This is a genomic window from Nostoc sp., assembly GCF_036918015.1.
In the GTDB taxonomy this organism is placed as follows: domain Bacteria; phylum Cyanobacteriota; class Cyanobacteriia; order Cyanobacteriales; family Nostocaceae; genus Nostoc.
In genome coordinates this window covers 1-115,343 of the sequence record NZ_JBALEO010000089.1, presented here as the reverse complement: position 1 = coordinate 115,343, position 115,343 = coordinate 1, and the positions used below count along the sequence as shown (strand labels likewise).

General features: G+C 41.6%; 97 protein-coding genes (1 of these 97 running past the window's edge). 45 read left to right on the top strand and 52 right to left on the bottom strand.

Translation table 11 applies throughout. From position 1 onward, the window contains the following. From V7K61_RS27290 to V7K61_RS27280, 3 genes are all read left to right on the top strand, one after another. Positions 1–214, top strand: the 3' portion of a protein-coding gene (locus V7K61_RS27290) for a hypothetical protein (RefSeq protein WP_335058289.1). Its footprint begins 236 nt before the window's first position; 214 of the gene's 450 nt are visible here — the last part of the coding sequence; its start codon lies beyond the left edge, outside the window; its stop codon occupies positions 212–214. 268 nt (positions 215–482) lie between these two features. Beyond that, positions 483–1,511 (top strand): Npun_R2821/Npun_R2822 family protein, encoded by a 1,029-nt coding sequence (locus tag V7K61_RS27285; protein ID WP_292784344.1) that lies wholly within the window; start codon positions 483–485, stop codon positions 1,509–1,511. 65 nt (positions 1,512–1,576) lie between these two features. Further along, entirely contained in the window at positions 1,577–2,524 is a 948-nt protein-coding gene (locus V7K61_RS27280) for a glycosyltransferase family 2 protein (RefSeq protein ID WP_335058287.1), read from the top strand. A gap of 147 nt (positions 2,525–2,671) precedes the next feature. On the opposite strand, the gene V7K61_RS27275 is transcribed toward V7K61_RS27280, so the two are convergent. Then, positions 2,672–3,424: a chromosome partitioning protein ParB gene (locus tag V7K61_RS27275; protein WP_335058285.1), complete on the bottom strand. Its 753-nt coding sequence runs from the start codon at positions 3,422–3,424 to the stop codon at positions 2,672–2,674. Between the two features lie 2 nt (positions 3,425–3,426). Next, on the bottom strand, positions 3,427–4,806 hold the full coding sequence (locus tag V7K61_RS27270; protein WP_335058283.1) for an AAA family ATPase: 1,380 nt from the start codon (positions 4,804–4,806) through the stop codon (positions 3,427–3,429). Between the two features lie 258 nt (positions 4,807–5,064). Here V7K61_RS27270 and V7K61_RS27265 point away from each other — a divergent pair, with 258 nt between their 5' ends. Continuing rightward, positions 5,065–5,436: a zinc ribbon domain-containing protein gene (locus tag V7K61_RS27265; protein ID WP_099100140.1), complete on the top strand. Its 372-nt coding sequence runs from the start codon at positions 5,065–5,067 to the stop codon at positions 5,434–5,436. A gap of 201 nt (positions 5,437–5,637) precedes the next feature. On the opposite strand, the gene nblS is transcribed toward V7K61_RS27265, so the two are convergent. After that, positions 5,638–7,584, bottom strand: coding sequence for a two-component system sensor histidine kinase NblS (gene nblS / locus V7K61_RS27260; RefSeq protein WP_335058281.1), 1,947 nt, complete (start codon positions 7,582–7,584; stop codon positions 5,638–5,640). A gap of 139 nt (positions 7,585–7,723) precedes the next feature. Next, positions 7,724–9,001 (bottom strand): phosphoribosylamine--glycine ligase, encoded by a 1,278-nt coding sequence (gene purD / locus V7K61_RS27255; protein ID WP_335058279.1) that lies wholly within the window; start codon positions 8,999–9,001, stop codon positions 7,724–7,726. Positions 9,002–9,593: 592 nt separating this feature from the next. On the opposite strand from purD, the gene V7K61_RS27250 reads away from it, so the two are divergent. After that, positions 9,594–10,553: an NAD-dependent epimerase/dehydratase family protein gene (locus V7K61_RS27250; RefSeq protein WP_335058277.1), complete on the top strand. Its 960-nt coding sequence runs from the start codon at positions 9,594–9,596 to the stop codon at positions 10,551–10,553. 37 nt (positions 10,554–10,590) lie between these two features. Here the strand turns inward: V7K61_RS27250 and V7K61_RS27245 are convergent, their stop codons facing one another. The 4 genes from V7K61_RS27245 to V7K61_RS27230 form a co-directional block, all read right to left on the bottom strand. Next, entirely contained in the window at positions 10,591–10,953 is a 363-nt protein-coding gene (locus V7K61_RS27245; protein ID WP_335058275.1) for a hypothetical protein, read from the bottom strand. A gap of 859 nt (positions 10,954–11,812) precedes the next feature. Further along, positions 11,813–12,079, bottom strand: coding sequence for a type II toxin-antitoxin system Phd/YefM family antitoxin (locus V7K61_RS27240; RefSeq protein ID WP_335058273.1), 267 nt, complete (start codon positions 12,077–12,079; stop codon positions 11,813–11,815). A 118-nt stretch (positions 12,080–12,197) separates the two neighbouring features. After that, positions 12,198–16,157, bottom strand: coding sequence for a DUF2157 domain-containing protein (locus tag V7K61_RS27235; protein ID WP_335058271.1), 3,960 nt, complete (start codon positions 16,155–16,157; stop codon positions 12,198–12,200). 298 nt (positions 16,158–16,455) lie between these two features. Next, complete coding sequence (locus V7K61_RS27230) at positions 16,456–18,048, bottom strand: glycosyltransferase family 39 protein (RefSeq protein WP_335058269.1); 1,593 nt, start codon at positions 18,046–18,048, stop codon at positions 16,456–16,458. A gap of 742 nt (positions 18,049–18,790) precedes the next feature. Here V7K61_RS27230 and V7K61_RS27225 point away from each other — a divergent pair. Next, positions 18,791–19,759: a TauD/TfdA dioxygenase family protein gene (locus tag V7K61_RS27225; protein WP_335058267.1), complete on the top strand. Its 969-nt coding sequence runs from the start codon at positions 18,791–18,793 to the stop codon at positions 19,757–19,759. A 220-nt stretch (positions 19,760–19,979) separates the two neighbouring features. On the opposite strand, the gene V7K61_RS27220 is transcribed toward V7K61_RS27225, so the two are convergent. Beyond that, positions 19,980–20,423: a TOBE domain-containing protein gene (locus V7K61_RS27220; protein ID WP_094347650.1), complete on the bottom strand. Its 444-nt coding sequence runs from the start codon at positions 20,421–20,423 to the stop codon at positions 19,980–19,982. 95 nt (positions 20,424–20,518) lie between these two features. Here V7K61_RS27220 and modA point away from each other — a divergent pair, with 95 nt between their 5' ends. Further along, positions 20,519–21,328: a molybdate ABC transporter substrate-binding protein gene (gene modA, locus V7K61_RS27215; protein ID WP_335058265.1), complete on the top strand. Its 810-nt coding sequence runs from the start codon at positions 20,519–20,521 to the stop codon at positions 21,326–21,328. A 182-nt stretch (positions 21,329–21,510) separates the two neighbouring features. Here modA and V7K61_RS27210 read toward each other — a convergent pair whose 3' ends face one another. The 4 genes from V7K61_RS27210 to V7K61_RS27195 all read right to left on the bottom strand — a co-directional run bounded on the left by V7K61_RS27210 (position 21,511) and on the right by V7K61_RS27195 (position 23,641). After that, entirely contained in the window at positions 21,511–22,068 is a 558-nt protein-coding gene (locus tag V7K61_RS27210) for a peroxiredoxin (protein WP_335058367.1), read from the bottom strand. A gap of 57 nt (positions 22,069–22,125) precedes the next feature. Continuing rightward, a complete protein-coding gene (gene sipA / locus V7K61_RS27205) occupies positions 22,126–22,368 on the bottom strand; it encodes a regulatory protein SipA (RefSeq protein ID WP_335058263.1) in 243 nt (80 codons plus the stop codon). A gap of 162 nt (positions 22,369–22,530) precedes the next feature. After that, positions 22,531–23,052, bottom strand: a complete 522-nt coding sequence (locus V7K61_RS27200) for a Coq4 family protein (protein ID WP_335058261.1) — start codon at positions 23,050–23,052, stop codon at positions 22,531–22,533. 70 nt (positions 23,053–23,122) lie between these two features. Next, the gene (locus V7K61_RS27195) at positions 23,123–23,641 is read right to left on the bottom strand and encodes a Spy/CpxP family protein refolding chaperone (RefSeq protein WP_335058365.1); all 519 of its coding nucleotides are present in this window, start codon (positions 23,639–23,641) and stop codon (positions 23,123–23,125) included. A gap of 375 nt (positions 23,642–24,016) precedes the next feature. Here V7K61_RS27195 and V7K61_RS27190 point away from each other — a divergent pair, with 375 nt between their 5' ends. Then, positions 24,017–25,282, top strand: coding sequence for a sensor histidine kinase (locus tag V7K61_RS27190; protein ID WP_335058259.1), 1,266 nt, complete (start codon positions 24,017–24,019; stop codon positions 25,280–25,282). Further along, entirely contained in the window at positions 25,282–25,944 is a 663-nt protein-coding gene (locus V7K61_RS27185; RefSeq protein ID WP_335058363.1) for a response regulator transcription factor, read from the top strand. The genes V7K61_RS27190 and V7K61_RS27185 overlap by 1 nt, the downstream gene beginning before the upstream one ends. A gap of 128 nt (positions 25,945–26,072) precedes the next feature. Here the strand turns inward: V7K61_RS27185 and V7K61_RS27180 are convergent, their stop codons facing one another. Beyond that, complete coding sequence (locus V7K61_RS27180; RefSeq protein WP_335058257.1) at positions 26,073–26,498, bottom strand: nucleoside deaminase; 426 nt, start codon at positions 26,496–26,498, stop codon at positions 26,073–26,075. Between the two features lie 88 nt (positions 26,499–26,586). Here V7K61_RS27180 and V7K61_RS27175 point away from each other — a divergent pair, with 88 nt between their 5' ends. Next, the gene (locus V7K61_RS27175; RefSeq protein WP_335058255.1) at positions 26,587–27,378 is read left to right on the top strand and encodes an ion transporter; all 792 of its coding nucleotides are present in this window, start codon (positions 26,587–26,589) and stop codon (positions 27,376–27,378) included. Between the two features lie 199 nt (positions 27,379–27,577). On the opposite strand, the gene V7K61_RS27170 is transcribed toward V7K61_RS27175, so the two are convergent. Next, positions 27,578–29,713 (bottom strand): tetratricopeptide repeat protein, encoded by a 2,136-nt coding sequence (locus V7K61_RS27170; RefSeq protein WP_335058253.1) that lies wholly within the window; start codon positions 29,711–29,713, stop codon positions 27,578–27,580. A gap of 200 nt (positions 29,714–29,913) precedes the next feature. Here V7K61_RS27170 and V7K61_RS27165 point away from each other — a divergent pair, with 200 nt between their 5' ends. The 7 genes from V7K61_RS27165 to V7K61_RS27135 all read left to right on the top strand — a co-directional run bounded on the left by V7K61_RS27165 (position 29,914) and on the right by V7K61_RS27135 (position 41,772). Next, a complete protein-coding gene (locus V7K61_RS27165) occupies positions 29,914–30,612 on the top strand; it encodes a rhomboid family intramembrane serine protease (protein ID WP_335058251.1) in 699 nt (232 codons plus the stop codon). A gap of 319 nt (positions 30,613–30,931) precedes the next feature. Further along, a complete protein-coding gene (locus V7K61_RS27160) occupies positions 30,932–33,559 on the top strand; it encodes a PAS domain-containing hybrid sensor histidine kinase/response regulator (protein ID WP_335058249.1) in 2,628 nt (875 codons plus the stop codon). Positions 33,560–34,267: 708 nt separating this feature from the next. Next, a complete protein-coding gene (locus V7K61_RS27155) occupies positions 34,268–35,248 on the top strand; it encodes a caspase family protein (protein WP_335058247.1) in 981 nt (326 codons plus the stop codon). 16 nt (positions 35,249–35,264) lie between these two features. Beyond that, complete coding sequence (locus V7K61_RS27150) at positions 35,265–36,344, top strand: hypothetical protein (RefSeq protein ID WP_335058245.1); 1,080 nt, start codon at positions 35,265–35,267, stop codon at positions 36,342–36,344. After that, positions 36,341–37,375 carry an AAA family ATPase gene (locus tag V7K61_RS27145; protein ID WP_335058243.1) on the top strand — a complete coding sequence of 345 codons (1,035 nt, stop codon included), beginning with the start codon at positions 36,341–36,343 and terminating at the stop codon, positions 37,373–37,375. Before V7K61_RS27150 ends, V7K61_RS27145 begins: the two co-directional genes overlap by 4 nt. Then, the gene (locus V7K61_RS27140) at positions 37,351–40,317 is read left to right on the top strand and encodes a hypothetical protein (RefSeq protein ID WP_335058241.1); all 2,967 of its coding nucleotides are present in this window, start codon (positions 37,351–37,353) and stop codon (positions 40,315–40,317) included. The genes V7K61_RS27145 and V7K61_RS27140 overlap by 25 nt, the downstream gene beginning before the upstream one ends. Positions 40,318–40,437: 120 nt before the next feature. Next, a complete protein-coding gene (locus V7K61_RS27135) occupies positions 40,438–41,772 on the top strand; it encodes a GTPase family protein (protein ID WP_335058239.1) in 1,335 nt (444 codons plus the stop codon). Here V7K61_RS27135 and V7K61_RS27130 read toward each other — a convergent pair. The 3 genes from V7K61_RS27130 to V7K61_RS27120 all read right to left on the bottom strand — a co-directional run bounded on the left by V7K61_RS27130 (position 41,769) and on the right by V7K61_RS27120 (position 43,859). Next, entirely contained in the window at positions 41,769–42,233 is a 465-nt protein-coding gene (locus tag V7K61_RS27130; RefSeq protein WP_335058237.1) for a type II toxin-antitoxin system VapC family toxin, read from the bottom strand. The two genes, V7K61_RS27135 and V7K61_RS27130, sit on opposite strands and share 4 nt — an antisense overlap. Next, positions 42,234–42,497 carry a hypothetical protein gene (locus tag V7K61_RS27125; RefSeq protein WP_099104094.1) on the bottom strand — a complete coding sequence of 88 codons (264 nt, stop codon included), beginning with the start codon at positions 42,495–42,497 and terminating at the stop codon, positions 42,234–42,236. Between the two features lie 135 nt (positions 42,498–42,632). Further along, on the bottom strand, positions 42,633–43,859 hold the full coding sequence (locus V7K61_RS27120) for a DUF4336 domain-containing protein (protein WP_335058235.1): 1,227 nt from the start codon (positions 43,857–43,859) through the stop codon (positions 42,633–42,635). Between the two features lie 311 nt (positions 43,860–44,170). On the opposite strand from V7K61_RS27120, the gene V7K61_RS27115 reads away from it, so the two are divergent. After that, the gene (locus tag V7K61_RS27115; RefSeq protein ID WP_335058233.1) at positions 44,171–44,560 is read left to right on the top strand and encodes a hypothetical protein; all 390 of its coding nucleotides are present in this window, start codon (positions 44,171–44,173) and stop codon (positions 44,558–44,560) included. Between the two features lie 78 nt (positions 44,561–44,638). Here V7K61_RS27115 and V7K61_RS27110 read toward each other — a convergent pair whose 3' ends face one another. Next, the gene (locus V7K61_RS27110; protein ID WP_335058231.1) at positions 44,639–45,130 is read right to left on the bottom strand and encodes a cupin domain-containing protein; all 492 of its coding nucleotides are present in this window, start codon (positions 45,128–45,130) and stop codon (positions 44,639–44,641) included. Positions 45,131–45,209: 79 nt separating this feature from the next. On the opposite strand from V7K61_RS27110, the gene V7K61_RS27105 reads away from it, so the two are divergent. The 3 genes from V7K61_RS27105 to V7K61_RS27095 all read left to right on the top strand — a co-directional run bounded on the left by V7K61_RS27105 (position 45,210) and on the right by V7K61_RS27095 (position 46,330). Further along, positions 45,210–45,554, top strand: coding sequence for a winged helix-turn-helix transcriptional regulator (locus tag V7K61_RS27105; RefSeq protein ID WP_335058229.1), 345 nt, complete (start codon positions 45,210–45,212; stop codon positions 45,552–45,554). Positions 45,555–45,683: 129 nt separating this feature from the next. Next, a complete protein-coding gene (locus V7K61_RS27100) occupies positions 45,684–46,010 on the top strand; it encodes a type II toxin-antitoxin system Phd/YefM family antitoxin (RefSeq protein ID WP_335058227.1) in 327 nt (108 codons plus the stop codon). Positions 46,011–46,012: 2 nt separating this feature from the next. Continuing rightward, positions 46,013–46,330 (top strand): type II toxin-antitoxin system RelE/ParE family toxin, encoded by a 318-nt coding sequence (locus tag V7K61_RS27095; RefSeq protein ID WP_335058225.1) that lies wholly within the window; start codon positions 46,013–46,015, stop codon positions 46,328–46,330. Here V7K61_RS27095 and ptsP read toward each other — a convergent pair. The 4 genes from ptsP to V7K61_RS27075 form a co-directional block, all read right to left on the bottom strand. After that, on the bottom strand, positions 46,314–48,830 hold the full coding sequence (gene ptsP, locus V7K61_RS27090) for a phosphoenolpyruvate--protein phosphotransferase (RefSeq protein ID WP_335058223.1): 2,517 nt from the start codon (positions 48,828–48,830) through the stop codon (positions 46,314–46,316). The genes V7K61_RS27095 and ptsP overlap by 17 nt on opposite strands. 61 nt (positions 48,831–48,891) lie before the next feature. Then, positions 48,892–50,088: a hypothetical protein gene (locus V7K61_RS27085; protein ID WP_335058221.1), complete on the bottom strand. Its 1,197-nt coding sequence runs from the start codon at positions 50,086–50,088 to the stop codon at positions 48,892–48,894. A gap of 309 nt (positions 50,089–50,397) precedes the next feature. Continuing rightward, on the bottom strand, positions 50,398–54,513 hold the full coding sequence (locus tag V7K61_RS27080; protein ID WP_335058219.1) for a beta strand repeat-containing protein: 4,116 nt from the start codon (positions 54,511–54,513) through the stop codon (positions 50,398–50,400). A 514-nt stretch (positions 54,514–55,027) separates the two neighbouring features. Then, a complete protein-coding gene (locus V7K61_RS27075) occupies positions 55,028–58,360 on the bottom strand; it encodes a beta strand repeat-containing protein (RefSeq protein WP_335058217.1) in 3,333 nt (1,110 codons plus the stop codon). Between the two features lie 521 nt (positions 58,361–58,881). Between V7K61_RS27075 and V7K61_RS27070 the strand changes: the two genes are divergently transcribed. Both V7K61_RS27070 and moeB read left to right on the top strand, forming a co-directional pair. Further along, a complete protein-coding gene (locus tag V7K61_RS27070) occupies positions 58,882–59,340 on the top strand; it encodes a M67 family metallopeptidase (protein WP_335058215.1) in 459 nt (152 codons plus the stop codon). Between the two features lie 140 nt (positions 59,341–59,480). After that, positions 59,481–60,653, top strand: a complete 1,173-nt coding sequence (gene moeB, locus V7K61_RS27065) for a molybdopterin-synthase adenylyltransferase MoeB (RefSeq protein ID WP_335058212.1) — start codon at positions 59,481–59,483, stop codon at positions 60,651–60,653. A 342-nt stretch (positions 60,654–60,995) separates the two neighbouring features. Here moeB and ftsH4 read toward each other — a convergent pair whose 3' ends face one another. After that, positions 60,996–62,861 carry an ATP-dependent zinc metalloprotease FtsH4 gene (gene ftsH4, locus V7K61_RS27060; protein ID WP_335058210.1) on the bottom strand — a complete coding sequence of 622 codons (1,866 nt, stop codon included), beginning with the start codon at positions 62,859–62,861 and terminating at the stop codon, positions 60,996–60,998. A 591-nt stretch (positions 62,862–63,452) separates the two neighbouring features. Further along, entirely contained in the window at positions 63,453–64,535 is a 1,083-nt protein-coding gene (locus tag V7K61_RS27055) for a peptidoglycan-binding domain-containing protein (RefSeq protein WP_335058208.1), read from the bottom strand. A gap of 657 nt (positions 64,536–65,192) precedes the next feature. Between V7K61_RS27055 and V7K61_RS27050 the strand changes: the two genes are divergently transcribed. Continuing rightward, positions 65,193–65,849 (top strand): class I SAM-dependent methyltransferase, encoded by a 657-nt coding sequence (locus V7K61_RS27050; RefSeq protein WP_335058205.1) that lies wholly within the window; start codon positions 65,193–65,195, stop codon positions 65,847–65,849. Between the two features lie 59 nt (positions 65,850–65,908). Here the strand turns inward: V7K61_RS27050 and V7K61_RS27045 are convergent, their stop codons facing one another. Then, positions 65,909–66,865 (bottom strand): aldo/keto reductase, encoded by a 957-nt coding sequence (locus tag V7K61_RS27045; protein ID WP_335058203.1) that lies wholly within the window; start codon positions 66,863–66,865, stop codon positions 65,909–65,911. 204 nt (positions 66,866–67,069) lie between these two features. Between V7K61_RS27045 and V7K61_RS27040 the strand changes: the two genes are divergently transcribed. After that, entirely contained in the window at positions 67,070–67,810 is a 741-nt protein-coding gene (locus V7K61_RS27040) for an SDR family oxidoreductase (protein ID WP_335058201.1), read from the top strand. A 93-nt stretch (positions 67,811–67,903) separates the two neighbouring features. Here the strand turns inward: V7K61_RS27040 and V7K61_RS27035 are convergent, their stop codons facing one another. From V7K61_RS27035 to V7K61_RS27025, 3 genes are all read right to left on the bottom strand, one after another. After that, a complete protein-coding gene (locus V7K61_RS27035) occupies positions 67,904–69,655 on the bottom strand; it encodes a serine/threonine-protein kinase (RefSeq protein ID WP_335058199.1) in 1,752 nt (583 codons plus the stop codon). 383 nt (positions 69,656–70,038) lie between these two features. Beyond that, complete coding sequence (locus V7K61_RS27030) at positions 70,039–71,715, bottom strand: alpha/beta hydrolase (protein WP_335058198.1); 1,677 nt, start codon at positions 71,713–71,715, stop codon at positions 70,039–70,041. Positions 71,716–71,864: 149 nt separating this feature from the next. Further along, positions 71,865–73,412, bottom strand: a complete 1,548-nt coding sequence (locus V7K61_RS27025) for a YcjF family protein (RefSeq protein ID WP_335058197.1) — start codon at positions 73,410–73,412, stop codon at positions 71,865–71,867. Between the two features lie 196 nt (positions 73,413–73,608). On the opposite strand from V7K61_RS27025, the gene V7K61_RS27020 reads away from it, so the two are divergent. Next, positions 73,609–75,045, top strand: coding sequence for a carotenoid oxygenase family protein (locus V7K61_RS27020; RefSeq protein WP_335058195.1), 1,437 nt, complete (start codon positions 73,609–73,611; stop codon positions 75,043–75,045). Positions 75,046–75,168: 123 nt separating this feature from the next. On the opposite strand, the gene V7K61_RS27015 is transcribed toward V7K61_RS27020, so the two are convergent. Together V7K61_RS27015 and V7K61_RS27010 are read right to left on the bottom strand one after the other, a co-directional pair. Next, positions 75,169–75,342: a hypothetical protein gene (locus V7K61_RS27015; RefSeq protein WP_335058373.1), complete on the bottom strand. Its 174-nt coding sequence runs from the start codon at positions 75,340–75,342 to the stop codon at positions 75,169–75,171. A 159-nt stretch (positions 75,343–75,501) separates the two neighbouring features. Continuing rightward, complete coding sequence (locus tag V7K61_RS27010) at positions 75,502–76,146, bottom strand: transposase (protein WP_335058193.1); 645 nt, start codon at positions 76,144–76,146, stop codon at positions 75,502–75,504. A 471-nt stretch (positions 76,147–76,617) separates the two neighbouring features. On the opposite strand from V7K61_RS27010, the gene V7K61_RS27005 reads away from it, so the two are divergent. The 3 genes from V7K61_RS27005 to V7K61_RS26995 all read left to right on the top strand — a co-directional run bounded on the left by V7K61_RS27005 (position 76,618) and on the right by V7K61_RS26995 (position 81,002). Next, entirely contained in the window at positions 76,618–79,155 is a 2,538-nt protein-coding gene (locus V7K61_RS27005; RefSeq protein ID WP_335058191.1) for a calcium-binding protein, read from the top strand. 234 nt (positions 79,156–79,389) lie between these two features. Continuing rightward, positions 79,390–79,872, top strand: coding sequence for a hypothetical protein (locus V7K61_RS27000; RefSeq protein WP_335058189.1), 483 nt, complete (start codon positions 79,390–79,392; stop codon positions 79,870–79,872). A 272-nt stretch (positions 79,873–80,144) separates the two neighbouring features. Beyond that, positions 80,145–81,002 (top strand): lysophospholipid acyltransferase family protein, encoded by an 858-nt coding sequence (locus V7K61_RS26995; protein ID WP_335058187.1) that lies wholly within the window; start codon positions 80,145–80,147, stop codon positions 81,000–81,002. Positions 81,003–81,118: 116 nt separating this feature from the next. Here V7K61_RS26995 and V7K61_RS26990 read toward each other — a convergent pair whose 3' ends face one another. The 4 genes from V7K61_RS26990 to V7K61_RS26975 all read right to left on the bottom strand — a co-directional run bounded on the left by V7K61_RS26990 (position 81,119) and on the right by V7K61_RS26975 (position 83,607). Then, on the bottom strand, positions 81,119–81,379 hold the full coding sequence (locus V7K61_RS26990; RefSeq protein ID WP_292732168.1) for a MoaD/ThiS family protein: 261 nt from the start codon (positions 81,377–81,379) through the stop codon (positions 81,119–81,121). Positions 81,380–81,771: 392 nt separating this feature from the next. Next, positions 81,772–82,062: an Asp-tRNA(Asn)/Glu-tRNA(Gln) amidotransferase subunit GatC gene (gene gatC / locus V7K61_RS26985; protein ID WP_335058185.1), complete on the bottom strand. Its 291-nt coding sequence runs from the start codon at positions 82,060–82,062 to the stop codon at positions 81,772–81,774. A 114-nt stretch (positions 82,063–82,176) separates the two neighbouring features. Beyond that, complete coding sequence (locus V7K61_RS26980) at positions 82,177–82,698, bottom strand: photosystem I assembly protein Ycf3 (RefSeq protein ID WP_335058361.1); 522 nt, start codon at positions 82,696–82,698, stop codon at positions 82,177–82,179. 207 nt (positions 82,699–82,905) lie between these two features. Beyond that, positions 82,906–83,607 carry an SOS response-associated peptidase gene (locus V7K61_RS26975; RefSeq protein WP_335058359.1) on the bottom strand — a complete coding sequence of 234 codons (702 nt, stop codon included), beginning with the start codon at positions 83,605–83,607 and terminating at the stop codon, positions 82,906–82,908. A 198-nt stretch (positions 83,608–83,805) separates the two neighbouring features. On the opposite strand from V7K61_RS26975, the gene V7K61_RS26970 reads away from it, so the two are divergent. After that, on the top strand, positions 83,806–84,417 hold the full coding sequence (locus V7K61_RS26970; protein ID WP_335058183.1) for a glutathione S-transferase family protein: 612 nt from the start codon (positions 83,806–83,808) through the stop codon (positions 84,415–84,417). Between the two features lie 126 nt (positions 84,418–84,543). On the opposite strand, the gene V7K61_RS26965 is transcribed toward V7K61_RS26970, so the two are convergent. Further along, entirely contained in the window at positions 84,544–84,771 is a 228-nt protein-coding gene (locus V7K61_RS26965; RefSeq protein ID WP_335058181.1) for a DUF167 domain-containing protein, read from the bottom strand. Continuing rightward, on the bottom strand, positions 84,749–85,165 hold the full coding sequence (locus tag V7K61_RS26960) for a ribosomal maturation YjgA family protein (RefSeq protein ID WP_335058179.1): 417 nt from the start codon (positions 85,163–85,165) through the stop codon (positions 84,749–84,751). Before V7K61_RS26960 ends, V7K61_RS26965 begins: the two co-directional genes overlap by 23 nt. A 1,171-nt stretch (positions 85,166–86,336) precedes the next feature. On the opposite strand from V7K61_RS26960, the gene V7K61_RS26955 reads away from it, so the two are divergent. From V7K61_RS26955 to V7K61_RS26935, 5 genes are all read left to right on the top strand, one after another. Then, positions 86,337–88,154: a calcium-binding protein gene (locus tag V7K61_RS26955; RefSeq protein ID WP_335058177.1), complete on the top strand. Its 1,818-nt coding sequence runs from the start codon at positions 86,337–86,339 to the stop codon at positions 88,152–88,154. 31 nt (positions 88,155–88,185) lie between these two features. Beyond that, positions 88,186–88,575 (top strand): PPC domain-containing protein, encoded by a 390-nt coding sequence (locus tag V7K61_RS26950; RefSeq protein WP_335058357.1) that lies wholly within the window; start codon positions 88,186–88,188, stop codon positions 88,573–88,575. A gap of 269 nt (positions 88,576–88,844) precedes the next feature. Further along, positions 88,845–94,100: an eCIS core domain-containing protein gene (locus V7K61_RS26945; protein WP_335058175.1), complete on the top strand. Its 5,256-nt coding sequence runs from the start codon at positions 88,845–88,847 to the stop codon at positions 94,098–94,100. A 7-nt stretch (positions 94,101–94,107) separates the two neighbouring features. Beyond that, positions 94,108–94,752 (top strand): SMI1/KNR4 family protein, encoded by a 645-nt coding sequence (locus V7K61_RS26940; protein WP_335058172.1) that lies wholly within the window; start codon positions 94,108–94,110, stop codon positions 94,750–94,752. 24 nt (positions 94,753–94,776) lie between these two features. Further along, positions 94,777–95,910, top strand: coding sequence for a YbjN domain-containing protein (locus tag V7K61_RS26935; protein WP_335058170.1), 1,134 nt, complete (start codon positions 94,777–94,779; stop codon positions 95,908–95,910). 11 nt (positions 95,911–95,921) lie between these two features. Here the strand turns inward: V7K61_RS26935 and V7K61_RS26930 are convergent, their stop codons facing one another. The 3 genes from V7K61_RS26930 to ilvN all read right to left on the bottom strand — a co-directional run bounded on the left by V7K61_RS26930 (position 95,922) and on the right by ilvN (position 97,192). Beyond that, positions 95,922–96,236, bottom strand: coding sequence for a Txe/YoeB family addiction module toxin (locus V7K61_RS26930; protein WP_335058168.1), 315 nt, complete (start codon positions 96,234–96,236; stop codon positions 95,922–95,924). Beyond that, complete coding sequence (locus V7K61_RS26925; RefSeq protein WP_335058166.1) at positions 96,211–96,513, bottom strand: type II toxin-antitoxin system Phd/YefM family antitoxin; 303 nt, start codon at positions 96,511–96,513, stop codon at positions 96,211–96,213. The genes V7K61_RS26930 and V7K61_RS26925 overlap by 26 nt, the downstream gene beginning before the upstream one ends. A gap of 160 nt (positions 96,514–96,673) precedes the next feature. Next, a complete protein-coding gene (gene ilvN, locus V7K61_RS26920; protein ID WP_094347601.1) occupies positions 96,674–97,192 on the bottom strand; it encodes an acetolactate synthase small subunit in 519 nt (172 codons plus the stop codon). Between the two features lie 272 nt (positions 97,193–97,464). Between ilvN and V7K61_RS26915 the strand changes: the two genes are divergently transcribed. Further along, a complete protein-coding gene (locus V7K61_RS26915; protein ID WP_335058164.1) occupies positions 97,465–97,830 on the top strand; it encodes a BON domain-containing protein in 366 nt (121 codons plus the stop codon). Between the two features lie 47 nt (positions 97,831–97,877). On the opposite strand, the gene V7K61_RS26910 is transcribed toward V7K61_RS26915, so the two are convergent. From V7K61_RS26910 to bioU, 3 genes are all read right to left on the bottom strand, one after another. Further along, positions 97,878–98,810 (bottom strand): alpha/beta fold hydrolase, encoded by a 933-nt coding sequence (locus tag V7K61_RS26910; RefSeq protein WP_335058163.1) that lies wholly within the window; start codon positions 98,808–98,810, stop codon positions 97,878–97,880. Between the two features lie 52 nt (positions 98,811–98,862). After that, positions 98,863–99,300 (bottom strand): NUDIX hydrolase, encoded by a 438-nt coding sequence (locus V7K61_RS26905; protein WP_335058161.1) that lies wholly within the window; start codon positions 99,298–99,300, stop codon positions 98,863–98,865. 370 nt (positions 99,301–99,670) lie between these two features. Next, on the bottom strand, positions 99,671–100,690 hold the full coding sequence (gene bioU / locus V7K61_RS26900; protein WP_335058159.1) for a (S)-8-amino-7-oxononanoate synthase BioU: 1,020 nt from the start codon (positions 100,688–100,690) through the stop codon (positions 99,671–99,673). A 278-nt stretch (positions 100,691–100,968) separates the two neighbouring features. Between bioU and V7K61_RS26895 the strand changes: the two genes are divergently transcribed. Then, positions 100,969–101,535 carry a hypothetical protein gene (locus V7K61_RS26895; protein ID WP_335058157.1) on the top strand — a complete coding sequence of 189 codons (567 nt, stop codon included), beginning with the start codon at positions 100,969–100,971 and terminating at the stop codon, positions 101,533–101,535. Between the two features lie 109 nt (positions 101,536–101,644). Here V7K61_RS26895 and gloA2 read toward each other — a convergent pair whose 3' ends face one another. The 3 genes from gloA2 to V7K61_RS26880 form a co-directional block, all read right to left on the bottom strand. Beyond that, the gene (gloA2, locus tag V7K61_RS26890) at positions 101,645–102,031 is read right to left on the bottom strand and encodes an SMU1112c/YaeR family gloxylase I-like metalloprotein (RefSeq protein WP_335058155.1); all 387 of its coding nucleotides are present in this window, start codon (positions 102,029–102,031) and stop codon (positions 101,645–101,647) included. Positions 102,032–102,148: 117 nt separating this feature from the next. Further along, on the bottom strand, positions 102,149–102,553 hold the full coding sequence (locus V7K61_RS26885) for a type II toxin-antitoxin system VapC family toxin (RefSeq protein WP_335058153.1): 405 nt from the start codon (positions 102,551–102,553) through the stop codon (positions 102,149–102,151). Continuing rightward, the gene (locus V7K61_RS26880) at positions 102,543–102,803 is read right to left on the bottom strand and encodes a hypothetical protein (RefSeq protein WP_334774991.1); all 261 of its coding nucleotides are present in this window, start codon (positions 102,801–102,803) and stop codon (positions 102,543–102,545) included. The genes V7K61_RS26885 and V7K61_RS26880 overlap by 11 nt, the downstream gene beginning before the upstream one ends. Before the next feature lie 129 nt (positions 102,804–102,932). Here V7K61_RS26880 and V7K61_RS26875 point away from each other — a divergent pair, with 129 nt between their 5' ends. Beyond that, positions 102,933–103,154, top strand: a complete 222-nt coding sequence (locus V7K61_RS26875; RefSeq protein ID WP_334880257.1) for a DUF433 domain-containing protein — start codon at positions 102,933–102,935, stop codon at positions 103,152–103,154. Positions 103,155–103,432: 278 nt separating this feature from the next. Further along, complete coding sequence (locus V7K61_RS26870) at positions 103,433–104,074, top strand: restriction endonuclease subunit R (protein WP_335058151.1); 642 nt, start codon at positions 103,433–103,435, stop codon at positions 104,072–104,074. Between the two features lie 242 nt (positions 104,075–104,316). Here the strand turns inward: V7K61_RS26870 and V7K61_RS26865 are convergent, their stop codons facing one another. Both V7K61_RS26865 and V7K61_RS26860 read right to left on the bottom strand, forming a co-directional pair. Continuing rightward, the gene (locus V7K61_RS26865; protein WP_335058149.1) at positions 104,317–105,273 is read right to left on the bottom strand and encodes a DUF4917 family protein; all 957 of its coding nucleotides are present in this window, start codon (positions 105,271–105,273) and stop codon (positions 104,317–104,319) included. 345 nt (positions 105,274–105,618) lie between these two features. Then, positions 105,619–105,756: a hypothetical protein gene (locus V7K61_RS26860; protein ID WP_334764441.1), complete on the bottom strand. Its 138-nt coding sequence runs from the start codon at positions 105,754–105,756 to the stop codon at positions 105,619–105,621. 202 nt (positions 105,757–105,958) lie between these two features. Between V7K61_RS26860 and V7K61_RS26855 the strand changes: the two genes are divergently transcribed. Together V7K61_RS26855 and V7K61_RS26850 are read left to right on the top strand one after the other, a co-directional pair. Then, positions 105,959–106,081 carry a hypothetical protein gene (locus V7K61_RS26855; protein WP_335058147.1) on the top strand — a complete coding sequence of 41 codons (123 nt, stop codon included), beginning with the start codon at positions 105,959–105,961 and terminating at the stop codon, positions 106,079–106,081. Between the two features lie 510 nt (positions 106,082–106,591). Further along, on the top strand, positions 106,592–107,200 hold the full coding sequence (locus V7K61_RS26850; RefSeq protein ID WP_335058145.1) for a hypothetical protein: 609 nt from the start codon (positions 106,592–106,594) through the stop codon (positions 107,198–107,200). Positions 107,201–107,281: 81 nt separating this feature from the next. Here V7K61_RS26850 and V7K61_RS26845 read toward each other — a convergent pair whose 3' ends face one another. From V7K61_RS26845 to V7K61_RS26835, 3 genes are all read right to left on the bottom strand, one after another. After that, on the bottom strand, positions 107,282–107,482 hold the full coding sequence (locus V7K61_RS26845; protein ID WP_335058143.1) for a hypothetical protein: 201 nt from the start codon (positions 107,480–107,482) through the stop codon (positions 107,282–107,284). Positions 107,483–107,626: 144 nt separating this feature from the next. After that, the gene (locus V7K61_RS26840) at positions 107,627–108,907 is read right to left on the bottom strand and encodes a vWA domain-containing protein (protein ID WP_335058141.1); all 1,281 of its coding nucleotides are present in this window, start codon (positions 108,905–108,907) and stop codon (positions 107,627–107,629) included. Positions 108,908–108,919: 12 nt separating this feature from the next. After that, complete coding sequence (locus V7K61_RS26835) at positions 108,920–110,176, bottom strand: vWA domain-containing protein (RefSeq protein ID WP_335058139.1); 1,257 nt, start codon at positions 110,174–110,176, stop codon at positions 108,920–108,922. A 293-nt stretch (positions 110,177–110,469) separates the two neighbouring features. Between V7K61_RS26835 and V7K61_RS26830 the strand changes: the two genes are divergently transcribed. The 3 genes from V7K61_RS26830 (at position 110,470) to V7K61_RS26820 (ending at position 112,754) form a co-directional block, all read left to right on the top strand. Further along, positions 110,470–111,132 (top strand): ATP-dependent Clp protease proteolytic subunit, encoded by a 663-nt coding sequence (locus V7K61_RS26830; RefSeq protein ID WP_334936639.1) that lies wholly within the window; start codon positions 110,470–110,472, stop codon positions 111,130–111,132. Between the two features lie 118 nt (positions 111,133–111,250). Continuing rightward, positions 111,251–111,862, top strand: coding sequence for an ATP-dependent Clp protease proteolytic subunit (locus tag V7K61_RS26825; RefSeq protein ID WP_335058137.1), 612 nt, complete (start codon positions 111,251–111,253; stop codon positions 111,860–111,862). A gap of 268 nt (positions 111,863–112,130) precedes the next feature. After that, the gene (locus V7K61_RS26820; RefSeq protein ID WP_322735688.1) at positions 112,131–112,754 is read left to right on the top strand and encodes a J domain-containing protein; all 624 of its coding nucleotides are present in this window, start codon (positions 112,131–112,133) and stop codon (positions 112,752–112,754) included. A gap of 301 nt (positions 112,755–113,055) precedes the next feature. On the opposite strand, the gene V7K61_RS26815 is transcribed toward V7K61_RS26820, so the two are convergent. Continuing rightward, the gene (locus V7K61_RS26815; protein ID WP_335058132.1) at positions 113,056–114,255 is read right to left on the bottom strand and encodes an aminotransferase-like domain-containing protein; all 1,200 of its coding nucleotides are present in this window, start codon (positions 114,253–114,255) and stop codon (positions 113,056–113,058) included. 135 nt (positions 114,256–114,390) lie between these two features. Here V7K61_RS26815 and V7K61_RS26810 point away from each other — a divergent pair, with 135 nt between their 5' ends. Then, positions 114,391–115,182 carry a basic amino acid ABC transporter substrate-binding protein gene (locus V7K61_RS26810; protein ID WP_335058130.1) on the top strand — a complete coding sequence of 264 codons (792 nt, stop codon included), beginning with the start codon at positions 114,391–114,393 and terminating at the stop codon, positions 115,180–115,182. The last annotated feature ends 161 nt before the right edge of the window (positions 115,183–115,343 follow it).

The window sequence follows — 115,343 nt, the reverse complement described above, 5'->3', positions numbered from 1 at the left end:
TGATAAAAACTATTGGTTAGGAGCTTTAGTCTTTGGTGCAATTGCTCCGACGCTAGTGGCTTGGTTTGTGGTTGCACCGCTCAAGGGTCAACCCATTGCTGGTGGCTGGAAATTTGTGGGAATAGTGACAGGTTTATTAGTTAATGGTGCTTGGGGTCTGGGAACCGCCGGGTTGCTGAAATTATTCTCTAGGAGGCAATTGTTTAACAGCTAGAGTTTTAGGCGCTTCTAAGTAGGTGGTTCATGTTTAGTATCATCCAAACTAATTTTCAGCATCAAGTTGAAAATGTGTATATTATTATTTGAGAATAATCGGTCAAAAAATAGCGATCGCATTATTCGCGTTAGACCAATTCTGTATAAAGATGTGTAGAAATAACCCCACTACCTAGTTCGGGAAGGTTGGGAGGGTCTAAATGATATGCAGCTTCACAGAGAATTGGCATTACTTAGTAAATCAAAGATCAAAAGAATTTATTACAATGGATAATTTTGGGATTTACACACTTGCTAATGACGTGGTATTTGACCAACTAGTAGCTTTGCTAAATAGCATTGAGGTGAATGTTAGTCCAGATATTCCGATTTGTATTATTCCCTATGATGACCGCTTAAAACGAGTTAAGCAGGAGATACATTCTCGACCGAATGTCACCCTGTTTGACGATAAAAGTTCGATCAAAAAATGGGAGGATTTTGCCGTTCAAGTTTGGAACGCTTATCCAAGAAATAGCCGAAAAAATAAACCTTCTATCGAATGGAATAAAAAAAATAATTTAATCCGAAAAATGTGTGCTTTTGATGGGGAGTTTGAAAGATTTGTATTTTATGATGCTGATAGTTTGGCAATGAATAAGTTGGACAAGGTTTTAGAAAAACTAGACCAATACGACTTTGTGTTTGATGACTGGGAACACACAAAACAAACTTCAGTTGCAGCTTTCGACTTGCCGAAGTTAGAGCAAAAAATGTCTTTGCCTGAATCTGAAATCAGACGAGAAATTCACTGTTCTAGTTTTTTTGGTTCAAAAAAGGGTATTTTAGGCGTTGAAGAATTAAAAATACTCAAAAAGCGATTGATAGAAGATAAAGAAGTCGAATTGATTAACGAAATCGCTTGGTGGTGTGATGCAGATTTATTTAGTTACATGACTTTTAGAATTGCTCGACCACTATTTAACTTTACACTCAGTCCCAATGGTGAAGATAGAACTGGTAACTGTGCTAATGCAAATCCATTTGTGAACATTGATAATGTTCTTTACAACCAACAAGGGTTGAAACCAATTCATCGCCTTCACTATATGGGCTATTCTGCTATTGGATTTACCCGCTTGTGTAAAGGTGAAGATGTTGATATCCGTTACAAAAATGAATTTTTGCACTATCGCTTTCTGAAGCAACCAGAGCAAAAACCGAAGCGATTAAAGCCACCCACCATAGCGGCTAGAAGCAATCGATTTATCAAAAAACTTTTGAATAAAATTAATCAAACTATCTCTTACACTTAGCTTTTGCCCAGCCTTGCTCATTAAGCGTTTAGTTAGTGAGCAATGTCCACTCTCATCTTGCAAAAATGCCTAAAGTTAGTGTTTCCATTCCCACGTTTAATCGAGTTAATTTACTGCCTTTCGCAATTGACAGTGTACTCAATCAGTCTGAGCAAGACTTTGAGCTAATTATTTGTGATGACGGTTCTAGCGATCGCACACCCGAATTGATGTCACAATATACAGACAATCGGATTAAATATATCCGTCATCAGCAAAATATTGGTAAAAGTAATAATATGCGCTCTGGCTTTGATGCTGCCACTGGTGAATATTTTATCAAATTTGATGATGACGACCGACTAACACCCGATTTTCTCGCAAGTACAGCAGCTATTCTTGCTGAAGACTCTAGCATTGATTTTGTTGGTACAGACCATTGGATAATTGATATTAACAATATCCGGGATGAGGCAAAAACTCAAGAAAATTCTCATCGCTGGGGTAGGAAGAATTTACCCGCAGGTGTTGTAAATAATTTGTTGGAAGTCGTATTTATTCAGCAAAGTTTTCAAGTTGGGGCGACATTATTTCGCCGTAAAACCTTGCAAGAATTAGGATATATGCAGCCCAATCTGCAAAATTGTGAGGATAATGATTTATTTGTGCGTCTAGCTTTGGCTGGAAAAAAGGGCTATTACTTACCAGAATTATTGATGGAATATCGCTACCATGCAGAGCAGCAAGGTATTAATCGAGCCATTCCTTATTTATTTGATAAAATTCAGTATTTAGAAAATTATAAGTTTGAGTCTGAAAAATTAGAAAAGGTCAGGAAAAATCGTTTAACTGAAACGCAATTATTATTAGGTTTGCGTTTAATTGAAAAGGGTGAAACACAACAAGGTAGAGAGCTAGTTTTAGCAGGACAGTCTTTTTCGACTGCTAAAGCTTGGACTGGTTTAGGTTTATCGTTGTTACCAGTTGGGTTGCGAGGTAAGGCGTTTAATGCACTGCGACAAATGCAGGGTTAGACATTGAGATATTGTGCAACTTACTTTTCACGTCATCTAAAAAAGCTGTGTAGGTTGGGTTGAGGAACGAAACCCAACATTAAGCGTTAATTGTTGGGTTTCACTTCGTTCAACCCAACCTACGATTATCTGAGATTTAGTTAAATTTTAAATAAACAAGATGCGTGACCAGCTATCAACAATATCTACCATTTTATCGCCACTGATACCTTTAATCTGTTTTTTTCCACTGGCAATTTTTACTCTTGCTAATACGTCTTTCAAAGATTCAAAGTTTTTCTTTTTTCGTTCTTTTTCTATATTTTCAGCAACCTGAACAGCTTTTTTATCAGTAAAGCCAGCAGTTCTTAATCTGAAAGTAAGTTCTAACAAACTTAGACTATTAAATGCATCTAATGGTGTAATCTGTTTGGGTATCTGACTTTCAATCAACTTGAGAGTCTCATATAGTTTCTGCCTTTCTTGCCTCTCTTGTGCCAGTTCTGACCTTAAATTATTAATTTGCTTTTCCAACAAATTAAAATCATTATTTTTTGAAATTGATTCTGAATCCTTTGTTTTAATTGGATTTTCAACTCCTAGTTTATCATCAGAACCCAATTCTCTGAATGCAGCTACTTGCTTAAATATTTTATCCTCATTCTTAGGGGAAATTACAAAAGCATTTACCATTTCGCATTGACGAGGATTTTTTTCTCTTGCTCTGACAGCAGCATAATATTCAAAGTATCCATCAACTACTGCATAAGTTTCTAAACCTGTAGTTTTCAAAATTAATGGTCTGATAATTCCCCCGCTTTCTATAATCATATCAGCGAGGTTATTTAAAGCATCATTTGGAAAATTGGATGGAGGCACATCACAAGTAATATTTTTGACATCAACAGTATAAAATTTCATGATTAATTAACTCCTATTTCTTCTAAAACTTCTTTGGCTAACATCTCAAATTCCATAGCAGATTGTTGAGCATTAGTTTTTGATTCTGCATATTTTATAACTGATTTTGGGTCTGGGTATTCTAAATCTCCAACTGTTATAGTATTATTCATACATTCTGACAGAGAGGTTCTATCATAAATAACTGCTTCCATTAAAGGTAATTCATAGCGCTCAGATATAACACTTCTTTGTTTTGGAAAAGTGTACTGCAAAAATTTAGGGTTAGTTGAGATTTTAGAGGCAAGAACCCCTATTATCTTAATTGGCAGCTTGCCCATAAGTTCTCTAAATTCATTAATTTGCTTCAGAAAATTTTTAACTGTTGGTAAACCTTGGTTTGCAAATGGTTTTAAATCTGAAGGAATTATCAAATAATCAGAAGCAATCAGGGCAACTTCTGCATAATAATCTCTTGATGGAGGAGTATCAATAATTACAACATCATAATTGTTTTCTACATTTTTGAGTTTGAGAATAAGTCTACTTTTGCTAACTCCTATTCTAGTTAGAGTATCTTGCTTATCAATCAAGTTAATGTGTGATGGAACAACATCTATTTCTGGATTATTAAAAAAATGAGACTGACGCATAATTTCTGGAATAAAATTGAAATCTGACGATTCTAATAAACAAGATACATTTTGTTCGCGTAAATCATCATCTTCATCAAATTGAAATTTGATTAATCCTGTAGCAAAAGTAGTATTTGCCTGGGAATCTATATCAATTAACAGTACTTTTTTACCTTTTTTACTCAATGCTGCTGCAAGATTGACTGCAACAGTAGTCTTTCCAACGCCGCCTTTATTATGGTAGATTGCAATCGTTTTCATTGAATGTTGCCTCTTAGTTTCCAAATTTAAATTATTTTCAGTTATTTGAATTTCTGCTTTATCTACTAACTGTCTTTCTTTCAGGCTATCTCTACCAATTAAACCTTTAATATTCTCTAAATTAGTTTCAACTTCCTTCCCAGAACACTGAAATACTAGTTGAATATCGTATTGTAATTTTTGATAAATTCTGATTTCTTTGCCATTAGTCAACAATCCATACCTGACATTCAAACTGGTTAAATAATGCCTGAGTCGGGGAACATGATTATTTAAGTTTTGTCTGGGATGCTTTGCCTCCATGACAACACTCAGCGGTGAGTTGGCATCTAAGACAAAGGGAATCACTTGTGCAGCAAATGCTAAAAAATCTAAGCGGATGCTACCAATGGCAACCTCTTGATGCCAGGTGTCAGGAGTATAACCTAGCTGTGGTAGCAAATATTGCACTATGAGTTTGCTTTCAACTTCGCTTTCGTTACGGCACATCTCAGGATTAAAAGGCAATATTTTTCTACCTCTAAATAATTATTGGACTTGGGACAAAACCTGATATTTGCTAGATTATGGCATAGCCTTAATTATGTTGAGTGATAAAAATCACTTATAAAATCTAAAAAATCATCACAAAATTAGTACTTATGCTGATAAAGTAACCAATTTTGAGAGCTAGCCATATTCAAAATTAACAGGCTACGTATGTATTTCCCCATTATCCCTGTAAATGGCTAGAATCAAAGTGTTTACCTATTTGCACTAAAGCTTTTGGCTACTGTATCTTGTCCCCACTGCCATCAACTTGTTGATAGTCAAGCTATTAGTTGTCCTTATTGCCGGACTACACTCAAAGCTTACGGTCATCCCGGTATTCCATTGCACCGCGCCGCTGGGGATGGGTATCTGTGCGACACCTGCACCTATCACGCTGATGATACTTGCAATTTTCCTAAACGTCCCTACGCCAAAGACTGTACGCTCTACCAAAATATTGAAGAGACAAAGTTAGAGCTGGAACAGCAGCGTTACACTAACAGTTTTGCAATAAATGTGAAAAGTTGGGTAAAACGCAATCAGGCTTTGCTGTTACTTTTGGGTTTATTATTGGTCTGTTTGTTGTTCGTGATATTAAGGTCTTGATTTGGGTTTAGTGGAGAGCAAGGGAGGCAGGGGAGCAGGTGAGCAAGGGAGCAGGGGAGCAGGGGAGCAGGGGAGCAGGGGAGCAGGGGAGCAGGGGAGCAGGGGAGAGTTGCAGTAAGTTTTCCCTCTGCCCCTCTGCCCCTCTGCCCCTCTGCCCCTCTGCCCCTCTGCCTCTTATACCCAATCCCCACTCCCTAATCTTCAGGCTGTGGTTATTTTGGATGCTTCTGCAATAGGTTCAACTTGTATCAGTGGCGCTTTTTCTTCAAAGGCGGCTAAGTCGAACCAAAAAGTGGTGCCAATGCCGACTTCACTGACTAGATGGACTTTACTACGATGTCTGTCGATGATATTTCTAACAATCGATAAACCTAAACCCGTGCCTTCTAAAGTGTGAACTCGGTTTTCTACGCGAAAGAAACGTTCAAAAATTGAGTGTTGATCTTCTGTAGCGATGCCAATTCCAGTATCGGAAATTTCAATCCGCACTGGTGCAGATTCGGTGTGACTGGGTTTGAAATCTAGTTGGTAGGCGCGGATTGCTACTTTACCACCGGCTTTGGTGAATTTAAGGGCATTACCAATTAGGTTGCCAAACACTTGTACTAACAGATCGTAATTACCTAATACTAGCGGCAAATTAGGGGCAACTTCCTGAACAAGTTCAACACCTTTATCTTTTGCATTGAGTTGGTAAGTACGCAAGGTTTGCTCGATCGCTTGGGCTAAATCTACCCCATCGAAGCTGTAGTTGCGACCAGATTCAAGTTTTGACAAATCCAAAACATCGTTAACTAGGCGGGTGAGGCGATCGGTTTCATGGTTGACTGTTTGCAGAAACTCTTGCCGTTCTTGTAAAGCTAAATCTTCGCCGTAGTCGTGCAGGGTTTCAATATAGGTTTTAATGTTGAATAGAGGCGTTCGCAGTTCGTGAGAAACGTTGCTGATAAATTGACTTTTGGCATCGTTTAGTTCGACCTCACGGGTTATATCTTGAATAGTAATCGCAATACCTTTAATACTTTCTCTTTGCGAGTTGAGTACTGTAGTCAAGAGAATGCGGATCGTCCGTGGGATGGGTTGGTTAATAAAAATTCGGAATTCGGCGCTTTCGCATTCCCCCACTGCCATTTCGTACAAGGGACGGGTGATTTCGATTTGTACTGATGCTGGCAAGTGATGTAAGACATTGCAACCGACTACATTAGCGGCTTCCCAGCCAAAAATTCGCTCTGCTGTGGGGTTGACTAAAATCACCTGCATGTTGTTATCAATCAACACAGCCCCATCTGCGATCGTGGAAACTAGGGTTTCTAGTTTGGCTTTTTCTGCGGTCAGTTCCTCAATATTCTGTTCTTCATAGCGCTCTAATCGCTCTGCCATTTCATTAAAGCTTAAAATTAATTCCCCTAGTTCGCCCCCTAAAGGTAAATTAATGCGCTGCTTAAAATTCCCGGTAGCAATTTGCTTTACGCCCACTAGCAGTTCTTTAATGGGCTTGGTGATGGTCAAGGCGTTAATCACTCCTGCCAAAATCACCATTACCCAAATTGTGATAAAAACGGCAATGGTGACATCGCGAGTAAAATTGGTGGAGATAATAGCGGTCTGATTGGGGTTGATCCCGATCGCTAATACACCTAAGTATCTTTTATTGACAATCAGGGGAATAAATACATCGGTAACTATCCCATCTGGGGTTGTGTGTTGCCGCACCATCGGCTTTTCCCCATCACCAGGGTAATCTTCTGGCAGTTGTATCCGCCGTTTAATGGTAAGGGAGTTTTCTACCTCAGCTTCCCAAAAGGGAATGCCAAAAAAGATTTCCCCGTTTTCATCGGCGTAGAGCATATAACGCACGCTAGAGGTGCTGCTATAAAAGCGTTGGGAAAATTGGGCAACCTCTGTGAGATTATTGTCCGCGACTAAGGGGGCAACGTTGGCAGCAAGTAGCAGCCCCAAATCACGACCAAAGCGGGTGTCATTCATCCGCGCATCCTGCTGAATTGTATTCACAGCCCAGAAGGTCAAACCACTCATCACCAACGAAACTACCATTGTGGCTACAGCCAGCAGTTTAGTCTGGAGAGTGAACTCCGACCACCAACTTGCGATCGCATCTCGAATTGTTTTTAACAGACTTAGCATCTTAAATAAAGTTGTTAGTAGTCTTTGTTATAAAGCCCAACAACTTAAAAATTAACAGTTAATTTGACAAATATGTTAGAGAAAGAGGGAATGGGGCATTGCGCATGGTGAATAACTCCTAACTCCTAACTCCTAACTCCTAACTCCTAACTCTATGACCGATATCTCTTCGGTAATACATCCCTTCAAACTGAATATATTTGATACCTGCGTAGGCTTGGGCGATCGCTTGCTCAAAATTTTCTCCAATTCCGGTCACATTTAATACTCGACCCCCATCTGTGGCTATTTCTTGTTGCTGGTTCAATTTTGTCCCTGCATGAAATACAGTTGCTCCTGTTGCCTCTGCTTCTTCAATGCCAGTAATCACCTGGCCCTTCTTATATTCTCCTGGATAACCACCGGAAGCGGCAACCACAGTGGCAGATGCTCCCCCTTTCCAAGCAATGGGCGGCAATTCACTTAAGCGCTGCTGTACACAGGCTAGAATCAACTCTTCTAGGGGTGTTTCTAACAGTGGCAAAATCACCTGGGTTTCAGGATCGCCAAAGCGACAGTTAAATTCCAAAACCTTCAAGTCGCCGTCGGGTGTAATCATTAACCCAGCATACAACACGCCTCGGTAATCAATGCCTTTAGCTCTTAAGGTGGCGATCGCTCTTTCTAACACTTCTGTTTGAATGCGTGCCATCAACTCTGGTGTAGCGATGGGTGCGGGGCTGTATGCTCCCATCCCGCCAGTATTTTCGCCTGTATCGCCGTCACCAATTCGTTTATGATCTTGGGCTGGCAACAAGGGTCTAATTGTTAACCCATCAGTTAACGCTAAAACTGACACCTCTTGCCCAATCAAACATTCTTCAACGACGACAAATTCCCCAGCACTGCCAAATTGTCCTTGAAAAATTGCATCAATGGCACTTTCTGCCTGTGCAACTGTTTCAGCCACCGTTACACCCTTACCAGCGGCCAAGCCATCAGCTTTAACAACAATAGGCGCTCCCTGAGATTTGACGTAAGATTTTGCTGCCGTAGCTTCCGTAAATACCGCAGCCCGTGCCGTCGGAATCCCTGCTTCTTGCATCAAGGCTTTTGCCCAAGCCTTACTCGCCTCAATTTGCGCTCCGGCTCTGACTGGGCCAAATACCATCAATCCTTTATCTTGGAGATAATCTGTGATTCCCTTAGATAGGGGGACTTCTGGCCCAACTATCACCAGAGTTATGCCATGTTCTAGAGCATATCGGCTCATTCCCTCAAAATCATCTACAGCTAAGGGCAAATTTTGGCAACGTTCCATACTTGCTGTGCCCCCATTCCCTGGTACACAGACAACTTGCTCAATTTGCTTAGATTGCAACAGTTTCCACGCCAGAGCGTGTTCGCGCCCCCCATTACCGACAACTAAAACTTTCACTGATTTCCTCGTGCGTCCCTTGCAAAATGAGAATACCTGATTCGACTCTCGCAAATCAATTTTTTCATCAATTCTCACACTTGTGCAAGTTTCTTCTGGTTTACAGGAGAATTCAGGAGTCAAAATAGGCTGATTGGTGTCAATTTAAGCTCAAATGTTTGTCCCACATATACTTGAGACGCGATAAATCGCCGTCTCTACAAGTATTTTGGGTTTATCTGAATTGTAAGTTTTGTCTTTAAATTAAATTTAACTAATTAGTAAAATTTTAATTTTTATTGTTAGCAATTACTATAGGAATTCGGTTTGATTTCTGAAAAAAATTAAGTATTTGTAGGGTGCGTTATGACTTTAGTCTAACGCACCAAACCCTTGAAAATGGTGCGTTACGCTTCGCGATAACACACCCTACGTGTTGTTCAAAAATCAAATAGTAATCCTATAAATAAAGTTAGTAACATCTTTTCAGCACAAGTGTATTAGTTGAATTATCTTTTTATCTATAAAAAAATAATCAATTAATAACCAATTTTTGATTATAATTATTAACTTGTGAATATTGTGGTTAATCAGGATATAAAAAATCGGCAACATGGCTAAAATTATCGTTACTGGAGTTGCAGGCTTTATTGGTTCTCATCTTGCAGAAAGATTGTTGCAACAAGGAAATGAAGTGATCGGGATTGATGAATTTAATGATTATTACGATCCGATGTTAAAGCGAAACAATGTTGCACACTTATATCGTTTACCTGGTTTTGCATTAATTGAAGGAGATATGCAGTTTTTAGATTGGCAGAAACTCCTAAAAGATGTTGATGTAGTTTACCATCAAGCGGCACAAGCAGGGGTGAGAGCAAGTTGGGGTAAAGCTTTTCGAGGCTATACAGAACGAAATGTTAACGCTACACAAGTTTTGCTGGAAGCTGCTAAGGATGCTAAACACCTCAAAAGATTAGTTTTTGCCTCTTCATCAAGTGTATATGGTGATGCAGAAACATTACCTACCCACGAGAGAATTTGTCCTCAACCGGTTTCTCCTTACGGCATTACGAAGCTAGCAGCAGAGTTTTTGTGTGAACTGTATTACAAGAACTTTGGTGTGCCCTGTGTGACATTGCGCTATTTTACAGTTTATGGCCCCAAACAGCGCCCAGATATGGCATTTAATAAGTTTTTTCAATCCATTTTGCACGATGAGGCGATTCCTATTTACGGCGATGGCCAGCAAACGCGGGAGTTTACGTTTGTTAGTGATATTGTCGCCGCTAATTTAGCCGCCGCCACCGCACCCCAAGCAGTGGGAGAAATCTTTAATATCGGTGGTGGTAGTAGGGTAGTTTTAGCAGAAGTTTTAGATACGATTGAAGAAATTGTTGGGAAGCCAATCAAAAGAAACCACATAGAAAAAGCGATGGGAGACGCGCGCCACACGGCTGCTGATGTATCTAAAGCACAGAAAATTCTCGGATATCAGCCGCAAGTCTCCCTAAAAGAGGGTTTGACGAAAGAATGGGAGTGGGTGAAATCTTTGTATTCCCTATCTTCCTAATTTTCCTCATTCTCTTTATCTGTTTAACCGTTTTGCCTTAGCTGGTAGTCAAAACAACACCTTGGCGCACAGCACGGTTGCGATCGCTTTTACGAGTACCCCCAGCCATCTGATATTGATGGCTATTTTTACCAAACTTATGAGCAACACCAAGCAAAATTTTTTCAGAATAATCTGCTAAATCTTGTTCATTTTCAATAATTTGGGTTAGTAAAACATCAATATTAGAGAGGGTAGTATTGTAAGCTTCCAAAGATTGACGAAGACTTTCAATTTTATCAGTATAATCTTTAACTGTTAAGCTATCTCCTACATCTAGAGTAGGACTGATAGATTTAATACTTGCCAAGCGCATTTCAGCTTTGCTAAGAATACGTGAGTCACGTTTTGGCCTTGCCATTAATACTCCTTGATCTGAAAAGATAACCTAAACTTTTAGTAATTCCATAGTGGACAATTTTTTAAAAGGTTGTCCTGAGTAAAATTATTTATTTTTTTGAAAGACTAAAATTTGAGTATTTTCACCAATTTTTATTGAGGAAGGCAGAAGGCAGTGTTTCGACTCCTTTCGACTTCGCTCAAGGCAAGCCGCTCAACAACCTCCCTCTCTCCTTTTCATAACCCAATACGCTTGGGTTAAAAAAAATTGTAGGTTGGGTGAAGCAAAGCGCAACCCAACAAAGATAAACGAAGTTAAAGCAGAAGTTGCTAGCGCAAAAGCGGAAGTTTTTACAGGGAAGACGGAAGTTGCTACAGAGTGCGCGAAATACCGAAACGTCAAGGCAGAAGTTCTTACAGGCTGCGCAAAACACTGAAACGTCAAGACGGAAGTTCTTGCAAGGAAGGCGGAAGTTGTTACAGGCTGCGCAAAACACTGAAATGTCAAGGCGGAAGTTCTTACAGGGAAGGCAGAAGTTGCTACAGAGTGCGCGAAACACCGAAACGTCAACCCTGGAGCAATATTTTTTGATGTATTAAGGACTTCCAACAAATAATACCAATTCAATTAATGATTGCAACACATCCTTGGGTAAAGACGCGATGAATCGCGTCTCTACAAATGGTCTATTTGTCGCGTTCTTTTGTCAAATTGGTATTACGATAACAAAAATAATTTCAGGATAGGCTATGGCGATCGCTTTGTGAGTCTATCCATATCAACCCCAATTTTACCAAGGTAGGATGTACAGAAAGTAGGCTACCACACAAGCGATCGCATTTTATTTGAGCTAATGAATGTTGGGTTTTCTTACGTCAATTCAACCTACGGGGATGAGCGATCGCACTGCGGTTGACGGTAGGTTGTAGTCGTTAAAGTCTTCCAAGTGGGTTTCATCTTCGGACACAATGGTTAGGGTTCCAATTGCAGTACCGGGCTGGCGAGGCTTCCGGGGTGGTTGGAATTCACCAATCAATCTGGCAACGGTGCGATTGCCGGAAAAAATCTGCACTTCTTCACCGGGTTGGAGATTTGCAATCAGTTCGGGTAAACGAAGTTGAGCTTCTGTTAATGGAATCCGTGTCATTATTTTGTACTTCTATGCATTAGCTTAAAGCTTTGGCAGAGCCATCGCTCTTGCTTAATTTTACAAGTATCTTGAATTTAGGCGATCGCCTGTTTAATTAGTTTAATCCTTAGCTTACCTATTCCCATGATTGAAATTCATCAATGGCGCTACGAATTAAAGAAGTTATTTGAGCGCGACGGGTTTCAAAGTTAGCGGCGATGTAAATTAGTAAGATGCCAACTAGCAAGCCAACAACCCATTTTAAAAAAGAGTACTGCAAGCTGAAAATTACTGATTGATAGATTGTAGTGATTAAAAAAGTGGCTGTACCAATGTAGAGAAAAGCCCGTACTCGCAAAGCTAATCCGGCAAAAATGGCGATGAGACTAAAAATTCCCGGTATCCAAGCTGCGTTTTGATGAAATAAAATTGCCCATCCACAAATTAAACCACTACCTAGCACTCTCAGAAAATGACGAGATGTTTTGTACTCTGGTAGCTTCAGTTGGGTATCCACTTGAGCAATATAAAGCAGTGATAACCCAATTGGTGTTACATACCACAAAGTATCAGTTAGGCGTAAGGAATCAAACCCGCGATAAAGTGCCCAATCAATCAACGCCACACTAATATAGGTGAAACGGATGTTTTCACCTATTTTTGCTAAAAAGATGTAAAATCCAGCTGCGATTACTAAGGTAATGGGGTAAGTTTGCAGTCTGGTTTCCCATAAAATTATCAGAGGTATGATGTATGCAGCTTGTTGCCAAGGTCTTTTAGACCAACCCCAACTTTCCCAAGGTAGGATGTACAAAAAGTAGGCTACCACACAAGCGATCGCACCATTCCAAGGAACTAATGGCCCAGCCCAAAATCGCCCTACTGCTGTCTCTCGCCAATAAATCCTCATCCCGGCTACCTCTAATAAGCCAAGGTAAACCCACATCTCGGCGATTGTAATTCCTCCCAAGATGCTGGGGGAAGTGCGGAAATTGCGTCCCTGAAAGATGGCATAGCGAATCAAAAATACTCCAGTTCCCAATCCCACCAAACGGTTAACTGCAATGGGAAGAGGAATAGCAGCCATTAATAAACAGCTACTCCAAACCCAGTGAATATGGGCAATTCTTTTCAATTCTTGGGGAGTTAGACGTAAATAGCTGACTAGCCTTGGCGACAGAATGCGGTAAGCATACATGATACTTGCGCCAAGGGTAGACATGGCAATTAATCCATCACCTAATGCTCCTCCTGAAGCTTGTAACATTTGATAGAACAAAAGTTCATAAGCAGAAATTGATACGCCAATAATTCCTAAATACAGTAAGGGTTTGAAGCTCTCGTGCCGTCGCCCTACGCCAATAATAATTAAAGCTACACCCAAGGAATACAAACCTGTCCACTCGGTGAAGGTATTCAAACGCAGCAATACACTAAATGCACCATAAATTAATGGCAAAATGTGCAGGCTGCTAGGAAACCTTTCTAATTGATGTCGTCGCTGCCACCACTCGCCGATAAGTTGAGTAATTAAACCCAAGGCGATGTTTGCGATTGCAATTCTCACAATTGAATGTTCCCCCAACCCTAGCACCTGAGCAATTAACAATTCCAAACACCAACCAATGCCATAAAATGCCCAATTTGTCGGTTCGCGCCAACTCCGATAAACAATGGCTGCCAAGGTAATTACAGTGGCAATTAAGAACAAAAATCCTGAAGTCGTAAACCCTTGGTAAATCAACACTGAGTGCAGCGTCAAACTTAATAATTCAACACTACACAAAGCGATCGCCCATTTATCGCTAGCGGCTGCATAGATAACTGCTAATTCGTTACCGCGTCGGCTGAAAACAGTCCGCGCTAACCATAGACTTAGAATTGCGATCGCTCCTACAACAAACCAACCTGCTACCTCTAGGCGAGGCAAACCAGGCACACCTGTCCACAGCAGCGCCCCAATGAAACTTAAAACAAATCCTTCTGTAATTACCGCAGATACTTGGTTGCGCAAATAGCGCGTATTTACAAACATCAATCCAGCACCTACAGCCAAACCAATTAATCTGATTCCTGGTAGTTGTAAAGTTAGTAGCTGGGCAATTATCACAGCCAAGACACTCAAGTAACGGCTAGTAATCCGCCGCTCTATAATTGCGGCATTGGCAACACCTGTGAGAGCTAAAGGCGTAACTAGCCATAAAACTCCCCAATCAGATCGGTTATCAGCGATGCCATACCAAGATGATTCTGAATTTATCCACAAGAGGAAAAAACTAGCTGCGGCTAATCCTAAACCGATATCCCATGCACTACGTCGCCATAGTCCTTCTTGCAAGCTAAATCGCCATTCTGCAACCATGAGAGCCAATAAAATACTTGCCCAGCATTGTTGAGTCAGGCTGGGGAATAACCAATTAATGGTAAAGCAAAACGTTAGCACCCCCATAATGTGAGTTAGGTATACCAAGGAAAGAGATGAGGGAGAGCGGCGTTGAGTAACGAATGCGAGAGTGGCGGTAGAAAATAGCAGATTTAGCGATCGCAATGGGGGATTTACGATAGCGATCGTTGTTAAAAAAGCTCCAAATAACAGAGCAAGCAGTTCGCCAAACTTAGCTAATTCTCGCTTTTGGCTGCGATACAAATTATCTGTAAGCGCCACCATCAAAATTACGTAGGGAAATAAAGCTATACCCAGTAGCGCCCAAGGTTCATTTTGAGAATTGGTGATTTGGGTACTAGTTGCGATCGCTAATTTCTGTAAGTTATTAGGTACTAATCGCCAACCTAGCAAAATCGTCTCTAAGCCGATGACAAAAACCCCTGCAAAGTCTCGCTTTAAACTGTACCGCCACAAACGACTCCCCACAAACCACAAACCCAAACCACTGACAGCTATTGCTTGCCAAGGATAATTTACTACCGATACCACCCAACCCAAAAAGAGTAAAACCCCACCAAGTCTTTCCCAGAGTAAGAGAGATGAGGGGGATGGGGGGGATGAGGGGGATGAGGGGGATGAGGGAGATGAGGGGAATATTAATGTTACCTCCTCTGCCCCCCTGCCCCCCTGCCCCTCTGCCCTCCTCTGCTCTGCTAACCAAGTCATCAACCAGCCACAAATGCCAATAGCTAACCCCAACAGTGTGACATCTACCTTGGTAACAAAAATTGCCCGCACTAACAATACTATTAAAGAATAAATAATTACAGCAGCAGGTAAACTAATACTTAGCCTACGGCGATCGTCGCTGACAGTATGAGGCTGTTGGAAAAGATTGTGATAAACGGTAATGATAGTTGTAGCGATCGTTGCCAGATAAACAGCAATTAAAGGAAATCCTCTTAACTGCCAACCCCAATGCAGATAACTCAGCCCTAGAATATTTACCAGAGGTAATTTGCCAGTATGTAAATTGGTAAAAATAGTCCGATTTTTGGAGAGTAAAACAGTTATAGCAGTCAGGGTAGGACAGGCGATCGCAACTACAATCCAATCCACAGGATTTTGCCACAATTTAAAGCTATCCATTGCCCAAAAATTCACTGGCACTAACAAAAGAGTGGCAATCAGCAATGTCTGAGCCGTCAATCTGAGGTTATTTTGCCTAGTCGCCCAAAAGCTTAATCCCCAAAAACTCAAAGTATAAGCAAATAAAACCCCGTATTGTCCAGCAGCGGGAAACCTCACCCATTGACTAGCAGCCAGTACCCCAGAAGATACGACTACCAGGAAAACTCCTAGAAAAAGTAGCCAACGGACACTCAGTTCTGCTCCCAAGGACTGCAACATTGTGCCGATGAAGTTGGGTTTAGCTGATTTTTGTTGTGGTTGTTTACCGCTACTAGATTGTAAAGCTGCTACGGGCAACTGCTGCACGGAGTCGGAAGTTGCAAATACTACCTTTGTTGTCGTTTCAGCCTGGGGTTGCAACACCACCGCACACACCAGAAACTCTCGGCATAACTGCCTGACTTGGGCATCAGATATTAGACCTAAACGCAGCCATATATCCAGTCCTTCTAATAACTGAGGATGGGAAGATGGCAGCCTGATTTCAATTTTTAGCGGGCGCTCAAGGGGCGATGACATAAGCGGCAGCAGTACAAGTATATACTTAAATTATTTGTTTAATTAAAGTATATTTTTGCTCTAACTGTGCCACTTATAGCGTTTACTAATCATACAAGGTACATCATAGTCCCCTCCTCGCTTGCGGGGAGGGGGTTGGGGGTGGGGTTCTTGTACCTCACTGAACTGAGAACCGCTATATCAGGCTAATTGATATTAATTTTTAACCCAATACAGTTTAGATAAACCCAAAACCCTGATGTAGAGACGCGATTTATCGCGTCTTTGCGATACCCCTAGATATGCTCGTGTACTTAGTTTAATTAGGTTTTGTTATTTTCCAGAGATATTGGTTTACCTGCTGTAACTTTGAGTGATAAACTTTTTCAATTCCAGCTTTTAAAAAGTCAGACGGCTCGAACAAGAACAAAAATATGTCACTAAAGCCATTAGTAATCTTTGGTAACTGATTTTTTCCGACAATTTGAAATTGCACTTTTGGGTCGATTAATTCACTAAGTACTTGTAGTGGCGGAATAATATTATCCTCATCACTAATTAAAAGCGGTTTCTTTCCTTGATTAATAATATTAGCAATTTGAGGATATTCTTGGTATTTATCAGGTACTTGGTTCCACCAAATCTGCGCTTGAGAGTGAACCACACAAGATACAACTTCACCCATAATTACCATAAACACTACAAGCGACCAAAACTTTTTTTGCCAAGCTTTAGTATAAATAGAAGTAATCTTAGTGGTAAATAGGTAAGCCACAGCTAACTGTATACCTAAAACTGAAGGAAGTGTATATCGACTAGTCGCGAATCGCTTTTGAAATACGAAATCTGTTATCAGTAAAGGAAGCCCTAAAGATCCAATCAAGGTTAAGACAAATAACCAAACTTCTTTAGAGGTTTTTCGACACACAAGATAAATTGAGTAGCTGATTAAAGCTAAAATAATTAAAATAAAAGGAATTAAGACAAACTTCAGTTTTCCAGGTTCATTAGGACTAATACCTAAATCAAGAAACGCACGACTAAAGATACCAGCCCACCTGAAAACTGACATAAATAATGTTTGTTTAGTATTCGCCCAAGTGACTGCTTCTGGTTGAGGATTAGTAATAATAATCCAAATCCAAGGTACAAAACTTATAAACCCCGCAAGCAATGATAGCAGGTAGTAAATCGATGTTTTACTCAATCGAAAGCGTTCGATTGTAACTACATAAATTCCCTGTGCAAAAGCAACCAAGGTAAAAAATAGATGAGTATAAAACCCTATTGATAATGTTGCTACATAAATGCACCAACTAACTTTGGTTTGAAGGCGCATAGCTCGCAGCAGTGCTACGCTCGACATTAAGATGGCTAATATCCCTAAACTGTACGATCGCGCTTCTTGTGCATACACGATATGAATCGGTGAAATGGCTACTAACCCAATGGCTATCCACCCAACTAGTGAAGACTCAAATAATTCTTGACATAGCCAATAAAGACAAGGAAAAGTAAGCAGACTAATAAATGCCGAAAAACTTCTGATCGCTGCTATAGAATTGCCAAAGCACTCCACCCAAAACCGGGTCATCAAGATATATAGTGGCAATATCTGCGAGTCTTCTAAAATAAGCCCTTTAATTGTATCAATTACATTTTTTTCAGGATTAGTATGCTGGTATTTATGTAAATCTTCTATGCCAATCAAACGACCATTACTTAATTGCGTTTTCATTTCCGACAGCTGATAGCCAGATATGCGTAATGATGACAAAACTTCATCACCCCAATAAATTTTTTTGTCAATATTGACGAAACGAAAAAATACACCTATTACTAATAAGATGATGATTAAAAAACGTAACCAATATTTAGAAATAGTCCATTTTTGTGATAATTGCTTTTTCATGTAGTTTTCAATCTCCTCAAAGCCTTAATTAACCTTGATAAAAAGGCAACTCATAGTTTGTTATTAGCAACAGGCTAATAACAAAATCAAATTAGTATCTTGCAATAGGAGAGTGGACTAAAATTAGGATTTATTTATATAGTTTACAAATTAAAAAGTAAATACAAGGTATTGTTTTATTTTTAACAAGTATTAATTGATTTTGCAGCTTTTGGCAAAATTATACTTATAGTTCTAGTAAATATAATTGTTTCTTTGTCATCCTACAGTATAAATTAATCAATCAATAAAATACTGGAGTTACAAATAAAAAGATTTTATAAAGTTTAGATGAAAATATTATTATAAATACGTCTGTGAGTAGCAAAGAATACAGAGACGCTATTGTGCAATCGTTGTAAGTTCCAAAAAGACTCCTTTTTGACAGAAGCGTAAGAGTTGTACCACCTACTCTTACCTACCAATATGGTTGCTTGCCCGACAGTATTCGGTATCCGTAGCTTGCTTGTCACCTCATCTGTGTTGCGAATTTTAACTTGACCTTGCCTGGACTAAATCGACCGTTGTTCCAGCAGTCTAAAATATGGTTAGTAAATACTACGGTAAATTGATCGATTTATAGTATAATGTTTGAAATTGCGATCGCTTGGTATGTAGCCATTAAGCGCAAGCAACATATCTAAAGTAAACGGACGAGTGCGAACACCGTACCGCCCTATCAATCAAACTATGGAGAATTGACATGAGCAATAAACACATTGAGGTCAAACAAGTAGCAGGTTTCATCGGTGCTGAAATCAGCGGCATAGACCTATCGCGTCCTTTGCACGATGATGCGGTCAAAGAAATTCGTCAAGCACTATTGAAGTGGAAAGTCGTGTTCTTTCGCGGTCAAAACATCGATCATGCGGCACAGATTGCGTTCACGGCTCGTTTCGGCGAAGTGACTTACGCACATCCCCACGAAGATGAGCCGATTGAAGGTTTCTCAGAAATCCTACCCATTGACCGCAGCCGTTACGAGCGGCGCAATGGTCTACGCCGTTCCAGCTACGAGAGCCGTTGGCACACCGATGTCACAGCAGTTGTCAACCCACCTGCGGCGTCAATTTTGCGTGCGGTTAATGTCCCTAGCTTCGGTGGTGACACACAATGGACAAATCTAGTCGCAGCCTATGAAGGTCTATCAGCACCCCTACGGACATTGGCAGACACATTAAAAGCCGAACATCGCTTCAATGCGCGTTTGACTTTCCCCAGCAACAGCAAGATTGCCCAGCGCATCGCAGCCAATCCCCTGGTTTCAATCCACCCAGTAGTAAGGGTTCATCCTGAGACTGGTGAACGCGCATTGTACGTCAACCCTGGCTTCACCTCGCACATTCTTGACGTATCACGACAAGAGAGCGACTTACTGCTTGAGTTGTTCTTCAACCAGATTACCAAGCCAGCCTACACCACCCGCTTCCGCTGGAATAACGGCGACATTGCGTTCTGGGACAACCGCGCCACCTCCCATTTGGCCCCTCAAGACTTGGATCATCTGGAAGTCGAGCGCGTCCTCTATCGCACCACCATCACGGGCGATGTTCCAGTTGGGCCCGATGGTTTCCGATCGCAAGTGGTTGAAGGTGAGGTGTTCAATAGTGAACTACCAACCGTATTGAAGAACAAAACTGAGAAGCAAGAAGCAGTATCAGCGCTTTCATAAGCTACAGAGTGGTAAACAAGGGCTGCGCTGTTCGTAGCCCAGTTTACCTACTAAAGTATTTAGCAAAATATAAATTTACAGCGGATTTCAAGTTAGTGAAGTATACAAGCTAAGTCTCAAAGCCAGGCATAAAGCCTGTTTTAACGTGAATTCGACAGACCTCACCCATCCCCCCACACCTCCCACACCCCTTGGATTTTTCACTTGTGAGAAATCCAGGCTATTCTCTGGCAATAACTATATCGTTGGACTTAATAACGGCATAAGCCTCTTTCCCCTCAGATAAATCCAACTCTTCTACCGATACTCTGGTGATAATTGAAGTTAACTCAACTTTGTGAACAATCTCCAGCGTTACTTCACTATTAACGGCTCCAGTAACAACTCGCTTAACAACACCCTTGAGAATATTGCGAGAGCTAACTTTGAGTGGTTTCTTTTGAAGACTAATTTCTATCTCAGGCATTTGAGTGTAGATATCTTCCTCTTCTGTGTTTATGGATGGTAGCAAGTTTGATGGTGAAGAGTGTTGATTAAGACCACGTACTAGTTCCCGGAGAATCTCGGTTTTAGTTCGCTGAGACTGGCCACAAAACTCTTCCAAAATCTTTCGCTCCTCTTCTGAGGTTTGGAATGTGACCCACCCTTGTTCTTTTCTAGGCATATTTTTTACCGCTTTAGTTGGTTAAATGTTGGTATTTTTGGTACTATTTTACCTAGCATCAATTTTATGGAAGAAACCTTTCAAACGCCTTTTATATGAAAAGAAGACAAATTTTTGGCTTCCTGGGTATAGCGATCGCTGGCTTGCTGCTAGCAATTGGTTTACCGTTGTTTAGTCCTTCTCCTGTAATAGCACAGTCGAACACCAGCATACTTGTATCCGCAGCCGCCAGCTTAAAAGAGGCACTGGAAGAAATTAAGCCTTTGTACCAACAAAGTAAATCAAATATCAATATTAGTTATAACTTTGGGGCTTCTGGTGCCTTGCAGCAACAGATTGAGCAAGGTGCGCCAGCGGATATCTTTATTTCTGCTGGCAAAAAGCAAGTGGATGCCTTGGAACAAAAAGGACTGTTGCTATCAGGTAGCCGTACTAACCTAGCAAATAACCGTCTAGTCTTGATTGTGCCTCAGGATGTTGTTGGCATCTATAGCTTCTACAATTTAACAGATAGTAAGATTAAAAAAATTGCGATCGGTGAACCCAGAAGCGTACCCGCCGGTCAATATGGTGAGCAAGTCTTGAAGAAATTGAAACTTTACGATCGCCTCAAGTCGAAATTTGTCTTTGCTAACAATGTGCGTCAAGTTTTAGCAGCAGTAGAAAGTGGTAACGCCGAAGCGGGTTTAGTTTATGCCACTGATGCCAAAATTTCCAACAAGGTAAAAGTCGTAGTTGCTGCTGATGATAAATTTCACTCACCGATTGTCTATCCGGTAGCAATAATTAAAAGCAGTAAAAATCCTTCTGCTGCCAAAGAATTTGTCCAGTTTCTATCTGGCGGTGAAGTCAAAACTGTACTCAAAAAATATGGTTTTATTGTGCCCGAAGGAAATAAAAAATAATCACTCTATTTCTTTAGCGATCGCTCTTACAAATTTTAAGAAAGATCCAAGTAATGAATAGCCTTTAAGTAAGGGGGAGAATTTAGATGTATGCAAGTTCTTCCAGTAGCTAATTTTGAATTAACCGCTTGATTATTGTTAGCCTAAGCCAAGGAGACAAATCCCTAACTTAGGCTAATCATTTAAGAAGCTGTGGACTGTAATTTTTCGAGTCGTGCCAGCACTTCTGAACTGTGAATAGTTGGGTTGACTTTGACAAAAGTCTCGCGCAAGAAGCCTTGAGGATCGATGATGAAACTGTGGCGCATAGATAAAAAGCCGAGCCACGAACCGTAAGCTTTGCTTACTGAACCATCAGTGTCAGCCAACAGGGGGAATTTTAGTCCCTCTGAATCGCAAAATTTGGCGTGAGAATCAATGTCATCGGCACTAACGCCAATAATCTGAGCGTTTTTTTCAAGGTATTGGGGTAAGTCTTGCTGAAAACGACGAGCCTCTATAGTACAACCAGACGTGAAGTCTTTAGGATAAAAGTACAGGACTAGCCATTTACCGCGCAAGTCAGAGAGGGAAATTTTGCCATCACCTGTATTGGTTGGCAAAGTAAACTCAGGTGCGGGTTGATTAATTGCCGGAAGTTTACCACCCATAGCATTAGCAGCAGGGGTAAAATTCAGCCAGCTGATGATAGAAATACAGCTGGCAAATAATATGCTTAAAAAAGTGCGGCGGGAAATCATGGTGTAAACCAGAATCACAACTTTACACAAGTTTACAATTCTTGGTTGCGAGAAATCTTATTCTAAGTTAGATTCGGCAGGGGTATCTGTGCTTTCGATGTATTGACTATCTAGGAGAAAAGCCCCCCTAGCAAAGCGAATACCCCAATATCCACCGGGTCTGCGGTCAATGACTATACCTTCTTCACCAATGTGAATGACATTGGGAGGGCGCAACATGGGCATAGGTTCAGCAGTTTTGACGTAGGCTGGTAGCGCCACAACACGGACTTTACTACCAATTGCGAATTCATTGGACATCTTAATTAAGCTAGGAGTTTTGATTAACTCATAACTCAAAACTAGCTTGAAAGTCTACTAAATTGAACTCAGCACTCAGCACTCAGAACTCAGCACTCAAAATATGGGAAAGGGAAAGGGGATAAAGTTTTTCCCCTTTCCGCATCTTCTGCAAGAAGTCTGTTAATTTTTAACTATAGAAAACAATGCCTGGACATCAGTCAAGGGTAAGTGCCAAAGTAACTCTGGTTGCCAAGTATCTGGGTCAAAGTGAGAGTGACAACCGCGTTGGTATGCTTGCCAAAGTCTGTTCCAGGTGAATTGTTGTCGAGAATTTAAGTTTTTATGGATGACTCGCAACAGTCCTAGTCCCAGCATCAAGTTAGTTATGCTAAATTTTGTTCCTAATAAAAATGCCTGTACTTCTGCTTCACCAATGAAGTCTGTGCCATAGCCTGTGAGAACGTGAACCCCGTCATGGAGTTGTTTACGGCGGCTACCTGTAGTAAAGGGTTTTAAATTGTGTTCATTGAGGAAGTCTGCCCAAGTTCTGCCAAAAGTGCCAGTAGGGAGGAAACGCAATTTCTCTATTTCCACAATTTGGGGAACATCTCGCCCCTGTACTTGGGCGATGCGATCGAGTACATCTAAAACGTGTTGCAGACGAGGAGCGGGATTTGGTGAAGCCGCAAAGGGTTGCATCATAATCTATCTATTTTGGGATTGAGATGGGCGAGTATTGCCCACCCCAGAATTATTATTTTTTGAAAGATGATTATTGAGGATTGCCTTGTTGACGGCGTGATGGAGCATTTTGACGAAATTGCTCCATTTTTTGACGCTGTTCCGGGGTTAAGACTGCTTGAATCTGTTGTTTTTCAGACTCGCGGATTTGTCGCATTTGGTTTTTTTGTATTTCAGTCAGATTTAAGTCACCAAAACCACCCTTTCCTCGACGTTGGCCGGGTTGGCGTTGACCTTGACCTGTTTGCCCCTGAGCCTTACGCGCTTGCCACTCAGCCCGACGTGCTTGTTTCGCTGCCTCTAATTTTGCTTTTTGTTCTGGGGTCAAAACTGCTTCAAATTTGGCGCGGCTATCGCGGCGAATCGTCTGAATTTGGGTTTTTTGGGCATCTGTTAGACCCAACTCTTTCCAAGGGCCTCTTTCTTTTTGTGGAGTTTGTGCAAGTAACAGGGGTGAAGGAGAAGCTGTTTGAGCGTGAACAGCAAAGGAGGTTGCAGTTAAAGTGAGAGCGATAGCGGAAGCAACTAGCGATAATGCTTTGAGTTTCATTACTTGTGTGGTGGGTTTTTCCTGGTTGGATGCCACCATCATAAGAACTTATCTTCAACAGTTACATGAGGAGAAAGTCATGGTTATACCCATGACTAAAGTCATGATTGACAATAGATAGTTAAGAGTTAGAAGTTAGGAGTTAGGAGTTAGGAGTTAGGAGTTATAAATCTTGAAAATTTTGATTATGATGATTTTATAAGTCATTGTTTAGATTATTAACTAGCGATTCTGTTGTTTGAATTTACTTTTGATTTCTCCTTCAGCGAAAATTGTAAGCGGCGGAAGCCACTGCTCAAATCTTCGGAATTATTAACTTCTAATTCCTAACTCATAACTCATAACTCATAACTTATAACTGGAGCAACGCGACTCATGAGTCGTCCAATTGAAATTAAGAAACATCCTTTTCCGTCTCTGCTTTATCTGGAGTGGACATTACTGGCGATCACCGCATTGACAGCTGTTATACCACCTCCGTTACGGCGTTTCCGTCCCAAGCCTCCAGAACTATCAATTTGTGGTGCATTTCCAGACTTGTCAGTTTGTAGTATATTGCCAGATTTGTCAATTTATAGTCTGATTATTTTTGCGTTAATGGGCTTAAGATTACCCAGAAAAAATCAGACAACTAAGATAATATATACAGCTATTGAAATTTTATTAATTTTAATAGTTGGACTTTTTGGGGAAAGATTTGCTCGGCTTTTCCCTTTTCTCTATATAATTTTAGTGACTCGCAGTTGCCTAATTTTTCAGTTAAATGGGCGCTTATTCATTACAGCTTTGTCATTTGCCTTATTTTTAGTTACTACACAACTAAAATATCAGTTATTCAATTTTCAAGCATCGCCGCAGGCACAAGAGCGATATCGATTTTTGATTTTGAATTCGTCGCTAGTATTTGGCTTAAGTTTGGTTTTTGTGTTGTTGATGATGAATGCAGTTTTGTCTGAACGGCAAAGTCGAGAAAAGCTAGCTCTTGCTAACGACAAACTCCGTCAATATGCTATGCAAATTGAAAATCAAGCTACCTTAGAAGAACGTAACCGCATTGCTCGTGAAATTCATGATTCATTAGGACACTCTCTGACTGCTTTAAATCTGCAATTAGAAACTGCTTTAAAACTATGGCAATCTAACCCAGGTAAGGCTGAAACATTTCTCGCAACTGCAAAGGAATTGGGTTCAAAGGCGCTAAAAGATGTCCGTCAATCCGTTTCTACTATGCGTTCTAATCCTTTACAAGAACAATCTTTAGAAGATGCGATCGCTAGTCTTTCAGAAAATTTTCATCGCTTTAATGGGATATTACCAATATATCAAATCAACCTGGAATATTCTCTATCACCTGAAATCAATACTGCTATTTACCGGATTACTCAAGAATCTTTAACTAATATATCTAAATATGCGGATGCAACAGAGGTAAAATTGGAACTCACTACGACTAAAGGCAATTTGCGATTGATAATTCAGGATAATGGTAAAGGTTTTGATGTCGGGCAAAATACTACTGGTTTTGGACTTCATAGTATGCGCGATCGCACTTTAGCACTTGGGGGTAAGTTTAATATTAATAGCGCTCTTGGCTCTGGTTGCAAAATTACAGTTAATATTCCCTTAACATGGTTAACATAATGATTAAAGTATTGCTGGTAGATGACCAAAGTTTAATCCGTCAAGGATTAAGAGCATTATTAGAATTAGAACCAGATTTAGAAATAGTTGGAGAAGCAGAAAACGGCGAACAAGCAATTAATTTTGTTGCAGAATTTCAGCCAGATGTAATATTGCTCGATATCAGAATGCCGATTATGGATGGAGTTGCAGCCACAAAGGAGATTCAAAAACGTTTTGCCAAAACTAAAATTTTAGTCCTAACGACTTTTGATGATGATGAATATGTGTCAGCAGCTTTAAAGAATGGGGCTATGGGTTATTTATTGAAAGATACACCATCAGAAGAATTAGCTGTTGCTATTCGTGCCGTTCATAAAGGATATACTCACTTGGGCCCAGGTATAGTTAAAAAGCTGTTGACTCAATTTTCTCATGTTGCACCAACTCATTCACCGTCTTTACCATCTAGTTTAGCTGAACTTACTCCTAGAGAAAAAGAGGTTTTGCGCTTAATTGCTACAGGCGCTAGTAACCGAGAAATTGCTCACGGACTCTACATTTCTGAGGGGACAGTAAAAAATCATGTTACGAATATTTTAAACAGGTTGAATTTGCGCGATCGCACTCAAGCTGCAATTTGGGCAAATACATATTTATCCTATTTGAATGAGCCAAGTTAAATAATTCGTAATTCGTAATTCGTAATTCGTAATTTGTAATTTTAAGCTCTATAGCAATTCTATTTTAGTTTTGAGAATTGTAAACCGCAGATTCCCGACTTTAAATAAGTCAGGAATCTGAATTCAGTTTATTTAAATAACTCCAAGCATTCATTTTTTAAAACGCCTTTTGTGACTTTTATTTTCCTAAATGACTTATCGATTACCTCTTCGCAAGATATATTAATTTGTGATTGATTTACTGAAATTAAATCTTGAATTGAAGCACCATATACAATCTCTGATAAACCACTCCAAACACAAGCAGTTGCACACATCGGACAAGGTTCGCCAGTTGTATATATGCTATAACCTTCTAAAGAGGGGTTTTTCAGTTTAGCTGTTAAACTACGAATAGCATTGATTTCTGCATGGGCTGATGGATCGTTGTCTCTCCTCACAGTATTATGAGCTACGGCAACGACTTCGTTATCTTTAACAATCACTGCACCGTAGGGTGCATCACCTTCTTTTGCTTCTGCCAATGCTAAACGCATAAAAGATTCTGGGTTCATATAAGCTGAGGTTAACATAAGGATAATGGTTAATAATATCGTATTTCTAATGTTATAACTGGGAATTAAGATGTATTAATGGTCGAATATGTTACTGAGCAGACAAGAAACAGAATTTTACTTAGAAGACCTAGAAACACCAATAGGTAAAGCGATTAATTTAACCCTTGCCTCTTTGGTGCTAATATCATCAGGAATTTTTGTGGCAGAAACATATAATATTCCTGATGATATGCGGTTTCAGTTAAATGTCGCTGATACTGCGATCGTCATCATCTTCGCTGTGGAATATTTACTCCGCCTGTGGAGTGCGGAAAACAAAATTAAGTATATTTTTAGCTTTTATTCGATTATTGACTTAATGGCGATTCTGCCATTTTTTCTAGGTATGGTGGATATTAGCTTTATCCGCCTATTACGATGGTTTCGGATTTTACGATTAATTAGATTTATAGATAGAAAGTTTTTATTCGCTAGTATCAGCAGTGAAGATGGGATGATTTTCGCGCGAATATTATTTACATTGTTTGCAATTGTTTTTATTTATTCTGGCTTAATTTATCAAGTCGAGCATCCAGTTAATCCTGAAAATTACGGTACATTTTTGGATGCATTCTACTTCTCTGTTGTCACAATGACAACTGTAGGATTTGGTGATGTTATTCCAATTTCGGAATTAGGACGCTTGTTAACAGTATTGATGATTTTTACCGGAATCGCACTGATTCCTTGGCAAGTAGGAGATTTAATTAAGCGAGTGGTGAAAACTGCTAATCAGGTAGAAATAGTTTGTTCAGGTTGTGGTTTAGCTTTCCATGATGTAAATGCTGGGTTTTGTCAGAGGTGCGGGACTAAGTTACCTAGTCGTAGGATTGATTAAACATCTGGTGAAATTAAATATGTTGAGTGAGGTACAAGAACCCCACCCCCAACCCCCTCCCCGCAAGCGAGGAGGGGGCTAAAATGTACCTCATGTGATTAGGAAACGCTATATCATCCTTGGAGAGATGTAGCACTGCTACGTCTCTCCATTCTTTTTAACTCCTATAGGATATCTTCCTTGATGTTCAGTTTAGGGTTTAGGGTGTCGTCTGCGGTGGATTGGTGGAATTAGGAAATGGAAGAGTTGGTACAATTACAGGTACAGGTTTTGCTTTTTCGCCTTGCAGTTGAATTTGGGCTTGATTGCGGGCGTCTATTGCTTGTTGATAATTAGGCTTGTATTTTATTGCTCGATCGTAAGAAGCGATCGCATCTTGATATCGTTTTAAATTTAATAGAGCATTGCCTCTACTATACCAGCTTTCAGAATGGTCTACTTTATAACGAACTGCCTTATTATAAGACGCGATCGCATCTTCGTATTTCTGCAATATATATTGTGAATTCCCTAAATTATACCAGAGTTGATAGTTATTTTGCTTAAGCGTTGCTGCTTTATTATAAGCTTTTATTGCTTCTTCATAGCGTTTATTTTGATGCAGCGACCATCCCAAATTATACCATGCTTGATAGCTTCTCGGACTATATTTAATTACTTGATTAAAAGATTCAATCGCTTCTGGATAACGTTGTAAATTCAGCAAGATATTACCTCTAGACATCCAAGCTTGGTAATAATCTGGCTGATATTGCACCGATTTATCATAAGCTGCAAACGCATCTTGATAGCGTTTTAAATTGACTAGTGAATTCCCCAAATTATACCAAGCTTGTTCGTAGTCTGGTTTTAAATCGACGACTTTTTGATAGGCTGCGATCGCTTCTTCATATTGCCTAGAATTCTGCAAAGCTAATCCTTTTTTATACCAAGCTTCATAATTATCTGGTTTGAGTTCAATTGCCTTTTCATAAGATTTAATTGCTTGGTCATATTGGTTTAAATTACTGAAAGCTTCACCCTTAGCATTCCAGACTTCTGAGTTGTCATTCTTTAATTCTAAGGCTTTATCAAAAGAGGCGATCGCTTCTTGATATCGCTGTAAATTTCCCAATACAGTACCACGTCCAATCCAAGCATCTAAATAATCTGGCTGAATTTGAATTGCTTTATCATACGCCACTAATGCGTCTTTGTATTTTCGTAATTTATTTAGTGTTTTGCCTTGACCATTCCAACCTTTAGCATAATCTGGTCTAAGATTAACGGCTTTTTCATATACTTCGAGCGCGTCTTGATAACGTTGCAAATCAAAAAACGTATTTCCTTGTTTAGATAATTCTATAGCGTTATTTGAATTAATGTAACTCCAAATAAATATTGATGCTACTCCGCCAATAGCAAAGAAAAATATTGTTAGTAAAATTTTACCTAAAATACCTTTTTTTGGTTCAGGTTTGTTGATATTTTTGGGTGGAGAAGGAGGAGTTAACGCTATTGTCTGAACAGGTGGTTGTCTTAACTCTTTCAGCGCTTGTAATGCCACCGTTGCCGAAGGATAGCGTTGCCGAAAATCGTAGCAGACCATTCTATCTAAGAATTGAGCAAATTCTGGTGTTACTGTAGCCTTATCGTGCCAGATAATTTCATTAGTATCAGCATCTTTTACTATTTCCTCTGGTGATAATCCAGTGAGAGCTTGAATAGCAATTATTCCCGCAGCATAGATATCACTGCTTAATTTTGGCGTACCATGAGCTTGTTCGCCAGGAATATATCCAGGTGTACCTATAGCTACTGTTGCTAAAGTTTGACCTTGAGGAGTAATAACTTGAGTAGCAATTTGTTTAACTGCACCAAAATCAATTAAAATTAATTTGCCATCTGGTTGGCGTCTGAGGATATTGTGGGGATTGACATCACGATGAATTACATTCTGTTGATGGACAAATTCTAAGATTGCCAAAAGTTCTTGTAAAAGTGAAATGACTTCCTCTTGACTGAGGATTTTACCTGATGTTAATTCTTGGCTCAGGTTATGACCTTCGATCAATTCCTGTACAAGATAGAATTCGGCATTTTCCTCAAAGTAAGCTAAAAGTTGAGGAATGCGATCGTGAGTTCCTAATTTATACAGAACTTGTGCTTCCGTATCAAATAAACGTCTAGCTGTTTCCAAAGTTACCGGATCGCTTGCCTGGGGTTTGAGTTTCTTAACAACACATAGAGGTGAACCAGGTAATTGGGTATCACAAGCCACAAAAGTTTCACCAAAACCCCCACCTCCCAAGTTACTAATAATTTGGTATCTTCCTACAAGTGTGTTTCCTAGCATCTTGTTTGCCTAGTTAAGTGCGATGCGATCTGATTTCAATCTTGCCACACGTTAAGGAGGACTGACGGAGTGGGGGAGTGGGGAGCAGAGGGGCAGAGGGGCAGAGGGGCAGAGGAGCAGAGGAGCAGAGGAGTAGATAAGAATATTTTGTGTGTCTTAATTACGAATTACGAATTACGAATTACGAATTACGAATTAATATGATTCCTATTAGTGATAATATTCGGTGTCGAAACAAACCAATTATAAATTACTGGTTGATTGGCATTAACCTGGCTGTATTTTTATGGGAACTTCAACTAGAGTTTAGCGGTCAACTAGGCTATTTTGTAAATACTTGGGGTATGATTCCAGCGCAGATTAGTGGAGCAGTTACCAATGCTCTCTTTTTCAACTCTGCTGCTTGGATAGTTGTCATTTGGCGGGTATTTACCCTATTTTTTGGCATATTTCTGCACGGCAGTTTTAGTCAAATATTAGGAAATTTACTATTTTTGTGGGTTTTTGGAAAAACTGTAGAAAATCTTCTAGGACACGGACGCTATCTAGGATTTTATCTGGCTGCTGGCGTGATGACAGGGCTAATACAAATTCTGGCTGAACCGAGTTTGACAGTTCCATTGATTGGGAGCAATGGTGCGATCGCAGCTATTTTAGGAGCTTATGTTATAAAGTTTCCTAAAGCTAAAATTGATACTGTTTTGCCGCTAATAATCTTGTATATCCCTATCCAAATACCAGCCTTTTTCTATATATTTTGGTGGTTTGTACAACAATTATTTTATGGTATCGGTAGTTTAAATATTCCTCCTGTTGGCGTAAATCAATCGGGTGTTGTCTTCTTAGGGCAGGTTGTGGGATTATTATCTGGTGCAGCTTTCGTTCGATTGAAGAGATAACCTTTTTTATTTAACTATCTAGCTATTTTTTAGGGTGGGCACTATTAACTAACTGATGTCATAAAGCTCAATTTTGATATTAGTGGCAGTGCTTACCCTACATTTATCGAAACTCATATATACCTTTTGGCTGAAATTACTCAACTGTTTTTGCTTAAACATAAAGTAGATATTAAAAAAGTCAAATGATTAGTGTTATTGTTACTTAATTTTTATGTAACCTTTGATAGATTACATTTGATAGTTGAAAAAATCATAGATCAAAGTAGAGGACATCTACTCTTCAATTCGATATTGTGAAATATTAACGGTGTACAATATGCAAAAGCAAAATGTTAATAAAATTAACTTTCAACTCACTGATAAATTAGCAGTTTTACAGCAGCGGGTAGCTGAGTTAGAGCAATCAGAGAGATTTTATCAGCAAAGGCAAGCAGCACTTGAGGAAAAATTAACAGAACTAAAAAGAAAGCTGCCAGTAGAAGCAGAAAATTCTCATATTAAAGTTAAGGAAACATCTGTACATCTCATGCCAACAGAGGTAGCAGTAGTTTTAGAGCAACTCCAACAAGAAAGTGCGGCGCGTCAGCAGTTAGAAGCACTTCTCAGGGAGAGTGAAGAACGGCTGAGGCTAACTCTAGATGTATCTCAGATGGGTTTATGGGACTGGAATATTGTTACCAATCAAGTCATCTGGTCAGAAAATTATGAACTGCTTTTTGGTCTACTTCCAAGTAGTTTTGATAGCCCTTATGAGACGTTTAAGAAGTTCGTTCATCCTGAAGATAGCCAATCTGTAATGCAAGCGATCGCTCACGCTTTGGCACAAAAGACTGACTACCATGATGAATTTCGTATAGTTCGCTCAGACCAAAGTACACATTGGATTTCTGCCAACGGAAAATTTATCTATAACGCTCAAGGGCAAGCGGTGCGAATGATCGGCGTTTGTATGGAAACTACTGTGTGTAAGCAGGCAGTAGAAAGTACTCGCGAACTCACGACACAAGTCCAAGAACAGGCAAATATTTTAAATGCCATTCTCACCGCCTCAGTCGATCATATTTATATTTTTAATCACCAAGGTTGTTATCAGTATGTCAGCCGTGATGGAGCAACTATACTAGGTTTAAATCCCCAAGATATTATCGGCAAAACTTTGCCAGAACTGGATTTACCCCCAGACCTAATCACGCAGGTAGATAATCAACGACAAGCTGTGATGAACACTGGGCAGCCACTCAAAGATGAGTGTAGATATGTTACTCGTGATGGCGTACATTATTATGAATATATTCTCACACCATTACGAAATGTTGACCAAACTATTGAAGGCGTAATCGTTGTTTCTCGCGATATTACCGAACACAAACGGGCAGAAAAATCATTACGCGAAAGTGAAGCACGATTTCGGCGTTTGTTTGAATCTAACTTGATTGGGGTCGCTTTTTGGAATGTGCATGGCTTGGTGATTGATGCCAATGATGCCTTTCTGCAACTAGCTGGTTACACTCGTGATGAGTTTGCTACTTTAGGCAGAATTAATTGGAAAGAACTTACTCCTGTTGAGTATCAAGATTTAGACGATCGCGCCATTTTGGAGGTGCAAACCACTGGAGTTTCCAAAATTTATGAGAAAGAATATATCCACCGCAACGGCAAGCGAGTACCGATTGTTTTAGGGGTAGCTTTGCTGAATGATTCTCAAGAACATGGTGTTGCTTTTGTACTGGATATTACCGAGCGCAAATTGGCTGAACAAGAATGCGATCGCCTACTTGAGTGCGAAAAGGCAGCACGCCAACAAGCAGAAATCGCCAACAAAATTAAAGATGAATTTCTGGCGGTTCTCTCCCATGAACTGCGAACCCCACTCAACTCAATTCTGGGATGGTCAAAAATGCTGCGGACTCGCAAGTTTGATGAAAAAACTACTAACCACGCCTTAGAAACCATTGAACGCAATGCGAAGTTACAAACCCAGCTAATTGAAGATTTGTTGGATGTGTCGCGCATCCTCCAAGGAAAATTAAACTTGAATATCTGTCCAGTTAGCTTGGTAATGGTAGTTGAAGCAGCGCTAGAAACGGTAAAACTAGCAGCACAAGCCAAGTCAATTCAAATTCAGACCGTATTTGACACCAATTTGGGACAAGTGATGGGCGACCCAAATCGGCTGGAACAAGTTGTGTGGAACTTGCTTTCTAATGCGGTAAAATTTACACCAACAGGCGGACGGGTAGAAATTCGACTCATGGAAGCTGGTAATCAGGTTCAAATTCAGGTCAGCGATACAGGTAAGGGAATTAGCCTAGACTTTTTGCCTTATGTGTTCGATTACTTTCGCCAAGCTGATGGCACAACGACACGGACGTTTGGTGGACTAGGTTTAGGACTTGCGATCGTGCGTAAGGTTGTAGAAATGCATGGGGGAAATGTTCAAGCCGAAAGTCTTGGAGAAGGACTGGGTGCAACCTTCAGTGTCGAATTACCGCTTTTGGTTAGAAGCGAACAGGTTTGGGGTGAAGAGAATCAGTCTTCATATTCTGAGCCGGAATCCTCGCTGCTGGCAGACACTCAAGTTTTGGTAGTGGACGATGAACCAGATATCCGCGATTTAATTACCTTTATTTTGCAAGACTACGGCGTGCAAGTAACTGCCGTATCATCAGCACAAGAAGCATTACAAGCACTATCTGAGTCGATACCAGATGTTTTAATTAGCGATATTGGAATGCCCAAAACAGACGGTTATATGCTGATGCGCGAAGTGCGATCGCGATCGCCCCAACAAGGAGGAAACATACCAGCGATCGCTTTGACAGCCTATGCAGGGGAAATGAATCAGCAGCAAGCAATAGCCGCAGGATTTCAAATGCATATTTCCAAACCAGTAGATCCAGATGTATTGGTGAAAGCGATCGCCGATTTGATTCAGCCAAAATGATATAAATTAGTAATTCTCTTCGTCTTTTGAACAGTTGGCGAGCGCACTTCTGGAAAAACTTTGCGCTCTACTGATTTACCGTTATTTCATTGCCGAATCGTAAGAAATGCGATCGATGAAAACATTCCCAAAAAAGATTATTAATGGGCAAGTGTAAGGGGCGAAGGGTTGATTTTGCACTGCGAAATTTTTATTTTACACAATAGACCTCTTGCAAAAGTCCCTAATACCCCACCCCCAACCCCTCTAGGGTGTATACACAAGTCTGAAATAGCTGAAAAACCCAAGGTTTTACCCTACCCTAACCCTCCCCGATGCATTGGGGAGGGAAATAAATTTCTTGTTTCCCCCTTTAGAAGGGGGGATTAAGGGGGGTAATTTGACTTGTGTATACACCGTAGCCCCTTACCAAGGGGAGGGGAGCGTTTGCTTTACTCAAATGCGGGGTGGGGTTCTTTATTTTTGATTTATGCAAGAGGTCTAATATCATTTTTGGAGAAGTTAGTAAATCAATAAAGCGTACTCTGCAAAATTAGTTTCTAACGTGTCCCAATTTATAATCTTGGCGGCCACCCTAATAGGCGATTTTTTACGGATGAGGGAGCAAGCGTTACTGAGTGACACCTTTCGCAATCTTGCAAAAAATAGTATGCTCAATTTGTATCAAAAGCTCACACATTAACGTATTTTTTCAGAGCGAATGTAAATATGACCCAAACCTTCAGACAAGGGTATGCTGTTATTGTCGGAGTAGGTTACGATTTGCCTGTCACAATTGATGATGCTACTGCCGTTGCGAATCTACTACGCGATTCATCTCGTTGTGCCTATCCTACTGAGCAAGTACGTTTGCTAACTGGTGAAGAAGCAACTGCTACAAATATCTTATCTGCTTTAAGTTGGCTGGCTGATGTAACTGGAAAAGATGATACAGTTATCGTTTACTTTTCCGGTCACGGAATGGAAACACCAGATTATTATTTAATACCTTACGGATACAATCTGGAAAATTTGCAGGATACAGCGATTCCTGGGTCAATATTCACCGAACGTTTGCAAGCTATTCAGGCAAAGAAATTACTGGTACTCCTTGATTGCTGCCATGCTGGTGGACAAGCTGAAGCAAAGGGAGCAATCAAATCACCTTTACCACCATCAGCGATCGCGCAGTTAGGAAGTAGCAGTGGTCGAGTTATACTAGCTTCGTCACGCAAAGATGAAGTTTCTTGGACAGGCGATCCCTATAGTGAGTATACAGCAGCTTTGTTAGAAGGGCTAGCTGGCTATGGAGCATTTGAGCAAGACGGTTACTCGCGTGTATTGGATTTGGCAATGTGGGTAGGACGCAAAGTTCCAGAACGGACAAATGACAAACAACACCCCATTATTAAAGTTAGCATTTTAGAAGATAATTTTGCTTTAGCTTGGTATGCTGGGGGTGAAAAAAGACCTTATGCGTTACCAAATTGGACAGCTAATATTCCATCAATTACACCAGGGTTGGATACCGCTCAAGTGGTTACTTGGAAACGAATGTTAACTAATTATCGTCAAAATCTACAACTGATCGATGAGCGGATGAGTGAGTATATTGATTTCACTACTATTCCACTACAACTAGTGAAGAATCTACGCTCTACAGAAAGCAAGATTGCAGAGTTGGAACAAAAACTAGGAATGAGACTTTAAACATAATGCTAAAGTAATGACTCAAGAACAAATAAAATCTATTGAGAAACAGATAGCCGAAATTGAAGGTAATTTGCGTTTAATTAATGAAAATGAATCCGAATATCCAGAAAAAGAAAAAATTCCATTAAGTTTAACAAAAAATAAACGCCAATTTGAAAAAGACTTGCAAAAGCTACGTGACGATCTTGCACGGCTTATAACTGTTGCGCCTAGTTCAGTAGCCTTACCTAAGCATCTTTATGTACTAACTGATTACCTTAATCGGAGCGGACAAGAGTCCGCGCTTAGTGGTGCAATAAATAATCTTGATCAAAGAATAAATCAGCCACTACTTTGTATTTTTCATGGTGATGAATATCAATGTCACGATGAATTTTATACACGTTTAAAAGTAACTTTTCTTCCTGAATTGCTTGATATTCAGGATTCTGAAAAAACCAGCATTAAATGGTATTATCCAAGCTTTCCTATAAATTTTAAAGATAGAGATAATTTTGATTATATGCTTCAACAAGATATAGCTAAAAAGATAAATCAAGCTCGTCGAAATGTATCCAATAAAATAATCAATGATTGTTTAGCTAAATATCCCGGGCCAGTCATATTATATATACATCTTTTAGCTGATGATTTACCGAAATCTAGTTTTAAATCCACTCTTGAGAGTTTTATAGACTTTTGGGATAAATGGCCTTCTCTTGCTGAAAAACAGCAATTAATCGTGTTTTTATCTATTAAATATTATCAGAGAAAAAGGCGTTTAATTGATTTTTCATTCGATAGAAATGATATTTCAATGATTATTGAAAACCATTTATCTACTCAATTATCTAGTTGTAAGAGATTGATTGGCATAGTTTTGCCAAAACTTGACGGAATTACTAGACATGAAGTAGAAGACTGGGCACGTGTTCAGTGCAGAAACCATTTCTTGGAACAAGTCGATTTCAACGAATATATTAAGTCGAAAATTCGAGAAATTTTTGAGCAGTACAAATCAAATGATTCACCTAAAAGAATTCCTATGGAGAGTTTAGCTTCTCAATTGAGAAGTATTTTGGGTGAATACATTAGAAGGAGCAAAAGCACATGAAGTTTCCCTTTTATCATAGTGATGGCAGAAAGCGAAGTGATGTATCGGCAACTTTGCCTGTATCACGGCGTTCCCAGATAATGAACCCAAAAAACTATATTGCAGATCCTGGACTGGTTGATGCTTGTAATATTGCTCTGCTTCTGGGACAGCCCCTCTTAGTGACCGGAGAACCAGGTACTGGTAAAACCCAGTTTGCCTATAGCGTCGCTTGGGAACTTGGTTTTGAAAAACCACTCAAATTTGAAACTAAATCTACAAGTACTGCCCGTGATCTATTTTATACTTATGATACTTTGAGACAATTTCAAGATGTACAGAATGGTATAAAAGATAGAAGCTCTCTCAACTATTTGACATATCATGCTTTGGGTAAAGCAATTTTGCTGACTAAAGAAAAGTCAGAGGTTGCGAAACTGCTTCCACCAGATTTTGAGCATCCTGGTAAAAGACGCTCCGTAGTTCTCATTGACGAAGTAGATAAAGCACCCCGCGACTTCTCTAACGATATTCTCAACGAATTGGAACACCTGTATTTTCGAGTACCAGAACTAGGTAACGTCGCAATTGAAACTAATCCCGAATTACAGCCTATTATTATTATTACCAGTAATTCTGAGAAAGACCTTCCAGATGCCTTTTTACGGCGTTGCATCTATTACAACGTCCCCTTTCCAGAGAAGGATCGTTTACGAGAAATTGTTACTAATCGATTAGGTTTAGACTCTCACAGTAGCAATGATTTTCTTACCACGGCATTGGATCTGTTTTACACACTACGACACCCATCAAGTGGCTTACGCAAGAAACCAACAACTGCTGAACTTTTGGGTTGGATGATAGCATTGCGAGAAATACCTCCCCGGGAGGATGCAGAGAATCCACTTAAAAACCCTGCCAAGGATGCAAAGAATCCACTTACAAACCCTGAGTTAGCTCTACAAACACTTAGTAATTTGATCAAAAGAGCAGAAGATCAAGACAAGGCTCAGATCATAGTTAAAACATGGATAAGCAACCGCAAGAAGTAAATCTAGATCGGCTAAATTTAGAAAACCTAATCGAGTTCATCGATGAGCTACGAGAGGCAGACTATCAAATCGGTACATCGCAGTATATTGCCGTCCAAAATCTGATACTTACGCTTATTGCTCAAGGAGATAATTTAGATCGTCCTCAGAGATTTAAAACTCTTCTTAGTCCATTGCTTTGCCACTCACCTACTGAACAAGAAGATTTCTATCAACGATTTGACCAATGGCTGAAACGCATGGGTTTTATCGTGAACAATGCTGTACCAATAGACAACAAGGCAAAGAAACTACGGCAGGAGTTGCGGAAACTTAAAAACCAGGAGCGGAAATGGTGGTGGTTTGCGATAATTGCTCTTCTTGCGTTTGTAGGTGTGCTTTTTGTCAGAGCAATGCCGTTCCAGCCTAAACTTCTAATAGCTAAACCTTCAATATTTCAAACTAGCAAACCTACACCTCTTCAGCCTAAACCTTCAATACCTCAAACTAGCAAACCTACACCTCTTCAGCCTAAACCTTCAATACCTCAAACTAGCAAACCTACACCTCTTCAGCCTAAACCTTCAATACTTCAAACTAGCAAACCTACAGATAAAAGCCAGGTTACGCAATGGCAACTCATAGTGTTAGTAGTGCTTCTACCAGTTTTTATCTTTTTCGTTTGGCAACGTTGGTGGTCTTTTCAAGCGTATCGATTTCTAGCGCGTCATTCGACCAATCAACAGCCTGAATTAGAGGAAGTGTCTATTGCTGGTTTGGATGAGGAATTGTTTCCCAAAGTTTTGTTTTTACATATCGCTCAAGATTTTAGACGACGTATCCCAATTTCATCCCACGAACTCAATGTAAAAAAAACGGTAGAAAAGAGTGTGCAGTTAGGAGGTTACTTCACTCCAGTATATAGTTATCGTCAGCTTCTCCCTGAATATCTGGTGCTAATTGATCGCACTAATTACAATGACCACCAGGCGAGATTTGCTAAGGAAATAATTGACAGGTTAAGCCAAAATCAGGTTTCTCTCATAGGCTACTACTTTGATAGCGATCCACGCGTCTGCTTTCCAATGACAGGTAAAGGGATTCCCCTCACCCTGTACGAAATTGCCAGAAAATACAGTCACTATCGCCTGATTCTATTCACAGATGCTGAAGGGTTGTTTAGTTCCCGTACTGGTGAACTGGAATCTTGGAACCATCTGTTTACAAAATGGAGCGATCGCGCTATTTTAACTCCAAAACCCTCAGAACACTGGGGATATCAAGAATTGGAATTATCCCGGCAGTTCGCTGTTCTACCCGCTACATCTGAGGGGTTGATAAATTTGGTACATAGTACTAAATATGAAGAATTGCCTTATACACCTTCAGAGAAATTTAGGGCACCTTTTCCAGAAATATTGAGAGTGCGATCGCGTCGTTGGATTGAACGAGATCCTCCAGAATCATTGCTAATTGATGAGGTTTTAAAATCTCTCCAAGGCTATTTAGGTAAAGCTGGTTATCGCTGGTTGAGTGCTTGTGCTATCTTTCCACAAATGCATTGGAATCTCACGCTCTACTTGGGCTATAACCTCAGCACAAAAGATGAATCTACCTTGCTCCAAGATTCTCAGATCACTGATCTAGCTCGCTTGCCGTGGTTCCGGGATGGTTATATGCCTGACTGGTTGCGGTTACGTTTGATTTCCGAAATTCCCCCTCCAGAGGAAAAAAAGATCCGTTTAGCAATTGAAGCGTTGTTAGTGACTGCTGTTCAAGGCTCTGTTGGATTTCTGCAATTAGAAATTGCCAAGAAGAACGTTTACATGCTTGCCATGTTGGCTCAACCGCTGCTTCGTTTGCTGGCTAAGAAAGCACCTGAAGATAGTCTTTTGAAAGACTACATTTTTCAGGAATTCATGGCTGGTAGACAAAAGAAGCTAGCAGTTCGGATGCGAAAAGCTTCGCGGAATGTACCCTCTTCCAAAAGAACACAATGGCGGCTTTGGCTTCAATGGTTCTTAGTCACTACCTTAAGTCAAGCTTTCGGTTGGGGTGTAGGGTGGTTGGGTGAGTCAATTATTATGCTGACTCTATCATTAGCTTTTAGTGGAGTTATAGCGGGAGTTATACAGCTGTACATCTTGATCTTGTATGTACCAGAGTATGTGGCTAAGAGCAGTCGCTGGATATTAGCTAGCTGGATACTGACCAACTCAATCTCAAGGATTGGCTTATTATTTGCCGTAATTGTAGCTTTCGTAAAAGTCGGAACCTTCGCTGGAGAAGGATCTGTAGCCTTAGCCTTAACTATAACTGGAGCCGTGGTCTTAGCTTTAGGGGTAGCCTTTGCTGGATCTGGTGCCGTAGCCTTTGGCGCAGTCATAGCCGCAGTCTTAGCCATAGTCTTAGGCTTAGTTGGAGCCTTAAATTTAGCCTTAATCGTAGCTGTAGCTGGAGTTATAGCTATAGCCGGAGTAATAGTCTTAGCCATAACCGGACCCATAGCCAAAGCCATAGCCCAAGCCTTAAATATAGCTCAAGCTCAAGCCGAAGCCTTAGATATAGTCTTAGCTAAAGCCGAAGCCTTAGCTGGAGCCGGAATCTTAACCGGAGCCGGAATCTTAGCTTTAGCTGGAATCTTATCTGGAGACAGAATCGGAATCTTAGCCGGAGTCATAATCTTAGCTGGAGTTAAAATAATTCAATCGCTGATCTTAGATGGAATCTTAAACGAGACTGTATCGTTGTATACGGTATGGACGTTATCGGGCATCTTCGGTGATGCTGTTAGCTGTCTAGCTATCCCAGTAGCCTATGGAGTTACAAACTTCATAGAAAATTATGTAAGTACTTCCGTGGCAAAAATCGCTTTCGGGGCTACTCTGGGAACTGGTTCGGGGATTGTATCAGGAGCAATTACAGGCACTGCATTGTTTTGGCTATTGCGACAACGTCAGTAGACCGAAAAGTTGTGTATTATATCCAAACGAGAACCGCTACATAACACTACTAAAGGTACTAGTTATCCCTTTGAAAATCGCTATAAGATGACAAAAAGGGTCTTCTACGTTTGGATGAAAATGACTGAGCAACGTGATGCCGACTTACCGTCAACTGATTCTCAGCAATTGAGCGAACCGAGCGACAAAAGGATTACCAAGTCGGTTGATAATTCCTGGACAAATCAGATTGGTGGTGTCTGGAACAAAGCAACAACACGTCTAACCCAACTCCTACCCGTAGAACAAGTGGCACAGACAGTTGTGGACTGGTTTAGTGTGAGCGATACTCAGGTTGCAGAGATTTTAGAGAAAATCCGAGCCGAACTGCCAACCACAGAAGCCCTCTTAATTGGTAAACCTCAAGCCGGAAAAAGTTCTATTGTGCGCGGATTGACGGGAGTGGCTGCTGAAATTGTCGGTCAAGGATTTCGCCCACACACACAACACACCCAGCGCTATGCCTATCCTTCCACTGACCTGCCATTACTGATTTTTACGGATACGGTGGGTCTGGGTGATGTCAAACAAGATACTCAAACAATTATTCAAGAGTTAGTTGGCGATTTACAACAGGAAACTCGTTCTGCCAGAATCCTGCTTTTGACCGTCAAAATTAATGATTTTGCAACTGACACCCTACGACAAATTGCTCAACAGCTGCGCCAGAAGTATCCAGACATTCCCTGTCTGTTGGTAGTTACCTGCTTGCACGAAGTTTATCCTGGCGATACCGTCGATCATCCCACCTATCCGCCAGATTATCAGGAAGTCAACCGCGCATTTGCGGCAATGCAACAAGCCTTCGCAGGAATAAGCGATCGCTCTGTACTGATTGACTTTACCTTAGAAGAAGATGGTTATACTCCGGTATTTTATGGCTTAGAAGCACTGCGAGATTCTTTAGCAGAACTACTCCCACAAGCAGAAGCCCAGGCAATTTATCAGCTATTAGATCGAGAAGAAGTTGGCAAGCAAATTGGCAACCTTTACCGAGATGCTGCACGCCGTTATATTTTGCCATTTGCGATTATGTCTGCAACTCTGGCTGCTGTACCTCTACCATTTGCGACAATGCCCGTACTCACTGCCTTGCAAGTATCAATGGTGGGACTGTTGGGTAAATTATATGGACAGACAGTTACTCCATCTCAAGCGGGAGGCGTTGTGAGTGCGATCGCAGGTGGTTTTTTAGCACAGGCAATTGCCCGTGAGTTAATTAAATTTATACCAGGTATTGGGAGTGCGATCGCCGCTTCTTGGGCAGCCGCTTATACTTGGGCACTAGGAGAAGCAGCCTGTGTTTACTTTGGCGATCTAATGGGAGGGAAGAAACCCGATCGAGAGAAAATTCAGTTGGTGATGCAAGAAGCATTTAAGGCAGCGCAAGAACGGTTTAAGGGAATCAAACATTAGGGGTAGTTGTTGGGGTTTTCAACAAGTAGACCTTCACTTGCTGCGGCTGCATTCAATTCGGAATCAGCAGATACAAATGTCACTAGAGGCAAACTGTTAGCTATGCAAAGGGCATTTACCGCACAACCAGCCCCTAACTGAACTGCATCGTAGCCTCGTAAGCCGTATGCTTCAGCTAATACCATTGCAGAGTTGATAATGCTCTGTGTGATTTCGATGACTTGGTATTCAGACCGGAGATCGCTTTTAAACTGATTACATACTGCGATCGCATCTGTAGCAATGATACTTCCACCACGCGATCGCCGTGTAATGGCAGCGACAATTTCAACACTAGTAATAGCAGCAATCAGTAGATCATTTTTTAGTAGCGGGTCAAATAAACTCAAAACCCATGCTGAACCTATCTCACTGACGTAGCGTTTTACCAGCGCACTGCTATCTAAATAATAAGCTGCCATCTAGCAGCGTTCCTCAATGATTGTTTCAGAAACAGTTTTACCCTGTACCTGAATAAGTCGGTGTTCAGTTTGCTGAATGTAAGCTGGTTGCTTGAGTTGTTTTACCAACCCAGAAGTTAACAGTGCTTTGTGAAATGTTGTCCGTTGAGTAACTTGTTCTTGCTCAACAATATATCTCTGTATAGCCTGATTCAACTGCTGTAACTCCTCTGGCTCTAAGATTTCAAGCTGATTGAGGATTTGGTTAAGAATTGCCTGTGGCATAGGCTTCTATGGTTTACCTGAGCTAGTTTATCTATTATTCTACGGTGGACATAACTTTACTTAATCATTTGTGAAAAACTCATAGGTTAGCACAAGCTAGCAATACTACCAAAGCATGGGTTACATACCGCTCTCCTACACCTTCTCTTTTGCTGCTGGCACAATGCCAAACTTATTTAAACCTGCATCGATTTCCCTAAGTGTTTTAAAATCCTCCTCTGGTAAAGGATAGCTGCTACTGCCGAACAAACCCCCACTAACAGCAGGCTGCTTTTCTAAAAAAGAGAAAGCTTGGCGAAATTGATGCGGTTTAGCTTTAATCGGTGAATCAAAGTGGCAAGAAATAATTCGCTCGAAGTCCCAACTTGCAACTTTATCAGCCCAGTCAATGGTTTCTTGTGGTGCGCGGTTGAGAATCAACGTTTGTAAAATTGGTGCGACAAACAAACGCCCATCACCTCGCAGGGCATCAAACGATCGCTGCCAATCTGACTGCCATTTAAAGGGATATAATCCAAAATAAGCTTTCCTTGAGCGTTCTGGGGCTTTCAAGGCATCTTGCAATACCTGACTCCATTGGCGTATATCTAATGCCCTTGGTTGAAAATACAAAGCAAACAGACAGATGCGCTGCCAACCCTTACGGCGATTTACTTGAATATCTGCAACAATATCAGAAGCAGAATCCTTGGCATGGAATAATAAAGGATATGAATCTAATAGAACGATCGCAGGTGGATCTTCTGGGATCGAAAGTACAGAATCCGTGACTAAAAGAGTATGCGATCGCTTGTGGAAAAAAGCAACTTCCGCAAACCTACCAGGGCCAAGACCGATGGGGCCCAGCATTGCATAATCAAACTCGTCAGCAAAGGGTGTTTTGCTGCTATCTTCTGGAAGTACTTGAGTTCGTTTTGGGGGTAAGCCAAGCCAGCTAAGGGGAAGATTTAGCGGGAAACTCCACTGATGGGGAGCTACAAACACCTGTGCAGTCGGAAAGTATCTGGCAAAGGGGCCAACAAAAACTTTGTGTTCTATACCAGAGATAGTTGGCAGAATGATGTACTTAATGCTTCCATATTTCGCCACCAACTCATTCACAAGTCTGATGCACTCTGGGGTTGGTGCAACAGGCGCATAGACAAGAAGACCCCCATCCAACTTCACAACAGTCATGCGAATCGGGACAACAACGTAGAAAATGCCCTGAATCTGGTCAAAATTCCAGATTGTGTCCTTAAGCACTTCTTGACGAATTGTCTGCCGCCTACCAAAGGGGTAGAGTGGCACAACAGGCCATAATCCCCAGGAAAAATCCTTTGGATAAATCTGTTGTGTATTGACTATGCGTTCATCAGCCACTCTGCAACCCCCTCCAAATTCCCAATACTCAAATTGTTTTTATTTGCTCTCCTTACTTAGTGGGGAGCAAATTGTTGAGATAATAATACCAATTTGTAATTCGCAATACTTGCCAAAGGTAAGAAGTAAGCTACGTAATTAGTAATTCGTAATTAAGAGGGGTTAGATTTAATCTGGATTTCCAGCTTTGCATCTGTAGATTTTTTTGCAAATGGTATTACCAAAAGGAGATGTTACGGCACTGGGGTTCTTTTTATGCGTCTTCATAAAGAATTGGTATAAGTCGTAAAAACAATTAATCGGAGAACAACGTGAAAACAGCGATTATTGCTAAAACATTAATTACATCTATAGGTTTGTTAACTTTGTTTGCCCCAAGTCAAGCATCGGCTCAACTGATACCGCAACCTTGGGTTTCAGTCGGTGGAAAAGATGGTGATGTAACTTATGCTGTGGGAGCTAGGGCTTTGAATTTCGGGGTTGAGCTAGGAGTTGGCGCTGATGGGGCTACGGGAGTAGATGTTTTAAAATTTATCAACTTGCCTGTAATTTCACCTTATGTAGGAATTGGACTTTATTCAGAGGATAAAGGCGTTGCAGTTTCAGGTGGCGTTCAGGTAGGTGCTACTAATAACGTTTTTGTTGGCGCTGGTTACAATTCTATTCGCGGCTTTAACGGGCAACTGGGAATCAGATTTTAACAGTTATCAGTTAAATGAAAGGGGAAGCGGTAGTGGTGGTTCAAGATGCCCTGATTGTTATGCCACGATCGCTTCACATTAAATCTCCTGCTTGCTAACCCAAGTAACTCGCTTCTGAACGCCAAAGCCATCTTGAATGGTATGGTCTGGGTAAGAACCTACTCGTGACTGAATCACAATCCAGCACAAATCCTCAGCATCTGAAGTATTTCGCATACAGCGTTCTCCGTCAGGATCTACTCGCACAACGGTTCCTTCACCTACAGCAAACACACAACCATCGACCTGAAACTCTCCTTTCCCCCGAACAAAGATATAAATTTCCTCATTTAAACGATGCTTGTGAGAAAAAGGCAGAGATGTCTTAGGGGGAAGGTTATTAAACGAAATTTCGGCGCTTGAGAGATTAAGAATCTGCTTCAAAAATACCTTTCCCTCTAGCTTCATAGGTGCTTTTGGAGTCTCAAAAAGAAACTGTCGCAATTCAGAAAATAGTCCCAAATCAGCCACAGCAAAGTTTTGCCCAGTTCTAGCAGTTGGTGCGACTTGAGCCACGATCGCCTCACTCAATTTTTAACTTGCAGTTTGCAATTTAATATAATGGATATTACTTGTAAAATGCAAGTAACCTGCAAATCTAGTTTTGCCAATGACCCAATCTCGCCGTTCACCCTGTCCAATCGCTTGTTCGCTTGATTTAATCGGCGATCGTTGGACACTTCTGGTTATTCGAGACATGATGTTTTTTGGAAAACAACGTTTTGAAGAGTTTTTAGAATCTCCTGAAGGAATTTCAAGCAATATTCTGGCAAATCGCCTTAAGTCTCTCGAAGAGATGGGCTTGGTGGAGAAACAGCCATACAGCAACCATCCTCGTCGAATGAACTATCAATTAACAGAACGAGGAAAAAGCCTTCGCTCTGTATTAAAAGTGATGACTGCTTGGGGACTAAAGCATATTTCTGACACAGAGATTCCCGATACTGAATTCTGACTCACCTCGACTGCGCTCGGCGACCACCTGACTCCTGAATTCTGTTCGATAAAAGTATCAATAGCTTTCTTATTGACGCATAGGATAAAAGAAAATAGTATCGAATCAGGTACTTAATTCGGTGCTAGTATGGTTAATCTTGAAAATATCCACTCGTTAACAGACTTCCGGCGCAATGCTAGCAACTATGTTGAGCAAATCAAGGAAACGAAGGCTCCACTGGTTTTAACGGTGAATGGCAAAGCTGCGGTGGTGGTTCAAGATGCCCATACTTTTCAGCAGACGCTTAATCGATTGCAGCAGCTTGAAGAGGAACTAAACCAACTGAAGCTGGAAAACTTGCAACAGGAAATTCAAAAGGGTATCGATCAAGCTGATAGGGGCGAACTCTTAAATGGAGAAGAAGTGATGGCACGGCTGCAAACTCGTTACCAAGCTGCTTTGACTGATAGCTAATAATGAGTAATTATACTTTTACACCGTTAGCAGTTAGCGACCTCGATAACATCTATGAATACATAGCTGCGGATGACCTAGCAATAGTAGGACGATTGCTTAACCGCTTTACCGAATTGTTTCGGAAACTTTCTGCTATGCCTGGAATTGGTCGTAACCGCCCTGAGTTAGGGGAAGGTATCAGGAGCTTTCCCTCTGGGAATTATGTCATCTTTTACCGTTCGGTTGAAGGAGGCATTCAAATTATGCGTGTCCTGCATGGGGCGCGGGATATCGAGAATATATTTGCTCAGGACACCGAATTTACGCAGAGTGAGTAACTGAAGTTGAGATTAGTTCTCTGACATGATCTGCGGAATCTTGTTGTAATGCTGATGCCACGATCGCTTCACTCTCAACTATACTCAACCGAGCGATCGCCTGCTTGACTCCAGGTATACTTTGAGGATTTACGCTCAATTCATCCAGCCCTAAACCTAATAAAATTGGTGTTGCTAAAGTATCTGCTGCCAATTCTCCACATAATCCTACCGAAATCCCCGCTGTATGGGCAGCTTGGACAGTTTGCTGCACCATTCGCAACACGGCTGGATGTAGCGCATCAACCAAATTTGCCACGCGGGGATTAGTGCGATCGCTAGCCATGACGTACTGACTCAGATCGTTAGTCCCTATACTAAAGAAGTCTACTTCAGCAGCTAACTGATCGGCGATCGCTACTGCTGACGGAACCTCTACCATAATTCCTACTTTTATCGCTGTATCAAATGCGATACCAGCTTGATTTAGTTCAGCCTGCACTTCACCCAAAATTACCTTAGCTGCACGTACTTCAGTTACACTAGCAATCATCGGCAACATGATCTTAATTTGGTGTCCTACACTAGCCCTCAAAATTGCCCGTAGCTGAGTTTTGAAGAGTTCTGGACGATCTAAACAGAAACGAATTCCCCGCCAACCTAAAAAAGGGTTAGCTTCTGGGAACCCTACTTTGATATAGGGAAGCGGCTTATCACCACCGACATCGAGGGTACGAATAATTAGCGGACGATTATCTAAAACTTGGGCGATCGCCTGATAAACTAATAATTGTTCTTCTTCAGTCGGGGCGCTGGTTCGGTCTAAATACAGAAACTCAGTGCGGAGTAGTCCCACACCTTCTGCACCGCTAGCCACAGCAACTTGCACATCATTTATACTACCAATATTGGCGAAGACGCTAACTTGCCGACCATCACGAGTAATCGCTGGCTGATGTGCCGTAGCTCGTGCTTCTTGTTGGGCAGTTTGCCAAGCTTCTTGCTTTGCTGCCAGTAAATCCAAGATGTCTGATTCTGGTTCTACCCAAGCTCTGCCACTTTCACCATCAAGTGCCATTATTGTACCATCAGCCAAGTGCAACACCTGGGCATCCACTCCCAAAACTGCGGGAATACCCAACGTCCGGGCGATAATTGCACTATGGGAGGTGGCGCTACCAGAAGTAGTACAGATTCCCAACACCTTTGTCGGATCTAGTCCAGCCGTATCTGAGGGGGTTAAATCAGTCGCCACCAAAATCGCCGGTGACTCAAGATGCAGGTTAGCCGCAGCATTCCCAGCTAGTAATCGCAGCACTCTTTGCCCGACATCTACAACATCGTCAACTCGCTCTTGCAGATAAGAATCCTCAAGTGCGCGGTAGGAAGTCGCTACTTCGTCGACTACAGCTTGCCAAGCTGCTTCAGCATTTATATGATTGTCTAAAATGCGTTGATGAGCCGCTTCCAACATTACTGGATCTTCTAAAAATAGTAGTTGAGCATCAAAGATCGCGGCTTCAGCATCACCAATTTGCAGAGATGCTTGTGAGAAAACTGCTTGAATTTCTTGTCTGGCAGTGTTAATTGCCACCTGTAATCTTTGCCACTCTATATCAGGATCGTCTACGTGATATTCCGTAATCGCAATGTGAGTGGGTTGATAATGAACAACAGGTGCGATCGCTACTCCTGGAGAAGCTGCAATCCCCGAAAGTTCGCCGTGAGTTGTTGGTGTAACTTCATGGTGAAATGCTGGTGGAGAATGCAAGGCAACATTATCTTCACCAAAGTTATTTGCGAATAATCCCTGTAATGCTGCCAGCGCCTCATCTGCATCATAACCAGTGGCAGTAATCAACAGTTCGTGTCCTTGACGCACCCCTAAAGTTGTGACTTGGTTAATACTGTCACCCCTGACTAGCTCAGTATTTCTCGTTAAATTCCGTACCAGAATTTGGGATTGAAATCGGGCTGCCGTTGCCACAAACTGGGCTGCGGGGCGGGCGTGTAATCCTAAGCGATTGCTCACAATCAGCCGGATTTCTCGCGTTGGCGATTCTATATTGGTTGTTATTGGGCTGACAACAGACAATGGCCTACTAACTACACCCAATTGAGTTGCTTTTGCTAAGAGTGCGCCGCGTGCTTCCGCCATAACTTGGTGAATATCTCTACCAGCCGCCGCCGCCACGACAGCAGCGATCGCGCCTTCTACTAGAGGTGCTTCACACAAATACACTTTCTCCTGCTGTGCTTCTGGCAGAAACTCGATTGCCATTTCCGCACTCAGCAAAGCACTACCCAAATCCATCAACACCAAGACACCATCATCAGAAAAAACAGAAGCGATCGCCTCATAAACCTGAATCGGATCTGTACCCAATGGATTTTCAGGATCTTCAATACCTGCTGCAACAGCAATGGGAACTTGGCCATGAACCATTTGCGCGGCGAGTTCCCGCACACCCAAAGCTAGTTGTTTACTGTGAGAAACTATAACAATTGCGATCGCGGCCACACCGTCAACCTTGTTGAGAGGTTTGCGTTTAGCTAGTTATCCATTTCATTTTCCCATTCTGCTACAATTGCAACTGCCCGAAAATATTCCGGTCTTTCCGGCTAGAAATACGAATAAAATAGCCTTCTGTTACGGAAATACGTGGTGTCCACTCATAAACTCCATCGCTAGCAGTACGGGAAGAAATGTTTTGGATAAGTTTGTTCCCATCGTACAACTTAATCGAGACATCACCATCAAAATTATCCCGCCACAATATTAAATAAGGCTGATCCTTCTTTGGAAGTACTTTACCAACAGGTTGAGAGATCGAGATTTTTGGCGCAACCTGATTTTTGCTTTTCTTACGGAATCCCAAATAATGAGGTAAATGTCGGAAAGTAGGATTTTCTTGCAGATTAGACAGTTGGGGAACAATAATATTTCCCTTCTGGGAATTGAACAAATAAGTTGATCTGCCGCCGTCAACGGTAATGATATCGCCTTTGACTCCTAATTTACGTAATAAATCGGCTGCCTCATCCAGAGTTGCTTGGTTCACCGTCATAATCAACAAAAGCTCGTCACCTTTAACACCATCTTTGTTCAGAGTACCAATGACTTGATACTTATTCGCTTGGTTTTGGGCTAATACTTTTGCCGGATGATCGCTATATCGGTAAGTGACGATCGCATTCTTCACGGCTTTTTGGTTAAGAGTAGCACCACTAGCTTGATTATAATCAGTAATATATGCCTGCTTATCATCCCAGACTAAAGTCTTGAGGCGAATATTACGATAATATTTATCTTTTGGTTCCTTGATTGGGCCATAAGGGCTAGTACCACCAGTGATGATTACACCATTGAGTTTAATCGGAAACGATAATTGAGTACTAGATTGGTATTGTTCAAAAAAAGAACAATTAATCACCGAAAAAACGTTGTTTGCGTAAAGTTTTTGATATTCGTCTGCAACTTCAGAAAACAACTTGTTTTGGAAAAAAGGGCTGTAATATTTACCTTCTCCTTGATAATATTTACCTTCATTTAGACCCATATTATCTACTTCTCCGATAATTTGGTCTATATGCATTTTGCCCAGATTAATAACTTGTAAATACGCTTCATTACCATTCGTTAATTGTTTTTTATATAAAGCTGCACCGTCTACAGCTTGGAGAGGCTGATAAGAAGATAAAGGGTTGAAAGTTTGGGCAATCCAAAAGCTACTCAAAATCGGCAGCAAAAAAAGCAGTAAATTGATTAGAGCATTCATCGTCTCGCGATCGCAATTCCACAAAAAGTTGTTGTTACTACTTTAAGGCTAATGAGTTGCGATGCCTGCGGTTTTGCTAGCCCACGCACGACGGTATTCACTATAGGCGATTAAAATTACGAACGCAGATATAATCAAATTTCGCCAACAATACCTGCAAACCATCCGTACTCATGTCGAAAGTTGAGAAACAAAATCCAACATCTACTCTATGCTAGAAGTAATTGCATTGAGCACTATCGTTTGCAAGGTGCTTACAAAAGCACCTCGCAACCCGTGTCGCTTAACGATTAGAGAATCTAATTACGATTAAACAAGCACAAAATTCTTTTCGGTTAGTGACAGTCCAGCAGATAGTTGTGCAAATTTTACCTGAGTAAACCCAGATGCACTGCCGTCCTGGTCAAAGAACAATGCACCTGTATCAAAATCGTAGATAAATCGTTGATTGGTTGTCGTTGCAGATGTTCCAATGGTAAACTGACTTGTCTGAAGTGAACCTCTTAATAACCCGCCACCAAAAACAGTAGCATATACCTGAATTAATTCATTATTGGCGTTGAAGTCATAAATAGTGTCAACACCCCCATTGTAATTATAGAAACCAAAGGTATCAGTCCCATCCCCTCCAATTAGGCTGTCATTACCGTCTGCACCAAAAAGAATATCATTGCCATTGCTGCCAACAATATTGTCATCATAGCTCGTACCTGAGATATTTAATTGTTCGATATTGTTGTAGTTAACTCGATACAAGCCCACCGTAATTGAGCCAGTATTAGTAGTAGCATTGAATGTCGAAGTAATTCCCCCAGCAGCATAGTTGTAAAGGGTGAACAACGAATCGTCACCATTACCCCCATCTAACGTTTGAGTCACTAAATCAGACAGGTCAGTATCTATGGAATTAATGATTAGATTAAAGGAATCATTGCCATCGCCCCCAGACAGAAGGTTATCGCCTTTTGAATTGCTAAAGCTCAAGCGATCGTCACCAGCGCCTCCTTCTAGAGTATTATTACCAGATGATCGAGAGTCGGAGTAGTCGTTAGAGTTGGAGCTGTAGTAGTCACCAGAGATATCAAGCTCATCATTGCCATCGCCTCCAGAGAGCAGGTTATCACCTGTTAAACCAGCACCTCTCAAGCGATCGTCACCCTCACCTCCGTCTAGGGTGTTATTGCCCTCCGAGCGGGAGTTCTTGGATTCGGCGTAGTAATAGCTGTAAGAGCCAAAGAGGTAAAGAAAATCATTGCCATCGCCCCCAAAAAGCAGGTTATCGCCTTTTGAACCACCGGCACTCAAGTTATCGTCACCCGTACCTCCTTCTAGGGTGTTATTCCCCAAGGAGCGAGAGTCGTAGGAGTAGCCAGGGAAGGAGAAACTGTAGCTGCCAGAAATATCAAGGGAATCATTACCATCGCCCCCAGAGAGTAGGTTATCACCTTTTGAACCGCTAGCATTCAAGGTATCGTTACCTACATCTCCATTGAGAGTATTATTGCCTAATGAGCGAGAGTCGAAATTGCCGAATCTGTTAGAGTTGTCGCTGAATATCCTGCCAGAGATATCAAGAGAATCATTGCCATCGTCCCCAAAGAGCAGGTTATCGCCTGTTGAACTGATAGCACTCAAGGTATCGTCACCAATACCTCCTTCTAGGGTGTTATTTCCCGCACCACCTCTGAGCAGGTCATTACCACTCAAGCCGTCGATGATGTCGTCACCCCCCTGACCATTGATGACATCATTAGAGTTGTCAAAACCTATAATGTTGTTATCCAGGTCATTCAGGAAAGTAACAGTGTTCCTGTTGAACACAGTGGTTTGAGTGGAATCAGCATCAAACACATCAAAACTGTCGCTGATGCTGGTTTGTCTATTAAACAGAATATTGGCAATAGCTGGTCGTGAAGAAGTTGCTGGTAAATTATCCAGGTTTTCTAACTTGAAGTTTTGCAAAATAACTTTGCTGTCATTACCGAAACCTTCGAAGGAAATTTCTAAGTTGTTACCATTTTGAGTTAATTGCAGATTTTCAACAGTGAAGAAGATACTACCTGTAAATTGCAAGCTGTCTAAGGAGTCAACCAGGGTTGCTGAGGGATTTGAACCTTTACCTACGCCCCCGAAATCGGTAATAATATCAGTATTAGTGCTGTCATCGTAGCTGTTGCTCAAGTCATAAACAAATTTATCATTGCCCGTGCCACCAGTTAGGGTGTCCTTCCCACTCCCACCTGCCAAGATATCATTACCTGCACCACCAATAATTGTATCTTTGCCATTGCTCCCGGAGAGCGTATCGTTCCCACTGTTCCCCAGAATGTTGTCGTCGTAAGCTGTACCTGAGATATTTAATCGCTCAATATTCTTGTAGTCAACCTGATTTGTGCCCGCCGTAATTAATCCAATGTTAGTAGTGGGATTGAATGTCGTTGCGATACCCTTTGTAATATTGACATTGGAGATGTAATCAACGGACAATACATCGTCACCCTCACCCCCATCTATCGTATCTTTGCCACTATTGCCTGTTGAGAGTGTATCGTTGCCACTATTGCCAACAATATTGTCGTCGTAAGCTGTACCTGAGATATTTAATCGTTCGATATTCTTGTAGTTAACCTGATTTGTGCCCGACGTAATTAATCCAATGTTAGTAGTGGCATTGAATGTTGTTGCGATCCCCCCTGTAGCATTGCCGTAGGTGTAATCAACGGACAACAGATCGTCACCTGCTCCCCCATCAATTGTATCTTTGCCACCATACCCCCCAGAGAGCGTATCGTTCGCACTGCTTCCCACAATATTGTCATCATAGGCTGTACCTAAGATATTCAATCGTTCGATATTCTTGTAACTAACCCGATATGTGCCTGCCGTAATTTCTACCTTGTTTGTAGTGGCATTGAATGTCGTTGAAATACCCACTGTAGCGACACTGTAATCAACGGATAACAAATCGTCACCTGTTCCCCCATCTATCGTTTGAATTGCTAAATCAGAGAGGGGAGTATCTGAAGATGTGGTGCTTAGATAGAAGGAATCATTGCCATCGCCCCCAGAGAAGAAGTTATCGCCTGTTGAATAATCAGCAGTCAATGTATCGTCACCCGCGCCACCGTTGAGGGTATTATCGCCTGAAGAAATGTAATAAAACTCTCGACCGCTATAGTCAACACTATCGCCAGATATGGAGAGAGAATCATTACCATCACCCCCAGAGAGTAAGTTATTGCCTGTTGAAATGCCAGCATTCAAGGTATCGTTACCAGCACCACCGTTGAGGGTGTTATTGCCTGATGCCTTATAATTAGGGTCTCCTCTATAAGTTGTAATTCCAGAGGTGGAGAGAGAATCATTGCCATCGCCCCCAGCAAGTAAGTTATTCCCTGATGGAGACTGAGCATTCAAGGTATCGTCACCAGCGCCTCCTTCTAGGGTGTTATTGCTTGAGGAAGGGTAATAGATGTTAGGGTTGAAGCTGCTATAAACGTTAGAGGTGGAGAGAGAATCATTACCATCGCCCCCAAAGAGTAAGTTATTCCCAGATGTTGCCCCAGCATCCAAAATATCATCACCAATGCCACCGTTGAGGGTATTATCGCCTGTTGAAAATTCAACATTTAAGTAATCGTTACCAGTACCACCAACGAGGGAGTCATTGCCCGCACCACCCACGAGGGAGTGATTACCTGTGGAAGAGTCATTACCCGTACCGCCAACGAGAATATCATTCCCCACACCACCAATGAGGGAGTCATTGCCCGTACCACCTCTGAGTATGTCGTTGCCACTTAAGCCGTCAATGAGGTCATCCCCGCCCTGACCATTGATGACATCATTTGAGTTGTCAAAGCCGCTAACATTATTCTTCAGGTCGTTAAGAAAAGTGACTGTATTCAAGTTGAAGATAGTGCTTTGGGTGGAGTTGGCATTGAAGACATCAAAGCTATCTATAGTGTTAGTTTGTCCAGAAAACAGGATATTGCCCAAGTCTACAGTGGCCCCTGTAGATTTGCTGAGGTTTTCCAGGTCTTCCAGAGCAAAGTTTTGCAGGATAACTGGGGCATCAAAAAACCTCGTTATATAAGCATCCCCTGCAAAGCTGATTTCCAGATTGTTGCCTTTTTGGGTCAACAACAAATTTTGGGCACTGGAGCCATCGCCCTGGAATTCTAGGGTGTCCACTTCGGCTATGACTGCTGCTGTCGGGTTTGTCCCTTTACCTACACCACCAAAATCGATGATGATAGCAGTGCCGTTGGAAACAAATTTATCATTGCCGCCTCCACCACTTAAGGTGTCTTTGTCACCGTTAGGATATATGGTATCGTTGCCTGCAAGACCCTTAATTGTATCCGCTTCATTATAAGTACCCTGTAGGGTATCATCACCGCTGGTTCCAATGATATCTGCCATAACTTTTACCTACCTGAATCAATTTTTTCAGTAACTTCAGTTGTCAATTTGCAGATTGTGCTGTTTAAGAGCGCAAAAATTCACCGAAATCTACATACTACATACTTTATACGTCACCCTTGAGGAACAGTAAATTTCTCGAATATTCACCTTATTCCAAGGTTTTTACGTATACTTTTTTTAAGAGTCTCTTTCCTGCGGAACGCTGCGCGATCGCTAACGCCTGCGGTAAATGCTCGCCTACGCCTTGGTTAACTTATACTACGATGAGAGCGATCGCCTGCCAATATATAACCGTGCAAAAATCGCTATAGGTTATCAAAATTATTAACGCAGACATAAATTAACTTAACCAAGAATACTGCAAACCATCCGCACCCATGCCAAAAGTTAAGGAACAAAACCTAACACATCCTCTCTGTTAAAAGTAATTGTATCGATCAATCGAATGCGAGGTGTTCAAAATAGCACCTCGCAAGCTCTATCCAGACTGATGGCAGAGCGCTAATAAAAATTAAACAACCACAAAATTGTTTTCGGTTAGTGTCAAGCCAGGAGATAATTGTGCAAATTGTACCTGAGTCTCTACACCCGCACTACCATCAGAGTCAAAATACAGTGCACCTGTAGTGAAGTCATAGATAAATCTTTGATCGCTTGTCGTTGCAGATGTTCCGAGGGTAAACTGGCTTGTCTTAAGTGAACCTATTGATAACCCGCCACCAAAACTAGCCGGTACTTGAATTAGTTCATTAGTCGCGTTAAAGTCATAAACGCGATCGATACCTTCTTCATTATTATTATTAATACTATGGAAAAAAAAGGTATCAGTACCATCTCCTCCATAAAGGGTATCGTTATCTGAAAGTTCATGATAGAATGAAGAATTGTTATAACCATAGCCCCCGGAGAGCGTATCGTTGCCGTTGCTCCCCACAATATTGTCAGGGCGGAATGTACCTATGATATTTAATCCTTCGATATTCTTGTAGCTAACTCGATTATTGCTTCGCGTAATCGAGCCACTGTTAGTAGTGGCATCAAAAGTCGAAGTGATTCCCTCGGTATTACTAACATCACTATAGTAGTAATAGGAGAACAGCACATCGTCACCCTTTCCCCCATCTATAGTATCTTTGCCACCATTATTACCATCATAGCCCAGGGAAAGCGTATCGTTACCATTGCTCCCCACAATGTTGTCATCGTAGGCTGTACCTGAGATATTGAATCGTTCGATAAACTTATAGTTAACTCGATCGTTGCCCGCAGTAATTGATCCACTGTTAGTAGTAGCATCAAAAGTCGAAGTGACCCCTCCTGTAGCAAAGGTGTAATTGACAGATAACACATCGTCACCCTTACCTCCATCTATCGTATCTTTGCCACCAGAACCTGTCGAGAGCCGATCGTTACTACTATTCCCCACGATGTTGTCATCGTAGGCTGTACCTAAGATATTGAATCGTTCGATAAACTTATAGTTAACTAGATCCGTACCTGCCGTAATCGATCCAATGTTAGTAGTAGCATCAAAAGTCGAAGTGATTCCTCCGGTAGCAAAGGTGTAATCGACGGACAATAAATCGTCACCCTTACCCGCATCTACCGTTTGAGTCACTAAATCAGAGGTGGTAGGAGGATATTGAGATCGGGTGTTTAATAGGGTGCTGACATATAAGAAATCATTGCCATCGCCACCAAAAAGCAAGTTATCGCCTGTTGAACCGCTAGTATCCAAGGTATCATCACCAGCGCCACCATTAAGGGTGTTATTGCCAGATGAGACAGAGTTCGAGGAGGAGTCGTAATTATATTCGATAAAGCCAGAGACGGAGAGAGAATCATTGCCATCACCCCCAGAGAGGAGGTTATCACCTGCTGAACCACTAGCACTCAAGGTGTCGTCACCAGCACCACCGTTAAGAGTATTATTGCCTAATGCGCGATTGTCGCTGTACTGGAAAGAGTTGCCGCCAGGGACTGAGTAATAGCCAGAGACAGAGAGAGAATCATTGCCATCGCTACCAAAAAGTAGGTTATCGCCTTTTGAACCGCTAGCACTCAAGTTATCGTTACCGGCACCACCGTTGAGGGTATTATTACCCTCTAAGCGAAGATCGTCGCCTTGTGTGTCGTCGCCTTCTTGGTATTGGCTGGAGTAATACTGGTAGCCAGAGGCAAAGAGAGAATCATTGCCATCGCCACCAGAGAGGAGGTTATCGCCCGATGAAGAGTCAACATTCAAGCTATCATCACCAGTACCACCATTGAGGGTATTATTGCCTACACCACCTCTCAAAAGGTCATTGCCACTCAATCCGTCGATTTTGTCATCGCCCCCCTGAGCATTGATGACATCATCTGAATTGTCAAAGCCGCTAACATTATTGTCGAGGTCGTTAAGAAAAGTGACTGTGTTTTTTTTAAAGAGAGTGTTTTGGGTGGAGTTGGCATTAAAGACATCAAAGCTGTCTGTGATACTTGTTTGCCCTTCAAACAGAATGTTGCCTAAGTCTACAGTCGCTCCTGTAGATTTGCTGAGGTTATCCAGGTTTTCTAGGGCAAAGTTTTCCAAGATGAGTTTGCCTTTAGGAAGCCACCCTGCAAAGGTGATTTCCAGATTGTTGCCATTCTGGGTCAGCAGCAGATTTTGAGCAGTAAACGAGAATAAGAAGTCATCGTCCTGAAAACTTAGGGTGTCCACTTCGGCAATCACTGCTGCCGAGGGATTTATGTTTTTATCTACTCCACCGAAATCGGTGATAATATTATTAGTTTTGCTGTTGTATGAGAAATTGTAAACAACAAATTTATCCTTGCCACCGCCACCTGTGAAGATATTATTGTTTATGCCACCGACACTTGTGGTGAAGATATCATCGCCATTACCACCGTTGAGGGTATTATTACTACCAAAGGCGCCGGAGACAAGAGAATCGTTGCCATCGCCTCCACTCAGTAGATTATCGCCTGATGAAAAGCTAGCATTCAAGGTATCGTCACCTGCATCACCCTCAATGGTGTTTTTGCCATACGATTTAGAGACAAGAGAATCGTTGCCATCGCCTCCATTCAGTAGATTATTACCTAATGAATCACTAGCACGCAAGGTATCGTCACCTGCACCACCGATGAGAGTATTATTCCCCATACCACCCCGCAGCAAGTCATTGCCACTCAAGCCGTCGATTTTGTCATTACCCCCCTGACCATTGATGACATCATCTGAGTTGTCAAAGCCGTTAACATTATTGTCGAGGTCGTTAAGAAAAGTGACTGTGTTCTTTTTAAATATAGTGCTTTGGGTGGAATTGGCATTGAAGACATCAAAGCTGTCTGTAATACTAGTTTGCCCATAGAACAGGATATTGCCAACTTGGGCTAAATTGTCTAGGTTTTCCAGGACAAAGTTTTGCAGAAAAAATGTGGAAGCAAACCCAAACTCCTGCTCAAAGTAGATTGCTAAGTCGTTTCCACTATGAGTTAGTAACAAATTTCTCGCCGTGAATTGCTCATCTCCTGTAAATTGCAAGGTATCCACAGAGGCAATCACCTCTGCTGATGGGTTTGAGCCTTTACCAATGCCATCGAAATCGGTGATGAGAATAAGATTCCGGTTAAGGTCAGCCGCGTAAAAAAATTTATCCTTGCCGCCGCCACCAGTTGCTAAAGCACCATTAGTATATGCTCCAGCGTAGAAGCTATCATCACCAGCGCCACCGTTGAGGGTGTCGTCCTCTCCGTTAGGATATAGTTTATCGTCACCTGCTAAACCATTAATCAAGTCATTACTTGTTGTCCCATAGAGGGTATCATTACCGTTTGTACCATTGATATTTGCCATAAGTTTCTACCTATCTAAATCTATTTTTTCAGTAAATTTCAGTTGCCAATCTGCGGTTTGTGTATTTTTAGGACACAAATAATTTGGCGAAATTTGACGTTTTCGGCATACTTTCATGTCATCCTTGAAGAGAAGTAGTAATAACTACATAGTGAATATGTTACTTAGATGTCTACGCTTAAAGACTCATCTTTGCATACTCTTCACATTACTGGCTGATAAATGTATGTACAAGCACTGAGCTTTGTATATTCTTTATATTCTTCTAATTTCTAGGTCATAACTCAGTAAGTAAATGTTTCGATGAGTTATACAAAATACATATTTTCTTTTTTATGCTGCGATACCTTCTGTGCGATCGCGCAGCGTGTCGTAGACAGACGCTACGCGTAGCTTGCTTCCTCGGAGGGGTACGGTAAGCTTTCCTGCGGAACGTTGCGCGATCGCAAACGCCTGCGGTTTTTGTTAGCATACGCATTAAGCAAGAATTGTTAGAAGTTGCTAAAATTACAAACGCAGACATGATTCAACTTAGCCAAGAACACTTGCAAACCATCCGCACTCATGCCGAAAGCACCTATCCAGATGAGTGCTGTGGTATAATTTTGGGTTATCTGGCTAATGAGGGCAAAACTGTGGTAGAAGTCATGCCAACAGAAAATGCTTGGAATACTGAAGCGGCTGCTGAATTTCCAGGAGAACGCACAACAGAAAGTAAAAGACGGCAATATACGATCGCACCCGAAGTTATGTTAAAAACACAAAGGGAAGCACGCGATCGCTCATTGAACATTATCGGCATTTTTCACTCCCACCCAGATCATCCTGCTATACCCTCAGAATGCGATCGCCTATACGCTTGGCAGGGATACTCGTATATAATAGTATCCGTCCAAAACGGCAAAGCTGGAGAACTCAAAAGTTGGAGCCTTGATGATACTCATCAGTTTCAAGCAGAGGAAATTGAAAATATAAAATAACTGACTTAGTTTAAAGACAGTGATTCATCGCGGTTTTCGCCGCTATTACAGATGAAAATTCGTCTTTCCCACTCCTATCTCTATATAAGATCCAGTTTTTCGATAGGATTAATATTCCGCTTTCCCACATCATAACTGCTATGCTCAATCCCAATCTGGACGAAATCCAGTTGACCAAAGACGATTACGAACGCTACTCCCGACACCTGATTTTACCGGAAGTAGGTCTAGAAGGACAGAAGCGCCTGAAAGCCGCTAGTGTAATGTGTATCGGTACAGGTGGACTCGGCTCACCATTACTTTTATATTTGGCGGCGGCGGGTGTTGGACGCATCGGGATTGTCGATTTTGATATTGTCGATACTTCTAATCTGCAACGCCAAGTAATTCACGGGACATCCTGGGTGGGTAAACCCAAGATTGAATCGGCAAAAAACCGCATCCACGAGATTAATCCCTATTGTCAGGTTGATTTATACGAAACTCGTCTGACTTCCGAAAACGCCCTGGAGCTTATTCAACCTTACGATATCGTAGTGGATGGTACTGATAACTTCCCCACCAGATATCTAGTTAACGACGCCTGCGTATTGCTAAATAAGCCAAACGTCTACGGTTCAATTTTACGCTTTGAAGGGCAAGCTACTGTATTTAATTACGAAGGTGGCCCGAATTATCGTGACCTTTTCCCAGAACCACCACCACCAGGGATGGTTCCTTCTTGTGCAGAAGGTGGCGTATTGGGAATTTTGCCAGGAATTATTGGTTTAATCCAAGCAACCGAAACTGTTAAAATCATTCTGGGACAAGGCAACACTCTTAGCGGGCGATTGCTGCTATACAACGCCTTGGATATGAAATTTCGGGAGTTAAAGCTGCGTCCGAACCCGATTCGCCCAGTGATTGAAAAGCTGATAGATTACGAAGAATTCTGCGGGATTCCACAAGCTAAGGCAGAGGAGGCAAAACAGCAGTTGGAAAGTCAAGAAATGACCGTCAAGGATTTGAAGGAATTGTTGGATAGCGGTGCGAAGGATTTTGTACTGCTGGATGTCCGCAACCCCCATGAGTACGACATTGCCAAGATTCCGGGTTCAGTGTTGGTGCCCTTACCAGACATTGAAAATGGGAATGGAGTTGCTAAGGTGAAGGAAATATTGAACGGCCACCGCTTAATTGCTCATTGTAAGATGGGCGGGCGATCGGCAAAAGCCCTAGCTATTCTCAAGGAAGCCGGGATTGTGGGGACGAATGTCAAAGGCGGAATTACCGCTTGGAGTCGAGAAATCGATTCTTCAGTTCCAGAGTATTAACAAGAGAGGCAGAAGGCAGGAGGCAGGAGGCAGGAGGCAGGAGGAATACTAGCCTCTGTTTTCTGCCCTCAGTCAGCAGAGCGAGTTTGCGGTTTAAGTCCCCATTCCCTCATCTCCTTATGACTGTGTTTGCATTGCGGTGAGTGGCATTTTTGAAACGCAAAGGAACGCAGAGGTTTAACGCAGAGGGACGCAAAGTTATCTTCTGCGTCCCTCTATGTATGAATTACGAATTACGTTAGCGTAGCGTTAGCGAGTCTTCGTACCCCTATGGGGAAGCAAGCTACGCTTTTAGCGTCTGTCTGCGACACGCTGCGCGAACGTAGAGAGCGTCATTACGAATTACGAATTAGCTACGGGTTTCACTTGACTTAGTAAACTGTGCAGTTTTTCGCCTTCAATGACCTCTGTTTCTAAGAGTTGAGTTGCGATCGCTTCTAGCAAGTCTCGATTCTGTCTGAGAATCTCTAGGGCTTGCTCGTGGGCTGTTTCCACGATTTCCTTGACTTCGCTATCAATGGCTTTGGATGTGTCTTCACTTACTGCCCGCCGGGGATTAGCACCACCATTACCCAGGAATGCTGCTTGTTGTCCTTGTTGGTAAGCTAATGGGCCTAAAACTTTACTCATGCCATAAGCTGTTACCATCCGTTCTGCCAAGTCAGTTGCTCGTTGCAAATCGTTGGAAGCACCTGTAGTAATACTGTTAAACACAATCTCTTCAGCGGAACGTCCACCCAACAAAGTTGCAATTTGACCCCGCAATTCTGTTTCATTCATCAAAAAGCGGTCTTCAGTTGGTAATTGCAGAGTGTAGCCTAAAGCTGCCATCCCACGAGGAATAATCGAAATCTTTTCTACGCGACCGTTTCCTGTGGTGAGCGCCCCGACCATTGCGTGACCAACTTCATGGTATGCAACAATCTTTTTCTCAGTCTCGTTCATCACGCGACTCTTTTTCTCTAAACCGGCAACTACCCGCTCAATTGCTTCGGCAAAGTCTTCTTGAGCAACCCTTTCACGCAGATTGCGCGCTGCCAATAATGCGGCTTCGTTCACCAAGTTTGCCAAATCTGCGCCAGCAAAACCAGGGGTACGAGTAGCGATCGCTTTTAAATTTACATCATCTCCTAATTTTACCTTTTGAGCGTGAATCTTGAGAATTGCTTCACGATCAGATAAATCGGGACGGTCTACCAACACTTGGCGGTCAAAGCGGCCTGGACGCAGCAATGCCGGGTCTAGTACTTCGGGGCGGTTAGTAGCAGCTAGCACAATTACCGTTGCATCCCCAGCCGCAAACCCATCCATCTCAGTTAGTAATTGATTGAGGGTTTGTTCTCTTTCATCGTTACCACCGTAGAAGCCGTTACTACTACGAGACTTACCAATCGCATCCAATTCATCAATGAATATAATACAAGGAGCTTGTTTTTTGGCCTGTTCAAACAAATCCCGGACTCTGGAAGAACCTACACCGACAAACAATTCGACAAACTCGGAACCAGAGATGCTGAAAAATGGAACTCCTGCTTCTCCTGCTACGGCTTTCGCTAACAGTGTCTTACCAGTACCTGGAGGGCCAACTAACAACACACCTTTGGGAATCCTAGCGCCAATTTGCGTAAACCGTGCCGGAGTCTTGAGGAAATCTACAATTTCTACTAACTCAGTTTTCGCTTCTTCTACTCCAGCCACATCTGCAAAGGTGATTTTCGCGGATTCGCCTTCAACGTAAACCTTAGCTTTGCTCTTACCAATGGAAAGCGCACCTTGGGGCCCACCGCCACCACCACGAGCGAGAAAGAACTGCCAAATACCAATAAAAATCAGTGGTGGAATCACCCAACTCAAGAGGGTTGTAAACCAAGTATTTTTGGGCGGTGGTGTAGCAGCGAACTCAACTCCCTTTTCTTCTAGCAGTTTGGGTAACTCTAAATCAAAGATTGGTGTCGTTGCAAACACTTGAGCCTGCTCGGCATTTTCTGCTTTTAATTGGTAAATAATCTGATTTTGACCAACAGAAACGCGGCTGACTTCCCCTTCCTGTACTTGATGAATAAATAGGCTATAAGGAACACCAGTAGGGCCAGAAGCAAATAAACCAGGCAAAAATAAATTTAAGAGCAGGAATAGCCCTGATACTGCCAGTAATATATTAGCAACGATCCGAAACCGAGGTGACTTAGGCTGTTCTTTAATTCCCATAGATTTTACCAATCCTTAAATAATGAAAACTAACTTGAAAATTGGGCATAGGGTAGGGGGCACTTGTACTGAGCGTAGTCGAAGTATTGGGTATTGCTTTTCCCCTGCTTCCCCTGTTCCTTATTTCCCTTAACCCTTTGATAAACTTGATTAAAGACTAGTCAAAAATGCTGGTATATTCGCATCTGAGCAATGTCTACGATGGGCTGTAAGGCTCATGATGCTCGTTAGCCATCTCTCCTTGGGAAAAGACTCGCTAACGGTAAGGCAAAGTTGTTCAGCTTCTCTGGATCTTCAAGTATACTACCGTTTCTCATAATTTCTCCTATTTAGCAATGTTTGCAGCTTTTTTTTACTTATTTATGTAACTAAACTTAACAATTTAATTAATCTTTGTGAACTAACGAGCAAATACGGTTTACCGTACTAAAAGAATATGCATAGATTGGGAGACGCAAATAGAAATCCCCCACGAAGAGTTATTTTGGAGCCTTGGCGGAGCTTTCCTTGCTCCACTCCTGAATTCTTCTTGAATAATTTCACTTTGAACTTTGGAACAGCGTTCTCCATATATGCGGTTCCTCCTAGCCATTAATGTCCATCATTTGACCAGTGGGGGCGATCGCTAGATAATTTAATCACACCGTAAGAACGGCCAACCTGCCATAAAATAGAATTTTCATAACTCGTTCGTGGCTGATTAATACTAACTATACTTCCACTAGCGTTTTTGATATTTAAGGTTCCTGACCAAGTAATTTCCCAATCAATTGCTAATCTTTGGGTATGACGAGAGGTAAGAACAGGTCGAAAAGCAATATTATAAGCAGACACCATTTCTTTAGCAGCTTGGACAGAACCAGCATTGGTGTAATGTAGCCAATTAATATCTACATTAGGCATAGGTGGAACATCTTTGGCAGCAATTTCATTATTACTAATACGGAAAGCATAATGCATTAAATAAGCTCGTTCCGAGGGGCGGAATACTGAAGAGATATCAATATTAGCTCCGGCATTTTTTAAGGCTTGCTCAAAAGCTTGTACTTTTTGACGGAAGGGATAAGCTAAATCATCAATTAAGTCGCTGTCTGGGAAAACATTAACCCAGGCTTTTCCACTCAGTCGTTGTCTTAATTTTTTGGCGTATTCAGTTATGTTGTCTAAAGCCAACTCCAAATCAATACCAAGCTTGGTTTTTGTTGTATTAGAAAGCTGTTGAGCTAATTCGGCTCGGAAATTGATGTCTCTGATTTTATAAGTTTCGGCTAGTCCTTTTGTACTGTTGGGGCCAAAGTCTCCATCAGCTACTAACGGCGGATTCAAACGACCCATCGCTGTTAAACTTTTTTGTAAATCTTTGATCTCATTCTCTCCAAAGTTGAGATAGGTTAATAATTTTTCTCCAGCATTGGTATAGATAGCAAAATAAATTGCAAAACCTTGCTCTAGCGCTTTTTTATAAGTAGCAGTATCGACAATTCCCGTGACTGTTAAAGCATTACTAGTCTGATAATCACGAGTTGCTTGAGTTGTAATATTCCCAAAATCACCATCAACGGCAGCAATAGGAAAGTCATAATCTAAAAGAAATTTCTGCCAAGCAGTTACAATTAGCCCTTCGGATTTTTTCTGGAGAGTCGGAAGTTGCAAAGCTTGAAGTTTAAAGCTCATAGTTTTTATTGAATGAAACAATTGTGTTCAGTTAATTTTTATGTCACTATTCGTCGTATAATTTAAGTTAGTATCGCTGCCAATTTGGTATCTCGTACTTCATTAGAGCGATTGGAGTTCAATCAACGCTGTTTTGCAACCACTTTGGATTATAACATCCGCAGTTATATTAGCTTTTATCACGAATACTGAAAATAGAAAGTAGCTATCTCTTTCACTTGTTGGCAAATGTGGTCAGAAATTTTCTGGAACTCAGCCACAGCAAATTGCGTAGGCTAGGAAAAACCCCAAGCATCGCCCATGTTGTTGTCAAAGATCCGCCACTTCTGATTTGGGACGAGGATACTTTGCGTTAGGTAATGAAACCAAAGTGGCTATTCAAAAATCTCTGGCTATAATTACCCAAAATTGTATAACCATAGCGTAGGCAAAGCCCGCCGTAGGCATCGCTCATCGTTGTATATATAAACGCCTCTATCCTTTTGTCCTTTCTGTGATATCTTACGGTCAGTCGCTACGCCTAATATGTTAATTAAATTCATCCTATCAGGTGAGTCTAATGGGTGAGGTACAACAAACACGAAATATTGTACCTTGAGGCTATCAAATGGTTGTTTAGCACCCCAATTTATCGGCTCAAAAATTAGGAAGTAGATAATGAATGTAAACCAAATTATTGGAGATTCAAAAAATAATATTTTTGCAAACCTTGGTAAACATTTTTTTGCCTGGATGATGGCTTCAAGTAGTAGTAAATATGATAAAATTGTCAGCGATCGCAAACGTTCTCTTTTTGCTAATCTCCAAGGTAAAGTGTTAGAAATTAGCCCCAAAGCAGGCGCTAACTTACCCTACTATCCTAAAGATATCCATTGGATAGGAATCGAGTCAAACTCACAGACGCATTCCTCTCTTCAAAAACAAGCAGAAAAACTGGGTTTAAACATCGACCTCCGCATTGGGAATGCTGAATGGTTAGATGCCGAAGATAACAGCATCGATACTGTTGTTAGTACATTAGTTTTATGCTCTGTGCCAAATATAGATTATACATTACAGGCAATTTTAAGAGTACTTAAACCAGGCGGACGCCTCTTATTTATTGAACACGTTGCCGCACCTCAAGGAAGTTTATTGCGACAAATACAAAACACAGTTAGTCCAATTTGGAAAGTGATAGGTGATGGTTGTCATCCAGATAGAGAAACTTGGATAGCATTAGGAAATGCTGGTTTTAGTAGCATTCATTATGAGCGATTTGATGCACAATTACCAATTGTTAGCCCTCATATTATCGGCGTAGCGACAAAATAAAAGTATGAATAAACCCCCGACTAAAGTCGTGGGGTTTATGAGGTTTTCTACCAGAGATTTTATGGATTCTCGCGCAGGAAAGTATCAATATCATTTAGTTCTTGCTGATTGAGGCGAAAATCTCCAGCACCAATGATTCCTTCCACCTGCTTAGAATTGCGTCCGCCAACGATCGCCGCAGTCACCGCCGGATTATTTAAAGTCCAAGCGATCGCAACTTCACCTGGGGAGCGATCGTGTTGTTTACCAATGTGTTGCAACACTTCGACTAGCTTCAGGTTACGAGATAGACGTGGCTCCTGAAATTCACTACTGTTTTTGCGCCAATCATCATCTGGGAAATTAGCAACCCGCTCAGGTGTAATCGCCCCTGTGAGTAAGCCAGATTGCATCGGTGAATATACAATCACACCTATATTATTTTCCAAAGCAAAAGGCAGAATTTCTTTTTCGACATCGCGCTTTACCAGTGAATAAGGCGGTTGCAATGACGTAACTGGTGCGATCTCCTGAATACGTTTCAACTGTTCGACATTGAAATTGGAAACTCCGATATAGCGAACCTTTCCCTCATCCTTAAGCTTGGCCAAAGTTGTCCAGCCTTCTTCGATATCTGAGTCAGGGTTAGGCCAGTGGATTTGGTAAAGGTCGATGGTTTCAACGTCTAGTCGGCGCAGACTGGCTTCAACCTCCCGCCGCACAGAATCCGCTTTCAGACTGCGACCAATTTCGCCCTTTTCATCCCAGATCATTGAGCATTTCGTGAAAATGTAGGGGCGACTAGATCGACCTTTGAGTGCTTTAGCAACAACCTCTTCAGAATGCCCTAGACCATAAATAGCTGCGGTGTCAATCCAATTAACGCCGAGATCAAGAGCGCGATTGATGGCTGCGATCGATTCTTGATCGTTTTGCTCTCCCCAACCAAAAGCCCATCCACCGCCACCAATCGCCCAAGCACCAAAGCCGATTGGGGTAATGTTAAGCTCCGAATTGCCAAGCTGTTTGGTTTGCATATCTACCTTCTTCAAGAATTTTTGAGTCAATTGTTACTTTACGCTGCAAATATTTTCTCAACAGCTATCTGAGGTGTGAATTACTACTGGTGCAAATACGACAGCTAACCACTCTTGAATGTTGTGTTGATACACAGTACTTGTATACTAAATTTGCTCAAACATAGTAACATTTGTCAGTGTCGATCAAAATAGAGAAGCAATATGTTAGAAGATTTAAAAGGCAAAGTTGCGCTGATCACAGGTGCAAACAAAGGTATTGGGTATGAGATTGCCCGCCAACTAGGTTCTAGAGGCGCTACTGTTCTTGTTGGTTCAAGAGATATAAGACGTGGTGAAGAAGCGGCGAATAAACTTCGTTTCAGCGAGATCGATGCTCGAACAATTCAACTTGATGTGAGCGACCAAAAAACAATCGACTCTGCGGCTAAACAAATCGAGAGCGAATTCGGAAAACTTGATATCCTTGTGAACAATGCTGGAATAATAAGTGATGGCGATCGCCTTCCACCTAGTCAAGTTGATATTGAAACATTACGACATACTTATGAAACGAATGTATTTGGAGTATTTGCAGTTACAAAAGCGTTGTTGCCACTTTTAAAGAAATCAAAGGCAGGGCGAATAGTGAATTTATCAAGTGGTTTAGGTTCTCTAACCCAGAACTCCGATCCAAATTATGAATTCGCTGATTTTAAGCTTCTTGCTTATAACTCATCAAAGACAGCAGTGAATGCAATCACAGTTTTATTGGCTGCCGAACTTAAAGATACCCCAATTAAAATCAATGCTGCCGATCCTGGCTTTACCGCAACTGACATTAATCAATACCAAGGGTATCGCACTGTTGAGCAGGGAGCGATTCCAGTAGTGAGACTCGCTACTCTACCTAATGATGGTTCTAGCGGAGGATTTTTTGATGAAAATGGTGTGGTTCCTTGGTAAAAAGTAGAGGGCATTAGGCATGGGTTATTCCCCTTGTCCCATCGCCAGCTACGTGCAGCATCTCGTAGAGAGCATGATTACAAATTACTAAATTTACCGAATATTAACTTCTTGCAGGTAATTTACTCCTTGACGATATTCAACCTTAGTAACTGAGTTTTTAGGGACGAATAAATTTGTTCTTTTTGCAGAAGCTATCTTTTGGTTATCAGCAACCACCCGTTGTTTTTGAGTATACTCATTCAATTTGGCTTGAGCTTGAGCATAAACTAAAGTATCTTGGGGAATATTTTTGAGAAATTTTACAGCCCGATCAAAATCACCAATAGATGCTTTTTTATAGGCTTTCTGTAAAAAGTAGGCTGCTCTGATTTGCCGCTTTCGATTGTATTCAGCTAACTTGTCTTGAACTAAAGCACCCGCATGACTTTCTTGAGGAATTTGACGTAGATATTGTAAGGCAGCAGAAAAATCTTTGTCAGCGGCTCTTTCGTAAGCTTTTGTTAATAAATCTTGCGTCTGTATTTCAATGTTTACAGATGCTTTCTGAACTATTTTATCTGTTTTAGATTGCCAATATGCAATCTTGGGAACTTTTGCAGCAGCATGAAGAACATCTGACCATCTGCTCTCATGAAAAGCTAGTTGTGCTATTTCGTATTGCTGTGCAGCTACTTGCCATTGTTCTTGCCATTCTTCGATTGTGGCTTGCGCTTCTGGATAAACATTGCTGTGGGAGGGAATTGATTTAGCGAGTGCGATCGCTTCTTCCAAATCCCCTGCTTGATATTCTTTTGTTGCTTTATATAATGTATCTGTTTCTGAATATGCAGGTGCAGTATTAACTAAAGAATATACACCAAATCCCATCAATAAAGAATTAGCTGCCAATCCTACTTTCATTCCCGTTAATAATGGGGATGATTTTCCAGACACAGGATTTTTTGCTACTTCTAGAGAAAATTGAGAATCTCCCTCTAATGTTTCTGATGGCTGAGGTTCCCAAATTATTTGTTTGAGTACCCGCAGTACTTCACCCGCAGACTGAAAGCGGTCTTGGTGATTATAACGGATCATTTGGCTGAGAACAGCAGCTAGATAATCGTTAACTGGCGTGTTTTGAGAACGCCAAAAAATTTCATTAGTAGAAGGATCGGTTTTTAATTGTAGTGGTTCTAGCCCTGTTAAAGCCTGGATAGCAATCATACCCAAAGCATAAATATCACTATTGGGCTGTGTTTGACCAATAAATTGTTCTGGTGGTATGTATCCCAATGAAGTGACGGGAATTCTATAAATGGGCAATTCTGCACCTATGCCAAAATCGATCGACTGGATTGAGCCAAAGTCAATCATAACTAACTTGTTATCAACAGTACGTCTGATCAAGTTTTCCGGTTTGATATCGCAATGGATCACGCCTTGAGAGTGGACAAATTCTAGAATACTTAAGACATCTATCAAAAATTCTACAACTTCGCTTTCAGTCCACAGACACCCGAAATGTTGATCGATGGGCAATTCCGCAGTCAGCGCATGTCCTTCAATACACTCTTGCACTATATAAAATCGCTCGTTTTCTTCAAAACAGGCGATGAATTCAGGAATTTGGTCATGACTTCCCAGAAGCTTGAGGGTTTCAGTTTCAGTCAGAAACAGTAACCTCAACATATCCAAGTAGCCGGATTCGGAACTGCTAACTTTAATTTGCTTAATAACGCATTTGGGATTCTCTGGATAATCTACGTCTACAGCAATGTATGTTTGTCCAAACACCCCTGCACCGAGGCTTTGGACAACTTGGTAACGCCCTTGTAGTAATTTACCGATTATGTGGTGGGTCATGACCTGGTTACTCAGTAAGTCCTTTTATCTAGTTTTTCTGACATTCCCTCCTGTTTCCGGAATACTTTAGAAATAAATAATCAGAATTTTGACACTTTAAATACAAGTTAATTTTTTTAAGTATTTTTGCTTATAAAAAATATTTTTTGAGTAAAACAAATACCTCGTATTTTGTTTCCGAAGTATTGGCGGTGCTACATTCTTAACTAGGAGATTGATGTTTATAATAGCTGCCTTGTAGAAAAAATACCTTACAATGTGCAATTGTCCAGCAAGTGCTAAAGGCAACGGGAAGAGAAAGAACGTAAACGGCAAAAAGAGCAAGAGAGAAATGGGGAAAGAAAAAACCTTTACCCTTTACCCTTGACTTAGGAATCTCTTGTCTAATCTTGAGTCTTTTGTTGATATATTTGCGGCGCAAGAATCACTTGAATTTGCTTTTCGTGGCATTTTTGAGAAAAAATGCTAATTTGCTCGGACTCGCCTCCTTCAATTGACAAAGATCGCAAAAATCCTTGAAATCCTAAAAAAGCTAATTCATAAATAGCTTTCTGACTAAAAACACCTTCAAAATAGCCCGTGTGGGTATCAACACCTTGAGGATCTCTATTGTTAAAAGACTTCCGAATAAATGCCAAGGTGAGTAAAATATAATTCCCAAAATTTATCGCTGGCTTTTGAATGGCAGAACTAACTATTCCGATCTGATTCATCCGGTTATCTTTATAATCTGTACAGTCAAAATATGTAAATAAATCTGCGGGTTGTACTAAGTCTTCTGAAATCTCAGTTATCTCTTCAAGTTTTCTATGTTCGCTACTAGAAGAACGAATTTCTAAATATTTATAAGGATTATCAAGTCTGTAACCTTTGCCATAGTCTTGTTTGTGTAAATTAACAACTCCATATCTGGGTGTGTGACCCACTAAATCATTTTTATTGTTGAAATGTTTAACTGTTATATTACCAAGCCTGTACCCACTAATACGAGTTCGTGATGGGAAACTAAAATAATTTGCGGCAGTAGAGGTAAATCGTAACGCTAGGTCTCCTTCATTACAAAATATATAAGCTTCTTCACAACGACGTAAAGAAGAACGAAGAAAATTAGCACGTCCTGGCAAGATACTTTCTACAGGAATATCAGGTGCAACTAGCACAAGTCTGCCCAATCGAAATACATTGCCGATATCCGAATTAGGTTTTTTATTAATAGATTTAACATCAAAAACATCAGAGAGAATCCGAATTACATCTGTAACTACAAAACACCCCATACTATGACTAACAAAAGATAATTTAATACGCTTATTTGGGGGAAATTTTACAGTGTAATCCAACTGTCTGATCAATTCAACTAAATCTGTAGTTCCATAATTACTTGCTCTGTAAGTATCACGAAAATAAGTAGATATCCTGAGAATAATTAATGTCAAGATAATTGAAGATATAATCCCAGATAAAATTAACATCGCTGTGAAAAAGTGGACGGCACTATTACTCAAAATATTTAGGAATAATAAAGTTATGGTCGACCATATACTAATTGTTAGTCCCAAAACTAAATTAATAGCTAGTAAAGTTGGTAGAGAAGAAAGTGCGTTGATTAGCTTTTGCCCAAAGGAACCAGACTCATCCGTTTTTATAGGATTTTCTGATGGCCATCTATATCCGATAAAAATATACTTATTTGGTTGTTCAATATGCGTATTAACATATTCATAAATCTTTTTGCACCCCGTCTCTGTATCCGATGGTGTAGAACTATATCCATGAATATTTATAATGATTTCTGGGTCGGGGCTTGATTGCAAACTTTTAGAAATTTTCTCAATCATGTCTTGGGCTGAAGGTTCAGCTTCTCCATCATTGATATTAAAAAACTTTTTATTCGCAACTGGTGACAAATACCTATTAGAATTCTCTTCTTCTGTCTCAACGTTCAGTTTCGCAGTACTAACTACTAAATAACCAGGTATTTTTTCCTGATTATTTTTTTTAAATTCGTAAATTTTATACGGTTGATTGTCTGGCAGACTCTGATTGTCAGGATAGGTCATTAGGTCTATTTCCTTTTAAAAAAAACTTTTCTAGTCCACCTGGAGTAGCCAAAATCAGCATTTTAGCTAGGTGCAGAACCAATATTTTTAAAACGTTAGTAATTTTCCAAAAATAAATATTGCCTTTCTATGCTCAGAATATTCTACCTCTAAGTTTCCGTATCTTCCTCAACTACCTCAGATTTATCTTGTAATGGCTTCACCACTCGCGCGATCGCTTCCTGAATAAAAGCTTTAATAAATTCATCTCTGCGATTAATTTGAAACTGTCGCTGTACAACTTCCGTCATTCCCCCATCACCCCAATCTTGGTCATGACGAAAATATTCAATGAAACTTTTGCCGGCAATTCGCGTTAAATAAGCTGCTGTCACACCTTGAATTGCTCTACCAATAATAAAGGTGGCAACATTGAGTTGCAACGCTGTAGATAATAATTGAATTGCTCCTTTGACAATGCCCAAACTGGCGATGGTTTTCGCTAAAGAAAGAGCTAATTCTCGTCCTCGTTCCATATTCAATTCACAGCCATACACTCTACCAATTTCCACAACCATTTGAGCGTTGACTGCGGCTGTTGCCAATAAATCTACAACTGGTATGGGCGTAACTGATACCACACCAGCACCAATCCATTGAAACCGTTCCACGATTTTGTCAGCTTGACGGCGACGCTGCCCATCAATGAGTTTTCGCGCCTCGTCTCCCAGTCGCAGAGATTGCAAAAGAATATTATCCGCCACCAAATCTTCACCCTCAGCTCGTAAAACAGCAGCCGTGCGGCGCAGCAACGGAACAATATCGGGTTCCGGCTGGAAGGTTTCGCCAGTTTCGAGTTGTGCAGGTTGGGGATTAGCTGCGATCGCTACCACATCATTAGTAGCAATAAATCCCCGTACCCGTTGACGCAATCTCGCAAGGATGGATTCTTTATCTTCATCTGTATATAAATCAGTTTTGTTGAGAATTAGAAGCGATCGCTTGCCAATTTCTGCCAACCCCCGCAACGGCTCATATTCTGAGCGTCGTAAATCATTGTCCACCACAAACAACAGTAAATCTGCTTCTGTCGCCAGTTCTCGCGCCATCTGTTCCCGTTCCGTTCCCGCCACCCCCGCTTCTAAAATCCCCGGCGTATCTGTAATTAAAATCTTACGTTCTAATCCCTTCAACCGCAGACAATAGGTTTCTCCAACCTGAGTTGTACCCATTGGTGCATCCACCTGACCAACCATGCGTCCCATAATTGCATTAACTAGGGAAGTTTTGCCTGCACTCCCCGTACCAAATACCACAACTTGAATTTCACCCCGTGCGAGGTTGGCTTCAATCTCTCGCGATCGACTTAATAAAGCTTGGCGTGTGACTTCATCTTGAATTTGGGCTACCTGTTGCCGTACAGCCTGGAGAGTTGTAGAAGCTGCATCAGATTTAGCAGCCGGAATTTGTGCCGCAGTCGCCCGCTTCGGGTTGCGACGCGATCGCTTTTCCCCAGTTCTAATCACCAATACATAATAAACAAAAGCGGCAACCAAAGCTCCAATGAGGATAATCAGCAGCAACAGCAGCAAATTGCCTAGCAACGGCGAATAGGATAATTGCCAATAGAGGCGTGATAGGGAATCAATTAGCCATAGGGCTAGCCCCAAAATGACAATTAGACCGACAATCAGCGTTACTATGCGTGACAGAGGCATGGCTGGGAAAGATTAGTAAATATTCAGTAGGTAGATGCTTCTAATCTTAATAGTTTCAGCATTTTTTACCAGAGTAGTGGGAAGTGGGAAGGGGGCAGGGGGCAGGGGGAAAACAGGCTTTTTTGATAAACTAACAAGGCTTACTCCATTTTTTGCATCTTTAAAAAATTGCAACAATATTTCTTTCAATTTTAATATGCATACTATTACTAAAAAGTCAATAAATAATTCCTGGGCTGGTGCGATCGCAGAACCAGCAAAAGAATTTCCTCTTACTCAACTGTCAATTATTTCTGGCAAAATCCCAGATGGTTTACGTGGGACACTTTACCGCAATGGCCCTGCACGGCTAGAACGTGGTGGCGAACGCGTGGGACACTGGTTTGATGGAGACGCGGCAATTCTCGGCGTTCATTTCACAGATGCAGGAGCTACCGGAGTCTATCGCTATGTGCAAACAGCAGAATATCAGGCTGAAACTCAAGCGGATAGGTTTCTTTATGGTGTCTATGGGATGCATCCGCCAGGGCCCATCTGGAAGCGCTGGGGACAACAGATTAAGAATGCAGCGAATACCTCTGTCTTGGTCTTACCTGATAAATTGTTGGCTTTATGGGAAGCAACCAATCCATACAGCCTTGATTTGCAAACCTTAGAAACCAAGGGATTGGATGATTTAGGTGCTTTGGATAACGGATTACCTTATTCTGCTCATTACAAGCGTGATTCAGAAACAGGCGAGATTTTTAACTTTGGAATCAGTATCGGCAGTTCTGTACAACTGAATCTCTACAAAAGCGATACTACTGGCAAAATTATCCAAAAAACTGCTTTTAAGCTAGATCGCTACTCGATAATACATGATTTTATTTTAACTCAAAGGTATCTGGTGTTTTTCATGCCACCAATGCGGATGAAAATGCTGTCAGTTTTGCTAGGTGTGACTACCTTTAGTGAATCTCTGTTGTGGGAACCTCAATTAGGAACCCAGGTGTTAATCTTTGATCGCGAAAACTTATCCTTAGTAAGTCGTGGTGAAACCGATCCTTGGTTTAATTGGCATTTTGGCAATGGCTATGAAGATAAAGACGGTTCCGTGGTTTTGGACATGGTGCGATATGCAGATTTTCACCAAACTAATGAGTATCTCAGAGAATTCGCAAGTGGTAAGACGCACACAGTAACTCAAGGAACATTGTGCCAAGTCCGCCTCAATCCTCAAACTGCTAAAGTGTCCGCAATACAGGAAGTTGTCAATCGCAAGTGTGAATTTCCCGTAGTGCAGCGGTCACAAGTTGGGCAACCTTGGCGCTATACTTATGTATCATTAATGCCCCAAAGAGGGGATATAGACAAAGAATGGTTCGGTGCGATCGCTCGCTTCGACTACAAAACCGAAACCCTCACCGAAGCAGACTTAGGCGAAAACCGCTATCCTTCAGAACCCATCCACGCCCAAGATGCCCAAAACCCTGAACAAGGCTGGGTTCTAACCGTTGTATACGATGGTAATCCTCATAGTAGTGAAGTTTGGGTATTTGATAGCGATCGCCTGGATGCAGAACCAGTTTGCAAACTAGGATTACCTAGCGTTATTCCCCACAGTTTCCACGGCACTTGGAACCCAGCTTAACAATTTCGGGAAGAAGCAGGGGAGTAGGGGAGACAAGGGGACAAGGTGACAACAGGTAAGAACTTGCAACAAGTCTTTGCCCTTGTCCCGAATGGCACTAAGAAAAGCGGAAAAGCTTATCAATTAAGCAGTTTGTAATTGTTTACGTAATTCATGCCGGGGTTTTGTCATTAAGGGGTAAATTTTGGGGCGACGTTTACGAACTCGTGGTTGACTTCGACCTGGGCGGTCGGGAACAGCCTTGTGAGCAATAACTTTTAGCAAAGTACGATAAATTCGGAGTCCATTCACGGACATCCAATAGCATCTCATATCATGTCCGCTTGATTACTTACTAAACCTCAAGAATCCCACCCCGCCAAAGCTGCGCTTTGTCTCCCCTCCCCGCTTGCGGGGAGGGGTTGGGGGTGGGGTGCAATGACTGTGGAAATCATAACTAATTATGCGGACATGATATCACCTATTTGATAGGCGCAAAGGAGGAGTCGTATAAGTAGTGCCTGCCGACCACATTAAGCTACGAAGTAGATTGTAAGCAAGCAAATAAACATAAATTTCTTTGCGTACCATTGAGGGGATTTTACATCGTAGAATATCCATACCCAAGGTAGTTTTTATATGTTTTAAATCCAGTTCAACATCCCAATATTTACCGTAAAGTCCAACAATTTTGAGAGTAGAATAAATTGATTTATCTAAGATAGTAGTAATTAAACTAACTCGTTGAGTACGAAAACCAAGAATAACGATGTAGTAGTAAATTTCTCTTACAATTATGGTTTGAAGTAGAGCATCAAATTCATCTTTACTCAATCCTTTTGGACAACTTCTAGGCTTATACCAAGTAACTAATTTGTCACAATCTCCAACAATTTTACCTTTTGGCATACCTTTTGGCATAGTTGTTGTACGAGATTGATGCTTACGAAATACAGCATCAAAATCAAGCTTTTTGATAGTAAACATATCGGCGTAAGCACAAAAACCTCTATCTCCTATAAGCACATCATTGGGTTTAAGAGAACTGTACAGTTTTCTTGCTAATTTAATATCATGAGTGTTCAAAACGTCTATGAATAAAGCAACGGCGGCTCCTGTCACCAAACTAAATATCACACCAATTGGAAACCCACATCCGGGCTTTTGACTACTTGGCCTTTGGATATTGTTTTTGGTTTTCTACGGTGTCCGGCATAGACACTGTTGACCCATTTATTACTTTGATATTGCGACCACACCATAAATGTTCTTCTGTCACTTTATCTTGTAGATTTTGTACTGAGGAGTTGAACAGTTTTTTTTTCTAATAATCTCTCTGGAAGCCTTGCTCTGGCGCAGACAATATCCGCTTGTATCACTTGTTCGCGGAGCGTCTCGAAAAGAAGGAACTTCTACCTCTTTTTCTGCTAAGGTATTTCTTCACAAGATCCTCACATTCTTCTTGTAGTTTTCATTGTAACTTTTAAATTGAACATACCTATCTAGAGTTTCTCCCGGCTGGCAGGGCTACTCATAGATGACATCTTTGCCAGCGAATATCTCTGAATCAAACTTATAACCGAGGGGATTGATATGGCAGACATTATTGGAGACAACCAGAATAACACTCTAATTGGCACGTTTGAGAATGACGCTATCCTTGGTCAGGGCGGTGATGATAACCTCTTTGGTCGGGGCGGCAATGATGACCTCTTGGGTGGGGCTGGCAATGACTCGCTTAATGGCGAGGACGGCAATGACCTTCTCAATGGTGAGGACGGCGAGAACACCCTGCTTGGTGGGTTAGGCGATGATGTCCTCCTTGGTGGCTCTGGCAATGACCTTCTCGATGGCGAGCAGGATGACGATCAACTCCTTGGCAAAGGCGGTGACGACACCCTGCTTGGTGGGTTCGGTAATGATGCTTTCCTTGCTGGATCTGGCAATGACCTTCTCGAAGGTGGGGACGGAAATGACCGACTCGCTGGAGAAGACGGTAACGACCAACTCTTTGGCGGGGAAGGGTTTGACACCCTTCTTGGCGGGGCTGGCGATGACCAGGTTGATGGTGAGGATGGCAATGACAACTTGACTGGTCAGGCTGGCGATGACACCATCCTTGGCGGGGCTGGCCATGACCGACTAGAAGGAGGGGACGGGGATGACAAAATCTTTGGTGGGAGTGGCAATGATACTGCTGACTATTCAAATAGCACTGCCGGTGTCACCGTCAACCTGGCGACTGGAACCGCCAGTGGTGGGGCAGGGAATGATGTCCTGTTTAATATCGAACAAGTCTTTGGTTCTGGTTTCAACGATTCCCTAACTGGCGGGCGCGGTAATGACAACCTCTTTGGTAGAGGTGGCAATGACCTGCTTGATGGTGGAGTTGGCAATGACCTGCTGGATGGCGAGGAAGGCAACAATATTGTCCGTGGTGGGGCTGGCGATGACACCTTGCGTGGTGGGACTGGCAATAACCAACTCTTGGGTGGAGTTGGTGTTGATACTGCTGATTATTTCAGTGCCACTGCCGGAGTCACGATTAACCTTGCCACTGGAACCGCTACAGGGCAGGGCAGGAATGATGTCCTGTTGGAGATTGAAAGAATCGTTGGTTCTAGGTTCAATGACACCATCCTTGGCGGAGCTGGCAATGACTTCTTCATCAGTGCTGGGGACGGGAATGACTTTGTCAATGGTGAGGCTGGTAATGACCGCCTCTTTGGCGATAACGGCAATGACACCCTCCTTGGCGGGGCTAACGACGACTTTATCAATGGCGGGTACGGCGATGACTCCCTGCTTGGCGGTAGCGGCATTGACATCCTGCTTGGTGGGGCTGGCAATGACCAACTCTTTGGTGAGGACGGGAGTGACACTCTCATTAGTAGAGAAGGCAATGATACCCTGCTAGGCGGTAGCGGCAATGACATTCTGCTTGGTGGGGACGGCGACGACCAACTCCAAGGTGGAGGCGGGGATGACCAACTCTTTGGTGGGACTGGCATTGATACTGCTGATTATTTAAATGCCACTGCCGGAGTCACCGTTGACCTTGGCGCTGGAACTGCCAGTGGGGGAGATGGGAATGATGTCCTGTTCAATATCGAGCAAGTCTTTGGTTCTAGTTTTAACGACTCCCTGATTGGAGGAGGCAGCAGTGATACCCTCTTTGGCAGAGGCGGCAATGACACCTTGCTTGGTGGGGATAGTGATGACTTTCTTGATGGTCAGGAAGGTAATGACCTCGTATTGGGCGAGAATGGGAATGACAGCCTGTTTGGCGGGGCTGGCAATGACCAAATCGAAGGAGGAGAAGGCGATGACACCCTCCGTGGCGGGGTCGGCAATGACACTCTCCTTGGAGGGCCTGGAAATGATGTCCTCATAGGCGTTGATACTAACGGTTCTGATTCTCCTGGATTAGGGGAGGTTGATACCCTAACTGGAGGGCCTGGGGAAGATCAGTTCTTACTTGGAGATGCTACTAATGTCTTCTATGACGATAACAACATTGGAAATAGTGGTTTGGCAGACTACGCTACCATCAGTGGCTTCAACTCCAACGAAGATACAATCCAGCTCAAAGGAACACTGGCAGACTATCGCTTGCAGACTGTGGGAGCCGATACAAGGGTATTTCTGGACAACTCAGGAGAGCTAGATGAACTCATTGGTGTTGTGCAAGCATCGCCTCTGAAGCTTGATAGTGACGACTTCCTGTTCTACGAGAAAGAAGATGCTGCACAAGGGACAAACAACACACTAGCCACTGCTGAGAAGCTAGGTACTTTAACATCAGGTTCAGAAGTTAATACCTCTGCTCAACTGGCAAGACTTCCAGGGAACAATCCTGATTTCGACTTTTTCACATTTTCTTTAGCTAACCCAGGAACTGTGACTATTAACACGCCGAATTACAGTGGTAACTATCCAGTTCTCGGCCTATTTAATAGTGCTGGGAACTTACAGAGTTCCAGTACTTCTCAATCAATCACCGCTTCACTAGGGGCAGGTACTTACTCCATTTCAGTAAGTGATTATGATTACTTCCCTCAAAATGGCGGAACTTTCAGTTCTGGCTCTTTTGATCCTGGTTCTTATACGCTAGGAATCACTGTAGTCTAAAGACAAATGGTACTAAGAAAAGCCGAAACAGTCGCCTACGCAGCCAAGCGTCCACTGCTATTAACGAATCAATACTTGTAATGCTTATATAGCATAGTTTACAGCTTTTCTTAGTGCCATTTGCCCTTGTCCCCAAGTCCTCTTTCCCATGTCCATTCACTCTAGTCTTTGATAATTGCTAAGTGTAAAAACGTAGTATCCTAGATATTGGTATCTAAAAATAAGTCCAAAATCATGAGGAGAAACCCGATAGCATTACTACTTAGCGGAGTGATTGTCAGCTTTGGACTGTCATCATTGTTAGCTCAAGCACAACAACAGGTTTCTAATGCCCAAGTCGCGGCAATGGTAGAGGCGTTGCGACTAGCTGCACCGCAGACCGGCACCGCAAATGATGGACTTTACAGCCAATGGCAAGTTCAACCAGAAACCTTAAAAGGCTGGTCGAAATATTGTCTCAAACAAGAATTAACACCAACGCAGTTTGAAAATAGCCCCGCGAAGGCACGTCAAGTTGTTTCTTGCATCACGCGCCGTGAGTTTAACAAGCAATTTCTCGCCACCAATAATAATGAAACCGCTGCTGTGCGTGGCGTCGGTTGCTGGTGGATGACTGGCAGCTATACAGGCTGCAACAGCGGATTTACTGCTACATATCTTCAAAAAGTTGTGGGTTTTTACCAACAGCAGCGTTCAAAACCAGCAACTACTCCATAGATATCACCAAATTAATCGCCGCGATGTGGCTATAGAAATATGAGTGAAAAAGAATGTAGAGACGTAGCAGTGCTAAGTCTTTACAAGGGTTATGGATAACGCATATTTAATTTCACCAAATATCTAACGATCAAGCGATCGCAATTAAGTAAAATCAACCCCTATGTGTCTATATTGACTTTAATACAGAGTTTTAGCTTTAACCCAACCGTATTGAGTTATATCTAAACTAGGGATTGTTTGAACTTTGCCAATGCTGTTAGAATGCATCGATGTCAAAAAAGCAACATTTCTTAAACAAAAAAGCCGGTTGGTCTTTGGATGAGCGAGATCCAAAGTTCATAGAATCTCTGATGCCCCTGTTTGGCTTTTTGTATCACTACTATTTCCGAGTTCAAACTAGTGGCTGGGAGAATATTCCACCCCAGCAAAAAGTTTTATTTGTCGGTTCGCACAATGGGGGACTCGCGGCACCCGACATGGCAATGATGATGTACGACTGGTTCCGACAATTTGGCGTAGAGCAACCCATTTATGGTTTGATGCATCCCAAGGCTTGGCAGGTTAGCCCACCACTAGCGCAGATGGCCGCCAAGGCTGGAGCAATCATCGCCCATCCGAAAATGGCTTATACTGCCTTGCGCTCTGGAGCGAGTGTGTTAGTTTATCCCGGTGGAGCCGAAGATGTTTTCCGACCGCATTATTTACGTAACAAAATCTACCTTGCGGGGCGACAAGGATTTATCAAGTTAGCGTTACGGGAAAACGTGCCGATTGTGCCTGTGATTTCCTGGGGCGCTCACGATACACTCATTGTCATCGCTGACTGCTACAAATTTGTACAGCAACTCCACGAGTGGGGGATGCCTTGGCTATTAGGTATCGATCCAGAAGTTTTTCCAATCTATCTCGGACTGCCTTGGGGATTAGCAATTGGCCCATTACCCAATATTCCATTGCCAGTGCCCATGTATACGCGGGTTTGTCCGCCAATTGTATTTGAACGCTACGGCCGTGAAGCAGCTAGCGATCGCTACTATGTCAATGAATGTTATGAATTAGTTGTTAGTCAGATGCAGCAAGAGTTAGATAACTTAATAAAGCTAACGGCTCAGACCAATTCTCTTTAAATAGTTATGAGTTAGAAGTTTTGAATCTTTAATTTATCACTCCTAACTCCTAACTCCCAACTCCCAACTCCCAACTCCCAACTCTAACTCCTAACTCCTAACTCCTAACTGTTTTCCTAGCCGCCACTGACTGGTGGAATCAACACAACCTCATCCCCATCTTGTAGTAGGGTATCTGGTTCGACAAATATCAAATTAATCCCAAAACGGGTTAAATCGCGCCATTGGGAGAGTTCAGGGTGTTCAGCTATGAGGCGATCGCATACTGCTTTGACTGGCATACTATTAGGAAATTCCAGCACTAGTTCCGAAACCCTAAAGGCTTCTTGATAAGCAGCGAACAATTTGACGGTAACAGTAATTACAGATTTAGACATATAACATACTTTGGCAGTACGAGCAAGTATTTTAATAGTTGCCAAGAATGTAAACAAATGTTCAACATAACTTATGTATGTTTTGCTTCCCCGCCCCTTGTGCGTGAAACAAATTTAAGTATACGTGGACATCCTCTAAGCGTACTACTACGGAGAAGCAAGCTACGCGGTAGCATCTCTAAGAGTTGCTAGGCCGTTGGCTTACTCCTGCAAGTGTCGCAGACAAGCCTCTCGTACCATTTTGTGGAAGCAAGTTACGCATAGCGTCTCACTTTGTGAGAAGAGAAGGCTTTACGCTGCGCTAGCGTCAATCTAAAATTGCAAATCGTTCGACTGAGCGTAGTCGTTCGCGTAGCGTTCCGCAGGAAAGTCTAAAATCCCAAATTGTTTAACTATTCAGCATTTAGGATTTTTGGCACTTTGAAAAATTCGCCTTCCTGTTCAGGCGCACCGTTGAGAATACTTTCCCGGTCAGGATAGGGTTGCAATTCATCCTCTCGTGTGATGTTGCTGACATCAATTGCACGTGTTGTTGGCAGCACATCACTGACATCAAGTTCATTCAATTGTTCGATATAGTCCAGAATACTTCCCAACTGGGTAGTGAATTGTTTCTCTTCTTCTGGAGTCAATTCTAAACGAGCAAGATTAGCAACTTTGTGAACTTGTTCTTGGTCAATCATAAATTGTCATTTGTCATTGGTCACTTGTACTGAGCGAAGCCGAAGTATTGGTCATTTGTCATTGGTCATTGGTCATTAGTCCTTAGCAAATGACAAAGAACTAATGACTAATGATTAAAAGAATACGTCAATTTGCGATCGCCCAGTGGTTTTTAGCCAGTTTTGAGCTTCGACGTAGTTATTGGGGGCCATGCGAATCGCACGAATCCAATAGTCTGCTGCTTGGTCAAAAAGTGCTTCGCCAGCCTCGTTATCTCCAGCTTCTTTTTCTTTTTCGCCTTGATAGTGGTAAATCACAGCGATGTTATTCAAGGCTTGGGGCATACGTGGGTTTAACTCAATTGCCTGATGATACAGTTCTAAAGCCTTGCTGTGGTCGCCATTGCTGGCATAAATTAGCCCCATATTATAGAAAATATAGCCGCGATCGTTGGTATCTTCCTCTAGTGTTAGAGCTTCTTCATAGTATTCCAATGCCTCAGCATATTCCCCTTCCGCTTGGGCCGACATACCATCTCGATAATAAACAAACGCTTCTTTAGCTTTTTTGTTGGTTGGCAGGATCTTCAGAATGATATCCGCCATCACAGTAAAGGATTTGTCAATAAAATTATCGTTCTTTTGTGTTCTTGGCATATTTCTCTCTGGGTATCGGGGACTGGATATTGGGGACTGGGGACTGGGACTGGGACTGGGGATGGTGGGGCCCCCTCTGGGGATAAGGGGTAATGGGGACTGGGTATTGGGGACTGGGTATTGAGCAATAATCAATAGTTTTTCTTCCCCTGCTTCCCCTGCATCCCCTGCTCCCTCATCTCCCCAATTCCATAGTTCACTCAATAGCTAATTTAACTGATTTGCGGGGTCATTCTTCTCGCTGAGGGGTACGATACATTCTGAACTATTATGTCGAGAGTTATTTACCAAGATGCTAACTGGATATGCAGTCATTGCTGGCGCTGGATAGGGACGCAATAACTGCTGTAAGGTTTGGGCTGTTTGCACTTGGGAATCTAGCCATAAATCGTAATCTTGTGGTTCCAGAATCACTGGCATCCGCTCGTGGATGGGTTGGAGTAATTCGTTAGCTGCCGTTGTCAAAATTGTACAAGAAATTATTTCTTCGTTAGCAGGCGAACGCCATTTCTCCCACAAACCTGCAAAACCGAAGGGTTGCCCATCTTGAAGACGAAAATAAAATGGCTGCTTCTTACCTTGTTGGCGTTGCCACTCATAAAAGCCATCAGCTAGCACTAAACAGCGTCTGTGCTTAAAAGCCGAACGAAAAGCGGGTTTTTCGGCAACAGTTTCTGCCCTAGCATTAATCAGCTTTGCCCCCATTCCTGCATCTTTCGCCCATGACGGAATTAATCCCCAATGCAACTGCTTAAATTCCCGCTTTTTGCTTTCAGGATTTTGTAACACTGTCGCCACCATTTTCGTAGGCGCAATGTTATATTCCGCTGCCAAATCGGGAACAGACTCGACATGGAAAACTTCAGATAATCCTGCCGCCGAATGGTTTAGAGTAAATCTTCCACACATAGTTTTCTTTTCGACCATTAACTAAATAAAACATCTCAATCTAGAAATAAATAATATTTTTTTTGTTTTCTCGAATAATTTCCTGTAGTACGTTCAGATACTAAATACAAAAAAAATATCCGGTTTTGGGAAAATCTTTTGGTAAAATGTTGTATTTTGAACCTTCACTTCTCAACACATTCCTAACTGTATTTTAACATGGAACTACTGCATCTGTACGATTTTTTACCTTCTGGCCATGGTTATAAGATACGTCTTTTATTGACACAACTAGGTATGCCTTTTGAGAGAATAGAGCTTAACATCTTAAAAGGCGAGACTCGAACACCAGAATTTTTAAGTAAAAATCCTAACGGTAAGATACCTGTTCTGGAAATCGAGCCAGGGAAATATTTGGCAGAATCAAATGCCATATTGGTTTATCTGAGTGAAGGTACAGAGTTTTTACCTTATGACCGCTTTTTACGAGCGCAGGTGCTGCAATGGTTATGCTTTGAACAATATAGCCATGAGCCTTTTATTGCTACATCAAGATTTTGGATTTCTATTTTAGGTAAAACTGAAGAAGATAGTGAAGCTATCAAACAAAAACGTGAACCAGGTTATGCAGCACTTAGCTTGATGGATAAACATTTAACTTCTCAAGATTTTTTTGTGGGAGAACGTTACACGATTGCTGATATCGCTTTGTTCGCTTACACTCATGTAGCTGATGAAGGTGGGTTTGATTTAACACAATATCCTGCTATCCAAACTTGGATAGAAAGAGTCAAAACTCAACCAAGGTATATCAGTATTACACAGGCATAAAAATTAGATTTTGCAAGTTTCTATCTCTCGTTTCTTATCTCTAGTAGAGAATGTACTGGGTAGAATGTAGCTCACATTCAGAAGGCAGCAAACAAAGTCTTCACAAAATATATTATTAAGCAGCAGTTAGGTATTCGTATCAATTTCCATCAGCTTTTGCCGAGAGGAGAAACCTGACTTAATTCTGATATAAGACTTGGGCACATCAAATTTATCTGCTAGTAGTTTAATTAACTCTTCATTAGCCTTACCATCAACTGGGGGCGATTTTAAATAAACAGTCAGACTACCATCGGGTTGTTCTTCAATTCTTTGCTGTTTTGAATTAGGTTTAACCTTGACTGTTTTTTGCATAACCAATTCCGTGTAATTGTCGTAGCCACAACCAACCTAAAACAGAACCCAATAAATAATGAGGAAAATCCCACCAAACAAAGGTCGTACCAAGTAACAATTTACCTATCAATGTAGCGCGAATTTGCTCTAATAGTGGCGGATGCCAAAGTTGCAATAATTCTAGTATACAGGTGATGATAAAAACCCATATAGGAATTTGGATTACCGCTGCTCGACTTCTGAAAAACCAAAATGCAAACAGACACCAAAATATTTCGTAAAATACAGCTGCTCCGTAGTCATTAAACCAGTGATGCGCAGGCCCATTATAATACTTAAACAAAAATCCCATCGGTACAACGATGAGTACAGAAATAAGAATAAATATTGTTTGGTTACGGTATCGAAGCATTTTCTATAGACTAGAGACTATGCAATATTTTAGCAACAGAACGACTAAACCTCATCTACCTTGAGAACCGTAGTTTTGTCGGTTGGGTGCAGCGATAGCGTAACCCAAGATAAAATTTGGTGGTAATGTTGGGTTGCGTTTCACTCCACCCAACCTACATAAATATATCTTTTAAAAAACTCTAGATTTCAACATAGATGAGGTTTATAAGTCTCGTTTGGGTACTAGGGAAGACAATATAAGTAAAATTTGGTTAGGGTCTGAATCGCCATTCAAATTTTCAATAGTCCCCAATTTACGCGCTCTGGTTTGGCTTCATTCCCCTTTCAATCCTACATATAGGATTACTATAGTATTACTATTTGATTTTTGAACAACACGTAGGGTGTGTTATCGCGAAGCGTAACGCACCATTTTCAAGGGTTTGGTGCGTTAGACTAAAGTCATAACGCACCCTACAAATACTTAATTTTTTTCAGAAATCAAACCGGATTCCTATAGGTTATTGCTCCAAATACAGAGTTTGGATGTATTGATATATAAGGAAGCAATATATAACTAAATATTCATATTTATCATTCCACAGCATAGATAAATATTATTTTGTAATTAAACATAATAGTTTTTTAACAAAAAAATGATATTTAAACCTAACTTCATGACAAACGCCATCAAGCTAAAAAGCTGGCAACATCAACATTAACCAAACAAATCAGTAGATTTTACAAAATATTTAATTTCAGGTTTACAAACATATATCAATTTATTATAAATCAGATTTATTAAGGTTTTTTAAGATTTGATAAAAATAGTTCCTGTAACCTTATACTTCATGATAATTACATAATTACAGCATGGGTTCAAAAAGTTGGGGAAAAACCAAAATATTTTACCTAATTACTTAATATTTTGCGTAATCAATTAATGGATTTTCAGAAAATAAATTATCTTATTTTGTAGAGTAAGCGTTTCGCTTACAACAAAAGACTGGCTTTTTTGGTCAGCCCACAGTAAGTAGTTGGATATTTTTTCTTGAGAAGTTCCTAACTAAATAGTTAATGTTTTTTAACATGAGATTATGCAAATTAAAAGTAATCTACATTGAACCGATCAATAGTTCTTTGATTGATGCTGAACTTACATATTTAGTGAGAAATTTAGGAGAGATAATATGGCTTTCGGTACTACAAATCCTGACACGATAAATGGCAGTTTGGGAAATGACACCATAGTTGGTTGGGCTAGTGGTGGTAACGCCAATAGTGCCTCCGGTAACGATATCTTGAATGGCTTGGCTGGTAACGATTCCCTCGCAGGTGGCACGGCGAACGACAGTCTCAGTGGTGGAGATGGCAATGATACACTTGATGGAGGCACAGGAAACGACACTTTAAAAGGTGGTGCAGGCAGTGACACCTTTAAAGGCAGTCAGGGTAACGACAACATTGATGGTGGAGACGGCATTGATACCGCAGACTACACTCAACTCGGTCAAACTATTACCTTATCAGGTGTTGGAACTATTCAAAAAGCTGGGGGATTGGGAAAAGACCTACTCTTTAAAGTCGAAAAGGTTATTGCTAATCCTAATGTTGCCAACAACACCATCGATGCATCCCAATCTTTGCCTGGGGTATTTATTACCGCTAACCTGCAAACCCAAAGTTTAGCTGCCAATAAGGTTCCTGGTTTAGGAACATTGTCATTTACCGCAGTCAACTTTGATAATGTCATCGGCACAAATGCAAATGACATCATTGTTGGCGATAACCAAAATAACCAATTATCCGGTAATAATGGCAATGATACACTTGATGGGGGTGTAGGAAATGACACTTTAAAAGGTGGTGCAGGCAGTGACACCTTTAAAGGCAGTCAGGGTAACGACAACATTGATGGTGGAGACGGCATTGATACCGCAGACTACACTCAACTCGGTCAAACTATTACCTTATCAGGTGTTGGAACTATTCAAAAAGCTGGGGGATTGGGAAAAGACCTACTCTTTAAAGTAGAAAAGGTTATTGCTAATTCTAAGGTTGCCAACAATACCATTGATGCATCTCAATCTTTGGCTGGGGTATCTATCGCCGTTAACCTGCAAACCCAAAGTTTAGCTGCTAATAACGTTCCTGGTTTAGGAACATTGTCATTTACCGCAGTTAACTTTGATAATGTCATCGGCACAAATGGAAATGACAGCATTGCTGGTGACAACCAAAATAACCGATTATCCGGTAATAATGGCAATGACACACTTGATGGTGGTGTAGGTATTGACACTTTGAATGGAGGAGCAGGTGACGATACTTACATTGTTGACACTACTCTTGATACCATTACAGAGACTGCGAATTCAGGCATAGATACCGTCCGGTCTTCTGTCAACTATACACTAGGAGCCAATCTGGAGAACCTGAGGCTGAGGGAAGGTGGCAACATTACCGGGATAGGTAACAGTTTTAACAACTTTATTTTTGGTAATACTTCTGATAACACTATAAATGGAAGAGCAGGCGATGATACCCTAGACGGTAATAATGGCAATGATATCCTCAATGGTGAGGACGGCAATGATAGCCTACAAGGCGGGCCGGGCAATGAAATACTCAATGGGGGATCTGGAAACGATATCCTCATCGGTACTTTTCCTGGTAGTCCGCTTCCACCTGGATTAGGGGAAACTGATACCTTAACTGGCGGGACTGGGGCAGATAGATTTATTCTGGGGGACGCTGTAAATATTTTCTACGACGATAACAATACTACGAATCCTGGTTTTGGAGACTTGGCTTTTATTACTGACTTCAACTCTAGCCAAGACCGAATTGAACTCAACGGATTTTCGCAGGATTACCGCTTGCAAGTTGTTGGAAGCAACACACGAATATTTTTAGACAAACTGGGAGCAGAGCAAGATGAGATCATCGGTATTGTGCAGGGGGTAGTGGGTCTCACACTTGATAGTGACAGCTTCACTTTTCTATGAGCGGAAAAATACTGGATAAAGTACAAACAATATACTTGCCAGCCCTGAAGGGTTAGGTTGCTTATCATCAGGCTCAAACATTAATCTTTCAGCCCAGATTGCCACAGTTCAACTGGGAGACGATCGCGATTTAGACTTTTTTAAATTTTCTTTAGCAAATCCAGGAACTGTGACTATTAAGACAGTGACATCGGGAGATACAGTTCTCGGATTGTTTGACGATACTGGGATTGGGACTTTACTGGAAACAAACGACGACAGTGGCGGTAGCAATTCGTCATTAATTACCCGTTCCCTGAGTGCAGGTACGTACTACATTTCAGTGAGTAAATATGCTTTATTGCCTGAAGATGGCGGAACTTTCTCTGGTAGCAGTTCTAATCCTGATTTTTCTTATACACTAGGAGTCAGTTTTGCATAAAAACTTTGCCAACTTAAGAAAGTACTAATATCAGAAGGCAGATTCGAGGATACTTTTCCTCGTGGCTAGGGGAACAGGGCTGCGTGTTCTCCCTTGTTCGATATAAGACTTATTTACAAGCCACTACTTATCTGCGGGGGCAACACATCTTAATTATTTCTAATCGATTAGCGTTCTAAAATTATCTTGATAATTGCAATTTTGGGTAAATGATAATCAAAACTAATCACCTAGACAAATTGAACCGTCAATAGTTGCAATCAAAACCGATGAAATCCCTCAAAAGTCCCTCATCCAGCTTTTCTAATTCCCAAGCACCAGAACAAACTCCACAATTGGCGTATAGACCGTTTGGTGGCCAAACTCAAAAAGCATCTTTTACGCCCGTGACACAAACGGACGTAGAGAATGAAGCTTTTGCAGAAGAAAAGATGGAAGTAACTGGATTGGAATTACAAGCCAAGCATCGGACGATTACGCCAGAGGGACAAGAACGGCTGACTGTATTGCAAGCCAAGATGGATCAATCATTGAATTCTCGACTGGAAAAAGCAACTCGATTTGGTCATAACTTTGCCAATATTCCAGTCAGAAGACCAGATACACCAACACCAATTCAGGCAAAACTGACGATTGGGGAGCCTGGAGATAAGTACGAGCAAGAAGCTGACCAAACGGCGCGTCAGGTGATGCAAAGAATTCATCAGCCAGAGAGTGAGCAACTCCAGCGAGAAGAATTACCTGATGAAGAAGAATTGCAAATGAAACCAGAGGGCAGTATTCAGCGCGAGGAACTGCCACAGGAAGAGGAAGAAGAAGTACAAATGAAATCTTGGCGAGAAACTCCCTCGCTGCAACGGGAGGAACTACCAGAAGAAGAATTGCAAATGAAGCCGCTTGGTACTTCATCCCAGACAGTGACTGAGGTACAATCCCCAAACAAACCTCTTGGACATGACATTAGTCGAATATCACTGCGGCGTCCACAAACAAAACTGACAGTTAACCAGCCTGGAGACATTTATGAGCAGGAGGCTGATAGCGTCGCTGAGTTGGTGATGCAGAGGATGAGCGAACCTGTGCAGTCTATCCAACGGGAGGCATTACCAGAGGAAGAAGACCAATTACAAATGAAATCCTTGGCGGGTTCAATTACTCCTTTGGTGCAGCGTCAGGGTGGAGGAAGAACAGCTGCAACATCTGAGCTAGAAACTTCAATCCAACAAGCACGTGGCAATGGGCAGCCGCTTGCAGATGATATCAAGCAACCAATGGAGCAAGCATTTGGGGCTGATTTTGGTGGTGTCCGGGTTCATACTGATGCTCAATCTAATCGCTTAAATGAATCTATACAAGCTCGTGCTTTTACCACAGGGCAAGATGTGTTCTTCCGTCAGGGCGAATATTCTCCTGGAAGTGATGCAGGCAAGGAATTATTGGCTCATGAGTTGACACACGTTGTCCAGCAGAATGGCAGTGCAGTGCAGCCGAAATCTCTTTATGTAGCACCAAAAGAAAATAAACTCCAGACAAAAGTGCCGACAACATCTGCGGGACATGGGCTAGCTATCCAACTGCGAGAGAATTTCCAAAAACCAACTGATGAAGACAACCAAAAAAATTTAGAATCCAAAACTGATACGAAAAACGGCGAACAACAAAATCAGGCTACGACAGAAAAACACCAAGCTATCCCCACACCCCCAAATGATGATGGGAACGCGGCAATAGATCCACCCCCGACAAAAAAGGTTGGTGCAGCAGTAACTCAGAAACAGGTTGAGGTTGGGGGAAATAAACCAAGAGAGCCTGAGTCAAAAGATACCAGAGTTAATACAGAAAAGGTCGATTCTCAACAGCAAGCTCAAAGCAAAGGAGCAGATGTAGGTAAGGGAAATGCAGATTTACCTGGAGGAAACGCAGGGAAAGCGATCGCTGGATTACCAGGAACAAATGTAGCCATTACAGCAGATGATGGTAAAAAGGCTCCCACTTCTCCTGAAGATGACCCAGCATTTCAAGCGGTAGTCGGCACAACAAAAGAGGTTGCAGGACTTGAGAAAAAACACCCACCTGCCAATAGCAAAGCCCAAGAAGCCCAAGCGGCAGCCCAACCCCCAGGTAATGAAGTAGACAGCAAAGCGCAAGCCAATCAAGTTGGGGAGATGCAACAAGCTCCAACACCAGGATTTGACGCTGCCGCCTTCAAAGCCAAATTGATGGAGCGCATTGCTGATATGGCTCCCAAGAACTTGGAAGAGGCGGACAACTTTAAAAATAACAACAAACTTGACTCTGTTAAGGGCGATTTGAGTGGCCAGGTTAAAGAAGAGCAGAAAAGTTCTCAGGGTCAGCTAGAAGAGAAAACCAAAGAAAAACCTGATGCCAGTGGGATTGAGGCTAAACAAGTAACACCACTGCCCAAGAATGAGCCAGGGACAGCGCCAACAGGTGTTGATGCAGATAAAGCTGCACCCAAATCTAAAGGACAAGCTGAAGTCGAGGCACCACTGCAAGATGACAGTCAAAAACTTGACCAGCAGATGAAAGAGGCGGATGTTACCGAGGAGCAATTGGCAAACTCCAATGAACCGGAGTTTCAAGGGGCACTCGCAGCCAAGAAAGATGCTCAAACCAATGCACAAGAAGCGCCGCCACAATATCGCCAGCAAGAGCAAGGGATACTCGCAACCGCTCAAGCTACGGCAGAAGCTACAGCCCAACAGCATTTGCAAGCAATGCACGGTATCCGTACCCAAAACTTGGGTCAGGTAGGGGAGCAGCAGATTGGAGCCAAGAGCAAGGATGAGCAAGCACGGGCAAAAGTTGCTGGTGATATTAATAAGATTTATGACAAGACCAAAGGCAAAGTTGAGAAAACCCTTGGTGAACTAGACGGGCAAGTTATACAAGCCTTTGATGCTGGTGCTGCTGATGCCAAAAAAGCCTTCGAGGATTACGTTGGCAAGCGAATGGACGATTATAAGAGCGATCGCTACAGTGGCTTTTTGGGGCCAGGAAAATGGTTGATAGACAAATTGTTTGGTATGCCCTCAGAGGTGAACGCTTTCTATCAAGAGGGACGGCAGCTTTACATTAATCAGATGGATGGTGTAATTAACAATGTCGTCGCCATTATTAGTAAAGGACTTACCCAAGCCAAAGCAGAAATTGCTAGTGGTAAGCAGGAGATTCAGAATTATGTTAACCAACTACCGCAAGACTTAAAAGGAGTTGGTCAACAAGCTGCCGCAGACATTGACAGCAAATTTGAAGAATTGCAACAAAGTGTTGACGATAAGCAAGATGAGCTAATTGACACCCTAGCGCAGAAATATCAGGAGAACTTGGAAGCTGTTGATGCCCGCATTGAAGAGATGAAGGCAGCAAATAAAGGTTTTATTCAAAAAGCTTTTGACTTCATCGTGGGAGTGATCAAGACGATCATTGAACTGACCAAAATGCTTTTGCAAGTGCTAGCGCGAGTTGCTGGCGTAGTTGGGCAAATCCTCAAAGACCCGATTGGTTTCTTGACTAATTTGATCCAGGCGGTGAAACAAGGCTTCCTCAACTTCATGAATAATATCGGGAAGCACCTCCAGCAAGGATTAATCGGCTGGCTGACAGGCACAATGGCAGAAACTGGTATTCAAATGCCAGAAAACTTCGACCTCAAAGGGATCTTTAGCCTAGCAATGCAGCTTTTAGGCTTCACTTATGAAGCAATTCGTGGTCAAGCTGTGAAACGATTGGGTGAAGAAAAGGTCAGTCGGTTGGAACAAACTGTTGATGTATTTCAAGTCTTAGCCAGTCAGGGAGTGGCTGGGATTTGGCAGTTTGTCCAAGAGAAGATGGGCGACCTCAATGCCTTGGTAATCGAACCCATCAAGAACTTTATCATTGAAAAAGTGATTACAGCAGGGATCGAGTGGATTCTCAGCCTGTTGACCCCAGCTTCAGCATTTATCAAAGCTGCGAAGGCGATTTATGAGATTGTCAAATTCTTTATTGAACGTGCCCAGCAGATTGCCGATTTAATTAATGCGATACTGGATGCGATTGGTGCGATCGCTAGTGGTGCGATCGATCAAGCAATCAAAGGCGTTGAAAATGCCCTTGCTAAATCTTTACCAGTTGTCATCAGTTTCCTAGCAAGTCTTTTGGGCTTGGATGGTATTGCCGGCAAGATTCAAGGAATATTCAAGAAGCTGCGTAAACCGATGGAAAAAGCAGTTGATTGGGTAATTGATAAAGGTGCAAAGGCGTTTAAGAAAGTTGGCAACAAGGTTAAGAATAGTAAGTTGGGTAAGAAGGCTGGAAAACTGAAAGATTCGGCGAAGGAGAAATATAAAACCGGTAAGCAGTGGGTTGAGGATAAGAAGGAAGCTGGTCAGAAATGGGTTGAGAATAAGAAAAAATCTGTTAAGGATAAGTTTGACAAGTTTGGCAATAAAGTCAAGGATAAGGTTGGGTTTGGTAAAGATAAACAGAAAGGAAAGAAAGATCAGAACACTAAGGACAAGACATCACAAGATCAACGAACTCATGAAGTGAAAAAGAAGGATTTAGAAACAGCTAGAAAAAAATTACAGGGAATTATTGCAAAATCTGAGAGTACAAAACAAGTCGAACAACATTTTCCTGCTATTCAAAAAGATTTTGGACTTAAGAAGCTTGAGTGGGAAAAACTAGGCACGCCCTCGGCTAGTGTAATCATGGAAGTTAATCCCAAAGCAATCATTGATCTTTCTGGCTCCGATCTAATACTTAACGAAGGAGATACAACACATAGTAACAAATTTAAGCAAGAGGTTACTTTTGAAACAGGTTATATTGATAGCAAATACTTGGTTGGTAAAAAAATGGAAGCTACCAAGTTAGGCCCAAATCATCCACAAGGAAGTCCTCCAGGGGGCGCACTGAATCTGCTAATGAAGAAGTTACAAACTAATCCTCGTTCAGGTAATCACGAAAAATATATAAAAGGACACTTGTTAAACGATAACCTTGGTGGCCCAGGAAGTGCACAAAATCTTTATCCTATAACTGCTGATGCAAACAGTAAACATGTACGACAAGTTGAAAGTATAGTTAAAGATTGGGTTAATAGTCAGGGCTATTGGGTTTATTACAAAGTTGAAGTTGCTAATGAGAAGGTTGATCTGGCAAATGGAGTCATTAATGCTGATTTTGTTTGTGAAGCAGCTAAACTTGATGTTGATGGGAAAAAATCCTTTAAAGGTGCTATCAAAACAACTATTCATTCGGAATTAGGAGAGAAGAGAAAGGATACAAAAAATGAAATTAATAAGGATGAATTTAGTGATAAAGACGGAATAAAAGACCCATTATTTGATCCTACAAAAGTAGAAGTTTCATCTACTAAGAAACGAAAACGTGGTGAGATGGAAGAAGAAGTAGAACCATCATCTTCTACTGATAGTAAAAACTTAGAAGCTTCATCTACTAAGAAACAGAAACTTAGTGAGATTGAAGAAGAACTAGAACTGTCAGGTAAAAAATAGAAATAAAATGAAAAACCAAAGTATCGTACAGAAGTTTCATTTAATGGTAGACGATCTGAGAAAAAATCAAGCTATTGATATCGACATCGACAGTTGCGAATTTAATCCTCCGGCAACAGAGGAAGAACTAAATGCAGCCCAAATCAAGTTCAAGCTGACTCCAGCGATGATTGATTTTTATAGCGAGGCAAATGGGATTAATATTTTCTGGGAAAGAGCAGAGCAAGCAGAAATTCCTGGAGGAGGATTAGCGGCTGGATATATTGATTTGTTGCCTGTTCAGGAAGTATTTAAGGATTGGAAAAATATTATTTATTTTGATGAAGATGATCCTTGTAAGCCTTTACATCCCATAGATTTTTTCATTGGTAACGCTTGTGCAGCACTTTATTTAAATGGCTCACATAACCCAGAAGTCTATTATTATTATCGAGGCGAAAAAATGAGGCCGCTAGGTGTAGATTTTGAGGGATATTTGGAACTGTTGCTGAAATCACGTGGTTTTTGGTATTGGCATCTAGCTATTGCTGGGCCTGAAGATGTTAACCCTGATGCCCCGATTCCAACTGAAGAAAGAAACTTTAGAAAAATTATGCCTCAGCTTTTTGCAGACTTTGATGGATCGGATTTTCAAAGGTTGAATAAGGAATAAAATTATTATAATGACTAACTCTACATGACTGCCAAAACCGAAAATCATCAACTTAATACCAAGTTAACCTTACACGACTCCTGCCAATCTACCTTAACCGTTCACGCGATCGCACTCACTCTCACCACACAAGACAACGAACTCATCGAGTGTCGCCTCTCCTTCCAAGTCAACCCACAACTCTACCAACGTATCGATACCGCCGCTTTATTCAATCTCAAACCAGATGCGCGTAACCCCCTATCATCTGGTAAATTCCTCAGCGAACCAGACATTACCATCGAAACCAGCCTGAAACCCGATTTATTACCACTACTAGCAGAACACGCCGTCAACACTGATGAAACGGCAAAATATATCCTGAATTTAAGCCAAGAACAACCCGATAACCAAATCCTTTGCACCGAAAGTTGGTTGGGTTTATCTGTTAAACAGCAACAAGAATCAGGCGAAATCGGCTATCGTACTCTTTGGTCTTATATTAGTCCAGAAAATTTAGCTCAAACAAGCGCTTCCGGTGAAGGAATTGCTGAAGGTATTGTCAACTTTTTTAAAGATTGGACTGAGGCAAATTTATCTGTAAAAACTCAGAAAGCATCTGCCAAAATGCTGGAAGGAATCGATAAATTTTTGACAGAGTTAGCTGATATTAACCTAGATGATATTACACAAAAAATAGAGGTAAATTTTCCACCTTCTAGTACAGATGGTAATATTTTTGAAGCAATGATCAATTTTTTTCAAGCTGATGATTGGCCGTTTGTACAACTTCCAGGACAGCCAGCTTTACAAATACCGTTCCAAGGCGAAAATGGCAGATGGAATTGTTACGCTAGAACAAGAAATGAACAAAATCAATTTGTTTTTTACTCAATTTGTTCAGTTAACGCGCCAGAAAATAAGCGCCTGGCTGTAGCAGAGTTTTTAACTAGAGCTAATTGTGGTATGATGATCGGCAACTTTGAGCTAGATTTTACCGACGGGGAAATTAGCTACAAAACCAGCATTGATGTGGAAGGTGACAGACTCAGTTTTGCACTCATTCAACGGGTGGTTTACGCCAATGTGACGATGATGGATGAATACTTGCCAGGAATTATGTCCGTTATTTATGGTAATGTCTCACCAGAAGAAGCGATCGCTAAAATTGAAAGGTAGTTAATCAGCCCTTATTCGTAGTGATACCGACAAGCGAGAAAATCAATCTGAGTGTTTCCCACCCGATATACAAGCCGATGTTCTAAATCAATTCGGCGCGACCAAATATCTGCATCCATATATTTTAATGGTTCTGGTTTACCAATACCCTCAAATGGGTCTTGCATTACAGCCGTAACCAAATCTAATATTTTCGATGCTTTCTGGAAATCCTGCTTAAACCACCAAACTAAATCTTCTTTAAATTGAGAACTAAAACCAGGACTGCGATTAACAATAACTGGTTTAATTTCAATAGGTTCAGCTTTCTTTTTCTTCTTGCTCAATCCCCAACTCCTGCTGAAGTTCTGCTAGCGTTTGAGATTGGATTTTTCCTGTTTTTGACTCTTCTATTGCATCCAATAAACGACGCGCATTAACAGGCGATCGCAAAAGATAAACCGTCTCAAGTAAACTCACTAAATCTGATTCAGCAATCAAGGCTACATTTTCACCATCACGACGGTTGATCATATACACCTGATGATTTTCTACCACCAGCTCTAATAACTTAAAAAAGTCATTTCTCGCATCGGTTGGGGATGTGATTTTGTAAAACAACATTAGTTATGTACATAAAGTTGTACATAAATTATAAACTATGCGGTTCGTGGGTAGTTGAATATTTCTTTTTTGCTAGTCCCTAAGCAGAAGTCATAGTAACAATTGCCACTATGACTTCTGCTGCGGTTGAGTATTTCTGAGTCTTGATTTAAATTCCCAACTAAACCTTTGCTTCCAAAGATTTGAGTAACTCGGTATTCACGCCTGATTCACGAGTCAGGGCAATTTTGCCAGTGCGGGCGATTTCTTTCAAACCAAATTTTTGTAATACTTGCACGATCGCTACCATTTTACCTGGATCTCCCACAACTTCTAAGGTGAGAGAATCTTCTGCCACATCCACGACTCGCGCCCGGAAAATCTGAGACAATTCGATTACTTCTGAGCGATTGCTGCTACTAGCATTCACCTTCAAAAGCATCAATTCCCTCTCGACACAAGGGGTTTCGGTAATATCCTGGACTTTTAGGACATTGACTAACTTGTACAGTTGCTTGGTGAGTTGCTCGATAATGCGATCGTCACCAGGGACAACCATTGTAATTCGGGAGACTCCTCCTTGTTCAGCAGGGCCAACAGCAAGGCTTTCAATATTGAAGCCGCGACGCGCAAATAAACCAGAAATGCGGGAAAGAACACCCGCCTCATCTTCTACGAGAACTGAAAGGGTATGTTTCATCTTCGCCAACAGAGGCTAGAGCAGGAATTGAGTAACGCAGACACTAGCAAAGGGCAACGCTAGACCTACTACCGCACTAAATTTTCAGTGCGACCTCCTATTGTAAACTTAAGCGTTGCACTCATTGCATTCTCAATCGATAAATTGTTTAGAAATCCGACTGCAAGCAAAAATTTTGTTGAATGTATATCTTTTCATTGGCAGATGCAGCATTTGTTGTAAACCTTTTATACTCAGATTTGATAAGTCTCTAACTAAGGAGAAAAGTTTTTATGGGTTGGTTACAAAGATTGTTTGGCATGGAAAAACCTCAAAATGCAGAAGTAAATCCGGCTCCACAGGCTATACAGCAAGCTCCTAGTAGTGATGTCGCTACGGCTACGCAATCAATACCCCCAGAACGTCTGGGATTAAGCGGAGAATATGACCAAAGTGGTTTAGCCAAGCGGGTAGCGTTGGCATTTGATGAAGACCCCGATCTCGACGATGTTAATACCCTTTGGGTTGCTCAAACAGGTAGCACTGTGGTGTTGAAAGGTAAAGTCCCCAGTCAGGAAATTCTCAATAAGATGAATTCTGTGGCGCGTTCAGTGAATGGTGCTACAGATGTTGATACTAGCCAAGCGACGATTGGCTAGGTACTGCTGATGCGATCGCACCCCCATTGCATACCATTGCATAATATTTAGGGAATAGCCAATGGTTGGCGGTCGCCAATCCATCTCTCAATCCAATCTAAAATCGCTTGGTTAACTTGTTCTGGACATTCATCATGGGGACAATGCCCGACATCCTCCAGATTTAGCAGTTCCAACTTCTCGTTATACTGGGCAAATTGGCTAGCTAGGGCTGGCGGCACAAATCGGTCTTTTTGTCCCCAAATTAAAAGCATCGGAATTGTTAAGGTTGGTAATACTGTCTTGACACTAGGGCTAAAATTAATTCCGATCGCAGCTTTGAATAAAGCACTAAACGCTCTCGCAGAACCCCGGTCTTGGGGAGGCCCTGCTAAAATTTCGATCAGTTCATCGGTAATCGCCTCTGGGTTAGCGTAGGCGAGACTAGCCCAGCGACGCAGCACCCCAGGACGGCGGACGAAGTTAAATACAGGTTTAAGTATCAACGGCGAAGCAACAACATTTTTAATTGCTGTGACGAGTGGACGCAGCATAGGAGGAATTGCTTCTTGTTCTAATGATGGGTCGGGTAAACTCATCATCACCATGCCCAGCACCATATCGGGGTGAGTGGCGGCGGCAGCCATAGATATTAGTGAACCGTTGGAATTGCCTATTAATATCGCTGGTTGACGGATAAATGTTTTCCAGAAATCGTAAACTTGTTCAACCCAGAGTTCGATGCTGTAATTAGCTGCGGCTTTTTCAGAAGCGCCAAAACCCAACATATCTATGGCGTAAACTGTGTGATGCTTACTCAACACCTCTAAATTATGTCGCCAATGACCAATGGAAGCGCCAAAGCCATGTAACAGAATTAGCGGTGTTGTATTGGGGTGATTTTGGCTAGGGCGAATGTAAGTGTAGCGAGTTTGCCAGCCACGCCAAATCCAATCCCTTTGATTACCAACTCTTTCCTGCCAGTGTACTGTAGTAGTCATATATACAAAATTTTGCAGTCTATCAACTAATTTTGACTACCTCCAGTGTAAATTACCAGCCATACTCGCTATAAAAGATTCCTTTTTTTATATTTTCAATTGCTTGCTTTACGTATTGAACTATATTCTTGGGAAGAGCTTCAACTTCAAACCAACCCAAATCGTCACATTTTTGAGGTTCCATATTTTCAGGTTCATATTTCCATTTATTTGCCAAAATAAAAGCATCAATCCATTCTTCCCCAGAATCTTTGCGATGAATAATATGAACTACTTCCAAGTCTTGTATATTTAAATCTATTCCCACTTCTTCTTTTGCTTCTCTGACTACAGCCTGGACAAAAGTTTCATTTCCATCTACTAAACCGGCAACAACACTATAGTTCCCATCTTGATACCCTGTGTTAAAACGTCTAATAAGTAATATTTTATCATCCTTAATCAAAATTAAGTGAGAGGCCGGTATCAGCTTAAATGGATTATTTTTCATCAGATTTATTATGAAAACTGTTCATAAAGCTCATAATACTTACTATCTGCATTTGTTTATTAATAAGCGATATGCACTTCAGATTCTAAGTTGTATAAAGGTTTTACCTAATCATGGTAGAAAAAGATAAATGAATCATTCTAAAGAATATCTATACTATTATTGAAAATTTTATCTCCATTGATTGTATCAAACGAACTTAGAAAGTAAAAAAGCAGGGAGCAGGGGGAGAAAAACCACCCACAAAGGTAGTTGTTCTTAATCAAGGGAGAAAAAATGCAGGGGGCTTTTGTCCACATGGATAAGGCAAGGTTTGTACCTTTTCCCATGCCCCATGCCCAATGCCCCATGCCCCTGCCTCAGTCTCTATTTATCTAACAAATTGCGGCATAATTTCGGCGGCGGTGAATATTCCATAGATGCCGCGTTGGTGCAATTGTCTACCAGCTTTGAGATAGCCAAAAGCAGGGCCGCAGACATTGGCTGCCATGCTGGTTTCATCTCCCAGGGTAAAGGTATGGGTAGAAATCTTCCCTTCAAAGGTACGTCCTGTTACCTTAACATTAGTGCTGAGAGGCTTTTTGGGATTGCGAGTATCGACTACACCACCAACTGTAACGCGATCGCGTCCCACTATCCCGGCTACTTCTAACATCACATCATCAGCGTGTTCCATATTTTTCAAGGTCAGCACGCCATTAGTTTTATCTAATAGTGCTTCTACTTCCGCGTCAGTCATCGCCCTAGCAGCTTCTACTGTATAACCAGGCATGTGACCTATATCTTCCCGAACAGTGGCGCGGTAAGCTTCCCAGTTAGCAATTCCCACCCCAAAGGTAATTTCAACTTGATGAATTTCAGCGAAGCTTTGGGCGGCTAATGCTGCTGCTGCTGTTAATAGTCCAGGGGTAGCACCGCATCCTGTCATGTAAGTAATCCCGGCGGCTTGTAGTTCCTCTTTCATAGCGAGGAGTTGTTCTACAGCAGTAGTGCGTTTAATTGCATCTACTAGTACCCCACGCCAACCAGACTTGATAAATTCCTTAGCGACATTGGGAATAAAGTCATTCGGCAGGTTGGGTAAAGCCAAAAAATACCCATCTACTTCAGCTATTTCGATTAAATCCTGAATACTTTGATTTGTTAATGTACCAATTGGCTCTAAATAACCCACCGAACCTTGGGCTTGATAGGTTGCAACAGATTTTTCAGTATTTAAACCTTCAGCAGCATAAGCGTAACCTTTTTGATCTGCTGCTGCGACTAAAATCATTTCTCGTTTGCCAGCAACTACCTTGGCGGCTGCTTGTCCGAGTCCGCCGAAACCCAGTACTCCCACACGTATCGCTGGCGAAATATTTAGAGAATTTTTGATTTGTTCAGAATTCATAGTCAATTCGTTAAGTTGAATCAAAAGCTTTGATTATTCGGCATCTCAGCTTCCGGCTGGTAACTGGTAGCTGATGGCTGATAACTCAAAGCTATAGAGATTAATTATGATTCATTATCCTGGGTTCTTTAGCCTGATATTGCAGATATTTATCTAATAGCGATCGCTTTTGAGTTTTTTGACTGGGAATATACCAGATTTAAACCAATGGCCGCAACTGGCAACCCAGAAGAAAGCTTAAAAAGACTGGCTAAACTTGATGTTCTGACAGAATAGAGTTGCGTGATGATACAAAGACTTACAAAGGCGATCGCTTAAAGTGGTATGAACTTGTTAAAATTCTGAGCATTATGAAGCGCATTTGCACTACAGTTAATATTTTTACAATAACTTCATTATCTGCTTTTATATTTGCTAGCACCACTATTTTATTGCTAGTGCAGACAGCCATAGCTAAACCAGTACAGACAAAAAAGCAAGTCAATCAACCAATACCATTCAACTCAAGAGTACGAATATATCCTGCAAATAATAGCTTACCAGCAAGCCGTTTGATGACAATTGAAAGTGTTATCAAAAAGTCTAGTAAGATGCGAATCACAGAAGCAAAACTTACAACATACAACGAATTTGCAGCCAAAACAGGAGAGTACAAATCATCGATTTCTAACAACCGAATGGTGTGGATCGTGACTGGTTTTGTCCAAGGTGAGTTGAGAATGGCTAAAGGTAGAAGTGTCTGTACTGATAACGCTAAACTTGTGGAATTAACGGATGCTGAAACTGGCGATTCCTTTGGTAGAAGTATTTACTGCCCCCCAAACAACCAGATAAATTTTATGTAGTAAAGTTGACTTAGAATCAAAACAACTTGATTTCAGCAGATTGACAATTACAGTGGTGCAATCGCTTCATTATCTATAGTGATAACAAGTTCACCTGTCAGCAGTAATTTTAACGCTCATAAATTTCTAATGGTAAATTGTCTGGGTCTTTAAAGAAAGTATATTTCTTACTTGTAATTTCATCAACTCTGATATTTTCTACCTCTAACCCTTTTGATTTTAAATAAAAAACAGTTTCCTCTACATCATCAACTTGAAAAGCAAGATGTCTTAAACCACAAGACTCTGGTTTACTAGGTCGTTCTGGAGGATTGGGGAAAGAGAATAGTTCGATTTGAATATTTTCTGCAACTTTTAAATCTAATTTATAAGAATTTCTAGCGGCGCGAAAAGTCTCTTGAATAATCGAAAAGCCTAAAGTTTCGACATAAAATGCTTTGGAGCGATCGTAGTCAGAACAAATAATCGCTACATGATGAATGCCAGTGGTTTTCATGTGTACTTCTCAAGCTACTAATCATTTACCCTTAGCACTTTTACCAGAATTTTACTAGTACTTAGATTTCCTAAATTGGCTTGTTTGCTGCGGAGCTTTTGGTTGTGAGCGATCGCTTTATATTGAAATAATCTGGATTTCCGTTACTCGGTGCATTGGTTTAGTTGGCTTTTCAGTAGTGATCAGTTGATCGGCTTTAATTTGCAGAGCAGCCGCCACATGAAGTGCATCCATTGCAGCTAAACCGTAAGTACAGGCAATTTGAGAAGCATTTTGTATAATTTGCTCTAAGTCAGTTGCCCAGTGAATGACAGCACTAAAAAATGTTTCGTAAAATTCTGCTTCATCTTGTTGCTTGTTAAAAGTTGCTTTAGGCAAGACTTCTAATTGAACGAAGCGACTTGAGGCAAACTCCAGATTTTCATCGTTAAGAATTTGATTCGCTCTGATACTGACTGACTGAATGCCACAGAAAGCGGTGATGAGTATACCAGAGTCTATGTACGTCTTTTTACGACTCACGGAATCCACCGCGACGTGCAGCAAGTTCAAGTTCAATTTCGTCTTCATTGAGAAGTTGCAATCCAGCAGCGATCGCTCTTTGTCGGATCGACCATAATTTTTTGGCTAAGGGTGTTTGTGGCACAAAATCAGATTCGGTGGGTGTTGTTTCTGACTCAGATTTAAGTAGTTCAACAAACTCTAAAACTTTTTGTTGCTTTTGGGGTGTGAGTTCTCGCCAGTGTTCAAGTAGTTCAACTTCATTACCCATAAGTACAACACTCGTGAATGATTTTTCTATTTTAGTGGCACAAGCCTTATTTCCTGTTCCCTGCTATAAAATTTTGCTTGGAGTACAATCGTCTCTCATGGATTTTCATAAGGAGCTAGAGTTACTTCCATGAAATTAGATCGCATTACCAGCAATCCCAATCGCATGAATGGACAACCCTCTATTCGTAATCTTCGCCTTACCGTTCGTCGGGTGATTGAGTTATTAGCTACCTACCCTAATCGAGAAGAACTGCTTCAGGAGTTTCCCGAATTAGAAGATGAAGATATTCAGCAAGCCTTAATTTTTGCATCGTCTTACTTAAGCGATCGCTATTCCTGTGAGTCCTGATTTCTAGGCGATCGCCTCAATTATCTATCTGCTAAAGGCTTTGCGGTATGCGATCGCATTAACAATCTTTCTCCTCAAGGCGATCGCTAGTATTGTAAGTCTTGATTTCTAGGCGATCGCCTCAACAATCTATCTTTTAAAGGCGATCGCTATTCCTGTGAGTCGTGATTTCTAGGCGATCGCTCTTTTGCTCTTATATATATCGTATATTAGGTATTGGAGCCTAGATCAAATGTCTAGACTTTTAAACTTCATGTAATTACTACAAGAATTTAATCGTGATTACAAATGCTAGTAGCATTACCCTTGGCTCTCTACGTCAAACTTTTGGCTTGAGACTCGACTCTAGCGATCACTTTTTTGATGAATGGTTAAATAATGCGCCGACTCTAACCGAAGCGGAACTACAAGGACTAGATCGCCTCACTCGAAACTATACCTATCTCAGTCAAGAAGAACCACCTCTCGAAGAAATTGTTAAGCTTATAGTTATATCACCATTGCTAGATTTAGCAGGTTTCTATCAGTTTCCTTTTTTGGTAAAAGCAGAAGTAAGTACCAATATCGAAGTTGCAGACGAAGCTAATGCTATTGCAGTTCAAGGCAGGATTGATATTTTGGTGATTCAAGATAGTTTTTGGATTTTGGTAATCGAGTCAAAACCTGCAATACTAGACGTTACGGCGGGAATTCCCCAAGCACTTACTTATTTGTTGAGCGCTCCCAACTTACAGTCAAGTTGTTATGCAATGGTTACAAACGGAAGAGAAGTATTGTTTTTGAAATGCGATCGCCACCAAAATGTCCCTCAATATACTAGATCCCATACTTATCGGTTACTTGAAAATACATCAGAACGTATCCAAGTTTTGCAGGGACTTAAACAAATTGGGGCTTATATTGGCGATTTGAGGAGTTAGGCGATCGCTATTACTGTGAGTCGTAATTTTTAGGCGATCGTTTAACAATTATTTGTCTTTGCGGCGGGACACATTCTGAAAGGAATTACCAATAACTTCTCGGAACTCAACAACGAAGTTAACCATTTCTGATGGAAAAATCTTGACCAGAAACAGACAAACTTAACGGCTAAATTAAGCGGCAAGCGATCGCTACCAACTCAATCTAAAAATATCACAATTTTATCCGCTCCAATGATTTGTTATGACCAGATTGGAGCGGACTTAGCATCAAAAAACTCAACATTTGAATTGGGCGATTTTAGATATGCAAGAGCATTCGCCTGAACCCTTCTATTCTCTTCGCTCGATTCGTCACCAAAAATGCTTACAAAAAACTTCTTGACTTTGCTCTGCCTCAGTTGATCAAAAATATGTTTATCATTTTCATCCATCGAATGTCCCTGAATGAAGAAAGTTCCAGTGACTCTTTCAAGTGCGCGAAAGCAGAAATCCAAGTACGGATTGTGTTCTATTCTCTGCTTTTTCTTGGTCGAAGTCGGCTCAGAAACGAAGAGGGGAAATTGCCCTCTTTCCAAATTGGCTCTCACTAGGTCGATGATGCCAGTGCCTATTTGAGTAAAAGCATGTTTTTCGATTGCTGTTCCACTATCGAAGATGTGCAAGCCTCCGTGCAAAAAGTGAGCTTCTTGATTTGTCCCGTGTCCTTGCCATTTATAGCCCGTGCGAAATCCATCGTCTGTCAAATAATTTTCGGGCGGCAAATCCTTCATATTTCTCGCCCAGTAGAACAATAGATCGTAGTTCACCGTAAAAATTTGATCGTAGCGAGAAAGGAAGTGACGAACAGATGTGAACTGATCGTTGGTAACATCTGTTGGTCTATGTGGGTGCGTGGTCGAAATCGCAGTAATGAGAGCATCTTTCAGGAGTTGCTGGTCTTTTTCGATTATTTTGACCAAAGCTTCGTTACCACCATAGGCTTCAAGGACTGTCTTTGCTGCTACAAGTGATCTCATCACTGCTTCAAAGTCATACGTTCCACTAAGCCTAAAAAGCTCCCTAATTTCGGCTTCACGATCAGTGAAATCAGCAACATCAAGTAGGTTTGCGTAGTTGAATACCTCGTTCCGCCAAGCGCGAGAAAAGCCGTTGCCCAACAAGATTGAAGGCTTATCACCATCTTCAACCGTTGCCATTGCCTCGTCGAAAGAGATCATTCGCTAATCCTCATTGGTAAGTAGGCATAAACACTTATACAAGATGTACATAACATAAATTGTCAGATAAAGCAACCAATAAGTCTAATAACAAGATTTATGCAGGGTAATATACCTCAATACTAGGGGAGTAATGTATTGCGATCGCTATTCCTGTGAGTCGTGATTTCTAGGCATTGCCTCAATTATGTAACTGTTAGAGGTTTTGCTGATAACTTAAGAACAAGGAAATAGGCGATCGCGTAACATAGAATTATAACTGACTTCAAAACAGCAAATTATATGCTAGAAGCAAATATACGCGACAACCAAGAGCTTTCTCAGCTAATCCAATAAGCCAACTCTAAGAGGTTGTTTGAAAAGTGTCAGCTTGAGCCTTAAATGCAACTCAGAGAAGCGATCGCAAGTTCCACAACCCTCATTCTCTCGTTCAACTTCTCGATAGCTAGAGTAGTCAAACATACGTTGGATGACTTTTCAAACATCCTTTAAGCGAGAAGCGATCGCCTTAGTCCAAGAAGGGCAACCAAAAGCAGTGCTGTTAAGTTTCATCAGAGGTTTGACTTACTAAATTGGCTTGTTTATTTAAGTAATTCACGCATTTATTTTGGTGTATCGTTTATTTGTAGTTAATTAATTCTGCTTAATTTTTGCATCGTCCTACTTGTGCGATGCCTGCGGCGGGCAAAGCCAACGCATCATTGAACTACCTAACCGCTATGAAGCCGTTACAGTTGAGCCAAGCCGTATTCGTATCCGTCGTTTACCATTTTTGCCGGATGTCTAAACTTTCGCATATTTAACTTAAATTTATATTCAATCAGCAAAAAGGCATATTACTTTCTCAAAACTTCATATTTAATAAGCAAAAAGCCATATTGCTTACTCAAAATGGCATTTTACTTTCTCAAACCCCAGTTTGCTTTCTCATTTTAGTGTTTTCCGCAAGCAAAAAGAGCTTTTACTTTCTCAAACCCCAGTTTGCTTTCCCATTTTGGTGTTTTCCGCAAGCAAAAGGAGCTTTTACTTTCTCAAACCCCAGTTTGCTTTCTCATTTTGGTGTTTTCCGCAAGTAAAAGAAGCTTTTGCTTTCTCAAACCCCAGTTTGCTTGTTTATTTAAGTAATTTCCGCATTCATTTTGATATATCGTTAAGCCATTAGCTTGCGATGCCTGCGGCGGCGCAGCCATCGCTTCATTCAGCAAGAATCTTTCAGGTGTTCTTTACGATATAGATTTCATACCTAGACATTACTATTGTCACGTAGTTATATTTAACTTTTCAGCCCATTCACTTTATGTTGGAAAAATTGAAGCACCTGCGACACTTGGGAAAGTTAAAACCGATTCGTAATTATACTAATAAATTTATTTACCCTTCTCTAAAATTTTTAGTTTTTAGCATTATTCTGCTGAGTTTCTTTGTTGGTGCGTGTGAGAAGGAAGATGAAAATAAGGCGATGGATAAAAAAATATCAAGACTGGAGGAAGAAGCAGAAAAGCATATTATATCTAAGGTTAAAACTCAAAGAAACTACTTTTTAAAGAATAAAACCTTTTTTATCCCTCCTGACGAACCAGCAACTAGCTATGGCTCATCTCCACCAATTTTTGGAACACAAATATGTTATCAGTACTATACTAAAACAGATACTAACGTTCTATCTAAGACAACTATTGATGCTATTTATAGCTATGGCGTTCAAGACGACTGTGGGGGTATGTTTGGCTTTGAACTTAGTTGGTATGTTGGAGCTAGCTTTGCAGTTCGCATGACGGGGAACAAGCAAGTGAAACTGATCAGCATTGTCTGTAAAAGCAATGAAGGTTTTGTACCCTCTCGGCCAAAATACATAAACGGTGTAGTAAAATGCCCCCCAGAAACAACACAAGTATTACCGATTTAACTAACTCCGCAAATGGTAAAACATAGAGTTTTGGATCGTCAAAGAGCCACCACAGAAGAATATGGGTGTCGATGAGGTAGCTCATTCCCATTGCTGGAGTTCTTCTTCTGGCAGTGGTTCAAAGAAAGCATCGCCGAGTTGTCCTTTCAATAAACCAGGGGTGCGGGGTTGTCTATTTTCTTGACTTAAACCTAGTCGAAAGTAGTGAATTAAGTCATAAAGTTCTGCTAGTTTGTCTTCAGGGATGTCTTGCAATTCTTGGACAATCTTCTGGATCAGCATAAGTCAAACTCTTCGCTGGTTGTTAATCAATAAGTTAGGAATATGCGACTACTTTGTTGCTCAATTGAGAAATAAAATATTTTTTCTCGTTTTGCGCTTTGTCCCGAAACTTTCATACCGCTAATCAACAACGCAGAATTTTTACTATTCCTGTAAAACAGTCTTTGATACAATCCTAGTTTTCTTGAGGTCTGCTTCCGAAAGTTCTTTACCAGCTTGCAGGCGAGTGGCTGAAGTTTGCAATACTGTCGCTGCCCCTTTATCTCCTATTTGTAAAGCGGTTTTGGCAGCAGTTTGTAGCATCGTGGCTGCACCAGTGCGATCGCCTTGTTGCAATTTCGCCTCGGCTAACTGAGTTTGCCGATACTTTGCTAATGCTAAAATAGACTGTTGCACTTGGGGATTAGATGTCGGTTGATACGCCCGCACTACATCTGCATACACCGGCATCAAGGGCGAAAGTAAACCTTGTTCGTTAACCAATGGGTCATCATAGCGAATTTGTAGATGAGCGATCGCTTGTTTACCTTCTGGTAATTGTCCCAGATAAATGTTCGCCAAAACTACCCGTTCTACATCCTGCATCAAATCTCCCAAACGCACAGCAAAGCTACCATCAGCTTCGGGTTCTATTGGTAACTCGATTGTATCTGGGGCAACTTGGGCAATGGGTTTTAATTCCGCTAATCGGACATTGGGCACTAAAGATAACAGTAAGTAGGCATTAGTTAGCCCAATCGATTGAATCCGTCCAAACAGTCGGCTAAATTGATCTACAGCTTGTTCAGGATGTTCAATATGGGCTAAAGTCCCACCACCGACATCCGCAATTTTTTCTAGCAAATCTTGATTCCAGCTATTGCCAAATCCGAAAGTGTTGATAGTTAGGTTTAGCTTGGCAGCCTTTTGTGCCAGTTTGAGACAGCGCTTATTGTCATCTCGCCCAATATCCCATTTCCAAATTCGCAAACCGCTTTCACCATGCCCATCCGTCAGCAGAAACGCCTGGGAAACAGCGCCTCTTGTACCCTTCATCAATTCTGTAATTCCCAGTTCCAAACCCTCGGCGATCGCAGTGCCGCCGCTAGCAGTCAGTTTGCTTTTTATTTGAGATTTGATGCTTTCGGGGTCTTCAATTGCTTGGTTAGGGATAATGACTTCCGCAGTGCCGGAAAAAGCCACAACTGAAATGCGATCGCCTACTTTTAACCGATCGATTAATCCTTCCACCGCCTGGATCACCGTTTTAATTGGTTGTCCATGCATAGAACCACTTCTATCCAGAATCAAGCAGAGATTAAGGGGGAGATTTTGATCGGACTCACCAGCGATCGCAAAAATCGTCATTGCTAGTTGACGTTGGCTACTTGTTTGAGCCACATCAACATTATTGTCATTTAACGCCGAGAGCAATTTAACTTTCATCTAAACCTAAGTTTACTGGGGAGGAGTATCTTGCAAAACTGTTTTGGAGACAATTCTGGTTTTCTTGCGATCGCTTTCAGATAAATCTCCACCAGATTGTAGCTGGGTGGCAGAAGTTTGCAACACCGTCGCCGCCCCAGTATCTCCCATTTGCAAAGCAGTTTTCGCAGCCGTTTGTAACATCGTCGCTGCACCAGAGCGATCGCCCTGTTGTAATTTCGTTTCGGCTAGCTGGGTTTGGCGATACTTCGCTAATGCTAAAATAGAGTGCTGCACCTGGGGATTCGGGTCTGCTTGGTAATTTTTGACTACATGCGCATAAACTGGGATATTTGGTGTAACTAAACCTACTTTGTTAGCGGCTGGGTCATCGTAGCGGACTTGCACATTAGCGATCGCTTGTTCACCTGTTGGCAATTGTCCCAAATAAATATTAGCTAAGATTACCCGTTCCGCATCTTTCATTAAATCTCCCAACCGCACAGCGAAACGTCCATCAGCTTCTTGTTGCAGTGGTAACTCAATTGTGTCTGGGGAAACTTGGGCGATGGGTTTGAGTTCCGCTAACCGGACATGGGGCATTAGGGAGAATAACAGATAAGCGTTAGTCAATCCCACCGTTTGAATGCGGCTGAACAAGCGATTAAACTCTTCCTCTGCCTGTTCAGGTTTTTGAATATAAGATAAAGTACCTAAGCCAGCATCGGCAATTTTTTCTAAAACATCTTGGTTCCAGTTGTCACCAAATCCCAAAGTATTCAAAGTCAAATTATAGCTAGCAGCCAATTGGGCGAATTTCAAACAGCGGTTGTTATCACCGTGTTCATTTTCCCCGTCGGTTAACAAAAAGGCTTGGGAAACAGTATCTTTTTTGCCCTTCGCCAACTCTTCAATCCCCAAGCGCAGTCCTTCATCAATGGAAGTTCCCCCATCGGCGGCTAGGCGGTTAATTTGCTGTTTGATTTTCTCTGGATTTTCGACACTTTGACTAGATACTAAGACTTTGGCACGGTGATCGAAAACTACCACACTGAGGCGATCGCCGGGATTAAGTCTATCTACCAGACGATTCGCTGCTTTTTTGACCGTTTCTAGCGATCGCCCATTCATCGAACCACTATGATCGAGAATTAAGCATAAATTCAGGGGTACATGGCGATCTTGAGTCTCTGCGATCGCTGAAATCGAAATTCCCAACTGACGTTGACTGTTCAGTTGATTTGCGTCCAAATTACCATCATTCAAGGCAGGCTGCAAATTAACCTTCATAACTCAGAGTCCCTATTCAGGATATACATATTAAAAAATAACTTCAAAGCACTACTTTAGCTCTACGGAAAATTTATCCAACACAAATACACTAATATAATCAGAATATCTTAGCTAGAAACTTTAAAGTTCCCTCTGACGCAAGCGTACAGTATGGGAGTATGTCACAAGCCAAATATTGGCAGATGTCAGCCCCCCTTAAACATTAGGGAGAAATCCACACCTTGAACAGAGTTGGCATCACGCTAGGATGTATTAGAGTTAACGGCACAATTTCAAGCGATCGAGTTGCTATGGACATTTCCGCCATCAAGGCTGTTCAATCCCCCTATTACGGCGATCGATTTTACCGGAAACCGCCGCCAGATTTACCATCTCTATTGTTAAAGGAGCGAATTGTCTACTTGGGAGCTCCTCTAGTTCCACAGATCACAAAACTGATCATCGCCGAACTACTGTATTTGCAGTCCGATGACCCAGAAAAACCAATAAAAATTTATATCAACTCCACTGGTACTTCTGGTTACAGTGGCGAACCCATTGGCTTTGAAACCGAAGCCTTCGCCATTTACGACACAATGAAATATATCAAGCCTCCTATCCACACCATCTGCATCGGTACCGCGATGGGTATGGCAGCGATGCTTCTCAGTGCTGGTACAAAAGGTTGCCGTGCTAGCTTACCCCATGCTTCTATTATCCTGCACCAACCCAAGAGTTACACCCAAGGTCAAGCAACGGATATTCAAATTCGGGCAAAGGAAGTTCTAGTAAATAAGGCATCGATGATTAATATTCTGTCTCGGACTACCGAACAGCTGCCAGAAAAAATTAGCAAAGACATGGATCGTCTACTATATATGACTCCCTATCAAGCTAGGGACTACGGTTTGATTGACCGAGTTTTTGAGAAAGAAGAACTGGCTAATCCCCCACTACCCGCGAGTGTCCTTTAAAGGATGAAGTGAGTACACTTCTTGGATATTCAACTCGCTTTAGTCCATAGAAGCGCCTCGCGTTGAAGCTAAACAGCCTTCATCCTTGCTATTAATCATTGTAATAACGGAGCAAATTATGCCTATTGGTTACCCTAGCGTTCCCTATCGATTGCCAGGGGGACAGATGGAAGAATGGGTTCACATTTATACTCGTCTTTCCCTAGAACGGATTATTTTTCTGGGAGAAGAAATTGATGATGAAATTGCCAACCAGATTATAGCCTTCTTGCTATATTTGGATTCAGAAGATCCAGGTAAGGATATTTACATATACATCAATTCTCCAGGTGGTATGGTAACATCTGGGATGGCAATTTATGACACCATGCAACATATCAAATCAGATGTGGTAACGATATGTATGGGTTTAGCTGCCTCTATGGGGTCTTTTCTTCTAGCAGGTGGAACCAAAGGCAAACGGCTAGCATTGCCTCACTCACGGATTATGATTCACCAGCCTTCAGGTGGCACCCGTGGGCAAGCAAGCGATATCGAAATTGAAGCTAGAGAAATTCTGCGGATTCGTCACCAGCTCAATGGGATTTATGCCGATAACACTGGTCAAACTTTGGCAAAAATTGAAAAAGATATGGATCGTGACTTTTTCATGTCAGCCGAAGAAGCGAAAGAATACGGTTTAATTGACCGTGTGATTGAAGAACGAAGCTCGGTAATAACTGGGGGGTAGAGAGGTAGGGAGTAGAGAGGCAGGGGGCAGAGAGGCAGAGGAGCAGGGGGAGCAGGGGAAGAATTCTAACTCCTAACTCCTAACTCCTAACTCCTAACTCCTAACTCCTAACTCCTAACTCGCTAATCCCCACTCCCCTTCTTTAAACAAACTGTCAAGATTGAACTTTAAAATAGAAAATTAGCCCTTATTATTAATAGTCCGGGCTTGAAGCTGAAACTGACAGATAATAGCCGATAGCTAAATATTCGATAGCTGATAGCTCAAGATGGATCTTGGAGATTGCTACCGTTTGCTAGGTTTAAGATCGGGAGCTTCTTTTGCTGACATCAAAGCGTCTTACCGACGACTGGCGCAGCAATATCATCCCGATATCAACCCAGATGACAACAAAGCCAAAGATAAGTTTATTGCCTTGACAGAGGCTTACAAACTCCTGCTGACGGTAGTACTACCAGAGGAAATTGGCGTACATTCAAGTCAGGTGTCAACGTCTGGACGTGACGACGCCAAGGCAACGCAGCGGCAGAAAACACCAGTAACGACGGTGACAAGCCAACAATCAGAGAAACCAAAGCCGCCGAATCTGTTGGAAATAGAAGAACGGCTGAAGTGGAAGACTTATGAGCAATTGCAGCGATTTTTGCAAGAAAGACGATTTCCACAAGCGATCGCCCTGGCGGAAGCTTTAGCAGATCGGTTGTCAACAGATGCAGAAGTTCGCCAATGGCTAGCGATCGCTTATCAAATTTGGGGACGGGCGCTAATTTCCGAGAAACAACTACTCAAAGCCAGAATTTATCTCAAAAAAGCTTTGAAAACAGACCCACATAATAAAAGTCTCTGGTATGAAGTCCAGCGCGATTTCCAGCGCTTGGAGCAAATTTTTTAAAGTTTACAAAATTTTAAATCTCGTTTCCAGGTCTAAGAAAGAAGTGCTTTTCGTTGCGGTTCTGCTGCTTAAATGGAAGGTAGAAGCCTTCTAATATCAAGTTCGGGTAATTAGTTGTGATTCCCATAATCATTGCACCCCACCCCCAGCCCCTCCCCGCAAGCGGGGAGGGGGGACAAAGCATAGCTTTGGCGGGGTGGGGTTCTTCGGGTTTAATAAGTAATCAAGCGGACATGATATAAAAGCCATTCCCAGTCTTCGACTGGGAACGAATTACGAATTACGAATTACGAATTACGAATTACCGCCATTTCCTCAACACTGCCCCCAAGGTAGCGATTCCCTCAAGAATCTTCTCGGTTGTTTGAAAGCTAAAAGCTAACCTAATGGCATCATCTCCCTGGCCATTGGCATAGCAGCGAGTTCCTGGCAGAAAGCTGATACCGTGTTCATTGGCAGCAGTTAGGAGCGCTTTGGCGCTGATATATGGTGGCAATTTACACCAAACGAAAAAGCCGCCACCTGGTCGCAAAGCAACTACATCGCTGGGAAACTCATGAGCGATCCCTTCTAACAACAAATTACACTTATGCTTGTAGCAGGCGATTAGCTCCTGAATGTGACGATCTAGTTTACCTGTAGCACAGTAGCGGCCAACCACATGGCTGACAAACGGCCCCACAGGCCCTTCACTTTTGAACATTGCCAACCGCTCAATAATTGCTGGATCGCCACAAGCCCAGCCTAGTCGGATACCAGGCGCAATGATTTTTGAGAAGGTATTCACGTATAACACCCACCCCTCCTTGTCAAGGCTTGCTAAGGACGGCACAACTTCGCCTTGGAAGCGCAAATCGCTGTAGGCATCGTCTTCCACCACCAACACGCCATACTCAGCCGCTAACGCTACCAGTTTTTGGCGGCGAGATAATGACATAGTAGTGCCTGTGGGATTATGAAAAGTAGGGATAGTGTAAATAAACCTGGGTCGAATACCCCGTTTTTTCAAGTCGCTTAAAGTTTCTTCTAACGTATCTACATCCATTCCCATCTCATCTACAGGAATAGTAATCAGACGGGCGCCAGCCTGGACAAATCTATTAACTACTCCCAAGAAGGTTGGCCCTTCCACAATTACCACATCACCAGGTTCGAGAAATACATCTGGCAGCAAGCCCAAAATCTGACCGGAACCGTAGCCAATAATCACGCGATCGCGATCGGCAGGTATCCCTTGAGCTTGCAAGCGGAGAATAATTTGTTCATAAAGTTGGGCTGAAGGTGGCCCATAATTGAGAGCGATCGGAGCTTCTTCTGCCAGTACAGCCGCGCTTGCAGCAGACAAGTCAGCATGGGGAAAGAGAATTGGGTCAGCGAGACCATAGGCAAAGCTGACGGTGATGATTTTGGTTAACTCAGTGCCGTAAGTTGGTGGTGTCAGATTTCTAGCTCTTTCGGCGAACAAATCAGCAATTTGGTAAGCAGAAGTGGTAGGAGCCATAAGCAATTCAAAATTGGGAGTCAGAATACAGAACACACAAAAAGGCAATTAGCAAAAAGTCATACGGATGTATTATTTCTTATAACATCATCACAAGTATCGTAAATTATTGATTGCTAGAACAGAATTACTATAGTGAAATTAATTAACTTCAAGTGGCAGCAGCTAATTCTCAGCTTAGGCTGCCTGCTACTGATTATTGGCTGTCATAATTTATATCCCACTACTAACCCAGAAGTTAAACCTTTCAAGGTAGCCACAGACCCCACCTTTGTCCCTTTTGAATTTCAAAAGGCTGATGGTAAGTTAGAAGGTTTTGATATTGATTTGATGAATGCGATTGCAAAGGTAGCAGGTTTTGCAATCCAGTTTGAAAGTCTGCCCTTTGATGGCATGATCTCTACCTTGCAAGCCAAAAGAGTCGATGCAGCAATTAGCGGAATCACGATTACTGCCGAACGCCTGAAAACAATTGCTTTTTCACGACCTTATTTTAAAGCGGGACTTGCGATCGCTGTCCGCGAAGACAATCAAAATATTCAAGACTTCAATAGTCTCAAAGGCAAAAAAATTGCTGTCCAAATTGGTTCCACTGGGGCAGATTTTGCCAAAACCATCCCTAACGCCAAAATTAGTACTTTTAATTCTGGGCCAGAATTTTTCCAAGACTTACTCAATGGCAACGTTGATGCTGTGGTTAGCGATGCTTTCGCTACTTTGTATGCGATTAAAAATGGCAAACTCAAAGGCATCAGAGTTGTTGCGGATTTGCTTACTCAAGAATACTACGGGATTGCTATGCCCAAGGATTCACCCCATTTGGATGCGATTAACAAAGGTATAGCAACTTTGTTATCCAATGGCACTTACAAGCAAATTTATCAAAAATGGTTTAAAGTTGAACCTCCACAATTGCCCGACTCTTGACAATTGGGCGTTAGGAGTGCTGTTAGCGGTAGCGGGGCGTTTAGCCTGTGCTGAGTTAGGAGTTAAGAGTTAAGAGTTAAGAGTTAAGAGTTAAGAGTTAAGAGTTAAGAGTTAAGAGTTAAGAGTTAAGAGTTAAGAGTTAAGAGTTAAGAGTTAAGAGT

Excerpts from the sequence above, each read along its gene's own strand:
- V7K61_RS27285 (WP_292784344.1), top strand. The coding sequence starts at position 483 with ATGGATAATTTTGGGATTTACACACTTGCTAATGACGTGGTATTTGAC.
- V7K61_RS27280 (WP_335058287.1), top strand. The coding sequence starts at position 1,577 with ATGCCTAAAGTTAGTGTTTCCATTCCCACGTTTAATCGAGTTAATTTA.
- V7K61_RS27275 (WP_335058285.1), bottom strand. The coding sequence starts at position 3,424 with ATGAAATTTTATACTGTTGATGTCAAAAATATTACTTGTGATGTGCCT.
- nblS (WP_335058281.1), bottom strand. The coding sequence starts at position 7,584 with ATGCTAAGTCTGTTAAAAACAATTCGAGATGCGATCGCAAGTTGGTGG.
- V7K61_RS27250 (WP_335058277.1), top strand. The coding sequence starts at position 9,594 with ATGGCTAAAATTATCGTTACTGGAGTTGCAGGCTTTATTGGTTCTCAT.
- V7K61_RS27245 (WP_335058275.1), bottom strand. The coding sequence starts at position 10,953 with ATGGCAAGGCCAAAACGTGACTCACGTATTCTTAGCAAAGCTGAAATG.
- V7K61_RS27240 (WP_335058273.1), bottom strand. The coding sequence starts at position 12,079 with ATGACACGGATTCCATTAACAGAAGCTCAACTTCGTTTACCCGAACTG.
- V7K61_RS27235 (WP_335058271.1), bottom strand. The coding sequence starts at position 16,157 with ATGTCATCGCCCCTTGAGCGCCCGCTAAAAATTGAAATCAGGCTGCCA.
- V7K61_RS27230 (WP_335058269.1), bottom strand. The coding sequence starts at position 18,048 with ATGAAAAAGCAATTATCACAAAAATGGACTATTTCTAAATATTGGTTA.
- V7K61_RS27225 (WP_335058267.1), top strand. The coding sequence starts at position 18,791 with ATGAGCAATAAACACATTGAGGTCAAACAAGTAGCAGGTTTCATCGGT.
- V7K61_RS27220 (WP_094347650.1), bottom strand. The coding sequence starts at position 20,423 with ATGCCTAGAAAAGAACAAGGGTGGGTCACATTCCAAACCTCAGAAGAG.
- modA (WP_335058265.1), top strand. The coding sequence starts at position 20,519 with ATGAAAAGAAGACAAATTTTTGGCTTCCTGGGTATAGCGATCGCTGGC.
- V7K61_RS27210 (WP_335058367.1), bottom strand. The coding sequence starts at position 22,068 with ATGATTTCCCGCCGCACTTTTTTAAGCATATTATTTGCCAGCTGTATT.
- sipA (WP_335058263.1), bottom strand. The coding sequence starts at position 22,368 with ATGTCCAATGAATTCGCAATTGGTAGTAAAGTCCGTGTTGTGGCGCTA.
- V7K61_RS27200 (WP_335058261.1), bottom strand. The coding sequence starts at position 23,052 with ATGATGCAACCCTTTGCGGCTTCACCAAATCCCGCTCCTCGTCTGCAA.
- V7K61_RS27195 (WP_335058365.1), bottom strand. The coding sequence starts at position 23,641 with ATGAAACTCAAAGCATTATCGCTAGTTGCTTCCGCTATCGCTCTCACT.
- V7K61_RS27190 (WP_335058259.1), top strand. The coding sequence starts at position 24,017 with ATGAGTCGTCCAATTGAAATTAAGAAACATCCTTTTCCGTCTCTGCTT.
- V7K61_RS27185 (WP_335058363.1), top strand. The coding sequence starts at position 25,282 with ATGATTAAAGTATTGCTGGTAGATGACCAAAGTTTAATCCGTCAAGGA.
- V7K61_RS27180 (WP_335058257.1), bottom strand. The coding sequence starts at position 26,498 with ATGAACCCAGAATCTTTTATGCGTTTAGCATTGGCAGAAGCAAAAGAA.
- V7K61_RS27175 (WP_335058255.1), top strand. The coding sequence starts at position 26,587 with ATGTTACTGAGCAGACAAGAAACAGAATTTTACTTAGAAGACCTAGAA.
- V7K61_RS27170 (WP_335058253.1), bottom strand. The coding sequence starts at position 29,713 with ATGCTAGGAAACACACTTGTAGGAAGATACCAAATTATTAGTAACTTG.
- V7K61_RS27165 (WP_335058251.1), top strand. The coding sequence starts at position 29,914 with ATGATTCCTATTAGTGATAATATTCGGTGTCGAAACAAACCAATTATA.
- V7K61_RS27160 (WP_335058249.1), top strand. The coding sequence starts at position 30,932 with ATGCAAAAGCAAAATGTTAATAAAATTAACTTTCAACTCACTGATAAA.
- V7K61_RS27155 (WP_335058247.1), top strand. The coding sequence starts at position 34,268 with ATGACCCAAACCTTCAGACAAGGGTATGCTGTTATTGTCGGAGTAGGT.
- V7K61_RS27150 (WP_335058245.1), top strand. The coding sequence starts at position 35,265 with ATGACTCAAGAACAAATAAAATCTATTGAGAAACAGATAGCCGAAATT.
- V7K61_RS27145 (WP_335058243.1), top strand. The coding sequence starts at position 36,341 with ATGAAGTTTCCCTTTTATCATAGTGATGGCAGAAAGCGAAGTGATGTA.
- V7K61_RS27140 (WP_335058241.1), top strand. The coding sequence starts at position 37,351 with ATGGATAAGCAACCGCAAGAAGTAAATCTAGATCGGCTAAATTTAGAA.
- V7K61_RS27135 (WP_335058239.1), top strand. The coding sequence starts at position 40,438 with ATGACTGAGCAACGTGATGCCGACTTACCGTCAACTGATTCTCAGCAA.
- V7K61_RS27130 (WP_335058237.1), bottom strand. The coding sequence starts at position 42,233 with ATGGCAGCTTATTATTTAGATAGCAGTGCGCTGGTAAAACGCTACGTC.
- V7K61_RS27125 (WP_099104094.1), bottom strand. The coding sequence starts at position 42,497 with ATGCCACAGGCAATTCTTAACCAAATCCTCAATCAGCTTGAAATCTTA.
- V7K61_RS27105 (WP_335058229.1), top strand. The coding sequence starts at position 45,210 with ATGACCCAATCTCGCCGTTCACCCTGTCCAATCGCTTGTTCGCTTGAT.
- V7K61_RS27100 (WP_335058227.1), top strand. The coding sequence starts at position 45,684 with ATGGTTAATCTTGAAAATATCCACTCGTTAACAGACTTCCGGCGCAAT.
- V7K61_RS27095 (WP_335058225.1), top strand. The coding sequence starts at position 46,013 with ATGAGTAATTATACTTTTACACCGTTAGCAGTTAGCGACCTCGATAAC.
- V7K61_RS27085 (WP_335058221.1), bottom strand. The coding sequence starts at position 50,088 with ATGAATGCTCTAATCAATTTACTGCTTTTTTTGCTGCCGATTTTGAGT.
- V7K61_RS27080 (WP_335058219.1), bottom strand. The coding sequence starts at position 54,513 with ATGGCAGATATCATTGGAACCAGCGGTGATGATACCCTACAGGGTACT.
- V7K61_RS27075 (WP_335058217.1), bottom strand. The coding sequence starts at position 58,360 with ATGGCAAATATCAATGGTACAAACGGTAATGATACCCTCTATGGGACA.
- V7K61_RS27070 (WP_335058215.1), top strand. The coding sequence starts at position 58,882 with ATGATTCAACTTAGCCAAGAACACTTGCAAACCATCCGCACTCATGCC.
- moeB (WP_335058212.1), top strand. The coding sequence starts at position 59,481 with ATGCTCAATCCCAATCTGGACGAAATCCAGTTGACCAAAGACGATTAC.
- ftsH4 (WP_335058210.1), bottom strand. The coding sequence starts at position 62,861 with ATGGGAATTAAAGAACAGCCTAAGTCACCTCGGTTTCGGATCGTTGCT.
- V7K61_RS27055 (WP_335058208.1), bottom strand. The coding sequence starts at position 64,535 with ATGAGCTTTAAACTTCAAGCTTTGCAACTTCCGACTCTCCAGAAAAAA.
- V7K61_RS27050 (WP_335058205.1), top strand. The coding sequence starts at position 65,193 with ATGAATGTAAACCAAATTATTGGAGATTCAAAAAATAATATTTTTGCA.
- V7K61_RS27045 (WP_335058203.1), bottom strand. The coding sequence starts at position 66,865 with ATGCAAACCAAACAGCTTGGCAATTCGGAGCTTAACATTACCCCAATC.
- V7K61_RS27040 (WP_335058201.1), top strand. The coding sequence starts at position 67,070 with ATGTTAGAAGATTTAAAAGGCAAAGTTGCGCTGATCACAGGTGCAAAC.
- V7K61_RS27035 (WP_335058199.1), bottom strand. The coding sequence starts at position 69,655 with ATGACCCACCACATAATCGGTAAATTACTACAAGGGCGTTACCAAGTT.
- V7K61_RS27030 (WP_335058198.1), bottom strand. The coding sequence starts at position 71,715 with ATGACCTATCCTGACAATCAGAGTCTGCCAGACAATCAACCGTATAAA.
- V7K61_RS27025 (WP_335058197.1), bottom strand. The coding sequence starts at position 73,412 with ATGCCTCTGTCACGCATAGTAACGCTGATTGTCGGTCTAATTGTCATT.
- V7K61_RS27020 (WP_335058195.1), top strand. The coding sequence starts at position 73,609 with ATGCATACTATTACTAAAAAGTCAATAAATAATTCCTGGGCTGGTGCG.
- V7K61_RS27015 (WP_335058373.1), bottom strand. The coding sequence starts at position 75,342 with ATGTCCGTGAATGGACTCCGAATTTATCGTACTTTGCTAAAAGTTATT.
- V7K61_RS27005 (WP_335058191.1), top strand. The coding sequence starts at position 76,618 with ATGGCAGACATTATTGGAGACAACCAGAATAACACTCTAATTGGCACG.
- V7K61_RS27000 (WP_335058189.1), top strand. The coding sequence starts at position 79,390 with ATGAGGAGAAACCCGATAGCATTACTACTTAGCGGAGTGATTGTCAGC.
- V7K61_RS26995 (WP_335058187.1), top strand. The coding sequence starts at position 80,145 with ATGTCAAAAAAGCAACATTTCTTAAACAAAAAAGCCGGTTGGTCTTTG.
- V7K61_RS26990 (WP_292732168.1), bottom strand. The coding sequence starts at position 81,379 with ATGTCTAAATCTGTAATTACTGTTACCGTCAAATTGTTCGCTGCTTAT.
- gatC (WP_335058185.1), bottom strand. The coding sequence starts at position 82,062 with ATGATTGACCAAGAACAAGTTCACAAAGTTGCTAATCTTGCTCGTTTA.
- V7K61_RS26980 (WP_335058361.1), bottom strand. The coding sequence starts at position 82,698 with ATGCCAAGAACACAAAAGAACGATAATTTTATTGACAAATCCTTTACT.
- V7K61_RS26975 (WP_335058359.1), bottom strand. The coding sequence starts at position 83,607 with ATGTGTGGAAGATTTACTCTAAACCATTCGGCGGCAGGATTATCTGAA.
- V7K61_RS26970 (WP_335058183.1), top strand. The coding sequence starts at position 83,806 with ATGGAACTACTGCATCTGTACGATTTTTTACCTTCTGGCCATGGTTAT.
- V7K61_RS26965 (WP_335058181.1), bottom strand. The coding sequence starts at position 84,771 with ATGCAAAAAACAGTCAAGGTTAAACCTAATTCAAAACAGCAAAGAATT.
- V7K61_RS26960 (WP_335058179.1), bottom strand. The coding sequence starts at position 85,165 with ATGCTTCGATACCGTAACCAAACAATATTTATTCTTATTTCTGTACTC.
- V7K61_RS26955 (WP_335058177.1), top strand. The coding sequence starts at position 86,337 with ATGGCTTTCGGTACTACAAATCCTGACACGATAAATGGCAGTTTGGGA.
- V7K61_RS26945 (WP_335058175.1), top strand. The coding sequence starts at position 88,845 with ATGAAATCCCTCAAAAGTCCCTCATCCAGCTTTTCTAATTCCCAAGCA.
- V7K61_RS26940 (WP_335058172.1), top strand. The coding sequence starts at position 94,108 with ATGAAAAACCAAAGTATCGTACAGAAGTTTCATTTAATGGTAGACGAT.
- V7K61_RS26935 (WP_335058170.1), top strand. The coding sequence starts at position 94,777 with ATGACTGCCAAAACCGAAAATCATCAACTTAATACCAAGTTAACCTTA.
- V7K61_RS26925 (WP_335058166.1), bottom strand. The coding sequence starts at position 96,513 with ATGTTGTTTTACAAAATCACATCCCCAACCGATGCGAGAAATGACTTT.
- ilvN (WP_094347601.1), bottom strand. The coding sequence starts at position 97,192 with ATGAAACATACCCTTTCAGTTCTCGTAGAAGATGAGGCGGGTGTTCTT.
- V7K61_RS26915 (WP_335058164.1), top strand. The coding sequence starts at position 97,465 with ATGGGTTGGTTACAAAGATTGTTTGGCATGGAAAAACCTCAAAATGCA.
- V7K61_RS26910 (WP_335058163.1), bottom strand. The coding sequence starts at position 98,810 with ATGACTACTACAGTACACTGGCAGGAAAGAGTTGGTAATCAAAGGGAT.
- V7K61_RS26905 (WP_335058161.1), bottom strand. The coding sequence starts at position 99,300 with ATGAAAAATAATCCATTTAAGCTGATACCGGCCTCTCACTTAATTTTG.
- bioU (WP_335058159.1), bottom strand. The coding sequence starts at position 100,690 with ATGAATTCTGAACAAATCAAAAATTCTCTAAATATTTCGCCAGCGATA.
- gloA2 (WP_335058155.1), bottom strand. The coding sequence starts at position 102,031 with ATGAAAACCACTGGCATTCATCATGTAGCGATTATTTGTTCTGACTAC.
- V7K61_RS26880 (WP_334774991.1), bottom strand. The coding sequence starts at position 102,803 with ATGGGTAATGAAGTTGAACTACTTGAACACTGGCGAGAACTCACACCC.
- V7K61_RS26875 (WP_334880257.1), top strand. The coding sequence starts at position 102,933 with ATGAAATTAGATCGCATTACCAGCAATCCCAATCGCATGAATGGACAA.
- V7K61_RS26865 (WP_335058149.1), bottom strand. The coding sequence starts at position 105,273 with ATGGCAACGGTTGAAGATGGTGATAAGCCTTCAATCTTGTTGGGCAAC.
- V7K61_RS26860 (WP_334764441.1), bottom strand. The coding sequence starts at position 105,756 with ATGTTTGACTACTCTAGCTATCGAGAAGTTGAACGAGAGAATGAGGGT.
- V7K61_RS26850 (WP_335058145.1), top strand. The coding sequence starts at position 106,592 with ATGTTGGAAAAATTGAAGCACCTGCGACACTTGGGAAAGTTAAAACCG.
- V7K61_RS26845 (WP_335058143.1), bottom strand. The coding sequence starts at position 107,482 with ATGCTGATCCAGAAGATTGTCCAAGAATTGCAAGACATCCCTGAAGAC.
- V7K61_RS26840 (WP_335058141.1), bottom strand. The coding sequence starts at position 108,907 with ATGAAAGTTAAATTGCTCTCGGCGTTAAATGACAATAATGTTGATGTG.
- V7K61_RS26835 (WP_335058139.1), bottom strand. The coding sequence starts at position 110,176 with ATGAAGGTTAATTTGCAGCCTGCCTTGAATGATGGTAATTTGGACGCA.
- V7K61_RS26830 (WP_334936639.1), top strand. The coding sequence starts at position 110,470 with ATGGACATTTCCGCCATCAAGGCTGTTCAATCCCCCTATTACGGCGAT.
- V7K61_RS26825 (WP_335058137.1), top strand. The coding sequence starts at position 111,251 with ATGCCTATTGGTTACCCTAGCGTTCCCTATCGATTGCCAGGGGGACAG.
- V7K61_RS26820 (WP_322735688.1), top strand. The coding sequence starts at position 112,131 with ATGGATCTTGGAGATTGCTACCGTTTGCTAGGTTTAAGATCGGGAGCT.
- V7K61_RS26815 (WP_335058132.1), bottom strand. The coding sequence starts at position 114,255 with ATGGCTCCTACCACTTCTGCTTACCAAATTGCTGATTTGTTCGCCGAA.